The organism is Providencia alcalifaciens, assembly GCF_915403165.1.
Taxonomy (GTDB): domain Bacteria; phylum Pseudomonadota; class Gammaproteobacteria; order Enterobacterales; family Enterobacteriaceae; genus Providencia; species Providencia alcalifaciens_C.
On sequence record NZ_OU659204.1, the window covers coordinates 1,038,086 to 1,153,428 of the forward strand.

Annotated in this window: 99 protein-coding genes, 9 tRNA genes and 1 other RNA gene; 58 read left to right on the forward strand and 51 right to left on the reverse strand. The window is 43.2% G+C overall.

Annotated elements, in window-relative coordinates; all coding sequences use genetic code 11:
• Window positions 1-176 precede the first annotated feature (176 nt).
• The 17 genes from lipA to LDO73_RS04675 all read right to left on the reverse strand — a co-directional run bounded on the left by lipA (window position 177) and on the right by LDO73_RS04675 (window position 17,690).
• A complete protein-coding gene (gene lipA / locus LDO73_RS04595; RefSeq protein WP_224060401.1) occupies window positions 177-1,142 on the reverse strand; it encodes a lipoyl synthase in 966 nt (321 codons plus the stop codon).
• Between the two features lie 70 nt (window positions 1,143-1,212).
• Entirely contained in the window at window positions 1,213-1,776 is a 564-nt protein-coding gene (gene lipB, locus LDO73_RS04600) for a lipoyl(octanoyl) transferase LipB (protein WP_263422608.1), read from the reverse strand.
• A 374-nt stretch (window positions 1,777-2,150) separates the two neighbouring features.
• Entirely contained in the window at window positions 2,151-2,414 is a 264-nt protein-coding gene (gene ybeD / locus LDO73_RS04605; protein ID WP_006662335.1) for a DUF493 family protein YbeD, read from the reverse strand.
• A 153-nt stretch (window positions 2,415-2,567) separates the two neighbouring features.
• Window positions 2,568-3,797, reverse strand: coding sequence for a D-alanyl-D-alanine carboxypeptidase DacA (gene dacA / locus LDO73_RS04610; protein ID WP_224060403.1), 1,230 nt, complete (start codon window positions 3,795-3,797; stop codon window positions 2,568-2,570).
• Between the two features lie 191 nt (window positions 3,798-3,988).
• On the reverse strand, window positions 3,989-4,966 hold the full coding sequence (rlpA, locus tag LDO73_RS04615; protein ID WP_224060404.1) for an endolytic peptidoglycan transglycosylase RlpA: 978 nt from the start codon (window positions 4,964-4,966) through the stop codon (window positions 3,989-3,991).
• 13 nt (window positions 4,967-4,979) lie between these two features.
• Window positions 4,980-6,092, reverse strand: a complete 1,113-nt coding sequence (gene mrdB / locus LDO73_RS04620; RefSeq protein WP_224060406.1) for a peptidoglycan glycosyltransferase MrdB — start codon at window positions 6,090-6,092, stop codon at window positions 4,980-4,982.
• 2 nt (window positions 6,093-6,094) lie between these two features.
• The gene (mrdA, locus tag LDO73_RS04625) at window positions 6,095-7,984 is read right to left on the reverse strand and encodes a peptidoglycan DD-transpeptidase MrdA (RefSeq protein WP_224060408.1); all 1,890 of its coding nucleotides are present in this window, start codon (window positions 7,982-7,984) and stop codon (window positions 6,095-6,097) included.
• Between the two features lie 32 nt (window positions 7,985-8,016).
• Window positions 8,017-8,487, reverse strand: coding sequence for a 23S rRNA (pseudouridine(1915)-N(3))-methyltransferase RlmH (rlmH, locus tag LDO73_RS04630; RefSeq protein WP_006660942.1), 471 nt, complete (start codon window positions 8,485-8,487; stop codon window positions 8,017-8,019).
• Between the two features lie 2 nt (window positions 8,488-8,489).
• Window positions 8,490-8,816, reverse strand: a complete 327-nt coding sequence (gene rsfS, locus LDO73_RS04635) for a ribosome silencing factor (protein WP_080675589.1) — start codon at window positions 8,814-8,816, stop codon at window positions 8,490-8,492.
• 336 nt (window positions 8,817-9,152) lie between these two features.
• Complete coding sequence (gene nadD, locus LDO73_RS04640; protein WP_423810872.1) at window positions 9,153-9,812, reverse strand: nicotinate-nucleotide adenylyltransferase; 660 nt, start codon at window positions 9,810-9,812, stop codon at window positions 9,153-9,155.
• Between the two features lie 57 nt (window positions 9,813-9,869).
• A complete protein-coding gene (gene holA / locus LDO73_RS04645) occupies window positions 9,870-10,904 on the reverse strand; it encodes a DNA polymerase III subunit delta (protein WP_224060409.1) in 1,035 nt (344 codons plus the stop codon).
• Entirely contained in the window at window positions 10,904-11,443 is a 540-nt protein-coding gene (gene lptE, locus LDO73_RS04650) for an LPS assembly lipoprotein LptE (protein WP_036947677.1), read from the reverse strand. The genes holA and lptE overlap by 1 nt, the downstream gene beginning before the upstream one ends.
• Before the next feature lie 12 nt (window positions 11,444-11,455).
• Window positions 11,456-14,038, reverse strand: a complete 2,583-nt coding sequence (gene leuS, locus LDO73_RS04655) for a leucine--tRNA ligase (RefSeq protein WP_224060411.1) — start codon at window positions 14,036-14,038, stop codon at window positions 11,456-11,458.
• Between the two features lie 499 nt (window positions 14,039-14,537).
• Window positions 14,538-15,263, reverse strand: coding sequence for an amino acid ABC transporter ATP-binding protein (locus LDO73_RS04660; RefSeq protein ID WP_224060412.1), 726 nt, complete (start codon window positions 15,261-15,263; stop codon window positions 14,538-14,540).
• The gene (gene gltK, locus LDO73_RS04665) at window positions 15,260-15,940 is read right to left on the reverse strand and encodes a glutamate/aspartate ABC transporter permease GltK (RefSeq protein WP_006660949.1); all 681 of its coding nucleotides are present in this window, start codon (window positions 15,938-15,940) and stop codon (window positions 15,260-15,262) included. The genes LDO73_RS04660 and gltK overlap by 4 nt, the downstream gene beginning before the upstream one ends.
• 1 nt (window position 15,941) lies before the next feature.
• Window positions 15,942-16,682 (reverse strand): amino acid ABC transporter permease, encoded by a 741-nt coding sequence (locus LDO73_RS04670; protein ID WP_224060413.1) that lies wholly within the window; start codon window positions 16,680-16,682, stop codon window positions 15,942-15,944.
• 114 nt (window positions 16,683-16,796) lie between these two features.
• Window positions 16,797-17,690, reverse strand: coding sequence for an amino acid ABC transporter substrate-binding protein (locus LDO73_RS04675; RefSeq protein WP_132494218.1), 894 nt, complete (start codon window positions 17,688-17,690; stop codon window positions 16,797-16,799).
• A 521-nt stretch (window positions 17,691-18,211) separates the two neighbouring features.
• On the opposite strand from LDO73_RS04675, the gene LDO73_RS18180 reads away from it, so the two are divergent.
• The 6 genes from LDO73_RS18180 to LDO73_RS04700 all read left to right on the forward strand — a co-directional run bounded on the left by LDO73_RS18180 (window position 18,212) and on the right by LDO73_RS04700 (window position 27,291).
• A complete protein-coding gene (locus LDO73_RS18180; RefSeq protein WP_423810873.1) occupies window positions 18,212-18,625 on the forward strand; it encodes a metal resistance protein in 414 nt (137 codons plus the stop codon).
• Between the two features lie 47 nt (window positions 18,626-18,672).
• Window positions 18,673-20,751, forward strand: a complete 2,079-nt coding sequence (locus tag LDO73_RS04680; RefSeq protein ID WP_224060415.1) for a protein-disulfide reductase DsbD family protein — start codon at window positions 18,673-18,675, stop codon at window positions 20,749-20,751.
• The gene (locus tag LDO73_RS04685; RefSeq protein ID WP_154604619.1) at window positions 20,748-21,476 is read left to right on the forward strand and encodes a DsbA family protein; all 729 of its coding nucleotides are present in this window, start codon (window positions 20,748-20,750) and stop codon (window positions 21,474-21,476) included. The genes LDO73_RS04680 and LDO73_RS04685 overlap by 4 nt, the downstream gene beginning before the upstream one ends.
• A 7-nt stretch (window positions 21,477-21,483) precedes the next feature.
• Window positions 21,484-21,984 (forward strand): protein disulfide oxidoreductase, encoded by a 501-nt coding sequence (locus LDO73_RS04690; RefSeq protein WP_224060417.1) that lies wholly within the window; start codon window positions 21,484-21,486, stop codon window positions 21,982-21,984.
• 860 nt (window positions 21,985-22,844) lie between these two features.
• The gene (locus tag LDO73_RS04695) at window positions 22,845-23,258 is read left to right on the forward strand and encodes a hypothetical protein (RefSeq protein ID WP_224060418.1); all 414 of its coding nucleotides are present in this window, start codon (window positions 22,845-22,847) and stop codon (window positions 23,256-23,258) included.
• Window positions 23,259-23,397: 139 nt separating this feature from the next.
• Window positions 23,398-27,291 (forward strand): inverse autotransporter beta domain-containing protein, encoded by a 3,894-nt coding sequence (locus LDO73_RS04700; RefSeq protein WP_224060419.1) that lies wholly within the window; start codon window positions 23,398-23,400, stop codon window positions 27,289-27,291.
• A gap of 123 nt (window positions 27,292-27,414) precedes the next feature.
• Here LDO73_RS04700 and LDO73_RS04705 read toward each other — a convergent pair whose 3' ends face one another.
• The gene (locus tag LDO73_RS04705; protein ID WP_224060421.1) at window positions 27,415-28,128 is read right to left on the reverse strand and encodes an NUDIX hydrolase; all 714 of its coding nucleotides are present in this window, start codon (window positions 28,126-28,128) and stop codon (window positions 27,415-27,417) included.
• A 191-nt stretch (window positions 28,129-28,319) separates the two neighbouring features.
• Here LDO73_RS04705 and LDO73_RS04710 point away from each other — a divergent pair, with 191 nt between their 5' ends.
• Together LDO73_RS04710 and LDO73_RS04715 are read left to right on the forward strand one after the other, a co-directional pair.
• Entirely contained in the window at window positions 28,320-29,342 is a 1,023-nt protein-coding gene (locus tag LDO73_RS04710) for an SPFH domain-containing protein (protein WP_224060422.1), read from the forward strand.
• Window positions 29,339-30,262 carry a sugar kinase gene (locus LDO73_RS04715; RefSeq protein ID WP_224060423.1) on the forward strand — a complete coding sequence of 308 codons (924 nt, stop codon included), beginning with the start codon at window positions 29,339-29,341 and terminating at the stop codon, window positions 30,260-30,262. Before LDO73_RS04710 ends, LDO73_RS04715 begins: the two co-directional genes overlap by 4 nt.
• A gap of 64 nt (window positions 30,263-30,326) precedes the next feature.
• Here the strand turns inward: LDO73_RS04715 and lnt are convergent, their stop codons facing one another.
• The 5 genes from lnt to miaB form a co-directional block, all read right to left on the reverse strand.
• Window positions 30,327-31,862, reverse strand: a complete 1,536-nt coding sequence (lnt, locus tag LDO73_RS04720; RefSeq protein ID WP_224060424.1) for an apolipoprotein N-acyltransferase — start codon at window positions 31,860-31,862, stop codon at window positions 30,327-30,329.
• Window positions 31,862-32,746: a CNNM family magnesium/cobalt transport protein CorC gene (corC, locus tag LDO73_RS04725; RefSeq protein WP_036947644.1), complete on the reverse strand. Its 885-nt coding sequence runs from the start codon at window positions 32,744-32,746 to the stop codon at window positions 31,862-31,864. Before corC ends, lnt begins: the two co-directional genes overlap by 1 nt.
• 156 nt (window positions 32,747-32,902) lie before the next feature.
• Window positions 32,903-33,370 carry an rRNA maturation RNase YbeY gene (gene ybeY / locus LDO73_RS04730; RefSeq protein ID WP_132494232.1) on the reverse strand — a complete coding sequence of 156 codons (468 nt, stop codon included), beginning with the start codon at window positions 33,368-33,370 and terminating at the stop codon, window positions 32,903-32,905.
• Window positions 33,371-34,369, reverse strand: a complete 999-nt coding sequence (locus LDO73_RS04735; RefSeq protein ID WP_224061132.1) for a PhoH family protein — start codon at window positions 34,367-34,369, stop codon at window positions 33,371-33,373.
• Between the two features lie 86 nt (window positions 34,370-34,455).
• Window positions 34,456-35,886, reverse strand: coding sequence for a tRNA (N6-isopentenyl adenosine(37)-C2)-methylthiotransferase MiaB (gene miaB / locus LDO73_RS04740; RefSeq protein ID WP_224060425.1), 1,431 nt, complete (start codon window positions 35,884-35,886; stop codon window positions 34,456-34,458).
• Between the two features lie 337 nt (window positions 35,887-36,223).
• Here miaB and ubiF point away from each other — a divergent pair, with 337 nt between their 5' ends.
• Window positions 36,224-37,411, forward strand: coding sequence for a 3-demethoxyubiquinol 3-hydroxylase (gene ubiF / locus LDO73_RS04745; RefSeq protein ID WP_224061133.1), 1,188 nt, complete (start codon window positions 36,224-36,226; stop codon window positions 37,409-37,411).
• A gap of 75 nt (window positions 37,412-37,486) precedes the next feature.
• Here the strand turns inward: ubiF and LDO73_RS04750 are convergent, their stop codons facing one another.
• Window positions 37,487-37,867, reverse strand: a complete 381-nt coding sequence (locus LDO73_RS04750; protein ID WP_224060427.1) for a winged helix-turn-helix transcriptional regulator — start codon at window positions 37,865-37,867, stop codon at window positions 37,487-37,489.
• A 99-nt stretch (window positions 37,868-37,966) separates the two neighbouring features.
• Between LDO73_RS04750 and nfsB the strand changes: the two genes are divergently transcribed.
• Window positions 37,967-38,620, forward strand: coding sequence for an oxygen-insensitive NAD(P)H nitroreductase (nfsB, locus tag LDO73_RS04755; RefSeq protein WP_224060429.1), 654 nt, complete (start codon window positions 37,967-37,969; stop codon window positions 38,618-38,620).
• A gap of 58 nt (window positions 38,621-38,678) precedes the next feature.
• Here nfsB and LDO73_RS04760 read toward each other — a convergent pair whose 3' ends face one another.
• The 10 genes from LDO73_RS04760 to nagB form a co-directional block, all read right to left on the reverse strand.
• Window positions 38,679-40,022, reverse strand: coding sequence for a dicarboxylate/amino acid:cation symporter (locus LDO73_RS04760; protein WP_224060431.1), 1,344 nt, complete (start codon window positions 40,020-40,022; stop codon window positions 38,679-38,681).
• 379 nt (window positions 40,023-40,401) lie between these two features.
• A tRNA-Gln gene (locus LDO73_RS04765) sits at window positions 40,402-40,476 on the reverse strand.
• A 13-nt stretch (window positions 40,477-40,489) separates the two neighbouring features.
• Window positions 40,490-40,566 (reverse strand) — tRNA-Met (locus LDO73_RS04770).
• Window positions 40,567-40,614: 48 nt separating this feature from the next.
• Window positions 40,615-40,689 (reverse strand) — tRNA-Gln (locus tag LDO73_RS04775).
• A 48-nt stretch (window positions 40,690-40,737) separates the two neighbouring features.
• A tRNA-Gln gene (locus tag LDO73_RS04780) sits at window positions 40,738-40,812 on the reverse strand.
• 32 nt (window positions 40,813-40,844) lie between these two features.
• Window positions 40,845-40,929: transfer RNA gene (locus tag LDO73_RS04785), tRNA-Leu, on the reverse strand.
• A 7-nt stretch (window positions 40,930-40,936) separates the two neighbouring features.
• Window positions 40,937-41,013: transfer RNA gene (locus LDO73_RS04790), tRNA-Met, on the reverse strand.
• Window positions 41,014-41,266: 253 nt separating this feature from the next.
• A complete protein-coding gene (gene nagC / locus LDO73_RS04795; protein WP_224060432.1) occupies window positions 41,267-42,490 on the reverse strand; it encodes a DNA-binding transcriptional regulator NagC in 1,224 nt (407 codons plus the stop codon).
• A 7-nt stretch (window positions 42,491-42,497) separates the two neighbouring features.
• Window positions 42,498-43,664, reverse strand: coding sequence for an N-acetylglucosamine-6-phosphate deacetylase (gene nagA / locus LDO73_RS04800; protein WP_224060433.1), 1,167 nt, complete (start codon window positions 43,662-43,664; stop codon window positions 42,498-42,500).
• Window positions 43,665-43,788: 124 nt separating this feature from the next.
• The gene (nagB, locus tag LDO73_RS04805; protein ID WP_224060434.1) at window positions 43,789-44,592 is read right to left on the reverse strand and encodes a glucosamine-6-phosphate deaminase; all 804 of its coding nucleotides are present in this window, start codon (window positions 44,590-44,592) and stop codon (window positions 43,789-43,791) included.
• A 354-nt stretch (window positions 44,593-44,946) separates the two neighbouring features.
• On the opposite strand from nagB, the gene nagE reads away from it, so the two are divergent.
• The 4 genes from nagE (at window position 44,947) to glnS (ending at window position 50,820) form a co-directional block, all read left to right on the forward strand.
• Window positions 44,947-46,974: an N-acetylglucosamine-specific PTS transporter subunit IIBC gene (gene nagE, locus LDO73_RS04810; RefSeq protein ID WP_224060435.1), complete on the forward strand. Its 2,028-nt coding sequence runs from the start codon at window positions 44,947-44,949 to the stop codon at window positions 46,972-46,974.
• Between the two features lie 258 nt (window positions 46,975-47,232).
• Window positions 47,233-48,042 carry a hypothetical protein gene (locus tag LDO73_RS04815; RefSeq protein ID WP_224060436.1) on the forward strand — a complete coding sequence of 270 codons (810 nt, stop codon included), beginning with the start codon at window positions 47,233-47,235 and terminating at the stop codon, window positions 48,040-48,042.
• Window positions 48,043-48,189: 147 nt separating this feature from the next.
• Window positions 48,190-49,005 carry a sulfite exporter TauE/SafE family protein gene (locus tag LDO73_RS04820; RefSeq protein ID WP_224060437.1) on the forward strand — a complete coding sequence of 272 codons (816 nt, stop codon included), beginning with the start codon at window positions 48,190-48,192 and terminating at the stop codon, window positions 49,003-49,005.
• A gap of 147 nt (window positions 49,006-49,152) precedes the next feature.
• Complete coding sequence (gene glnS / locus LDO73_RS04825) at window positions 49,153-50,820, forward strand: glutamine--tRNA ligase (protein WP_224060438.1); 1,668 nt, start codon at window positions 49,153-49,155, stop codon at window positions 50,818-50,820.
• A gap of 198 nt (window positions 50,821-51,018) precedes the next feature.
• On the opposite strand, the gene LDO73_RS04830 is transcribed toward glnS, so the two are convergent.
• The 7 genes from LDO73_RS04830 to kdpF all read right to left on the reverse strand — a co-directional run bounded on the left by LDO73_RS04830 (window position 51,019) and on the right by kdpF (window position 59,407).
• Window positions 51,019-51,414, reverse strand: a complete 396-nt coding sequence (locus LDO73_RS04830; RefSeq protein ID WP_224060439.1) for a DUF5329 family protein — start codon at window positions 51,412-51,414, stop codon at window positions 51,019-51,021.
• A 103-nt stretch (window positions 51,415-51,517) separates the two neighbouring features.
• Window positions 51,518-52,201, reverse strand: a complete 684-nt coding sequence (gene kdpE / locus LDO73_RS04835) for a two-component system response regulator KdpE (protein ID WP_224060440.1) — start codon at window positions 52,199-52,201, stop codon at window positions 51,518-51,520.
• A 16-nt stretch (window positions 52,202-52,217) separates the two neighbouring features.
• Window positions 52,218-54,923 carry a two-component system sensor histidine kinase KdpD gene (gene kdpD / locus LDO73_RS04840; RefSeq protein ID WP_224060441.1) on the reverse strand — a complete coding sequence of 902 codons (2,706 nt, stop codon included), beginning with the start codon at window positions 54,921-54,923 and terminating at the stop codon, window positions 52,218-52,220.
• 8 nt (window positions 54,924-54,931) lie between these two features.
• Window positions 54,932-55,525, reverse strand: a complete 594-nt coding sequence (gene kdpC, locus LDO73_RS04845) for a potassium-transporting ATPase subunit KdpC (RefSeq protein ID WP_224060442.1) — start codon at window positions 55,523-55,525, stop codon at window positions 54,932-54,934.
• A 10-nt stretch (window positions 55,526-55,535) separates the two neighbouring features.
• Window positions 55,536-57,599, reverse strand: coding sequence for a potassium-transporting ATPase subunit KdpB (gene kdpB, locus LDO73_RS04850; RefSeq protein WP_224060443.1), 2,064 nt, complete (start codon window positions 57,597-57,599; stop codon window positions 55,536-55,538).
• A gap of 13 nt (window positions 57,600-57,612) precedes the next feature.
• The gene (kdpA, locus tag LDO73_RS04855) at window positions 57,613-59,316 is read right to left on the reverse strand and encodes a potassium-transporting ATPase subunit KdpA (RefSeq protein ID WP_224060444.1); all 1,704 of its coding nucleotides are present in this window, start codon (window positions 59,314-59,316) and stop codon (window positions 57,613-57,615) included.
• Window position 59,317: 1 nt separating this feature from the next.
• Entirely contained in the window at window positions 59,318-59,407 is a 90-nt protein-coding gene (gene kdpF / locus LDO73_RS18085) for a K(+)-transporting ATPase subunit F (RefSeq protein ID WP_071524944.1), read from the reverse strand.
• A gap of 451 nt (window positions 59,408-59,858) precedes the next feature.
• Here kdpF and LDO73_RS04865 point away from each other — a divergent pair, with 451 nt between their 5' ends.
• The 3 genes from LDO73_RS04865 to LDO73_RS04875 all read left to right on the forward strand — a co-directional run bounded on the left by LDO73_RS04865 (window position 59,859) and on the right by LDO73_RS04875 (window position 62,781).
• A complete protein-coding gene (locus LDO73_RS04865; RefSeq protein WP_006660462.1) occupies window positions 59,859-60,065 on the forward strand; it encodes a YbfA family protein in 207 nt (68 codons plus the stop codon).
• Window positions 60,066-60,345: 280 nt separating this feature from the next.
• Window positions 60,346-61,842, forward strand: a complete 1,497-nt coding sequence (locus LDO73_RS04870) for a C69 family dipeptidase (RefSeq protein WP_224060445.1) — start codon at window positions 60,346-60,348, stop codon at window positions 61,840-61,842.
• 195 nt (window positions 61,843-62,037) lie between these two features.
• Window positions 62,038-62,781 (forward strand): type 2 GTP cyclohydrolase I, encoded by a 744-nt coding sequence (locus tag LDO73_RS04875; RefSeq protein ID WP_224060446.1) that lies wholly within the window; start codon window positions 62,038-62,040, stop codon window positions 62,779-62,781.
• Between the two features lie 208 nt (window positions 62,782-62,989).
• Here LDO73_RS04875 and LDO73_RS04880 read toward each other — a convergent pair whose 3' ends face one another.
• A complete protein-coding gene (locus LDO73_RS04880) occupies window positions 62,990-64,114 on the reverse strand; it encodes an MFS transporter (RefSeq protein ID WP_224060447.1) in 1,125 nt (374 codons plus the stop codon).
• Between the two features lie 112 nt (window positions 64,115-64,226).
• On the opposite strand from LDO73_RS04880, the gene LDO73_RS04885 reads away from it, so the two are divergent.
• The gene (locus LDO73_RS04885) at window positions 64,227-65,021 is read left to right on the forward strand and encodes an AraC family transcriptional regulator (RefSeq protein ID WP_224060448.1); all 795 of its coding nucleotides are present in this window, start codon (window positions 64,227-64,229) and stop codon (window positions 65,019-65,021) included.
• Between the two features lie 49 nt (window positions 65,022-65,070).
• On the opposite strand, the gene LDO73_RS04890 is transcribed toward LDO73_RS04885, so the two are convergent.
• Window positions 65,071-66,357, reverse strand: a complete 1,287-nt coding sequence (locus LDO73_RS04890) for a citrate synthase (RefSeq protein ID WP_224060449.1) — start codon at window positions 66,355-66,357, stop codon at window positions 65,071-65,073.
• 652 nt (window positions 66,358-67,009) lie between these two features.
• Between LDO73_RS04890 and sdhC the strand changes: the two genes are divergently transcribed.
• The 23 genes from sdhC to LDO73_RS05005 all read left to right on the forward strand — a co-directional run bounded on the left by sdhC (window position 67,010) and on the right by LDO73_RS05005 (window position 87,454).
• Window positions 67,010-67,399 (forward strand): succinate dehydrogenase cytochrome b556 subunit, encoded by a 390-nt coding sequence (gene sdhC, locus LDO73_RS04895; RefSeq protein ID WP_224060450.1) that lies wholly within the window; start codon window positions 67,010-67,012, stop codon window positions 67,397-67,399.
• A complete protein-coding gene (gene sdhD / locus LDO73_RS04900) occupies window positions 67,393-67,737 on the forward strand; it encodes a succinate dehydrogenase membrane anchor subunit (protein ID WP_036947812.1) in 345 nt (114 codons plus the stop codon). Before sdhC ends, sdhD begins: the two co-directional genes overlap by 7 nt.
• Window position 67,738: 1 nt before the next feature.
• The gene (gene sdhA / locus LDO73_RS04905) at window positions 67,739-69,505 is read left to right on the forward strand and encodes a succinate dehydrogenase flavoprotein subunit (protein WP_224060451.1); all 1,767 of its coding nucleotides are present in this window, start codon (window positions 67,739-67,741) and stop codon (window positions 69,503-69,505) included.
• A gap of 35 nt (window positions 69,506-69,540) precedes the next feature.
• The gene (locus LDO73_RS04910) at window positions 69,541-70,257 is read left to right on the forward strand and encodes a succinate dehydrogenase iron-sulfur subunit (RefSeq protein WP_224060452.1); all 717 of its coding nucleotides are present in this window, start codon (window positions 69,541-69,543) and stop codon (window positions 70,255-70,257) included.
• Between the two features lie 378 nt (window positions 70,258-70,635).
• Window positions 70,636-73,443 carry a 2-oxoglutarate dehydrogenase E1 component gene (gene sucA / locus LDO73_RS04915; protein ID WP_224060453.1) on the forward strand — a complete coding sequence of 936 codons (2,808 nt, stop codon included), beginning with the start codon at window positions 70,636-70,638 and terminating at the stop codon, window positions 73,441-73,443.
• Between the two features lie 14 nt (window positions 73,444-73,457).
• On the forward strand, window positions 73,458-74,666 hold the full coding sequence (gene odhB, locus LDO73_RS04920; protein ID WP_224060454.1) for a 2-oxoglutarate dehydrogenase complex dihydrolipoyllysine-residue succinyltransferase: 1,209 nt from the start codon (window positions 73,458-73,460) through the stop codon (window positions 74,664-74,666).
• Window positions 74,667-74,798: 132 nt separating this feature from the next.
• On the forward strand, window positions 74,799-75,965 hold the full coding sequence (gene sucC, locus LDO73_RS04925) for an ADP-forming succinate--CoA ligase subunit beta (RefSeq protein ID WP_224060455.1): 1,167 nt from the start codon (window positions 74,799-74,801) through the stop codon (window positions 75,963-75,965).
• On the forward strand, window positions 75,965-76,837 hold the full coding sequence (gene sucD / locus LDO73_RS04930; protein WP_224060456.1) for a succinate--CoA ligase subunit alpha: 873 nt from the start codon (window positions 75,965-75,967) through the stop codon (window positions 76,835-76,837). Before sucC ends, sucD begins: the two co-directional genes overlap by 1 nt.
• A gap of 827 nt (window positions 76,838-77,664) precedes the next feature.
• Entirely contained in the window at window positions 77,665-79,233 is a 1,569-nt protein-coding gene (cydA, locus tag LDO73_RS04935; protein ID WP_036947791.1) for a cytochrome ubiquinol oxidase subunit I, read from the forward strand.
• Between the two features lie 14 nt (window positions 79,234-79,247).
• The gene (cydB, locus tag LDO73_RS04940) at window positions 79,248-80,387 is read left to right on the forward strand and encodes a cytochrome d ubiquinol oxidase subunit II (protein WP_036947789.1); all 1,140 of its coding nucleotides are present in this window, start codon (window positions 79,248-79,250) and stop codon (window positions 80,385-80,387) included.
• A gap of 12 nt (window positions 80,388-80,399) precedes the next feature.
• Window positions 80,400-80,522 carry a cytochrome bd-I oxidase subunit CydX gene (gene cydX, locus LDO73_RS04945; protein WP_006660445.1) on the forward strand — a complete coding sequence of 41 codons (123 nt, stop codon included), beginning with the start codon at window positions 80,400-80,402 and terminating at the stop codon, window positions 80,520-80,522.
• A gap of 5 nt (window positions 80,523-80,527) precedes the next feature.
• Entirely contained in the window at window positions 80,528-80,815 is a 288-nt protein-coding gene (gene ybgE / locus LDO73_RS04950) for a cyd operon protein YbgE (protein WP_224060457.1), read from the forward strand.
• 135 nt (window positions 80,816-80,950) lie between these two features.
• Window positions 80,951-81,346 carry a tol-pal system-associated acyl-CoA thioesterase gene (gene ybgC / locus LDO73_RS04955; protein ID WP_224060458.1) on the forward strand — a complete coding sequence of 132 codons (396 nt, stop codon included), beginning with the start codon at window positions 80,951-80,953 and terminating at the stop codon, window positions 81,344-81,346.
• Window positions 81,343-82,026 carry a Tol-Pal system protein TolQ gene (tolQ, locus tag LDO73_RS04960; RefSeq protein WP_036947783.1) on the forward strand — a complete coding sequence of 228 codons (684 nt, stop codon included), beginning with the start codon at window positions 81,343-81,345 and terminating at the stop codon, window positions 82,024-82,026. The genes ybgC and tolQ overlap by 4 nt, the downstream gene beginning before the upstream one ends.
• An 18-nt stretch (window positions 82,027-82,044) precedes the next feature.
• On the forward strand, window positions 82,045-82,470 hold the full coding sequence (gene tolR, locus LDO73_RS04965; RefSeq protein WP_224060459.1) for a colicin uptake protein TolR: 426 nt from the start codon (window positions 82,045-82,047) through the stop codon (window positions 82,468-82,470).
• Window positions 82,471-82,540: 70 nt separating this feature from the next.
• On the forward strand, window positions 82,541-83,683 hold the full coding sequence (gene tolA / locus LDO73_RS04970) for a cell envelope integrity protein TolA (protein WP_224060460.1): 1,143 nt from the start codon (window positions 82,541-82,543) through the stop codon (window positions 83,681-83,683).
• 144 nt (window positions 83,684-83,827) lie between these two features.
• Window positions 83,828-85,120, forward strand: coding sequence for a Tol-Pal system beta propeller repeat protein TolB (tolB, locus tag LDO73_RS04975; protein ID WP_224060461.1), 1,293 nt, complete (start codon window positions 83,828-83,830; stop codon window positions 85,118-85,120).
• A gap of 43 nt (window positions 85,121-85,163) precedes the next feature.
• Window positions 85,164-85,661: a peptidoglycan-associated lipoprotein Pal gene (pal, locus tag LDO73_RS04980; RefSeq protein WP_006660438.1), complete on the forward strand. Its 498-nt coding sequence runs from the start codon at window positions 85,164-85,166 to the stop codon at window positions 85,659-85,661.
• 22 nt (window positions 85,662-85,683) lie between these two features.
• Window positions 85,684-86,466 (forward strand): cell division protein CpoB, encoded by a 783-nt coding sequence (gene cpoB, locus LDO73_RS04985; protein ID WP_154600186.1) that lies wholly within the window; start codon window positions 85,684-85,686, stop codon window positions 86,464-86,466.
• A 298-nt stretch (window positions 86,467-86,764) separates the two neighbouring features.
• Window positions 86,765-86,840: transfer RNA gene (locus LDO73_RS04990), tRNA-Lys, on the forward strand.
• Window positions 86,841-86,883: 43 nt separating this feature from the next.
• Window positions 86,884-86,959, forward strand: a tRNA-Lys gene (locus tag LDO73_RS04995).
• Between the two features lie 44 nt (window positions 86,960-87,003).
• Window positions 87,004-87,079: transfer RNA gene (locus LDO73_RS05000), tRNA-Lys, on the forward strand.
• A 246-nt stretch (window positions 87,080-87,325) separates the two neighbouring features.
• A non-coding RNA gene (locus LDO73_RS05005) (RtT sRNA) lies at window positions 87,326-87,454 on the forward strand.
• A 64-nt stretch (window positions 87,455-87,518) separates the two neighbouring features.
• Here the strand turns inward: LDO73_RS05005 and LDO73_RS05010 are convergent.
• Window positions 87,519-88,394, reverse strand: a complete 876-nt coding sequence (locus LDO73_RS05010; protein ID WP_224060462.1) for an aminoglycoside 6-adenylyltransferase — start codon at window positions 88,392-88,394, stop codon at window positions 87,519-87,521.
• A gap of 239 nt (window positions 88,395-88,633) precedes the next feature.
• Between LDO73_RS05010 and nadA the strand changes: the two genes are divergently transcribed.
• From nadA to LDO73_RS05030, 4 genes are all read left to right on the forward strand, one after another.
• A complete protein-coding gene (gene nadA, locus LDO73_RS05015) occupies window positions 88,634-89,674 on the forward strand; it encodes a quinolinate synthase NadA (RefSeq protein WP_132494289.1) in 1,041 nt (346 codons plus the stop codon).
• A 95-nt stretch (window positions 89,675-89,769) separates the two neighbouring features.
• Window positions 89,770-90,492, forward strand: coding sequence for a nicotinamide riboside transporter PnuC (gene pnuC / locus LDO73_RS05020; protein ID WP_224060463.1), 723 nt, complete (start codon window positions 89,770-89,772; stop codon window positions 90,490-90,492).
• A 332-nt stretch (window positions 90,493-90,824) separates the two neighbouring features.
• A complete protein-coding gene (gene aroG, locus LDO73_RS05025; protein ID WP_224060464.1) occupies window positions 90,825-91,880 on the forward strand; it encodes a 3-deoxy-7-phosphoheptulonate synthase AroG in 1,056 nt (351 codons plus the stop codon).
• Between the two features lie 198 nt (window positions 91,881-92,078).
• Window positions 92,079-93,044, forward strand: a complete 966-nt coding sequence (locus LDO73_RS05030; protein ID WP_224060465.1) for a hypothetical protein — start codon at window positions 92,079-92,081, stop codon at window positions 93,042-93,044.
• Window positions 93,045-93,086: 42 nt separating this feature from the next.
• Here LDO73_RS05030 and LDO73_RS05035 read toward each other — a convergent pair whose 3' ends face one another.
• From LDO73_RS05035 to modE, 4 genes are all read right to left on the reverse strand, one after another.
• The gene (locus tag LDO73_RS05035; RefSeq protein WP_224060466.1) at window positions 93,087-93,827 is read right to left on the reverse strand and encodes a hypothetical protein; all 741 of its coding nucleotides are present in this window, start codon (window positions 93,825-93,827) and stop codon (window positions 93,087-93,089) included.
• 185 nt (window positions 93,828-94,012) lie between these two features.
• Entirely contained in the window at window positions 94,013-94,765 is a 753-nt protein-coding gene (gene gpmA / locus LDO73_RS05040) for a 2,3-diphosphoglycerate-dependent phosphoglycerate mutase (RefSeq protein WP_036950561.1), read from the reverse strand.
• Window positions 94,766-95,138: 373 nt separating this feature from the next.
• On the reverse strand, window positions 95,139-96,617 hold the full coding sequence (modF, locus tag LDO73_RS05045) for a molybdate ABC transporter ATP-binding protein ModF (RefSeq protein WP_224060467.1): 1,479 nt from the start codon (window positions 96,615-96,617) through the stop codon (window positions 95,139-95,141).
• Between the two features lie 134 nt (window positions 96,618-96,751).
• Window positions 96,752-97,540: a molybdenum-dependent transcriptional regulator gene (modE, locus tag LDO73_RS05050; protein ID WP_224060468.1), complete on the reverse strand. Its 789-nt coding sequence runs from the start codon at window positions 97,538-97,540 to the stop codon at window positions 96,752-96,754.
• A gap of 191 nt (window positions 97,541-97,731) precedes the next feature.
• Between modE and LDO73_RS05055 the strand changes: the two genes are divergently transcribed.
• From LDO73_RS05055 to modC, 6 genes are all read left to right on the forward strand, one after another.
• On the forward strand, window positions 97,732-97,884 hold the full coding sequence (locus LDO73_RS05055) for an AcrZ family multidrug efflux pump-associated protein (protein ID WP_224060469.1): 153 nt from the start codon (window positions 97,732-97,734) through the stop codon (window positions 97,882-97,884).
• A 275-nt stretch (window positions 97,885-98,159) separates the two neighbouring features.
• Window positions 98,160-98,765 (forward strand): hypothetical protein, encoded by a 606-nt coding sequence (locus LDO73_RS05060; protein ID WP_224060470.1) that lies wholly within the window; start codon window positions 98,160-98,162, stop codon window positions 98,763-98,765.
• Window positions 98,762-99,547: a surface-adhesin E family protein gene (locus LDO73_RS05065; RefSeq protein WP_224060471.1), complete on the forward strand. Its 786-nt coding sequence runs from the start codon at window positions 98,762-98,764 to the stop codon at window positions 99,545-99,547. The genes LDO73_RS05060 and LDO73_RS05065 overlap by 4 nt, the downstream gene beginning before the upstream one ends.
• 186 nt (window positions 99,548-99,733) lie before the next feature.
• The gene (modA, locus tag LDO73_RS05070) at window positions 99,734-100,510 is read left to right on the forward strand and encodes a molybdate ABC transporter substrate-binding protein (protein ID WP_423810874.1); all 777 of its coding nucleotides are present in this window, start codon (window positions 99,734-99,736) and stop codon (window positions 100,508-100,510) included.
• 22 nt (window positions 100,511-100,532) lie between these two features.
• Window positions 100,533-101,222: a molybdate ABC transporter permease subunit gene (gene modB, locus LDO73_RS05075; protein ID WP_036950542.1), complete on the forward strand. Its 690-nt coding sequence runs from the start codon at window positions 100,533-100,535 to the stop codon at window positions 101,220-101,222.
• Between the two features lies 1 nt (window position 101,223).
• The gene (gene modC, locus LDO73_RS05080) at window positions 101,224-102,291 is read left to right on the forward strand and encodes a molybdenum ABC transporter ATP-binding protein ModC (protein WP_224060472.1); all 1,068 of its coding nucleotides are present in this window, start codon (window positions 101,224-101,226) and stop codon (window positions 102,289-102,291) included.
• Window positions 102,292-102,685: 394 nt separating this feature from the next.
• On the opposite strand, the gene LDO73_RS05085 is transcribed toward modC, so the two are convergent.
• On the reverse strand, window positions 102,686-103,504 hold the full coding sequence (locus LDO73_RS05085; protein ID WP_224060473.1) for a pyridoxal phosphatase: 819 nt from the start codon (window positions 103,502-103,504) through the stop codon (window positions 102,686-102,688).
• Window positions 103,505-103,714: 210 nt separating this feature from the next.
• On the opposite strand from LDO73_RS05085, the gene pgl reads away from it, so the two are divergent.
• Window positions 103,715-104,695 carry a 6-phosphogluconolactonase gene (pgl, locus tag LDO73_RS05090; protein ID WP_224060474.1) on the forward strand — a complete coding sequence of 327 codons (981 nt, stop codon included), beginning with the start codon at window positions 103,715-103,717 and terminating at the stop codon, window positions 104,693-104,695.
• Window positions 104,696-104,741: 46 nt separating this feature from the next.
• On the opposite strand, the gene bioA is transcribed toward pgl, so the two are convergent.
• Window positions 104,742-106,013, reverse strand: coding sequence for an adenosylmethionine--8-amino-7-oxononanoate transaminase (gene bioA / locus LDO73_RS05095; RefSeq protein WP_224060475.1), 1,272 nt, complete (start codon window positions 106,011-106,013; stop codon window positions 104,742-104,744).
• A gap of 93 nt (window positions 106,014-106,106) precedes the next feature.
• On the opposite strand from bioA, the gene bioB reads away from it, so the two are divergent.
• The 6 genes from bioB to LDO73_RS05125 all read left to right on the forward strand — a co-directional run bounded on the left by bioB (window position 106,107) and on the right by LDO73_RS05125 (window position 113,539).
• Window positions 106,107-107,144 (forward strand): biotin synthase BioB, encoded by a 1,038-nt coding sequence (bioB, locus tag LDO73_RS05100; RefSeq protein ID WP_224060476.1) that lies wholly within the window; start codon window positions 106,107-106,109, stop codon window positions 107,142-107,144.
• Entirely contained in the window at window positions 107,144-108,301 is a 1,158-nt protein-coding gene (bioF, locus tag LDO73_RS05105) for an 8-amino-7-oxononanoate synthase (RefSeq protein ID WP_224060477.1), read from the forward strand. Before bioB ends, bioF begins: the two co-directional genes overlap by 1 nt.
• Window positions 108,279-109,094: a malonyl-ACP O-methyltransferase BioC gene (gene bioC, locus LDO73_RS05110; RefSeq protein ID WP_224060478.1), complete on the forward strand. Its 816-nt coding sequence runs from the start codon at window positions 108,279-108,281 to the stop codon at window positions 109,092-109,094. The genes bioF and bioC overlap by 23 nt, the downstream gene beginning before the upstream one ends.
• The gene (gene bioD / locus LDO73_RS05115) at window positions 109,087-109,761 is read left to right on the forward strand and encodes a dethiobiotin synthase (protein ID WP_224060479.1); all 675 of its coding nucleotides are present in this window, start codon (window positions 109,087-109,089) and stop codon (window positions 109,759-109,761) included. Before bioC ends, bioD begins: the two co-directional genes overlap by 8 nt.
• 625 nt (window positions 109,762-110,386) lie before the next feature.
• On the forward strand, window positions 110,387-112,405 hold the full coding sequence (gene uvrB, locus LDO73_RS05120; protein ID WP_224060480.1) for an excinuclease ABC subunit UvrB: 2,019 nt from the start codon (window positions 110,387-110,389) through the stop codon (window positions 112,403-112,405).
• A gap of 222 nt (window positions 112,406-112,627) precedes the next feature.
• Window positions 112,628-113,539: an Rpn family recombination-promoting nuclease/putative transposase gene (locus LDO73_RS05125; protein WP_224060481.1), complete on the forward strand. Its 912-nt coding sequence runs from the start codon at window positions 112,628-112,630 to the stop codon at window positions 113,537-113,539.
• A gap of 86 nt (window positions 113,540-113,625) precedes the next feature.
• Here LDO73_RS05125 and pgtP read toward each other — a convergent pair whose 3' ends face one another.
• Window positions 113,626-115,005, reverse strand: coding sequence for a phosphoglycerate transporter PgtP (gene pgtP / locus LDO73_RS05130; RefSeq protein WP_224060482.1), 1,380 nt, complete (start codon window positions 115,003-115,005; stop codon window positions 113,626-113,628).
• Between the last annotated feature and the right edge of the window lie 338 nt (window positions 115,006-115,343).

Genomic DNA, 115,343 nt, shown 5'->3' on the forward strand with positions numbered 1-115,343 from the left:
GAAACGAACAGCACTAAACTCGCACTAGCTTTGCTAGCGCGAGTTTTTTTATGGTTAAAATTGACCTAATGATAATTTCTATTGGTGATAAATTAGGTAACTAATAAAAAACCCCAATGTGTAATAATTCACAATTGGGGTTTCTCTTAATCATTATTTTGACGAAAAGATTAATATTATTTAACTTCTTCGCCTTTTGCTTGTAGATCTGCATGATAGGAAGAGCGTACAAACGGGCCACAGGCTGCATGAGTGAAGCCCATATCCATCGCTGCTTCTTTCATTTCATCGAACTCTGCAGGGCTTACATAGCGTTTAACGGGCAAGTGGTGGCGGCTTGGCTGCAAGTATTGCCCCAACGTTAACATGGTTACGCCATGACGACGCAAATCGCGCATCACTTCAATGATCTCTTCATTGGTTTCCCCTAAGCCCACCATTAAGCCAGATTTTGTTGGGATTTCAGGGTGCACTTCTTTGAATTTTTCCAGTAATTTCAGTGACCATTCGTAGTTAGCACCAGGGCGAACTTGGCGGTAAATACGAGGTACGTTTTCAAGGTTGTGGTTAAACACATCCGGTGGAGTTGCGGTGAGAATTTCTAATGCGCGATCCATACGTCCTCGGAAGTCAGGGACGAGGGTTTCAATTTTAATGGTCGGGCTTTTTTCTCGGATGGCACTGATACAATCAGCGAAGTGCTGAGCACCGCCATCACGTAAATCATCACGGTCAACGGAAGTAATAACCACATAACGCAGTGCCATATCTTTGATAGTTTGCGCTAATTTTTCTGGTTCATTCGCATCAGGAGCATTTGGTCGACCATGGGCAACGTCACAGAATGGACAACGGCGAGTACAGATAGCACCTAAGATCATAAAGGTGGCGGTTCCGTGGTTAAAACATTCAGAGAGGTTAGGGCAAGAAGCTTCTTCGCAGACTGAGTGCAGGCCATTTTTACGCATTGCGGCTTTAATGCCTTGAATTCGCGTAGAATCAGCTGGCAATCTGATTTTCATCCAGTCAGGTTTACGTAGAATTTCTTCACGTTCCGTCACCACGTTTTTAACAGGGATCAGTGCCATTTTATCGGCGTCACGGTATTTAATTCCACGCTCGATCTGAATTGGTTTACTCATAATGTGCCGGTTCCAGTTATCTGTTTGCCATTAAAATTTTTTTGAAAAATGTTAAAAAATTATAGCATTATTATTGAACAATATGAAATCCAAGTGTGTCACAGAACTGACTAATAAGCACTGGCTGAACATCGTTTAATGTAATGTTTGGCGACAGCGCTCTCACTTGTGTCATTTTCAATTCACTATAACCACAAGGGTTAATACGATTAAAAGGCTCGAGATCCATATCCACATTCAGTGCCAAGCCATGGAATGAACAGCCTTTTCGAATACGTAAGCCAAGGGAGCAAATTTTGTCTCCGTTGACGTAAACGCCGGGCGCATCAGGGCGTGGATACGCACTGATATTAAAATGGGCGAGGGTATTGACCACGCAAGTTTCTAATGCACTAACAAGCTCACGGACACCAATGTGGCTGCGTTTTAGATCTATCATCACATACATGACTTGCTGACCGGGACCATGGTAAGTCACTTGTCCACCACGATCACTTTGGATAACGGGGATATTTCCCGGCGCGAGAAGGTGTTCGGCTTTGCCAGCTTGCCCTTGGGTAAATACGCAAGGGTGCTGAACCAGCCAAATTTCATCGCAGGTATCAGGAGTACGGGATTCAGTAAATTGGTGCATTGCCTCAGATGTGCTCTCGTAGGGAGCTAGACCTAAATCGCGGATGATGATGCTATTCTTCGACAAAATTCGGTGTCCACAGGCTGTAAAGATGAATGGCAGTATAACGCTGTGAACGCGTTACCACCAGTTTGTCTTGTTATTAACTTGTTATTTTTCAGCTGATATTGCAGATAATAAAAAACCGAGCCGGTGGCTCGGCCAGACCATTGACAAACCCATCAGGTTTGTTAATGGCTCTTTGGGGTTGTAAAATTAACAAGGAAAATCAATTCATTGATTTTCGCCTGATAACACAAAGAGGGAAAAACCACGCTTTTATCCCTCTTTGTTATCAACTTACCGAGCCGGTGGCTCGGTTTTCTTGTTGCTAATTACAGCACAACTTTGACTAACTCTAATGCGCCTAACTCAGTGTAGAGTGTTTCAACTTGCTCGATATGAGTGGCGTTAATCGTAATAGACACAGAATGGTAGTTACCTTTGCTGCTCGGTTTAACGTCTGGTGCATAATCACCTGGAGCATGGCGTTGAACCACTTCAATAACTTGGTCAACTAATTCTGGCTGCGCTAGGCCCATCACTTTGTAGGTCAATGGACATGGGAACTCAAGCAGTTCACCTAATTTCGTTTTCATGGGCACTCCTAAAATATTGATTAGCGCCTGCATAAAAATTGGCTGGAAGAAAATAGATTTCGCCAGCCAATTCACTATCCCATCAGGGTTTGTATTTCACTACAGGCTTTCAGATACAAACTATATGGGGTTAACTGATTTCAATTTCAAGTATTAACCAAACCAACGATGGAATAATAGTTTGATGTAGTCGATTAAACGGCTGAAGAAACCGCCTTCTTCAACATCTTTTAATACCGTTAAAGGACGTTGTTCGATGGTTTTACCGTCTAATTGGAAGCTAATAGTTCCCACTTGTTGGCCTTTTTTCAGCGGCGCTTCGATTTCAGTGGTAGTTAATTCGTAGCTTGCTTTTAAATCTTTTAAACGACCGCGAGGGATTGTGAGGTACAGGTCTTCAACCACACCTAGTTTAATTTCGCTGTCATCACCAAACCAAACTGGAGCAGTGGCAAATTCGACGCCAGCTTGCAGTGGTTTCACTGTTTCATAGAAGCGGAAGCCGTAAGTCAGCAATTTTTTGCTTTCTGCATCACGACCTTTGCTGCTCTTTCCACCCATAACGACGGAAATAAGACGCATATCGCCATCTTTTGCAGAGGCAACTAAGTTATAACCCGCTGCGTCAGTGTGGCCGGTTTTGATCCCATCAACCGCAAGGCTCTTATCCCATAACAGGCCATTACGGTTAGTTTGACGGATATTGTTAAATGTGAATTCTTTTTCTTTATAAATTTCGTACTCTTCCGGCACATCACGGATCAGTGCTTGACCAATCAACGCCATATCACGAGCCGAGCTGTATTGACCCGCTGCATCTAGGCCATGTACTGTTTGGAAGTGTGTATTTTGCAGGCCCAGTTTATTTACGTAGGTGTTCATCAAGTTAACAAAGTTAGCTTGGTCACCCGCGACATAGTCTGCCATCGCAACACAGGCATCATTACCAGATTGTAAGTTAATACCACGGGTTAGCTGAGAGACACTCACGCGATCCCCTGGTTTTAGGAACATTAATGAAGAGCCTTTGAAAATTGGGTTACCTGTCGCCCATGCATCATCACCCACGGTGACCATGTCATTCGCGCCAATTTTACCTGATTTGATGGCTTGACCGATAACATAGCTCGTCATCATTTTGGTCAAGCTAGCAGGGTCGCGGCGCTGATCTGCATTGCTTTGTGCAAGCACTTTACCTGAATTGTAATCAATCAGGATATACGCTTCAGCATCGATAGCTGGAGCCGCAGGAACTGAAGTATTTGGAAACGCTTCATTTGCATTTGCAAAAGTGACAGTAGAAACGATCAGTGCAGAAGCCAGCGCAGTCTGACGCACGATTTGTGGCAGAAAGACATTGCGTGATGAGGAGACATTTTTCATGGTTGTATCATTACATCCAACATTCGGTTAACACAAGAAAGCGCAGTTTAGCAAAAGTTCAAAGGCAGATAAAAGAAGCTCTTGCGCTGTGCAGGTAAATTTACGTTAGTTTATACCCGTTGTACTTTAAGTTGCAGGGGGAGCTATCAATAATTTCCCCTAGCAACGTAAATTATTCGGTTATTGAGTAATTAAGGGGCAACAACCATGGATTGTTGATTGCGCTCGGACTGCAAACGAGATTGTATCTCTACAGCTTGTTGTCTCGTTGTAAAAGGCCCTAATTGAACGCGGTAGATGCCATTGTAAGGCTGTAGACGACCCGGTACATTAAACTGACTTTTTAAGTTATCCAACATACTTTGTGCATTCGCTTTACTACTGATAGCGCCCGCTTGAACTAAGAAACCACGTTCAGGAACGGATTCTGTCGCCGTTGCTTTCGGTGCAACTTGGGGTTCTGGTTGCTTGATGCTCATATCAGGCATCGTTGGTTGCATAGGTTCCGCAGGCTGTTTTACAGGTAATGTGTTGGTTGGCGCTGGTGATTCTTGCATCACTGGCGTACCTAATGGGCCTGAACCTAATTGTGGACGATCCGGCAGGGCATAACTTTGTTTAACAAAGTTTGAGCCTACAGTTCCTGGTCCTGATAAGCTTCCATCAGGTGCAACTTGGATGGCATCAATCTTAATTTTTGTGGTCGTCATCAGATTTAAGCGATCGGCGACTGCACGGGATACAGCAATACTTTTACCGGGAGTATAAGGACCACGGTCATTAATGCGAACTACCATCATGCGTCCGTTCATCATGTTGGTGATACGGGCATAACTTGGAATAGGTAGTGTAGGGTGAGCTGCGGTTAACTCTACTGGGTTAGCTCGTTCACCAATGGCAGTCAATTGACCGGAAGCTTCTTGACCATAGATTGAAGCATAGCCCACTTGGGAAAACTGTGCAGGTTCACGGACAATTTGGTATTGCTTGCCATTACGCTGGTAATCATTATTCGCCGTTGGGTGATAAGGCTCATAATGTGGCTCAGCACCCAACACATCTTGTGCAGGGACATTGGTTGGTACTGTTGGCTGCTGCTTAACGTCTTCGTTAATACACCCACTGAGTAATGTGGTTGCCATGGCGAGCATAATCCATTGTAAACGCATACTAAGCCTCATTTTATAAACTCTTGGATAAAAATTTTCTGTGGGTATGGATAGACATGATAATACCGAATCCAGCCATTAAAACAATTAAGGCGGAGCCCCCATAGCTTACTAAGGGGAGGGGAACCCCCACGACAGGTAAAATACCACTAACCATACCTATATTAACAAACACATACACAAATAGGATTAGGATTAATCCGCCGACCATGACTCGCCCGAAGGTGTTTTGTGCACTTGCTGCAATATATAGCCCACGAATAATCAATAGGATATAAAGAGCCAATAAGACCAAGACACCAATCAATCCAAGTTCTTCAGCTAATACAGCGAAAATGAAGTCGGTATGACGTTCAGGTAAGAATTCTAGCTGAGACTGAGTGCCTTCCAACCAGCCTTTACCCATTAAACCGCCAGAACCAATCGCAATTTTAGATTGGATGATGTGATAGCCTTTACCTAGAGGGTCACTTTCTGGATCAAGTAGCATCATGACTCGAGCTCTCTGGTAGTCATGCATTAAGAAGAACCAGAGCATTGGAATAAAGGCGGCAACGGCGACGGCAGCAACGGCAATTAAACGCCAGCTCATTCCCGCTAAAAATAAGACAAATAGCCCTGATGCCGCAACGAGGATCGAGGTGCCCAAGTCTGGCTGAGCAGCTACCAGTAATGTTGGGACAAAAATAAATACAAGGGCAATACAGGTATTTTTAAAGGACGGTGGGCATGAGTCGCGGTTCATAAAGCGAGCAACCATGAGCGGCACCGCGATTTTCGCAATCTCAGATGGCTGGAATCGTATAAACCCCAAATCTAGCCAGCGCTGAGCCCCTTTACTGATTTGCCCAAACACATCAACAAAGACTAATAGAATAACGCAGAAAATAAATAGGTGTGGTGCGAGGCTTTCATACATGCGAGGTGGAATTTGCGCCATCACAATCATCACGACAAAACCAGAAAAAATTTGCCCCAGTTTTCGCTCCATCATTTCGGGATCTAACCCGCTAGCGCTCCACATAATGAAGGCGCTATAAGCGAGTAAGGCGATGATGATTAATAACATAGGCACGTCAATGTGCAGACGTGTTGATAGTGATAATTTTCTCTTATCGTCAGTCATGATTAACGATCTTCCTCTGCACTGGCACCCGTACTTTCAACTTGGGTTTTGTTATCACCTAACAGGACATGGTCAAAGATTTGGCGAACAATATCACCAACCGCAGGGCCTGCTCCCCCGTTCTCTAAAATGATGGCAACGGAAATAGTGGGTTTATCATAAGGTGCGTAAGCAATCATTAGTTTATGGTCACGCAAATGCTCAGCTAATTTGCTGGCGTTATAGGTTTCATAACTAAACACCTGCGCTGTTCCTGATTTTGCAGCAACTTTATAAGGCGTCCCGACGAAACTACGCTTACCGGTACCATTTGGCGCATTGGCCACACCGTACATACCCGTTTTGGCCAGTTCCCAATATCCAGAATGGATATCGCCAATTTGTCGGGTTTCTTTGTCTTCATAAGGCACCATGGCATCACCAAGTTTGGTTCCATATAGCAAATGAGGCGTTTTGACTTTTCCGTCATTAATCAATGTCATCAAAGCTTTAGACATTTGGATTGGTGTTGATGTCCAATAGCCTTGACCAATCCCGACAGGGATGGTGTCCCCTTGATACCATGGCTTTTTATAACGTTTTTGTTTCCATTCGCGGGTCGGCATCAGGCCTTGTCGTTCTTCGGAAAGGTCAATACCGGTATATTCCCCATAGCCAAAGCGGGTCATCCATTCAGAAAGGCGGTCAATCCCCATATCATAAGCGACTTGGTAGAAGAAGGTATCTGCGGATTCAATGATGGATTTGACCACATTCAGCTTACCGTGTCCCCAGCGTTTCCAGTCTCTGTAACGTTTCTCAGAGCCGGGGAGTTGCCACCAACCGGGATCGTAGATTGTCGTGTTCGGGGTAATCACTTTTTCGCTTAATGCCGCGACAGAGATAAATGGTTTTACCGTAGATGCTGGTGGATATAAGCCCTGAGTCGCTCGGTTGATCAACGGCCTATTAGGGTTATTTAACAGGTCTTGGTAATCTTTGTTGGAAATTCCGTTCACAAACAAGTTTGAATCGTAGCTTGGCGTGGAAACCAACGCGAGGATCTCACCATTACGCGGGTCTGTGACGACGACTGCAGCACGGCTGGTGGTGAGGATTTTCTCAATATAAGTTTGTAATTCGAGATCGATAGTTAAATAGACATCGCGACCTGCTTGTGGAGGCTGCTCGTGTAATTGGCGGATCACCCGGCCACGGCTATTCACTTCAACTTCTTCGTAGCCCGTTTTACCATGTAAGACATCTTCATAGTAACGTTCAATACCTAATTTACCGATATCATGGCTGGCGGCATAGTTTGGTAATAACCCTTCTTTATCAAGGCGCTCGACGTCTTTATCGTTAATTTTTGCGACGTAGCCAATGACGTGGGTTAATGCGGAACCATACGGATATGAGCGACGCTGATAACTTTTCACTTCTAAGCCGGGAAATCGATATTGATTAACGGCAAAGCGTGCAACTTGAACTTCATTCAGCTGCGTTTTCAGCGCAATAGAGGTAAAGCGGCGAGAGCGTTTACGCTCTTTTTCAAAGTTGCTGATATCTTCGTCTGTAAGGTCAACAACATCTCGTAGCTTATCGAGTGTTTCCTGTAAGTTATCGACTTTTTCAGGAACAATTTCTAACTGATAAAAGGTGCTATTAAGGGCTAACTGGGTACCTTTTCGGTCATAAATAATGCCGCGGCTAGGCGCAATAGGCACCAATTTAATACGGTTATCATTTGAGCGTGTTTGGTAATCTTCATGACGGACTATTTGTAGATGATACAAATTAGTCACGAGGATTGAAGTAAGTATGACAATGACGCCGAAAGCAATTAATGCTCGGCGAATAAACAAAACTGATTCTGCGGTATGGTCGCGAAAAGGGGTGCGTTGTTGTTTCATCCCATTGCCATTGTGTACAAATTAATTCCTAACTATTCCCGATGATATGGGTGATTAGTCGTAATACTCCATGCCCGATAAAGACTTTCGGCAACAAGGACTCGAACTAGCGGATGGGGTAGTGTTAGTGGTGATAGGGACCAACTTTGTTCTGCGGCATCTTTACACGCCGGAGCAAGCCCTTCTGGCCCACCAATTAACAGACTGACATTACGACCATCTTGTTTCCACTTGTCTAACTGTACGGCTAATTTTGGTGTATCCCAACGATCCCCTGGAATATCCAGCGTGACGATACGATTGCCTTTGCCGACAGCGGCAAGCATCAATTCACCTTCTTTTTCGAGAATGCGTTTGATGTCTGCATTTTTTCCACGTTTTCCTGCGGGGATTTCGGTTAATTCGAAAGGCATATCTTTGGGAAAACGGTGAAGGTAATCCATAAAGCCGGTCTGTACCCAGTCCGGCATTTTAGTTCCGACAGCGATGAGTTGTAATTTCAAACTCAGCTCCAGAGCTTTTCAAGTTCGTACATGCGGCGGCTTTCATCTTGCATGATATGGACGATGGCATCACCGAGGTCGACCACAATCCAGTCTGAAATGCCTTGACCTTCAACACCGAGAGGCATTAAACCGTTTTTACGGCACGCATCAATTAAACGATCAGCAACAGACATCAGGTGACGAGTAGAGGTCCCTGTGCAGATGATCATTTGGTCAGTAACACTTGATTTCCCATGGACATCGATTGAAATGATATCTTCCGCTTTCGCATCTTCAAGTTGATCGATAATAAATTGTTGGAGTTCAGTTCCTTGCAAAAGGTTCACCTTTTATTCAAATTGAGAGAATCTCTTGTTAAACACTATTCATCATTGTGCTTTCTAGGGAGCATTCCCCTAGCAAAGTGCCGCCATATTACCCCAGATTTTCACAAAAATCGGCTAAATTATTTTTTATTAACATAAGAGGGCAATTTATAGGGATATCTTATCGATTGGGCAAGATAATTATCGTAACTTTACAAATAAAATATCCCTATCTCTTGCGTATCAATATTCTAGAATATGCGTTGAGTTGTGCAATTAATTAAATCGAAAATAAGTGAATAAAAGGGAATAAATTATTTGCTGACATTCTTATTCGGTTAATAGAAATAAAATCGCTTATTTTTGATACAAATGTTGCTCTTGAATATAGTGATAAACCGCACGAGGGAGTAAATCTTCACAAGCCTGACCTTCGCTTAGTTGTTCTCGTATTTCAGTCGCTGAAATATTAACCAGTGGTGTATCGCCAATAAAAATCGAACCACAAGGTGCTTGGCTCAATACTTGCGGGTCTTGCACTTGATGCTGTTGCAGCCATTGCTGCATATCAGGATCGGTAAAATGTGTGGCGTAACCGGGTCTCGCGCAGACCAACAGATGGCATTTATCTAATAGCTGAGTCCAGCCATGCCAGGTATTAATGGATAACAAGGAATCTTGACCAATAATGAATGCAAGAGGCTGTTCCTGACCAAGTTCTTGACGCAATTCACTGAGTGTTTCGATTGTAAAAGAGGGCGTATTTCGCTGGAGTTCTCGCGTATCAACAGTAAATAGCGGGTTATTTCGAATAGCGAGTTTTACCATTTCTAATCGCTGGGTAGGGCTAGCTTCCGGCTGAGGTCGATGCGGTGGAACGTGGTTCGGCAGCAAAATCACTTTTTGCAGTCTCACCTGATGAGCTAATGCCTCAACAGGGCGCAGGTGCCCATAATGAATAGGGTCAAAAGTTCCCCCAAATAGCGCTTGTAGACCTTGTGGTTTAGCGTTCATCATTCATTACCATTGATATCAGGTGAGTTGTTTATCAGTGTTTTACTGAGCTATCGGCTATTATCGTGGCTGAATAAAATGTTCTGCATCGGTTTTACCGCACAACACCATGGAAAGAGATTGTAAATCCGGCCATGAAGAGTGAGAAAAGTCCTGCTTAGTATGAATTTCAGCTTGGGTGAGCAGCATCAGCGCAGATTGTAATTGATGTAAGCTCAAACGTTGCAGCGCTTCGCCTAACAGCCCTCGACGGTTTTGCCAAACTTTGTGTTGGTCATATAGCGTTTTTAATGGAGTGGTAGCCGATTGACGTTTTAACGTGATCAGCAACATTAATTCTCGTTGGATAGCACGCAGTAAAATCACGGCTTCAACATCTTCTTGTTTGAGCTGCTCAAGGATATGCCATGAACGGCGTGGCTTACCCGCTAGGATCGCATCAACCCAATGGTAGGGTGTAAAATGGGCGGAATCATTCACCGCACTTTCGACACGAGGGTAAGTGAGCTTTCCATCAGGATAGAGCAGGGAAAGTCTCTCTAGCGCTTGTGCTAATCCCAATAAATTACCTTCATAGCAATAGCAAAGTAATTGGTTTGCTTCAGTTTCTAATGAGAGCTGCATCTGGCTAGCTCGTTTAGAGACCCACTGCGGCAAACGTTGATATTCAGGCGTTAGGCAACTGACATAGATACCATCTTGGCTGATGGCTTTGAACCAAGCACTGTTTTCTTGCGCTTTGGTGAGTTTATGTCCGCGTAGAACTAATAGCAGGTCGGGGTGAAGTAAACCAGCGAGCTGTGTTAGCTTGTCTGCCATCGCGGCATTAGGGCCATTTTCAGGCAAAAATAGGGTGAGCATTTGGCGACTGGCAAATAGACTCAGCGCTTGGCAGAGACTAAAAATTTCATCCCAATCCGTGTTTTGCTCTAAAGCGAAAGTAAAATGCTCTTCAAAACCTTGCTGGCGTGCAACTTGGCGAATAGCATCTTGGCTTTCTTGAATAAGAAGGGGCTCGGAGCCCCAAATGAGATAGCGGCCTCTTAGAGACTCTTGTAACGAAGAGGCCAGCTGTTCAGGATAAATGCGTATCATTATTCGGCAACAGGTTTCTCAGCCGCTTGCGCTTTCGCTTTTTCTAACTCAGCACTGTGAACCAGAAGCAATTTACGCACGATGTTACGTGCCGCTTGTTGTTGCATCTCTTGCTTCACAATCTCGTTCTCAGCATCTTTTGCGAGCGCTTCTAACGGGTTATCAAAGAAAGTCCGCACAACTTTTGTTTCCAGCGGATAAATAGCACCATCAGGCATTAACACTTGTGCCTTCATGACCAATGTCAGTTGCTTCTCAGCCGCTTTACCATCTTGATAAATCGAAACGGTATCAGTGCTTTCTGTTGAACCTACAATTTTCAAAATAGGCACATCAGCGCGACCAGAATCGAGCAGAGTCACATTGTTGAGTCGTAGCTGTTCCCTGACCGCACGAGTTTGGTAACTGTACGGGTCTCCAGAACTTAACTGTAACGTTTTCAGTTCTTCGGGAAGTTGTGTGGTTCCTTGAAGACGAAAACCGCAACCTGCGGTGACGAGCACCGACAGGCTGAGAAATAGAGTTATCAGATAGCGCACTTGGGCTCCTTATCAGCCAACAACTAAGTTCAGTAATTTACCAGGTACGTAAATGACTTTACGGATGCTAACGCCTTCGAGGTATTTCGCGACGCTGCTTTCTTGTGATGCCATTTCCAGAACGAATTCTTGGTTAGCATCAGCAGGTACCGTAATACGACCGCGTACTTTACCGTTAACTTGAACAACAACCAGTTTAGTATCGTCGATCATTGCTTGTTCGTCAGCCACAGGCCAGCTTGCAAAATCGATATCGTCATTGTGACCTAATGCTTTCCACATTTCGAAACAAGCGTGAGGAATGATTGGCGATAACATCAGCGTGATAGCATCCAAAGATTCTTGAACTAAAGCGCGGTCTTGCTCAGTTTCTTGCGGAGCGCGAACTAACTTGTTCATAAATTCCATGACCGCTGCGATAGCTGTGTTGAATGCATAACGACGACCCACATCGTCAGTCACTTTCGCGATGGTTTTATGTAAGTCGCGACGTAAATCTTTTTGTTCTGCGGTTAATGCGCTGATATCTAATGGCTGAGTTGCACCTTTTTGTGCGTGCTCATGAACTAAACGCCATACACGACGAACGAAACGGTTAGCTCCTTCGACGCTAGACTCTTGCCACTCAAGGGTTAATTCTGGTGGCGCTGCGAACATCATGAACAGACGGACGGTATCTGCACCGTATTTATCGACCATTAATTGTGGGTCAATACCGTTGTTCTTAGATTTAGACATCTTGCTCATACCAGTATAAACCAGTTCATGACCTTCGCTGTCTACCGCTTTAGTAATACGGTTTTTGTCATCACGTTCAACAATCGCATCCGCTGGAGAAACCCATATACGATGACCATCGCTACCAGTGTAGTAGAAGGCGTCAGCCAGAACCATACCTTGGCACAGTAAACGTTTTGCTGGTTCATCGGAGTTTACCAGACCTGCATCACGCATTAATTTGTGGAAGAAGCGGAAATACATTAAGTGCATGATAGCGTGTTCAATACCACCAATGTATTGATCCACTGGCAGCCAGTAGTTGGCCGCTTCAGGGTTCAACATGCCATCGTCGTATTGTGGGCAAGTGTAACGTGCGTAGTACCAAGACGATTCCATAAAGGTATCGAACGTATCGGTTTCACGCAGCGCTGGCTGACCATTAATGGTGGTTTTTGCCCACTCTGGATCCGCTTTAATTGGGCTAGTGATGCCGTTCATGGTGACATCTTCCGGCAAAATAACCGGTAATTGGTCTTCAGGAACAGGAACCACGGTACCATCTTCTAAGGTTGCCATTGGAATTGGCGCGCCCCAGTAACGTTGACGGGAAACACCCCAGTCACGTAAGCGATAATTGACCTTGCGTTGCCCCACACCAAGCGAAACCAATTTATCTGCGATAGCGTTGAAGCCAGCTTCGTTGCTTAAACCAGTAAATTCACCTGAGTTGATCAGGGCATTTTTCTCAGTCATCGCTTCTTGAGATAAGTCAGGCGTGTTGCCTTCAGCATCTGCAATCACCGCTTTGATTGGCAGATTGTATTTGTGGGCAAATTCCCAGTCACGTTGGTCGTGAGCTGGAACCGCCATCACTGCGCCTGTGCCGTATTCCATCAGAACAAAGTTCGCGACCCAAATTGGTAATTTTTCTTGGGTTAATGGATGAACGACATACAGGCCCGTCGCCAGACCTTTTTTCTCCATGGTGGCCATATCCGCTTCTGCGGTTTTAGTATTTCGGCACTCATCGATAAAGTCGGCTAATTCGCTATTCGCTTTGGCTGCTTCTTGCGCTAATGGGTGACCAGCAGCAACTGCTACATATGTCGCACCCATAAAGGTATCTGGGCGGGTGGTGTAGACCGTTAATTTGTCAGCACGATCGGCAACATCAAAGGTGATTTCCACACCTTCAGAGCGACCAATCCAGTTGCGCTGCATGGTTTTAACTTGTTCTGGCCAATCTTCCAGTTTATCCAAGTCATTGAGCAGCTCTTCAGCGTAGTCGGTGATTTTGATAAACCACTGAGGGATCTCTTTACGCTCAACTTGGGTATCGCAGCGCCAGCAGCAGCCGTCGATAACTTGTTCGTTTGCTAGAACGGTTAAGTCGTGTGGACACCAGTTAACTGCAGAGGTTTTTTTGTAGACTAAGCCTTTTTCATACAGCTTAGTAAAGAACCACTGTTCCCAACGGTAATATTCTGGGGTACAGGTGGTCACTTCGCGGCTCCAATCGTAACCGAAGCCCAGCATTTTCAGCTGACCTTTCATGTAATCGATATTGGCGTAAGTCCATGGTGCAGGTGCGGTGTTATTTTTAACAGCGGCACCTTCAGCTGGCAGACCAAATGCATCCCAACCAATGGGTTGCAGAACGTTTTTACCCAGCATGCGCTGGTAGCGGGAGATCACGTCACCAATGGTGTAGTTACGAACGTGGCCCATGTGTAGTCGACCAGAAGGGTAAGGTAGCATGGACAGGCAGTAGTATTTCTCTTTGCTGTTGTCTTCTGTCACTTTGAACGTTTGGTGTTCATCCCAGTGACGCTGTACTTTAGGCTCTATATCTTCTGGACGATATTGTTCTTGCATGGCACCGATAATCCTATGGTGAATAATCGCTACAGTTTAGTCTGTAGCTGGTGAATGTCTTTTGTATAAAATGGATCCGCATAGCATAGCGGATCACACATGAAAACAACAATGCCGAAAGCCATTGTGTCTGTAAAAAACGATGAATCGTCGATTAGATGAATTTACAGGGACTTGGTCTTGCTGTTTCAGTTGTTAGTTATATTTTGTGCTACATATAGTGGTTGGCGATACGCTGATGGAACTAAGAGCGCACACAAAATAATAAGCGTATCGCCTATCATAATTCAATTTACTACCTAAAACTTGAACTATTTCAGGATGAATTCGCTTTGTTCACAATTTTATTTGAACTTAGAATACGTTAGAGAATTTTTTAAGAGATTTCAAGCGCAGAAAAGTGCCAATCAAGAAAACGAGGTGAATTTTGTGTGGGTAAGAAAAGTTGAGGGAAAAGTTGCAAAAAGCCCTGTCGGACTTTCTGCAACCTAAAGCGAGATTAATGTAAGATTTTTGCCAGAAAATCTTTCGCGCGGTCTGACTTCGGATTAGCGAAGAAATCTTCTTTTTTACTATCTTCGATGATTTTACCTTCATCCATAAAAATCACGCGGTTAGCCACTTTTTTCGCAAAGCCCATTTCGTGCGTTACCACCATCATGGTCATGCCTTCATTCGCTAACTCCACCATAACATCCAGCACTTCGTTGATCATTTCTGGATCGAGGGCGGAAGTTGGCTCATCAAACAGCATGGCTATCGGGTCCATACACAGCGCACGCGCGATGGCGACACGTTGCTGTTGACCACCGGATAGCTGTGCCGGGAATTTATTGGCATGGCTTGCCAATCCAACACGCTCCAGTAATTTTAAGCCTTTAGCTTCAGCGGCTTTTTTGTCGCGGCTTAAGACTTTAACTTGCGCTAATGTTAGGTTTTCAATAATGGAAAGGTGAGGGAACAGTTCAAAGTGTTGGAACACCATGCCAACTTTTGAGCGCAGCTTCGCAAGGTCAGTTTTTTTGCTATTAACTTGGATATCGTTAACGAAAATTTCACCCTGTTGAATTGGCTCCAACCCATTTACTGTTTTAATTAATGTGGATTTACCAGAACCAGAAGGCCCGCATACAACCACAACTTCGCCTTTTTTGACTTCAGTTGTGCAATCTGTGAGCACCTGAAATTGGCCATACCATTTCGATACATTTTTCAGGGTAATCATGAAACAGTCCTTTTCTTAAGATAATTCACCAGCATTGAAGCGCCGAAACTGAAAATAAAGTAGATGAGTCCCGCAAAGAGTATCATTTCGACTTGGGTACCGTCACGCTCACCAATATTGGTCGCGGTTCTGAAGAAGTCGGTTAGCCCAAGAACATACACTAAAGAGGTATCTTGGAATAATACAATACCTTGGGTCAGCAATAATGGCACCATCGCTCTAAACGCTTGCGGTAATACGACTAAACGCATGGTTTGCATTTGGGTCATACCTAAAGCAAGGGAGGCGCTTGCCTGACCTTTCGAGATACTTTGAATACCTGCTCGGATAATTTCAGAGTAGTAAGCCGCTTCAAAAAGACAGAAGGCTACCACTGCGGATATTAAACGAATATCATTTTTTGGTGATAAGCCTAGAACATTTTGTAATATGTTAGGCACAACTAAATAGAACCAAAACAGTACCATAACTAACGGGACTGAGCGGAATGTGTTGACGTAAAAGGCCGCCAGCCAGCGCAGTGGCTTAATGCTGGATAAACGCATAACGGCAAGTACGGTTCCCCATAAAATCCCAACCACAATGGCTGCAGCCGTAATTTTGGCGGTGATAATAAAGCCATCCACTAAGAATGGGATGCTTGGCTCAATGGAACTCCAATCAAATTGATAAGCCATCTTAGCGTCCTCCTAGTGTACCGGGTAAGCGCACTTTGCGCTCAAGCAGGCTCATCAGCAGCATAATAATCAAGTTGATACCGACATATGCGAGCGTGATTGCCGTGAAAGATTCCCAAGCATGGGCGGAGTAATCGAGTAATTTTCCTGCTTGTGCCGCCATATCGACTAACCCGATAGTGGATGCGATAGCGGAGTTTTTCACTAAGTTCAGCATTTCCGAAGTCATTGGCGGTAAAATGACGCGATAAGCATTCGGTAGCAGTACATAGCGATAGGTTTGTGGCAGTGTTAACCCCATCGCGAGTGCTGCATTACGCTGCCCTCTTGGTAGAGATTGAATCGCAGCACGAACTTGCTCAGCCATTCGCGCAGCAGTAAACAAGCCAAGGCATAGCATGGAAGAGAGGAAGAACTGGTAGTTAGGATCTAACTCCATTTTAAACCAGTCGCCGATGGATTGAGGCAGCAGTTCAGGGATCACTAAATACCAAGTGAAGAACTGAACAATCAGCGGAACGTTACGGAATAATTCAACGTAAGCAGTCCCTAAAAAGGCTAAAAAGCGGTTAGGTACTGTGCGTAAAATACCGAAAAATGAGCCAACCAGAAAAGCGATGATCCAAGCGCAGATGGATAGCGTGACAGTGACTTCTAAGCCAGATATTAACCACCCTAAATAGGTGGTATTCCCAAATGGGGCATTCTCAAGGAATATCCCCCAATTCCAATTAATTGACATAATATGACTTCCTGTGGGCAATTTGATTGTCCCGAATACCGTAACAAGAGAAAGCAAGGCGGGAACGACCGCCTTGCGACTCCTATTTCAGTAACACCCTGTTTGTCTTTTTTATTAGTTTAATGCTTTATCGTTTGGTGATTTGAACAGCGCTTTCATTTCATCAGATAACGTAAACTTCAGATTCAGGTTCTTCGGTGGGATTGGTTGATTAAACCAGCGGTCGAAGGATTTTTCCGCTGCGCCAGATTTTTGTGCAGTAGAGATTGTTTCATCGACTAGTGTTTTGAATTGTGGGTCATCTTTACGCAGCATACAGCCGTAAGCTTCTTCAGTTTGCGGTTTTGCTACGATTTCCCAGATATCCGGTTGTTTCGCTTTTGCACGCTCACCGGCTAATAGGGCATCGTCCATCATAAAGGCAACAGCACGACCAGATTCTAAAGTACGGAATGAGTCCCCGTGGTCTTTAGCACTGATAATGCGCATCTTCATGTTTTTCTCATCATTTAACTTATTCAGGATCACTTCTGACGTTGTCCCTGAAGTGACAACCACGTTTTTGCCAGCTAAATCAGCAAAGTCTTTGATACCGGAGTCTTTTTTCGCCAGTAGTCGAGTACCAACCACGAAAATGGTGTTAGAGAAAGCAGCTTGTTTTTGTCTCTCTAGGTTATTTGTTGTGGAGCCACATTCGAAATCAAATGTGCCGTTTTGCAGTAATGGAATACGGTTTTGCGAGGTGATAGGGATCAATTTCACCTGTAAATCAGGCATATTGAGTTTCTTTTTCACTGCATCAACAATGAGATTGGAATAATCTTGTGAGTAGCCAACAACTTTCTGATTATTATCATAGTAAGAGAATGGCACTGATGATTCGCGGTGACCCACGACTATCACACCATTATCTTTGATTTTTTTCAGAGTACCGTTTAATTCTTCTGCTTGAACTGCGCAGGTTGCACCCAAAAGCATCATTGTTAAAACAAGCTTGCTAATACGCATAATTACAGCTCCTTTAGAACATCGGTGTCAATCCGCCATATTTCGAGGTGTGTGTTTTAACGATACATTACTCGATTTATTTTGGTTTTGTGGTGTTGTGTTTGCAGATGTTTCGTGAGGTTTTCATCATGACACGATCATCGGCTGTATGTTTTATTATTGTTAAAAAGTAATTAAAAAATATGAGTTTTGAAAACGAATTGTTTTAAATTCGGGAGCTATCTCGCATATTATTTAGGCAGTTGTGAACTGCGACACCAATAAAGAGACAAACTGCCGAAACTCGACTATCGTGCACCGAAAGTGTGCAAAATAGTTTCGTTTTGCTATTCATTAAGTAAATAGCAAGTTCCGTGCCGCTTTTCGGATAAAGTGCAAAAAATAGTTAATTTTATAAATGAGAACTGTTTGTAAAGTTAGATGATGGTGCTTGTGTTGCTTATTTGCCTGTGTAAGATGTAACCTGTTATTAACTTAATTAGCTAATTATTGTGAATTCAGGAAGATAATCTGAGACAGCCATGACGAGGTCGATGAAGCTAGGTAAAGGATTAGTGCTGTTTGCCTGTCTGATGGTGTTGATTTGTATGAATCAAAGAGCCGTCGGAGAGCGTCTATTCGCCTCAGTATTTACATCTACTTCAATACAGACTTCTGCGGTAGTGAATCAAATTCAGCTTTCTTCAGAACACTATCTTTCTGATATAAATGAACAAAATAGCAAGCCCGTTAAACTTTCAACGTGTGAATTAAGTTCCAAATCACTCCTCACTCTTGTTCCTGCTGTGATAGAGCCTCTCTTTTTTATATTTCTTTCTTTAGCGGCATTCGCTATCTTTTGCACTAGGCTATTTATATATAGAGCAAACCGTGAAGAGAGCCATTCCCCACCTGGCGTTCGGCGTCATCTACAATTCTGTAATCTTCGGAATTAGAAAGCCGCGGCTTATTGTTCGTCGCTGTTATTTATTCTGGAGGGATCATGCGTTTTTTTATTAATGCGTTAATTGTTTTATTCACTGTATTTTCTAGCAGCTTACAGGCTGCGGATACAGGCTGGTTGCAACCTGCTAACACGGGGTTTATGACCGCAAACACACCAAGCCATGTACAGGTTCGCTTGCTGAGCTCTGCACAAAAAGAGGGCAAGGTCGATATTTTATTGGATGTAAAACTCGATGATGGCTGGAAGACCTATTGGCGCTCACCGGGAGAAGGGGGCGTTGCACCTGAAATAAGCTGGTCTTCACCCGTCAAAACCGTGGAGTGGCTATGGCCAACGCCGGGGCGCTTTGATGTCGCTGGCGTGTCTACACAAGGTTATATGGGAGACGTGGTTTTTCCTATTACAGTCACCAGTGGTGAGCATCTCGATAAATTGTCAGGCACACTGACATTATCAACGTGCAGTAATGTTTGTATTTTAACTGACTACCCTTTTGAATTGGATCTCACTGAACCGGCTCCTGCGGATTTTAGCTGGGCATTTAATCAAGCAAAAGGTAGCGTGCCTGCGACTAGTGGGCTTGTTGAACAGGCGCAATTTGGCTTTGCTGGCAATAAATTGACGGTAGAGTTACAAAAAGCCGCCGATAATACGTGGATTGATCCGCATCTGTTTACCGATGTGGTGGATGGTGCGAGCCTTAGCGTCCCATCCCTAAAATATTCTGGCAACAAGTTAACCGCCACCATTGATGTTAGCGATGACTGGGGTGGTGAAGCACCTAATCTTATTGGTAAAACAGTTTCATTTGTCGTGGCGGATGGTGAGTTATCTCAACAAATTCATGGCAATGTCGTGCCTTATACAGGTTCTACTTCTGGAGATGACAGTGGGCACGCGCTGGGCTTATGGCAAATAGTTCTATTTGCGCTACTTGGTGGTCTGATCCTGAACTTGATGCCGTGTGTCTTGCCTGTACTGGCGATGAAACTCGGTTCTGTCTTATTGGTTCCTCAAGGTGAACAAAATACCATTCGTCGGCAATTCTTGCTTTCTTCATCAGGGATTCTGGCCTCATTCTGGTTATTAGCCTTATTGATGACATTCTTGCGTTGGGGACAGCAGGTTGTTGGTTGGGGAATTCAGTTCCAAAGCCCATGGTTTATCGGCTTTATGGTGTTAATTACGGCGCTGTTTACCGCGAATTTATTTGGGTTGTTTGAAATTAACCTAGGCAGTAAAGCGAATACGCGCTTAGCCACTGCTGGTGGACAGGGTAATAGTGGGCATTTCTGGCAAGGGGTCTTCGCGACACTCTTAGCAACACCTTGTTCTGCACCCTTTTTGGGCACAGCTGTCGCCTTCGCACTGGCGGCACCAATGTCGCAATTGTGGCTGATTTTCACTGCACTAGGTATCGGGATGAGCCTCCCGTGGTTATTGATTGCGGCATTCCCTGTGATTGCGAAAGCGTTACCAAAGCCGGGAACATGGATGCTGAAATTGCGTGCTGTACTGGGCTTAATGATGTTGGTTTCCTGCTTATGGTTAATCAGCTTATTAATTCCCCATTTTGGTGCAATGACCGCTACCGTTATCGCCGTACTGTTTTTATTAATCTTAGTGTTATTTATTCTTAAGAACCGAGGGGGACGTGCGGCAATTTTCCCATTCCTATTATTCTCGGCACTGGGTGCTGGGTTTGCTTGGGTGGCGATAGACCAACAACAAGGTCACCAAACGCTAGCTTCCGATAAGGTTCAATGGCAAACACTGTCTGAAGACGCAATCACACAAGCGCTGGCAGATAATAAACGTGTGTTTATTGATGTGACCGCAGACTGGTGTGTGACGTGTAAGGCGAATAAATATAACGTCCTACTTAATGATGAAATTCAGCACTTACTGAGTGAACCTGATGTGGTTGCGCTACGGGGTGATTGGACAAAACCTTCACCGGAAATCTCGGCATTTTTGCAACGTCGAGGACAAGTGGCTGTGCCGTTTAACCAGATTTATGGCCCTAATCTGACAGAGGGGAAAATACTGTCAACAATACTTGATCGTGAATCTGTATTATCAATTATGACTGAGGCCAAAGGAGCCGAAAAATGAAAAAGACGATATTAGCTGTTTTATTTTCCTCACTAGTATTAGGGGCCACAGCACATGCAGCGCCACTGACTGCCGACCAAGAAGCACAAGTTCGTAAGTTGGTACGCGATACATTAGTTGAGAATCCAGAGATCCTTGAAGAAGCGATTGTGGCTTTACAAGCGAAGCAAGGCGAAAAACAACAAGCGCAAATGAAACAGGTATTAAAAGATCAGCATGATGCCCTGTTTAATGACCCGACTAGCCCGAGAATTGGCTCGAAAGACGCGAAATTAGTCTTGGTAAACTTTACTGATTTTAACTGCCCATACTGCAAACGTTTTGACCCACTGTTAGAAGATATTGTGAAGAAAAACCCTGATGTTGCCGTTGTCATCAAGTACCTGCCATTTAAAGGGGAAACCTCGCTGGAATCTTCGCAATTAGCGATGACTTTATGGCAAGAAAATCCCAAAGCGTTCTTAGCGCTGCACCAAAAACTGATGGCGAAACAGGGCATGTTATCTGATTCAAACATCAAAGAAGCGCTGCAAGCAACCGGCAATGGTAAGTTAAAAGCGAGTGATAAGAGCCGTGCAGCTATCCGTAAAAACCTTGAGCTGGCTAACATGCTGGGTGTGAACGGCACACCGGCAACGTTAGTGGGTGATGAAATGATCCCTGGCGCTGTTGATGCACAAGAATTTGAACGCATCGTGAAAGAACAGCTCAGCAAAGCGAAATAATGACGTGATGGGGAGACTCAAAAAGTGGTCGAAAGAGCTTCTCGTATTAGCGGTGATTTTGGTGATCGCTTTTACGGTGATGGACTTTTGGCGTAAACCGCAAAGCCTTGCCCCCGTGTTATTAGAGCCACTCACCCTTGCTACGGGTGAGGTGGTTTCTATTGCTGAACTCAGCCAAAAACAGCCAGTTTTAGTCTATTTCTGGGCAACATGGTGCGGTGTTTGTCGCTTCACATCGCCAACTGTTTCTGATTTAGCAAAATCAGGGGTTCCGGTCGTGACGATAGCACTACGTTCAGGGGCGTCACCCCGACTATTAGCCGGAATGGAAAAGAAGGAATTAGATTTTCCTGTAGTGAATGATACCAACGGTCAGCTGTCTACACAGGTTGGCGTGACAGCAACTCCGACCTTTATGATTATCGATAAAGGTGAAATGGTGAGTTTTACTTCTGGCTGGACGAGTTATCTGGGGCTGAAAAGCCGTTTATGGCTCGCGTCATTTTAGTTATAGTTCAGCTCAGTTCATACTGAGCTGAATTCATTTCTGATTTATCCCTATTCAAATGCACCTCTCAAATCCACTCTGTTGATAATATTAAGTGAATAGCTATAAAATGAGACTGTCTTGCTATCTAAATGCGATGGTTCTTTAAAGATAATCTATCAAAGTTTTGTTTGAATTTTATTATTTTATTACAAATAATTAAATAATCGAAAAATCACGATATATTCACCTGATAATGACGATTTTTTGATGTTTATTTTAATTTTAGCAAGAAAAATAAAATATATTTTATTAGCGAGAGGTCATCGCTATGTTGATTCCATAGTTAGCTGATTAAAAATAAAATCATGTCATATTAAGGTTTTATACTAATTCTAAATTTCAAATTCGACTGTGTGTTTTTTTTAATTCATTGTTTTTTAAGGTTGTTTTTTTGTTTTTTTATAGTGGTGTATTTTAAGTTAATAAATAATATTGTTATATATTAAATAAACCTATGGGTAGAACGGTTATGTAAAATATGTTTAATTACAATTGGTTATGAGAATGCGTATTTGCACTTAATCATGTTTTTTGTTTGCCATTATTTTACATGACATTGTCATTTTCTTGGCTGTTCTGCTTTCTTTTCTTATTTTATAGTTTAAATATCTGTGTTGAATTAATTATTAATAATAATAATCTGTTAGTTTGGCTGGATTGATTTATGCTAAGAAATATATTATTACTATTGAAATGTGTAATTTAAAATAATCTCTTAATTAAATTTTATTTTTTGAATAATTTAATTTCTATTTTGTAATAGGAATAATCTGTATTTAATCATGAGGAAAATCCGTGTTTATATTAATGAGGGATGAATGAAAAAGTTCGGTTTAATTATTTTTATTACCATTTTTGGATTTTCAGCAAATGCGAATAATCAAGTTGAGCTACTTTTTCATGTTGGAGTAGGTGCTGATGAACAATATAGAATCGGCGGGACTATACAAAATAATACTTCATTAGTTATTGAGCATGCAGCAATAACATATTTGATACTTGATGAAAAATGCTACCCAAAATCGGCTCAAACAGCGACATTTAATCAGTTGCCTCAACATCAAGCATTTGAATTCTCGATACCTGTTTCTGGAACGTTGTATGGCTATAAAATTCTATCTTTTACTGCATATGACAGCATGGGGAGTGAATATAAAGCAGAGGATACAACACTGAAAATACTCCAGGAAAGAGAAGAGGATAGAAAGAACACCTGCCAAAAATTACGTTAGTCATTTAATTTAAATAAAAATCATTGTAGAGATATCAAAGTAATATCAATATTTATGGGTTTAAAAAGATATGAATAAAATAAAAGATTTTAATTCTAGACCATTTCGATACAGATATTTTGTTTTTTTTAATATTGGAATGCAAATTGCATTTCCTCTCTCTTTATCATTTACTCCAATAATGCTTGCACATGCGACTGAACAGCCAAATTCATTTTTAATATTACCGACAACACAGACATATACATTAAAGTTAGATGATACTGTTGCAAGTATTGCAAAGCAGCATGGTGTAACTGTTAATGAATTAAAAAAACTGAATCAATTTAGAACTTTTTCTAAACCATTTGAAGACTTGACTGTTGGGGATGAAATAGATATTCCTGCTAATACCAAGTGGTTAAATACACCTCAGCAAAATGAATTAATAAGCTCGACTGATGTTGCTCGAACAGCATCTCAGCTGGGTAGTACTTTTAATAATAATTCGAGTAGTAATGCAGCAAAAGATCTTGCTCGTTCTATTGCTGTGGGCGAAATGAATGCCCAAACGAATAGTGAAATCTCTGACTGGTTACAAGGAAAAGGAAAGGCTCGAGTTAAAATCGATGTTGATAATGAATTCACATTGAAAAATTCAGAGCTAGAGGTTTTAGTTCCTATTTGGGAATTACCTGAGCATATGGTTTTTTCGCAAGCTTCTTTGCACCGAACAGACAGCCGAACTCAATCAAACTTAGGGGTTGGCTACCGTTTCTTTTCACCTGATTATATGCTTGGTATCAACACATTCTACGATCATGATTGGTCTAGGAGCCACTCAAGAGTTGGGTTGGGTGCTGAATATCAACGCGATTTCATGAAACTATCTGCGAATAGTTACCATAGAACATCTGATTGGAAAAACTCCAAAGACTTTGATTTCTACGAAGAAAGACCTGCCAATGGCTGGGATGTAAGAGCAGAGGGTTACCTACCTGCATATCCAGCAATCGGCGGCAAGCTTATGTATGAGCAATATTACGGTGATAATGTTGGTTTGTTTGGGAAAGATAACCAGCAGAAAGACCCTTATGCCGTAACCGTTGGGGCTAATTATACGCCATTCCCACTTTTAACGTTTAACGCAGAGCAGCGACAAGGAAAAAGTGGTGAAAATGATACTCGATTTGGAATAGATCTAAAGTATACCCTCGGAGTGCCTTTATCTAAGCAATTGGATTCAGAGCAAATTTATGCAAGCCGCTTATTAAATGCTAATCGCTATGACTTTGTTGAGCGCAATAACAATATTGTTTTGGAGTATCGTAAAAAAGAGACCATTACAATTCAATTACCTGCGCAAATTAGCGGTTATACAGGTGAAAAACGCGATATTGGATTGACGATTAGTAGTAAAAATGGCTTAAGCCGAGTGGAATGGTATGCGCCAGAGCTAATCGCCCATGGCGGTCAAATCATCCGCGAAAGCATATCCCAATACAGCGTTGTTATGCCAAATTATCAATATGGTAGCGGTGCAAATAATCATTATACTCTTTCGATGGTTGCCTATGATGAATCAGGTAATCAATCCCCAGAATCTACGACGACAGTTATTGTTAATTCAGCTGCTGTTGATCTGGCATCAAGCAAGTTATCACCACTAGAAGTCAATTTACCTAATGATGGTAAATCGACGGAACAATTAACACTGAAACTGGAAAATAAAGATGGCCAACCAGTCTCGGGTATTGCATCGGAGATTACAACACAGATAACGACTATATCTGGTTCGAGTTCTGATATTAAATTGAGTGAATATACCGAATCTGCCAATGAGCCAGGAACTTATTATGTAACGGTGACTGCTGGTTTATCATCTGGTGAATTCACGTTAACACCTAAAATTCAGGGGATAAGTATTTCTCCAGCGAAAGTAATTACTGGTAAATCTCCAAAAATCAGCAATTTGAATATATCTGGAAAGCTAGCGTTGGGAGAAACGTTATCTGGAACGTACATATTTGATGCTAATGGCAGTAATACGGAGGATAAGTCTCAATATCAATGGACAAATGAAGGAAATAAGCGTGCATTGAATGGTATTAAGACTGTTGAGACATCTGGAATTATCCCAGGATATATCCTAGTTAAAGATGATGTTGGTAAAATAAAAATGCTGACGGTCAAGGCGATCAATGGCTTGAATACCGAAGGTAACACCGAGACCGTGACCACGGCACCGGGCAGTGATGGTAACCACACCGATGGCGGCAATAATGGTGGGATCGTTGATGAGGCGGGAGTTCCTAAAGTCAGCAATGTGGCTATCAGCGGCAAGTTAAACGTCGGCCAAGTATTGAGCGGCAGCTATGTGTTTGCGGCTCAAACGGGTAACCCAACGGATGCGTCGGTGGTGATGTGGGGCGACAATGGCACCACCGTGGCTGAACTGGATGCGAATAACGGCACTCCAGTGACCAACGGCACACTACCAACCTACACCCTCGTCACCGCGGATGTCGGGAAAGTGAAAGCGGTGTCGGTACGGGCGAAAAACGGCGCGGGCGTGGTGGGTAACACCGAGACCGTGACCACGGCTCCGGGCAGTGATGGTAACCACACCGACGGCGGCAACAATGGTGGGATCACCGACGAAACCGGTGCGCCTAAAGTCAGCAATGTGGCTATCAGCGGCAAGTTAAACGTCGGCCAAGTGTTGAGCGGCAGCTATACCTTTGATGCTCAAACGGGTAACCCAACGGATGCGTCGGTGGCGATGTGGGGCGACAATGGCACCACCGTGGCTGAGCTGGATGCGGGCAACGGTACGGTTGTGACTGACGGTAATCTACCAACCTATACCCTCGTCACCGCGGATGTCGGGAAAGTGAAAGCGGTCTCAGTACGGGCGAAAAACGGCGCGGGCGTGGTGGGTAACACCGAAACCGTGACCACGGCACCGGGCAGTGATGGTAACCACACCGACGGCGGTAACAATGGCGGGATCATCGACGAAGCGGGTGTTCCAGCGATCAGCAATGTATCTATCAGTGGCAAGTTAAACGTCGGGGAAGTGTTGAGCGGCAGCTATGTGTTTGCGGCTCAAACGGGTAACCCAACGGATGCGTCGGTGGCGGTGTGGGGTAACAACGGCACCACCGTCGCCGAACTGGATGCGAACAACGGTACCAAGGTCACCAATGGTACCTTACCAACCTACACCTTGGTGGCTGCGGATATCGGGAAAGTGAAAGCAGTCTCTGTGCGAGCGAAAAACGGCGCGGGCGTGGTGGGTAACACCATAACTGTGACGACTGTTCCTAGCAGCAACGGTAATAATACAAACAGTGGAAATATAGATGGTAGTGGCAGTGTTATCGGGTATACATTTAAATTGACACCTGAAACGCTGAGATTGGGTGAAACCATGAAGCACCAGTATACTTTAGCTGCGACAGATATTAAAAGTGGTCAAAGTGTTACTATACCTGCGAATACTGTAACGTGGTCTACTAAAGATTCAGCCGTTGCTGTGGCAGACTCTACAGGAATTATTACAGCTAAAAAAGAAGGTAGTACGTCAGTTATTGTAAAAGGAATATATAAAAATCAGCCATTCCAAGCTGAGGCGATAATCAATATATCACCATTGGTTAAATCTCCATTATTTGGATATGGTACGGGTAGCTCAGCAACTGTTGTTGTAGAGCCACCTAACTATACTATCAGCGTACGTTGTGGTGGTATTGTTGACAATATGGGGGGAATTGGTGGTAGTGGTGGTACTCCTTCTATAGTGAAAGATGTATCAAATGTGACCAAAATTGTCACAAATACAGGGTTATACGAAAAAAATAATGTGCTTTCATCGATTACATTCCATTATGGTGATGGAACATCACAAAAATGTGGTCGTGAAGAGCCTCAAACAGTGACTATTGTTAAATCTGAAACGTATATGATTCCTAATGGGTATCGTCTGCAAGGTTTTACAGCCTTCGGTGGTCAATATGTCACTGGAGTGCAGTATATTACGGTTGAAAAATAACTTAATACTTGCACTATCTGTTATTGAATAGCTTAAATTAATGAACGAAGGGCTAAGTTTGATATCACATTAAACTTAGCCCTTAATATTTTCTATCTACAGAATATTCAATACTTAATTATGTTAGGCTTCTAAATTGCGTACAAATCGATAGTCAGCCGATTGTGATTTTAAGCGATAAAGATTGGCTGGACGCCCGCGTTCTTGGCGTTTTTCTCCTGTATCAATCAATAAATTCGCTTGCTCTAAACGACGGCGAAAGGATTTATTCTGTATTGGTTTGCCAATCAAAACTTCATGGACATGTTGTAGCTCTGCTAAGGTAAAAACTTCAGGTAGGGCAAATCCGGGGACAATCGAATACAATGATTTTTGTTGTAAGCGTTCGCGAGCTTGTAAATAAAGCTGATAATGATCGAAAGACAGTGTCATGCCCTCAATTTCTTCAATTGAAACCCATTTAACGGATTGAACGCTTTCAATGTGTGCTTCGCAGGCTTGGTGGGCGATAAGTGCGGTGTAGCAGACGGTGACTGACCATCCTCGAGGATCTCGCTCGGCGTTTCCTACGGTACATAACTGCTCGATATAAGGCGGGATAACCCCCGTTTTCTCTTTTAGTTTGCGATATACCGTTTCATCTAACGTGGCATCACAATTTTCATCCACGAACCCACCTGGTAATCCCCATTGGCCTTTTTGCGGGTAATTCGCGCGCTCCACGAGCAGCACTTTTAAGGTATTTTCATGATAAGTGAATAATACGGTATCCACAGTGAGCAAAGGCGTTAAATAATCTCGTCGATCATAATTAGATAAAAACTCTTTTTCTGTCATGTGATTAAGATCCTTTCCCCGTTTTTAGTCTTGCGCTAAATCATACGCGAAAATTTATTTAGTGTCATTAGGACATTTAGTTGTTGACTTGTTTGTGTCTATAAGACAATAATAATTTAAGGTCATAAAGACATTAAATGGTTTCAAAGAAATAATCATTGATTTCATAAAGATATTAAGTGAGGTATGCCATGTTAAATTTTAAATATTTCAAATCAGATTCATCAACGTTTGTTATTCAGTCGGTAAATGGTGTCGTTCGTAAGCAGGGTAAAGGGATCAGTTTTTGGTATAACGCGGATAAAACGTCGATTTCAGCGCTGCCATTAAATGCTCAAGAAGCGCCATTTATTTTTAATTTGCAAACAGCCGATTTTCAAAGTTTACGTATTCAAGGGCAGATTTCATTTCTGGTGAAGTTCCCTGAAAAGACGGCGAATGTTTTGAATTTCAACTTAGCTCATGATGGAAAATCCTATTTATCTGAGGATCCGTTAAAGCTTACTGACAGAGTTGTTCGTACGGCCCAAACGTTGATTCAGGCGAAAGTACAAACAACTCCGCTAAAAGAGTCTCTACTGATGGGGCAAATATTGGTGATGTTAGTGACTCAGCAATTGGCAATACAGTCATCGATTGAGTCGTTAGGAATTGAAATTTTAGATGTTTCTATTTCTGGAATTATGCCGTCACCTGAAACTCAAAAAGCCTTAGAAGCACAAGCCAGAGAAGCGATTTTAAAAGAAGCGGATGACGCAATTTATGCACGTCGTAAATTCTCTGTTGAGCAAGAAAGAACGATAAAAGAGGCAGAATTAGAAACTGATTTATCGGTGCAAGCGAAAGAACAACAAATTGAAGAGGCTCGTCTTGATAATGAGCGAACCCTACTTCGTGAGCGTGCTGAAATTGAGCAAGAGGAGCTGATTTCACAGGTGAGTTTAGAAGCCAAGCGTAATGAATTAGTCGCTCTTAGTGCAGAAAATCAGAGAACTCAATCAGATGCGGATGCTTATGCGATTGAGTCTAAAATGAAAGCTTATAGTCAATTGCCAGTAGAGAATTTAAAAGCAATGGCGCTAGCGAAGATGAACCCCGAGCAATTGATGGCAATGGCGTTTGAATCCTTGGCTCAAAACGCCGGCAAAATTGGTGAAATCAACTTCTCGCCAGATTTATTTGGTCAATTGATGAAAAAAGGAGCCAAACAATGAGCCAGCATGATGATGTTCGCTTTGTGTTAGTGATGCGTAAAACACGCATGCAGGAATTAATTGAGCGTTTCAATACCTGGTCGCAAGCAAAATTTTACCTTGAACATAATGATGTTGAAGTGAGTGATTACCTACTTGAACATGATGTGTATCAGCGGCAGTTAATCCAAGCGGAGTCGATTCTCAAAACGATAGGGCGCTTTCAATTACTGGAAAGGAAACTGTTACCTAGCTACCAGTTTTCAGCGCGTGATATCGTGGTGGTCATAGGGCAAGATGGTTTAGTGGCAAATACCCTTAAATATCTTAATGGGCAGCCTGTGATCGCCATAAACCCGGAACCAGCACGCTGGGATGGTAAATTACTACCCTTTGAAATTGGGCAGTTATCCGATGTGGTGACGCGTACACTAAATGGCAAAGTGAATCAAAAATCCGTTACTTTTGCACAAGCAACAACCAACGATGGACAAACGCTATTAGCCGTTAACGACCTATTTATAGGCCCTAAAAGCCATACATCCGCACGATATCGGGTGAAGTGGCAAGAGAAGCAAGAGTTTCAATCATCATCAGGGATTATTGTCTCGACAGGGTTAGGGTCAACGGGATGGTTTCAATCTATAATTGCAGGGGCTCAGGCGATAGCAGGGACTCACTCTCATCCACTATCACAGGGATTCGGTTGGGATGAAAAGCGGTTACAGTTCAGTGTAAGGGAACCTTTTCGTAGTCGAACCACGGGAACAGAATTAGTGTTTGGCACCATTGAGCAAACCACGCCATTACAATTAGAGTCTTTAATGCCTGAAAATGGCGTGATTTTTTCTGATGGTATTGAAGATGATTACTTGAATTTCAATACAGGCTGTATTGCTTCAATTGGGATAGCAGAAACGCAGGGATTATTAATTGGTTAGGTTAAAAAAATCCCCGAATCATCCATCGAGATGTCGGGGATTTTTAATCCGTTTAAAGCGTCAATTAGTGACGTTTTTGACGACGGTTAAGAGTAAATCCGATAATGCCGAATATAGCGACCACACCCCACATCGGCCAGTTACTCCAACGAGCATAAGGGGTTAATCCCGTGGTTGGTGTGACTTTTTCAGCCAGTACCGCATCTTGGAACTGTGGCAGGATACCTTGGATGGAACCATCCGCACTGATGACTGCCGTTACGCCATTGTTGGTAGCGCGTAATAGTGGGCGACCAAGCTCTAATGAGCGCATTCTTGCCATTTGGAAATGCTGCCAAGGACCAATCGATTCACCAAACCAAGCATCATTTGAAATTGTCAGTAAGTAGTCACTGTCAGGTTTGAAGTTATCTCTAACTTGAGTACCCAGAATAATTTCATAGCAAATGGTTGCTGTTAGATGAATATTACCAATCGCTAATTGAGGCTGTTGATAATCTCCACGGCTAAAGCCCGACATTGGTAAATTAAAGAATGGCGCAAGCGGGCGCAGTAAATCTTCCAATGGGACGAACTCACCGAATGGGACTAAGTGATGTTTGTTATAACGATTCTTAGTTGGGTAGAGATACGGTTTTCTATCACCCAGAACAATGATGGAGTTATAGAATACCGAATCACCATTGACCGGTTTTGCATCGACAGTTCCGGTAATTAACCGCGTTTTGGTTTCATTTAGCAGTGTGTCCAGCGCTTTGAGCCACGGCTGATTTTCCAATTCCACCACGGGAATGGCTGACTCAGGCCAAATAATCATATCGGCTTTGCCAATATAAGGGCTGGAAAGCTTGATATAACGATCTTTGGTTTGCTGTAAAAATCCCGCTTCCCATTTCATCGATTGAGGGATATTTCCCTGCACTAACGCGACTTCCATGGTTTTATCATTCAGAGGGGTGAACCACTGAACGTTTTTAGCTAACAGTGGAACCAGCAACAGCGCCGCTGCACAAGCCAGAGGGATAAGATTGCGACGAATGACTGCTAGGACGAGTAAGCCGCTGATGCTAAATAGCAGCAGAGTTATCATTTCAACACCAAAAATTGGCGCTAACGATTTCATCGGCCCATCAATCTGGGTATAACCAAATTGCAGCCATGGGAAGCCAGTCAGTACCCAACCACGCAGAAATTCAGTCACTTGCCACAGGGCGGGTGCCATCAACACTAGACGCCAAACATTGGCATTGGGTGTGAGTTTATTGAGCAGCAGACCAAATAGGCCGGGATACAGTGACAGATAGGCCGCTAGCAAGATAACGATAAATACGTTAACGGCATCCGGCATCCCACCAAAATCGGCGATACTGACATACACCCAGTTGACGCCGCTGCCAAATAAGCCAAATCCCCACGCGAACGCGATAGCAAAAGCTTGCTTGGCGGTTCTGTGTAGGGTTAATAGCTGGAGAAAGAAAATAGAAAGGAGCGCGGCAGGCCAGAAGTCAAAAGGTGAAAAAGCCAGTGTACCACTGGCTCCGAATAGTAAAGCCAGCAGCAGGCGTAGCCACTGGCTTTGATAAGTAGAGGATAAGTTCATTAACTCTGTTCTTCATCCAAAGTAGGCACTGGGGCATCGTCAGGAATTTTCACTTGAAGCAGTAAAATTCGACGGCTATCCGCCATGGAAACTTTAAACTGGTAGTTATCGATGGTAATGGTTTCACCACGGGATGGTAAGTGACCAAAGGCTTGCATCACTAAGCCTCCAACGGTATCTACCTCATCATCACTAAAATGCGTCCCAAAGGCGTCATTAAAGTCTTCGATTTGAGTCAAGGCGCGAACAGAGTACGAATGACGGCTCAGCTGGCGGATATCCACATCATCTTGGTCGTCATACTCGTCTTCAATCTCACCGACGATCAGCTCTAAAATATCTTCAATAGTCACTAAACCAGAGACACCACCAAACTCATCAATAACGATGGCCATGTGGTAACGCTGGGAACGGAATTCTTTGAGTAAGCGGTCTACTCGTTTACTTTCAGGAACAACAACGGCCTGACGTAACACTTTATCAATACTGAATGGTTCTGCGTCGGTACGCATAAATGGCAGTAAATCTTTTGCCATTAATAACCCTTCAATATGATCTTTATCTTCGCTGATAACAGGGAAGCGAGAGTGGGCAGAATCGATGATGACATCGAGGCACTCATCAAGGCTTTGGTTACGTTTTAAGGTAACAATTTGAGAGCGAGGGATCATGATGTCACGTACCCGCTGATCGGCAATATCCATGACGCCTTCCAGCATTTCACGGGTATCCGGGTCAATTAAATCGTTTTGTTCAGAATCACGAATTAATTCGACCAAATCATCACGGTTTTTAGGTTCACCATGGAAAAGTTGGTTTAGCAGTGCAAAAAAACCTTTCTTAGGCCCAGGGGTGTCACTACTCGAAGAGTTATCGTCGCTCATGGCGTTTAATTTATTATTCCTCAGTTAATTAAAAAAATATCGCTAACCCATATTACTTGGGTAGTTAATTGTTTAGCTTAAAACATTTTATTTAGCTATACAATTTATGAGTTAGCGTTGGAAAACTACAGGTTCTGTCAAAAAATTATAGAGATCTCACTCTTTTTCTGCAAGATAGGGATCTGCGTAGCCCATCTCCGCGAGGATCTCGGTTTCTAACCCTTCCATTTCTTCGGCTTCATCATCTTCAATATGGTCATAACCGAGTAAATGTAGGCAACCGTGAACCACCATGTGCGCCCAATGTTCTTCTTCACTTTTTTGCTGCTCGGCGGCTTCTTGCTCCACAACTTGGCGGCAAATAATTAAATCCCCTAACAGCGGAAGTTCCACTTCAGGGGGGGCTTCAAATGGGAATGACAGCACGTTAGTTGGCTTATCTTTTCCACGGTAAGTCAGATTTAATTCATGGCTTTCGGCTTCATCAACAATACGAATAGTGACTTCACTTTCAGCTTGAAATTTAGGTAATACCGCATTGACCCAGCGCTGGAACATCGCTTCAGAGGGTAAACCGTCAGTATTTTCGCTCGCTATTTGTAAATCGAGAATAACATCGCTCATTTAGTGATTTTCCTGCTTTTCAAGCTCACGTTGTTGCTCTTTTTCTTCTTTCAGCTGCTGGCGACGTTTGCTGTCTTGCTCTTCCCATGCTTCATAAGCCATGACAACTTTCGCCACGACAGGGTGACGCACTACGTCTTCGCTATGGAAGAAATTAAAGCTTAAATCATCCACGTTCGATAATACTTCGATGGCGTGTCTTAAACCAGATTTGCTGCCTCTTGGCAAGTCGACCTGAGTGATATCCCCAGTGACAACCGCTTTAGAGTTAAAACCAATACGGGTTAAAAACATTTTCATCTGTTCGATGGTGGTGTTTTGGCTCTCATCTAAAATGATAAACGCATCGTTCAATGTACGACCGCGCATGTAAGCCAGCGGGGCCACTTCAATCACATTACGTTCAATCAGTTTTTCAACTTTTTCAAAACCAAGCATTTCAAACAGTGCGTCGTATAGCGGGCGTAAATAAGGGTCAACTTTCTGGCTTAAATCACCCGGCAAGAAGCCCAATTTTTCGCCTGCTTCAACCGCAGGGCGGGTGAGCAGAATTCGGCGCACTTCTTGGCGTTCTAATGCATCGACAGCTGCCGCAACAGCAAGGTAAGTTTTACCGGTTCCCGCAGGGCCAATTCCAAATGTAATATCGTGATCTAAGATATTGGCAATGTACTGCGCCTGATTTGGGGTACGAGGTTTGATAACCCCGCGCTTGGTCTTGATATTCACGGCTTTACCATAGTCAGGCACGCTTTCTGCGGATTGCTCAAGCACTCGGCTATCGACAATCGCAAGGTGAATATTTTCAGGATCAATATCAGGGATCGCACCGCGGATTGGCGCAGTATCAACGTACAGCTGGCGTAAAATCTTACTGGCAGCTTGAATATTAAGCGCTTTACCGGAAAGCTTAAAACGGTTGTCTCGGCGATTGATTTCAATACCAAGACGACGCTCTAATTGCTTAATATTATCGTCAAATGGTCCGCAAAGGCTCATTAAACGCTGATTATCTGCGGGCTCTAAAAAAATCTCTTGTGTTGCGATTTGCAAAGGTTTGTTATCGGTCACTGAGTATCCTATCTTTAGGGTTGGAAGTTACCAACGCCAAGTTCATCTTCTTTACGGGTACGTGCAATCACGGATTCTGGGGATTCATGAACACGCAGATCCATTTGATCTTCGGTACGAATCACTTTACCGCGTAAAGAGTTGGTATAAACATCGACGATTTCGACATCAACAAATTTACCGATCATGTCCGGGGTGCCTTCAAAGTTCACTACACGGTTATTTTCGGTACGGCCTGAAAGCTCCATCACATTTTTACGTGAGGTACCTTCCACTAAAATACGCTGTACTGTTCCCAGCATGGCACGGCTGAAGCTCATTGCTTGCTGATTAATGCGCTGTTGCAGCAGATACAGACGCTGTTTTTTCTCGTCTTCGCTAACATCATCGGGTAAATCAGCGGCTGGCGTACCCGGACGTGCGGAGTAGACGAAGCTGTAGCTCATATCAAAATTTACGTCAGCAATCAGCTTCATAGTTTTTTCGAAATCATCGTTGGTTTCCCCTGGGAAGCCAACAATAAAGTCGGAGCTGATCAGAATACCTGGGCGCGCTTCGCGTAATTTACGAATAATCGCCTTATATTCCAATGCAGTATGCGCACGTTTCATCATGGTTAGCACGCGGTCAGAACCACTTTGTACTGGTAAGTGTAAGAAACTCACTAGTTCAGGTGTATCGCGATACACTTCGATGATGTCATCGGTAAATTCAATTGGGTGACTAGTGGTGAAGCGTACGCGGTCAATGCCGTCGATAGAGGCCACTAAACGTAATAATTCGGCGAATGAACAGATTTCACCGTCGAATGTCTCACCACGGTAGGCGTTAACGTTTTGACCCAGTAAGTTAACTTCACGCACGCCTTGCGCTGCTAACTGTGCAATTTCAAACAGGATGTCGTCACAAGGGCGGCTAACTTCTTCGCCGCGAGTGTATGGCACAACGCAGAAAGTACAGTATTTGTTGCAGCCTTCCATGATAGAAACGAACGCGCTTGGGCCTTCAGCGCGTGGCTCAGGTAAGCGGTCGAATTTTTCAATTTCAGGGAAGCTGATATCAATAATTGGGCTGCGATTACCTTGAATTTGGTTAATCATTTCCGGTAAACGGTGCAGAGTTTGCGGGCCGAAAACGATATCAACGCAAGGTGCGCGCTGGCGAATAAAATCACCTTCTTGTGATGCGACGCAGCCGCCGACACCAATGATGATGTCAGGATTTTTGTCTTTGAAGAATTTCCAACGACCAAGCTGGTGAAACACCTTTTCTTGGGCTTTTTCGCGGATAGAACAAGTGTTTAATAACAACAGATCTGCTTCTTCAGCAATCTCAGTCAGTTGATAGCCGTGGGTGCTTTCTAATAAAGAGACCATTTTAGATGAATCGTATTCGTTCATCTGGCAGCCCCAAGTTTTCATATATAACTTTTTATTTGTCGACATGTCGTGTATCCGGTGTTTTCGAGATCTAAAATAGGGACTTCGAAACGCGTTGTAAATCCAAAGTCCTACCCTATGATGATGGGGAAATTCACCGCATTTTGATTAAGAACAGCGTTCTGTATTGGATTAAATGCAAAAATTACCCAGTAATAACATGCTAAAATAATATCATCACCAAATACTTAAGGGCAGGCTATTTGCCTATTGTTTTAAAGATTGACGAGTATTGTATTCATTTGAGGCACCAGTGACCAGAGCCCGAGCGTAGATATTGCCAGCGGGGGTGAGAATTTTTCGGTATACTAAATAAATCAAACAGTTAATAGTAGCTATCATGATGAATAAACTAACTGAATTTTATGATGTTGTTGTGGTTGGCGCGGGAATGACCGGCGCGGCCGCAGCATTAGGCTTTGCCCAAGAAGGGATGAAAGTGGCTTTACTTGAGAAAGCCCAGCCTACCGAGTTTGATGCAAGCAGTACGCCAGATGTGCGTATCTCAGCCATCAGTAGTGCCTCTATTGAATTGCTAAAGCAATTAGGGGCATGGAAACATGTAGAAGCGATGCGCAGCGCGCCTTATCGGGAATTAGAAACCTGGGAAGAACCTGGCAGCAATGTGATTTTTGATGCCAAAAGTTTAGGCTTACCAGAGCTTGGCTTTATGGTGGAAAACCGTGTTTTACAGTTGGCATTGTGGCGAGAGTGCGAACAGTACAGCAACCTTGAGTTAGTCTGCCCAGCCACGTTGGTAAACTTGTATCAACCCCATGGGCAAAAACACTGGATGGTTGAGCTGGAAGATGGGCGCGTTCTGGAAACTAAATTGGTGGTTGGCGCAGATGGTGCTAACTCTCAAGTGCGTAAAATGGCAGGTATTGGAAGCAGGGGCTGGCAATATCGTCAATCTTGCATGCTGATTACTATCCAAACGGATACGCCGCAGCAAGAGAGAACGTGGCAACAGTTTTTCCCTTCAGGCCCACGAGCATTTCTACCGCTGTATGATAACTGGGCGTCCCTCGTATGGTATGACAGCCCTGCCAAAATTCGCCGTTTGCAAAGTATGTCTATGGAGCAACTTACTGGCGCTATCTCGGAAGCGTTCCCTGAGCGACTAGGTGCAGTAAAAGCCATCGCATCGGGCGCATTTCCTTTAACTCGTCACCATGCAAGCCGCTATGTGATGGATGGCTTGGTGCTGATTGGTGATGCTGCGCATACCATCAATCCGTTAGCGGGTCAGGGGGTTAACCTCGGTTATCGCGATGTGGATGTGTTATTGAAGATCATTTACCAAGCGCGTGAGTGTGTTGAGGCATGGGAATCTTTGGATGTGCTTAAGCGCTATCAGCGCCGCCGTTTACCCGACAATCTAGTGATGCAGGCGGGGATGGATATTTTCTATATGGCTTTTAGCGAGAATTTACCAGGCTTGAAAATGCTGAGAAACTTTGGCTTGATGACCGCGCAACGTGCGGGGGAGGCGAAAAAATTAGCACTGAAATATGCGCTGGGGCTATAGCCTAATCCATTGATGGTATTAACCTACCTATCGTTATTTGTTACCCAGATAAGCTTCTGGGTAACTTCCTCATGATTACTCTTCTGTATTTACATCTTGTTCTTGCATATTTAATAGCGGGATCCCGTATTTTTCTCCCCACTCTTGTAGAGCATTAATCACCGTACTTAAAGATTCACCTGCGGGGGTCATTGAGTACTCGACTTTGGGCGGCACTTCAGGATAGACATGTCGAGTAATTAGCCCGTCGCTTTCGAGTTCTCGTAATTGTTTGGTCAGCATGCGTGGCGTAATGAAAACTAATTTCCTTTTTATTTCATTAAATCGCAGTGTTTTTCCCTGTAAATGATACAGGATCACGCCTTTCCCTTTTCCTCCCATTAGCTCTAATGAGGCTTCAACAGGGCATCCATCATAGGTGTAGTTTGTATAACGTCTTTTTTTGACAGTATCCATTTGTATAGTATGTGCCATTATTGTGCGTACTTGTTAGTTTATACTTTTAACATTAGGATGTTCAAAATTCAATACAGTTTATTTAACTTAGAGGATCTAATGAGCTTAATTAATGTTTTAAATACCCGTTATGCAACGAAAAATTTTGACCCGAATAAAACGATTTCTGATGAAACGCTGACTGAGATAAAAGCGTTACTTCAATTAAGCCCTTCGAGTGTCAATGTGCAACCTTGGCATTTCTTGATAGTAAGTAGCCCTGAAGCAAAACAAAAAATTGTCAATGCGACGGCAGGCGGATACTCATTCAATGAGGAAAAAATTCGCAATGCATCCCATGTGATTGTGATGTGTGGAAAAACAGAGTTGCCTGAGGATTATTTACTGCATCTTTTAGACCTCGAAGATGAAGAAGGGCGATATCTGAAAAGCGAATTTAAAGAGCAGAATCATATGGCTCGTTCATTTTTTGTGAATTTACATAAGAATGAATTGAAGGATTTGTCGCATTGGGTAGAAAAACAAGTTTACTTGAATATGGGGGCATTATTATTGGGCGCAGCAGTTTTAGGGGTTGATGCGTTACCAATGGAAGGTCTAGATTTTTCAATTCTTAATGACGAATTCGATTTAAATGAGAAAGGGCTAAGTGCGGTGACGGTGGTTGCGCTTGGTTATAAAACCGAAGACGATTTTAATTCTGCTTTACCGAAAGTGCGCCTTCCATTGAATGAAGTCGTGACTGAGCTTTAATCTTTAGGATAAAAAATAAGCCGCGATTGCGGCTTATTTTCTTTGTAGCGGTAATAGATTACTTATTATTTGCGATATCGACAGAAGTCGTTGGCTGCACGACATCTTCTTCGGTGATGATCGAATCTAAAGATTCACCTTTGGATGAAAATGCATGAGCCAGTTTTTCGGTATCTAACTCTTTTTCCCAACGCGCAACCACGATACATGCACAGGCGTTACCGACTAAGTTGGTCAGCGCACGGCACTCAGACATAAAGCGGTCGATACCCAGAATCAGTGCCATACCTGCAACTGGAATGCTTGGTACAACCATCAGCGTTGCCGCTAAGGTAATGAAGCCTGCACCGGTTACACCCGCCGCACCTTTAGAGCTGATCATCGCAACTAACAGCAGGGAAATTTGCTCCCAAAGTGTTAATTCAATATTGGTCGCTTGAGCAATAAACAGCGCCGCCATCGTCATGTAGATGTTGGTGCCATCGAGGTTAAATGAATAACCGGTAGGGATCACTAAACCTACGACGGATTTTTCGCAACCAGCGTGCTCCATCTTTCTCATTAAGCTTGGTAATGCCGCTTCAGAAGAAGAGGTACCCAGCACTAACCATAATTCATCTTTGATGTATTTGATCAGCTCAATAATCGAGAAGCCGTTATATTTTGCCACTGCGCCCAGCACCACCAAAATGAACAGCAGTGAGGTGATGTAGAACGTCATGATCAGCATCATTAAGTTGCCGATAGACGAAATGCCATATTTACCAATGGTAAATGCCATCGCACCGAATGCGCCGATAGGTGCCAGTTTCATCAACATAGCAACCATTTTGAACACAGGCTCAGAGAAGTTTTGCAGCAGTTTAACGATAGGCTCACCATGTTTACCTGTCGCTGCTAGCGCTAAACCAAAAATTACCGAAATAAACAGGACTTGCAGAATGTTTCCGTTCACCAATGGGCTAATAACGGTGTCAGGAATAATGTTCATGAAGAAGCCAACGATGGAAGATTCGTGTGCTTTTTCAACATAGCCTGCCACTTTGGCATTATCTAAGGTTGCAGGGTCGATATTCAGTCCAGAACCAGGCTGGATGATGTTAGCGACGATTAAACCAATAATCAGTGCGACAGTTGAGAATGTGATGAAGTACAGCATTGCTTTACCTGCAACGCTACCAACCGCTCTCATGTTGGTCATGCCTGAAATACCAGTCACAACCGTTAAGAAAATGACTGGGGCAATAATCATTTTCACGATTTTAATAAACGCATCACCCAACGGTTTTAATGACTCTCCGATGTCTGGGAAAAAATGCCCAAGGGCAATACCAAGAGTGATGGCGACGATGACCTGCACATATAAAATTTTATATAGTGGTTGTTTTATTATGTTTCGCATAAGTTTTCTCTGTAAAAATATTGTGTTAGAGCAATTATAATTATTGGTTTTTTACAACTGAGTTGAGATGGATTGGAAAGTTGGACTGATAATTTAAGACGAAAGGGGGCTTACGTATTACTAATCTAATCTAACTACAATTCGCCGCAAGATTACCACTTTATTTGGTTACATGAAAATGACTGACATCACACTTCCGATACAAAGGTTGCGTAAAGGTAAATGGGATGTATTAAATGTTTTTTTAAAAGGTTAAAAGAAAATTTAAAGGCAGGATGATAGTTTTAAAAAGCATTAAATAATTAAAATATTAAGTTTATTTACTTTATGTTTTAAATTGTTTTGATAGAGATTTTTTGATGATGAACGCAGAAGAGGATGGCTGGGGTACCAGGATTCGAACCTGGGGATGCCAGGATCAAAACCTGGTGCCTTACCGCTTGGCGATACCCCAACAAAAAAAGAAATGGTGGCTATGACGGGATTCGAACCTGTGACCCCAACATTATGAGTGTTGTGCTCTAACCAGCTGAGCTACATAGCCATTGATATTTCTTTACTGTTTGATTTTACTGCTTGGAAGGATAATAGATGGCTGGGGTACCAGGATTCGAACCTGGGGATGCCAGGATCAAAACCTGGTGCCTTACCGCTTGGCGATACCCCATCCGAGAATATCTATTATTAATTCTGAGTAACTTAATTGCCTTTAAGATGGCTGGGGTACCAGGATTCGAACCTGGGGATGCCAGGATCAAAACCTGGTGCCTTACCGCTTGGCGATACCCCAATCTTAAATTCAATTTTAACCGAGAAGGAAAATGGTGCGGGAGACAAGACTTGAACTTGCACACCTTGCGGCGCCAGAACCTAAATCTGGTGCGTCTACCAATTTCGCCACTCCCGCAAATAAATGGTGGCTATGACGGGATTCGAACCTGTGACCCCAACATTATGAGTGTTGTGCTCTAACCAGCTGAGCTACATAGCCATCTTTTTTTGCTTAACCTTCATCGGCGTTGCGGGGCGCATTATGCTAATTACAGGCAAGACAGTCAACAGCTTTTTGCACTATTTTTTAGAAAATGCGTCTGTTTGTTTGATGAATAATCATTTTGTCGATAAAGCCAGCAAAAAACAACCCTGAATTTGAAAAAATGTGATTTGTTATTATTAAGATGGTTGAAAATCACACAGGAATTTATTGCGCTATTTTTCTGTTTACCGATAAAAAGAGCGCAAAGTTAACTTTCTAATAATCTTTGGAGCAATTCGCCGTTCAACATGGCGCGTTTTGTCAGCGCAAATGCACCAATTGCTGAATTATGAACCAGTTGCGAGGTAACAATCGGTAAGTTTTCACGGAAACCTTTTAAAGCTTGGGTATCAATGCAGCTTTGAATGGCGGGTAATAGAACCTGCTCAGCTTCAGTGATGTCTCCAGCGATCACCACTTTTTCAGGATTAAACAAGTTAATGGTGATAGCGATAGCTTTACCAATTTGGCGTCCGACGTGCTGGATAACCTCGGTTGCCAGTGGGTCACCTTTATTTGCAGCTTGGCAAATAGGGATAATTGAACTGGTTTCAGGGGTTAATTGGCTTGCATAGCCCTGTTCTAAGCGCTGTTTTACACGAGCTTCAATGGCTTGGTTGGAGGCGATGGTTTCTAAACAACCAAAATTACCGCAATGGCAAAGGTCGCCTAGTGGGTCAACTTGGATGTGCCCAATCTCACCAAGATTACCTCGGTGGTTAAGCAGTATCTCTTTATTAACGACTAAACCGGCTCCAGCGCCTCTGTGGATACGTACAAGAAGCGAATCCTCACAATCCTGGGTGGCACCGAAATAGCTCTCAGCGAGGGCTAGGCTGCGAATATCGTGCCCAACATAACAGGTGAGATTGAAATGCTGTTGTAGGTTATCAATCAACTGCCAGTTATCCACTTTAATGTGTGGCATATAGTGGACAATGCCTGAATGCGGATTGACCAGTCCTGGCAATATCACCGAAATCGCAATCAGCTCACGGATGCGTCTCTGGTGCAGCGAGATAAAATCTTCAAGTGCAGCAATCAACTTCTGTTCGACGATTTGCTGGGTGGGTTCTGTAATAGGGTAGTGACCATCTGCCAGCATTTTACCGCTAAGATCATAAAGAGCGATAGTGGCATCGTAACGCCCTAAGCGCACGCCGATGGTGTGGAAATGTTTGTATTCGGAGACGATGGAGATAGCGCGACGGCCTCCGGTGGAGGCCTGCTGGTCTACTTCTTTGATTAAACCACGTTCAAGTAACTGACGAGTGATCTTAGTGACACTCGCTGGTGCAAGTTGGCTCTGTTCCGCTATCTGAATTCTTGATATCGGACCTTGTTGATCAATCAGGCTGTAAACGACAGCACTGTTGAGTTGTTTTACGAGATCAATATTACCAATTTGCTTTAGCGAGTGGCTTTGATTCATCAGCTAGTTACTCATTTTTATAGACTTCCTCACCGTTTACATAAGTTGAAAGGACTTGGAAGTCTTGGTTAAAGGCAGTCAAGTTAGCCGTTTTACCGGCTTCGATGGAACCTAATGTTGCCTCTACCCCAATGGCTCTCGCTGGGTAAAGGGTGGCCATTCTCAATGTTTCATCCAGAGGAATGCCAACGTGTTCAACACTATTTTTCACCGCGTTAATCATGGTCAGAGAAGAGCCGCTCAGTGTGCCATTTTCATCGACACATAATCCATTTCGGTAGTATATGGTTTTACCTGCGAAGATAAAATGATCCATTACACCTGTTTGGGGATCAATTCCCGCTGGCGCAGTTGCATCGGTGACTAAAACCAGTTTATCCCCTTTGAGTTGTTTACTATTGCGGATATTGGCCCATTGAACATGTAAACCATCCGCGATAATGCCTGCATAGACTTCTGGGGTATCGTAAATTGCGCCAACCAGACCAGGGCCGCGGCCAGAAATATACGGCATTGCGTTGAATAGGTGGGTCGATGCACGAATACCAGAGCGGAAACCTTGACGCGCTTCTTCATAGGTCGCATTGGAGTGACCTGCTGAAACCACAATGCCAGCTTCGGTGAGCTGGTGGATAAAGCGTTGCTCAACAATTTCAGGTGCGAGCGTGATCATGCTAATTGCGTCTGCATGTGCAGCTAAGTAATCCATCATCTCGACTGATGGCTTACGGATAAATTCTGGGTTATGAGTCCCTTTTTTAATCAAATTAATGTAAGGGCCTTCAATATGTAAACCAAGCGCTTGGTTTTTATTGCGTTTCAGATATTCAGTCATGACATCAACGCCATGCTTCATCAGTTCATCTGAACAGGTAATGAGTGTCGGCAGAAAGCTAGTACATCCCGCACGCTCATTGGCTTTTTGCATGATTTCGAGGTTTTTCAATGTGACGTTTTCTTCGTTGTCATTGAATTGCACGCCGCCACAGCCATTAACTTGGAGATCGATAAAGCCAGCCGATAGAGTGGCACCTTTTAAATCTCTACGTTCGATATCGTGAACGAGTTCGGATTCTGGGCACACCGCTTTGATGATTTCGCCATCAATAATGACTGCGTGGTTATCCAGTCTTTCGTGACCTGTAAAAATAATGCAATTAGTTAATGCGTACATAGCGTAAAACTCCTGACCGCGAGTAAAATGGGTCACCGACCCGCATCAGCATGGCGGGTCGGGTGTTCGATACTCTATTTATTTTAGGCGTTTTTAGAGACGCTAAAATAAGGTTGAGCATAAATTAATTAAATTGCTCAATATTCGAACATTCTAATTGTTTGAAATATTTGAGCGTTTTGACTTTCAATTCTAATGTTGCAGGCTCATCACAGACAATCAATGCCTTTGGATGTAGCTGCACGCAGCTGATTGTCCATAAGTGGTTAACAGAACCTTCTACCGCAGCGTGAACGGCATCAGCTTTGTTTGCACCCGTCGCTAATACCATCAGTTCTTTCGAATCTAATAAAGTAGCAACACCCACAGTTAATGCATATTTAGGAACTTGATTAATATCGTTATCAAAGAAACGGGAGTTAGCTTGGCGAGTTTCTGGCGTCAGCGTTTTGATTCGCGTTCTCGAACTTAAAGAAGAACCAGGTTCATTAAACGCAATATGACCATCATTACCTACACCACCCATAAACAGGTTGATTTGACCGTAGGATTTGATTTTATCTTCATAACGTTGACATTCAGCGTCGACATCGGGGGCATTACCATTGAGTAAATTGATGTTTTCGGCTTGGATATCAATGTAATTGAAAAAGTTTTGGTGCATAAACGTGTGGTAACTTTGTGGATGATCTTTTGGAATACCAATGTATTCATCCATATTAAATGTCACGACATGCTTAAAGCTGACTTTACCTGCTTTATATAAGGCAATTAATTCTTTGTAGGTGGCAAGTGGAGTTCCGCCAGTCGGTAAGCCTAGAACGAAAGGGCGTTCAGCTGTCGGATTAAATGCGTTGATTTTATCAGCGATGTACTGTGCGGACCATACGCCAACATCATGAGCATTATTTAATGGGATAAGCCTCATGTACTTTTACCTCTAGTGTTTCTTTCAATTTATACTTGTAGGACCCCAAATCTCAACTGTGTTGATCATTTTCAACATATTCTTATGACTGAGGTACTTGGAGTATATACAGCAAATCATATAAAAAACTTATTTTTAATCATAAAATAAGTTTTCGAGAATAGCTACTAATTTAGTCAATATTAGGTTTCTTTCGTTGACATTTATCACAGTTTCTAGCTATTTATTTTGTATCGCGAAAGAATTCATCTATTCTATGAATTGCTATAATTAAGCGACTTCGGATATATTTCCGATGCGTGAAAATAAGATCCTGAAATGGGACAAAAATAGAGCGATACAAAGGGGGAGTTTGTGAATATTCTTAGCTACTTACAGCGGATTGGTAGGGCGCTTATGGTGCCTGTCGCCGTATTACCAGCCGCCGCAATCCTAATGGGGATTGGTTATTGGATTGACCCAGATGGTTGGGGTGCCAATAGCGCAATCGCTGCGTTACTGATCAAATCCGGTGCTGCCATCATCGACAACATGTCCGTGTTGTTTGCGATTGGTGTTGCGTACGGAATGTCTAAAGATAAAGATGGTGCTGCTGCATTAACCGGTTTTGTCGGCTTCTTAGTGGTGACAACACTGTGTTCACCTGCGTCCTACTCAATGATTATGAGCGTGCCAGTGGAATCCGTCCCGGCTGCGTTCAATAAAATCAATAACCAGTTCGTGGGTATCCTCGTTGGGGTTCTCTCTGCTGAACTTTACAACCGCTACAGTGGCGTCGAGCTACCAAAAGCGTTGTCATTCTTCAGTGGTCGTCGCCTCGTTCCGATTTTAACCTCATTCCTGATGATCATCCTGGCATTCATTCTGATGTATGTTTGGCCGGTGGTGTATAACGGATTAGTTTCTTTCGGTGAAAGCATCAAAGATATGGGGTCGGTGGGTGCAGGTATCTACGCATTCTTTAACCGTTTATTAATTCCTGTTGGGTTACACCACGCACTGAACTCCGTATTCTGGTTCGATGTGGCAGGAATCAATGATATTCCTAACTTCTTAGGTGGCGCGAAGTCCATCGAAGCAGGTCTGGCAACGGTTGGGATAACAGGTCGCTACCAAGCGGGCTTCTTCCCTATTATGATGTTCGGTCTGCCAGGTGCGGCTCTGGCTATCTATCACTGTGCACGTCCAGAAAATAAAGCCAAAGTAGCTGGTATCATGATTGCAGGTGCGTTTGCTGCATTCTTTACTGGGATTACTGAACCGCTTGAATTCTCATTTATGTTCGTTGCGCCAGTACTGTATGTGATCCACGCATTATTGACCGGTATCTCTGTCTATATCGCGGCAACAATGGAATGGATTTCAGGCTTCGGCTTCAGCGCGGGGCTGGTGGATATGTTCTTACAGACACGTAACCCACTCGCAACTCACTGGTACATGTTGATTGTTCAAGGCTTAGTCTTCTTCTGCATCTACTACGTGATTTTCCGGTTCATGATCCGCAAATTCAACCTGTTAACGCCAGGTCGTGAAGTTAGCGCGGGTGATGAAACTGTTGATGGCTATGACGAAAACGTCAGCGATGCACACAGCGATGAAAGCGAGATCCAAAAAGAAGCTCGTCAGTATATTGCAGCGGTAGGTGGTAGCGACAACATCGTTAACATCGACGCTTGTATCACGCGTTTACGTTTAGGCGTAAAAGATTCAGCGGTAGTCAACGACCCACTAGCTAAACGTATTGGTGCATCTGGTGTGATCCGCCTGAACAAGCAAAACGTGCAAGTGATTGTGGGAACTCGCGCCGAATTAATTGCTAAAGCAATGACGGAAGTGATGGCAAAAGGCCCTATTGCGGCATCTGCGCCAGCTGCTGCTCCAGAAAAAAGCCAGCAAGCGGCACCAGAAAAAGCAAAAGGTAACGCTGTTCTGTCGTTAATCGCTCCAGTTAGTGGTGAGGTTTACTCACTGGATCAGGTTCCTGATGAAGCGTTCTCTAGCCGTATTGTCGGTGATGGTATTGCTATCAAACCAACCAGTAGTGAAGTGGTGGCACCAGCCGCAGGGACAATTGTGAAAATTTTCCCAACTAACCATGCATTCTGCCTCGAAACCGCGAACGGCGTTGAACTGATTGTGCATATGGGGATTGATACCGTTGCATTAAATGGTGAAGGCTGTGAGCGTTTAGTTGAAGAGGGTGCTGAAGTTGAAGCGGGTACACCGATTCTGAAACTCGACCTGCCATTCCTTGAAGCGAATGCAAAATCAATGATTAGTCCTGTTATCATCAGTAACATTGATGATTTCGCTGGCGTTGAAATTTTAGCGAAAGGTCAGGTTATTGCAGGTGAGACCATTATTTATCACGTATTAAAATAATCTACGTATAGATAGAAAATACTGAGCAGTACCTAGGAAATGCCAGCTTAATCAGCTGGCATTTTTTTATCTAAATTATACGTAATTAATATCCAAAGCATTAATTCCCCAAGTCTTAACATCCAAGGCATTAATTTCTATATTAATCAATCATATGTTCGGTATAACCGAATTTAACTTTTTGGTACTTATTACTATTTTATTTCTCTTATGGCTTATTTCCCATGGAGTTAATTTCCTTTGTTGGCGAGGCGAAAAATGACTCAAGGAAATCGGTTGGTTAAAGGACGCTGTTTTTTTAAAGGAATAAATAAGATGATGTCAAAAATAACGCTCGTGAGTGAAGCTAGCGAATATGTGTTTCAAAAAATGAACCACTTTTTTCAATGTTCAGGGAATGCGATTCGTATTCGCAGAATGAACAAGGAAAATTTAAAGTATTGCAATATCAGTTCGTTAGAAACGGAAGAGCCTTTGGATTGGCTTGATCATCAAGAAATTGTTATGACCAAAGAGAGCTTTAGTTTCTGTTTTAAACTTATTAGCCGTAACCGAATTTTAGTCCGAATACCGGATAAAGCCGCGGGAGGCTGTGTTTGTAGCTATGATCCTCACAGCCGACGAGCGACAATCGAAATACTGCAAAATTTTGAGAAAAACAATAAAGCATTAGATGGAAAAATGATGGTTTACTCATTGCTGAGTATTTTATTTTTCCTAATAAAGGTTGGGGGAGAGGGGGTCTATATTAACAACCCAGCTAACGAAGATCTTCTTGACTATTATATTGATGAATTGGGCTTTCAGGATGTCTTTAAAGATGGCAGCCTACTGTATAGCACCAAGCAGCAACTGTTTAATCTCTTTGATGCGTTAAGGGATCAGTGGAAACCTAAAGCAAGTCGAAGCATAACAGAAATACCTAATGAGAGCGAAGAGCGACTTGCTGAGGCGTTTATGCGTTTGATTATTAGTGTAGCTCAAGCTATTAAGCAGATGCCTAAGGCACCGAAAGGCGAGTCCGTTGGGAAATTTGCAGATAATTTTGATGTATGGCGAAAAAACTAATTGATTGAATATACTGAAATTTGTAACTCAATGGTTATATTTGTTAATTAATTTGGCAAAATCTCAAAGTGAGTTGTCAAATCTGCATAAGCGCGGGAAGGTTCTCAAGGATAAGATAAAAACTCAACCATCTTTGAGGATCGTCCTGTGGATTTACTACTTTGTTTATTTGGTTTCATTTCGGGGATCACGACAGCACTGTTCGGTTTCGGTGGCGGCTTTATTACGGTACCACTGTTATATGTATTAATTACCCTTGTTTGGGGACCCCGCCATGATGCCAGTGACGTCGCTATGCAAATCGCAGTCGCCACGTCCACATTTGTGATGATTTTCTCATCAAGCTTATCGAGCCGAGCACACTGCCTGAAAGGAAATTTCAACTGGCAAATTATCAAACCTTTTATGCTGCCTATTTCAATTGGCGGTATTTTAGGTGCGCTCATTGCGCTATCGGTAGACAGTGAATGGATCCGCTGGATGTTTATCAGTTATCTCATTATCACTATTCTCGATTGCTTTATTCGTCCCGGATTTATGCAAACCCAGTCAGAAGGTAATACGTTAATAAGAGGCAAATGTATTGAAGATACCGTCATCGGTACAGTGATTGGTACAGTTGCGGCATTTTTAGGCGTGGGGGGCAGTGTGATGACAGTACCTTTGATGCGTCGCCGTGGAGCGAGCATGTTGCAAGCGGCGGCATTTGCTAATCCGCTGACGTTACCGATGGCAATCACGGGTTCTTTGATTTACTTCTATTTTGCTATGGAAAAGCACCTTGAATTAGGCTCCGGCTTCTTAGGTATGATTTATATTAAAGGTGCCTTAATTTTGATTGTTACCTCGTGGCTAGGCATTCGTTTTGCTTCATTTTTGATGCCCTACTTGAGTGATAAACGCCATGCCCAAAGCTATCCCATTTTATTGATGGTGGTTCTTGGGGTCATGCTATTCGTATAAATAGCCTATTTTTTGATAAAAATCCCCCTTTGCCATTGCTTTTGCTGACTAACCTTAATCAAACGGTTGTTTCTGGACGTATTATGGTAGAATATATTCGGTTACTATACGAATTTAGCGCGCTTTTGGCACTGAGGAACGATGACAATGAATGAGGCAGATGCTCGCCCAACTAACTTTATCCGTCAGATCATAGATGAAGATCTGGCGACTGGGAAACACACATCAGTACATACCCGTTTTCCACCTGAACCGAATGGCTACTTACACATTGGCCATGCGAAATCAATTTGCTTGAACTTTGGTATCGCGAAGGATTATCAAGGCCAATGTAACTTACGCTTTGATGATACTAACCCGGTCAAAGAAGATGTTGAGTATGTGAACTCCATTCAAAACGACGTCCAATGGTTAGGTTTCCAGTGGAGTGGCAACATTCGCTACTCATCGGATTATTTTGATATTTTATATCAATACGCGATTGAGCTTATCAAGAAAGGCCTTGCCTACGTTGATGAATTAAGCGCGGATGAAATTCGTGAATATCGTGGCACATTAAAAGAGCCGGGTAAAAACAGCCCTTACCGTGAGCGCCTGATTGAAGACAACTTAGCGTTATTTGAAAAAATGCGCGATGGTGGCTTTGAAGAAGGTAAAGCGTGTCTGCGTGCGAAAATCGATATGGCATCGCCATTTATGGTTATGCGTGACCCAGTGTTATATCGCATTAAATTTGCGGAACATCACCAATCCGGTAACAAGTGGTGCATCTACCCGATGTACGACTTCACTCACTGTATTTCTGATGCGCTGGAAGGCATTACACACTCACTGTGTACATTAGAATTCCAAGATAACCGCCGTCTGTATGACTGGGTACTGGACAATATCACGATTGACTGCCACCCGCGTCAGTACGAGTTTTCTCGTCTGAACCTCGAATACACGGTAATGTCAAAACGCAAACTGAACCAATTAGTGACTGAAAAACATGTTGCTGGTTGGGATGACCCTCGCATGCTGACCATTTCTGGTTTACGTCGTCGTGGCTATACAGCGGCATCCATTCGTGAATTCTGCCGTCGTATCGGTGTCACGAAGCAAGATAACAACGTTGAAATGGCGGCATTAGAATCTTGCATCCGTGATGACCTGAATGACTCAGCACCACGCGCAATGGCGGTTATCGACCCAGTTCGCTTAGTGATTGAAAACATGCCTGCAGGTGAAGAAATTCTGAAGGCACCAAATCACCCGAACAACCCAGAAATGGGAACTCGTGAAGTGCCATTTAGCAATGAGCTGTATATTGACCGTGCAGACTTCCGCGAAGAAGCTAACCGCCAATATAAGCGCTTGGTATTAGGTAAAGAAGTGCGTCTTCGTAATGCTTATATCATCAAAGCAGAGCGCGTAGAAAAAGATGCAGAAGGCAATATTACCACTATCTTCTGTACCTACGATGCAGGCACATTAAACAAAGATCCTGCTGACGGTCGTAAAGTTAAAGGCGTTATCCACTGGGTAAGTGCAGCACATGCACTGCCAGCGGAAATTCGTCTGTATGACCGCCTGTTTACTGTACCAAACCCAGCAGCCGAAGATGATTTCTTATCCGTGCTGAACCCAGAATCTCTGATCATCCGCCAAGGTTTCGTCGAACCAAGCCTGCGCGATGCGCCAGCAGAAAAAGCGTACCAGTTTGAGCGTGAAGGTTACTTCTGCGCAGATAACAAACTGAGCAGTGCGGATAAGCTGGTGTTTAACCGTACGGTTGGGTTGCGTGATACTTGGGCTAAGCAAGAAAACGCATAGAATCCTCGTCATACTTCGCGCTGTAGCGGCGTTGGCTTCATTCACTAACCCTAGTCACATATTGACGTATGTTCCTAGGGATTAGCTCACTTGCCGCCTTGCTATAACACGAATTATTTAGAGGATTGCGGAGAACAGTCTAAAAATAAACCCCAGTTTATCAACGATAAATTGGGGTTTTGTCTTTTTAAAAGCCTATTATTTAGCAGATTTATCGACGTTATTTTTCAGTAAATCATGCAGATACTGATTGGCGCTGGTGACTTTACCTTGGGCATCGGTGACTTGATACTCTTCTCCGGTGATAGAGGATTTGGATGCCACATTGTCAATAAACTGCTCTGTCGTCTGCAAACGCTTTTCGGTTTTACTCAGTTTTAAACGTAAATGGGATTCAGCGTCTGGTGCAGAATGACCAGAACCATTACGCGTGAAGGTTAAATTCTGCTGTTTGCCCAACTCCGTTAACAACGCTTCAGTACGCGTTTTCTCTTCTGGGCTTAGCGCAAGGGCTTTGGTGGTGACGAAAATAGTTAAAAAAATCACTAAGATTGAAGCAAAACGGCGAGAGGCTTGAGTCAGTAACGATTGCACAGGAAACGCTCCGATAAGTTAAGATTGGAGAGATTATAGGCAGCCGTGATGAATAAACTATCAGTAATAATCTGAGAATCATGTTTTAAGACAAACTTAGGCTTTAAGGCATAAATCGGTAGCCAATTCCCGTTTCTGTTAAAAAATGTGCGGGGCGAGCAGGGTCATTTTCCAATTTTTGGCGTAAATGCCCCATATAAATACGCAGATAATGATTGTGTTCGACGTAACTCGGTCCCCAGACTTGCAGCAACAAATGGCGTTGAGTGAGCACTTTCCCGCTATTGGCGACAAGTTCGCTGAGTAGGCGAAATTCAATCGGGGTGAGGTGAAGCTCTTCACTGCCTTTAGTCACGATGCGGTTGATAAAATCCACGGTGACATCGCCAAATTGAAAAGTAGGGCTTTCTTGACCCGCTTTACCAAAACGACGCAAAGCAACTCGGACACGGGCGAGCAACTCACTAATACCAAAAGGTTTCGTCAAATAATCATCGGCACCCGCATCCAGAGCGGCCACTTTCTGGGACTCTTCTTCACGAGCAGAAAGTACGATCAACGGAATACTGCTCCATTGGCGTAAATCACGAATCAAATCCAATCCATCACCATCGGGTAATCCGAGATCTAAAATGACCAAGTCGGGCTGACGAGTGCCTGCTTCAATGAGTCCTCGTTGGTAATTTTCAGCTTCAAAAATTTTCCAGCCTTCACCCTCCAACGCTAGTCGAACAAAGCGGCGGATCTCTTTTTCATCTTCAATGATCAGGATTTGATGGGAACTCACAGTCTGCTAGATGCTCCTAAATTTCGTTTTCGTTTTCGTTTTCGTTTTCAATTTCGGGTAATGGCTTTAATGGCAAAACAAAATGGAAGCTGGCACCACCTTTCTCATTGTTTTGTGCCCAAATTTCACCTTCATGGAGATGGATAATAGCACGACAGATAGCTAAACCTAAGCCAACTCCCGGAATTGCCGATTCTTTTTGTGCGCGGGAAAATTTATCGAAAATCGTTTTTTCTTGCCCGTCGGGAATTGCATTGCTGGCATCCCACACTTCGACATGGGCTTTTTGTGATTCTATAGACGCACGAATACCAATCGGCGTATCACTATCACTGTATTTTATGGCATTTTCGAGCAAGTTAATGATCACGCGCTCAATCAAGTTACCGTCACAATACAAGAGTAAATCGGCTGGAATATCAATATCAAGTGGATGACTGTCTAAAGTGTAGTCCAAGATCCGAACGGCGCTGCTAGTAATTTCTTGCAGAGATTCCCATTCCAAATTCGGGTGGATCCCCCCAGATTGTAAGCGGGCCATATCCAATAAATTATTCACTAATCTCGAGGTGCTTAACACCTGTTGGCGCATCTGGCTGACTTGTGCGGTGAGCGGTGAATTTTCAGCTGATAACTCCAACATCAAAATTTCGCTTTGACCAAATAAAACAGTCAGTGGCGTTTTGAGGTCATGGGATAAGGCCGCCAGCAGTGAATTTCGTAATTGCTCTCGTTCAACATCCAACTTCGCTCTCTCTGCTTGTTTGGTCAGTTGCAGGCGGGAAAGGCTACTGGCGATTAATCCAGTAAAGGTTTGCAGCATACGTTGCTGCTCGGGGATCAGTAATTGGCGAATATTACGCGGCTCAATGGCAAGCACGGCAAGAGTTTCATCCGCCGTCGTGATGGGCTGTAATTGGTACGGTACGCTGGGAAGCGTGTCTGTCCCTGCCCCCGCAGGCTGGCGCTTATCAAAGCTCCATTTTGCGATAGCTTTGTCGATTTGCAACTGGCTATAACCTTCACACTGTAATGGTATCAGTTGGTTGTTTTCATCGGGGAGTAGCAAACAGGTTTTTGCTTGAAAGGCATTATTTAAAAAGTGGTAGCCTGTTTTACCGATATCTTCCGTGCTGAGGGCTTGACCTAGCTCTTTGGTCATTTCATATAAATGTCGCGTGCGTTGTTCTCGATAACGCGCAATTCTTGCCTGATATCGCATGCCTGCGGTGAGATTACCGACAACCACCCCCACAATCAGCATCACCGTAAAGGTAACCAGATACTGCATATCCATAATCGCCAACGAAAAATGGGGCTGAACGAAAAATAAATCGAAACTGATCACATTGATTAACGCGGCGAAAACGGAAGGGCGGCGACCGTAAAACAGCGCGACTAGTACGACGCCCAATAAATAGAGGGTGACTAAGTTGGCTTTATCCAGCGCCAGTAAGAATGTTCGAGAGAATAGAGTGATAGTCGCACACATGGCGATCGCCATTAAATAGCCATTGACATCAGAGCGCCATTTTTCGGTAAACGGCTTTCTCTCAGGTTCTTTATCCCAATCGCTTTTTTCTTCAAGGGCGACAATGATCAAATCTAAATCAGGCCCAAGTTTACCGAGTCTATCCGCAAAACCTTGGCGTAATTTAAATTTATACCATTTGCGATGTTTATCGCGCCGGCCTATCAAAATTTTACCGAGATTATGCTCCCGCGCGTAACGCAAAATGGCTTTTTCTTCATTAGGATCGGAAAGCGTGGTGGTTTCTGCGCCTAAGTCTTGAGCTAGCCTCAGTGCTTTCAAAATAGCGCGGCGCTGATTTTCAGGAAGTTGGTGTAATGTTGGGGTTTCTACATACACGGCATGCCAAACACAGCCAAACTTAGCGGCAAGGCGAGCAGCGGCTCGTACTAGCTTTTCATTGCCCGTATTATGCCCGATACACAGGAGTAACCCATCGCGGGTATGCCAAACGGGGGCTTCGCCTTTACCATCTCGAAATTCACGCATTTGGTCATCAACACGGTCAGCAGTACGGCGTAAGGCTAATTCGCGTAAAGCAATTAAGTTTCCTTTACGAAAGAAATGCTCGATAGCACGTTCAGCCTGTCCCGGAATATACACTTTGCCTTCTTTTAAACGTTGGCGGAGATCATCCGGGGGTAAATCCACTAAAACCACTTCATTGGCGGCATCAAAAATATGGTCAGGCACCGTTTCACGCACGCGGATACCGGTGATGCTACCAACAATGTCATTTAAGCTTTCAATATGCTGAACGTTAACCGTGGTGAGAACGTCAATACCTGCATCCAGTAATTCTTCGACATCTTGCCAGCGTTTAGGGTGGCGGCTGCCGTTTGGATTACTGAAGGCGAGTTCATCCATCAAGATAATGGCAGGATGCCTTGCCAATGCAGCATCAATATCGAAGGCGTGCAGACGACGCCCCCGGTGGCTGATTTTTAACGGAGGAAGTTGCGGGAGCCCATCCAGCAGCGCGGCGGTTTCTTCTCGCTCATGAGTTTCGACCACGCCAATCAGCACATCTAACCCTTGTGCTCGAAGGCGTTGCGCTTCTTGCAACATGGCATAAGTTTTCCCGACACCGGCGCAAGCACCGAAGAAAATCTTAAGCTTGCCACGTCCACTTTCATTTGCCTTTACCAACAGGTCATCTGGGTTTGGGCGGATAGGCTCCTGATTATTCATAACTGACCTCAGTGATTTTGACTGTTAGCTTCCCGTTGATAGGTATCAAGGGCAAGGTTTAACTCTAATACGTTGACGACTGGCTCTCCTAAAAATCGAAACAGGGGAGATTGAGTATTGTCAGTAATAAGCGATTTTACCTTGTCTATCGATAACTGTCTGTTTTTGGCAATACGCGGCGCTTGATATAAAGCAGCGGCAACTGAAATATGCGGATCTAGCCCACTGGAAGAGGCGGTCAGTAAATCCACTGGCAAAGTATCACCGCCATCGGGTTCATGCTGTTTCAATGCAACCGAGCGCTCAGTCAGTTCCTTGGTTAATAGAGGATTACTAATAGCGAGGTTACTGCCACCCGAAGCCAGTGCGTTATAGGGCATTTCTGCTGTCACTGATGGGCGACCATAAAAGTAATTGTCATTTTGATAAGACTGCCCAATTAACGATGAACCGATAATGCGATTATCTTGTAGGATCAGTGAACCCATCGATTGAGTTGGAAAAATGACATTAGAAAGCCCCGTCACAAGTAACGGATAAGCAATCCCAGTCACCAGCGTTAATAAAACTAAAATCATCAATGAAGAACGAAACATGTTCATAATAGGCTCCTTAAATACCAAATAAGCTGATGAACATATCGATAAGTTTGATCCCCACAAATGGGACAATCAAGCCGCCTAACCCATACAGGCCCAAGTTACGCTGTAAAAGTGATTGAGAACTCATCGGGCGATAATTCACCCCTTTTAAGGCCAGTGGAATTAAGAACACAATAATCAAGGCATTAAAAATAACCGCCGACAGCAATGCCGAAGCAGGGGAGTGCAAATGCATAATATTCAAGGCATTGAGTTGTGGCCATGTGACCGCAAAACAGGCCGGAATAATTGCAAAGTATTTGGCGATATCGTTGGCAATACTGAATGTGGTCAATGATCCGCGAGTCATCAGCATCTGTTTACCAATATGCACCACTTCAATCAGCTTAGTTGGGTTGGAATCTAAATCTACCATGTTACCGGCTTCTTTAGCCGCTTGCGTACCCGAGTTCATGGCAACGGCCACATCCGCTTGTGCCAGTGCTGGCGCATCGTTGGTGCCATCCCCGGTCATGGCCACCAAGCGACCTTCCGATTGATATTGGCGTATCAATGCAAGTTTTGCTTCTGGAGTGGCTTCAGCTAAGAAATCATCTACGCCTGCTTCTGCCGCAATCGCCGCTGCGGTTAGGTGGTTGTCCCCCGTGATCATCACGGTTTTGATCCCCATCGCACGCATTTGCGCAAAACGCTCTTTCATACCGCCTTTGACGATGTCTTTGAGCGCCACTACACCGAGTACTGTTTGGCTATCAACCACTACTAATGGTGTTCCCCCTGTATGCGCCACCTGTTCAACAAGTTTGTCGGCTTCGACAGGGAATTTACCGTGGTTGGCTTCGACATAACGGCGAATAGCGTCAGCAGAACCTTTGCGGATCATACGTTCGCCGACGTTCACACCGCTCATGCGAGTCATGGCAGAGAAGGGGACAAACGTAGCGTTCATGGCGTGGATATCGCGTTCACGTAAATTGAATTTTTGTTTTGCGAGCACCACAATACTGCGTCCTTCTGGGGTTTCATCCGCCAGAGAGGAGAGTTGAGCGGCGTCTGCTAATTGTTGTTCCGAGACACCACTTAACGGTAAAAACTCTGAGGCTTGACGGTTACCGAGGGTGATGGTGCCTGTTTTGTCCAGTAACAGGACGTCAACGTCTCCCGCTGCTTCCACGGCACGTCCGCTGGTGGCAATCACGTTTGCGCCTAGCATACGGCTCATTCCGGCAACCCCAATGGAAGAAAGTAACCCGCCAATGGTGGTAGGGATCAGACAGATCAGCAAGGCAATCAATACAATGATAGACACCGCACCACCTGCACCTGCGTATTCCGTGGCATACAAGGTGAACGGATATAACGTTGCACACACTAGAACAAAGATAATGGTCAGTGCGGTTAATAATATAGTGAGCGCGATTTCATTGGGCGTTTTACGGCGTTGTGCGCCTTCCACCATGGAGATCATGCGGTCTAAGAATGTTTCACCCGGGTTAACCGTACATTCGACAATCAGCCAGTCAGAAAGTACGCGAGTTCCCCCCGTGACCGATGAAAAGTCTCCACCGGATTCACGGATCACAGGCGCGGATTCACCTGTAATGGCACTTTCATCTACGGAGGCACCGCCTTCAATCACTTCGCCATCACAAGGAATGGTTTCCCCTGCGCGGATCAGGACGATATCGCCTTTACGAAGTTGGTCTGAACTGACCATTTCTTGCGGTGCATCGAGAGACGCTGTCGCCAGTTTGGTCGCTCGGCTTTGCTGTTTTACGCCTTTTAAACTCTGAGCTTGCGCTTTACTACGGCCTTCCGCTAAAGCTTCTGCAAAGTTGGCAAACAGCACAGTAAACCATAACCATAAAGTGACCATGCCACTAAACCAAGCGTTGCCTTCGCTATAGCCGGCGACCATGGCTATCCATAATAAAGTCGTAATAATACTGCCGATGTAAACCACAAACATGACTGGATTACGCCATTGGGCCTGTGGTGTCAGTTTTTTAATGGCATCAATCGTCGATTGGCGAACCAGTTTGCTATCAAATAATTGTGTTTTTTGATTTTTCATTTTTTCACCCTCATTATGCCGCTAACCAAATTTGCAGATGTTCCGCGATTGGCCCTAACGCAAGCGCAGGGACAAAGGTCAGCGCACCAATGAGAAGAACAGTCATGATTAATAATCCGATAAACAGTGGACCGTGTGTCGGCAATGTTGCAAGGCTGGCGGCTTGTGGTTTTTTCACTGCCATAGAGCCTGCAATCGCTAATACAGGGAAAATCACACCGAAACGACCAAGGAACATGGCTAATGCCAGCATCACGTTGTAATACGGCGTGTTCGCGCTTAACCCTGCAAATGCACTACCATTGTTATTGGCTGCGGATGAGAATGCGTATAACACTTCGCTAAATCCGTGAGCGCCAGGGTTAAGAATGCCGGCGCGTCCGGCTTCGGTCATCAGTGAAATAGTGGTACCAAGTAGCACTAAAGTTGGCGTAACTAGGATTGCCAGTGCTACCATTTTCATTTCACGCACTTCGATTTTTTTACCGAGGTATTCAGGAGTTCGACCAATCATCAATCCAGCTAAGAACACGGCAAGTAAAACAAACAGCAACATGCCGTATAAACCTGAACCGACTCCCCCAAAGACAACTTCACCAATTTGCATCAACCACATAGGAACCATGCCACCTAATGCGGTGTAAGAATCGTGCATTGAGTTCACGGCACCACAAGATGCAGCGGTAGTAACGACGGCATATAACGCAGATCCTAATGTACCAAAGCGGTTTTCTTTCCCTTCAAGGTTAGCGGTGCTACTGGCATGTAGCTCCCCTAAGAATGGGTTACCGACGTATTCTTCATGGATCACAACGGCGGCGGCAATCACGAAAATAATCGCCATTGCCCATAACAGGGCGTGACCTTGTTTGTTATCACTGACGGTACGACCAAAAGCAAAGCAAAGTGCAGTTGGGATAAGGAAGATAGCCAACATTTGAACAAAGTTGCTTAATGCCGTTGGGTTTTCAAATGGATGAGATGAGTTAGCCCCAAAGAATCCACCTCCGTTAGTGCCCAATAATTTGATGGCTTCTTGGGATGCCACTGGGCCCATTGGTAACAGTTGCGGCGCGCTATCAAGGTTGTTACTCAAAACATAAGGGGCGAAGTTTTGAATAACCCCTTGGCTGACAAAGAATAAAGCAAAAATAATGGCTAATGGCAGCAGGAGATACAGAGTGATACGTGCTAAATCGACCCAAGCATTACCAATCGTTTTGCTACCGTGGCGTGAAAATGCACGAATAAGTGCAAATACGACGGCGATCCCTGTGGCTGCCGAAAGGAAGTTTTGTACGGTTAAACCGACCATTTGGCTCAGATAGCTTAGGGTATTTTCCCCGCTATAAGATTGCCAGTTGGTATTGGCCACAAAACTAATTGCTGTGTTAAAAGCCAAGTCCCAGCTCATTCCCGGATAATGCTGAGGGTTGAGAGGTAAGGAACCTTGGCACATTAAAATAACGAAAAGTAAGCCAAAACCTAGCAGGTTAAATAGCAAAATGGCGATGGCATATTGCCAGTAATTCATCTCAGGGAGATCGCGCCCCACTTGTTTGATTCCACTTAATCGCCAGAATACAGATTCACTTTTGGCAATCGTACGTGGCATATCGCCATCGATAAGATATGCAATAAAGTTGCCGAGTGGTTTTGCTAACAGCATAAGAACCAGTAAAAAACTGGCGATCAATAAAAACGCATTGGTGGCCATATCAGAAATTCTCCGCGTTGAGCAGGGCATAAATCAGATAAACCAGCAGTACAACAACAAGAACTGCCCCAGAAATGGAAAGTAGCGACATTGTTATCTCCTTATTATTTCCATTGCGCTAGGTTAGGCATTTGCTTGTAAAGAAGCTGATAAAAAAACAAGGTGAGGTGTAAAAATAGTATAAAAATGCCCAATTAAAATCGCTTCGTGATGCCGAAGGGATACTATAAGTATAGTTTGTTAATTAGGTGTGATTTATTTGTTTGTTTTGTACGATACATTGCTACATTTCGTAATAAAACAACGAAACTGAGTCAAAAAGTTAATTTATTTTATATTTAAGTGGTCAGATGAGTAGTTTAATTACACAAATTACGCTATTATAGATTCCGTTAATGAAGATTAACCTTGGTGTTCGATTTTAGTGCCTCTTTGGTGATTTACGTTCAATGCGAATTGAGTTAAATGTGAATTAAGTCAGATATAAGTAAAGAGCAATACTGGGATCGGCAAAATTAAGTGGCTACTGAAGGAGGATATCGATGTCCACATATCAAGAATATTCCCGTAATCAGGTACTTTTACGCCGCACTGCTGCTGTTACAGCTGGCATTATTGCGTTTCCGGTTATGGTTTTTTATCCAAAAAGAGCAAGATTTTATAGCTATCTGCATAAAGTCTGGGCTAAAACGAGCGATAAACCTGTATGGTTGGCTAGCTCGGAAGTAACGATGGAAAGCCATCGTTAATCAGTGATTCAATTCACTAAAAAGATATCCCTGCAATCATTTAATTGTGGGGATTTTTTTATATAAAAATCATAATAATTAATTCCTATACTTCAATGTTATTTAAATTAAAGCCATGTTATTTAATTTGAAATTTAAATAAATTAACTTATTTGACACTGAGAAGTGAATCACGGTAATTATCTTTATCTCATTGCTAATATCCATTCCCAATAAAATTGGATTTTATTTTATTAAAATTAAAAAGATATTTAATTATAAATAGCAAATGAGGAATATCATGATTCTATTTAAAAAATGTGTTATCGCATTGTCAATTAATATCGCATTAATATCATCGGGATTGGCCTGTACCACACTGCTTGCGGGTAGTGAAGCCACGAATGATGGCTCGTTAATTATCGCGAGAAGTGCTGACAGCAGTGCATTAAAAGCTCAGCATTTTGTCATACATCCCGCAAAAAAAAATCAATCAGGAATATATAGTACAAAAGAACATAATGGTGCTAATAATTTCACCTACCCATTACCAAAAAATTCATTACGATATACAACTGTGCCAAATTGGAAAACACAATTACATGGTGCAACTGGATTTAATGAATTAGGTGTAGGAGTCAGTGGTACTGAATCTATATTTGCTACTCCTAAAGCATTAGCGTTTGATCCCTATGTTGAAGAAACTGGAATTACAGAAGATGATATTCCAGATGTACTTCTTTCCCGCGCAAAAACAGCCCGTGAAGCGGTGGCGCTTTTAGGTAATATTATTGAAACCCAAGGTGCCGGTGAAGGCTTTGGTGTTGCTGTCGTCGATAAAAATGAATTGTGGTATTTAGAAACTGGAACGGGTCATCAATGGATGGCTCAAAAAATTGCAAAAGATAAATATTTTGCAACGGGTAATCAGGGGCGTTTACAAGCGTTTGAGGTGAATAATCCCGATATGCTGGGTTCTAAAAACCTCGTTGAATTTGCAGTAGAAAAGGGTTTATACAACCCAGCTAAAGATGGCGCATTCAATTTTTCTAAAGCCTATACGCGAGATGACGAGCGTGATCGTGATTATAACGATCCACGGGTTTGGATCATTCAGCAGCAGTTTAATCCGTCGTTAAAACAAGATATTGCAGATGGTAGACATTTTGCTCCCTTCTTAACACCAGAGAAAAAAGTCTCTGTAGAAGAAGCGAAAGCCATGTTACGTAATCACTTTGAAGGCACGGAACATGACCCGTATACCAACGGCTTAAACGGAAAAGAGCCATGGCGGCCAATCAGCGTGTTTAGAACCTATGAAGCTCATGTGATGCAAGTACGTCCAGAGTTACCACAAGAAATTGGCGAAGTGACATATGTTGGGTTAGGAATGGCGGATTTGACCGCATTTGTTCCTTATTATAGTGGGCTAGAAGCTTATCCTAAGCATTACGGTGTTGGTACAGATAAGGCAGACAGCGATTCTATTTATTGGAAATACCGTAAGTTACAAACATTAGTGATGACGGACTACCCTAAACTTGCGCCTATTGTTAAAAAAGCCTATCAAGAGTGGGAAGCGAAAACGGCGTTAGAGCAAAAAGCCATGGAAGTGAATTACTTAAAAATGGCGAAAACAGATAAAGTCGCCGCCAATAAAATGCTTAATAAGTTTAATCTGGATGTGATGGCAAGCGCCGAGAAGCTAACTGAGGATTTAACTAACCAACTTTTCACTATTCGAACTGAAGATATTCAATCTGATATTTTCTTTGCGAATAAATCGAAGAAAGACTAAAAACAGTCACAATTCTATAAACTCAAGAAGGCTCTCTGTGGGGAGCTTTTTTGTTTAATTTCCTCTCTCTTTCAAATTTGACTAAATTCTTAGCTTGTGTGAGTTAGCCAATAAATACAGCAGAAAAAAAAATCATTTACGTTTATGCTAATTGAATACGAATAAGTAGGAATTCAGTAGGTAAAGGACACGATTATGCATAATTTTAAGTTAGAAGAGCTAATTAACGACGAGCTGAAAGTCAGTGAAATCCAAGACTATGCCCCAAATGGATTGCAAGTCGAAGGTCGTCCTCACGTTAAAAAAATCGTGACAGGCGTGACAGCTTGCCAAGCATTATTGGATGAAGCGGTAAGACTGAATGCCGATGCGGTGATTGTGCATCATGGCTACTTTTGGAAAAACGAACCCGCCATTATCAAAGGCATGAAAAGAAATCGCCTAAAAACATTGCTGGTGAATGACATTAACCTATACGGTTATCACCTACCATTAGATGCTCACCCTGTATTAGGTAACAATGCGCAACTGGCCCATATTATGGGCGTACAAGTCAATGGCAACATTGAGCCACTGATACCATTTAGCTTTTTCGACCAACCCATTACCCCCGCGAAATTAACCGAGCGTTTAGAAAATCGCTTAGGGCGTAAAGTATTGCATTGTGGCGACAACGCCAAAGAAGAAATTCGTCAAATTGCATGGTGTACTGGTGGTGGTCAGGGCTTTATTATGCAAGCGGCAGAATTTGGTGTAGATGCTTTTGTGACAGGGGAAGTGTCAGAGCAAACCATTCATATCGCAAGAGAAATGGGGATCCACTTCTACAGTGCAGGGCACCATGCAACAGAGCGTTATGGGATTAAGGCGTTGACGGAGTGGTTGAATGATAATCATGGGGTAAATGCAACCTTCATCGACATCGATAACCCCGCTTAGTATTTTCTTTGTCTTTCAAACTACAACGTTGTTGGCTGCATTCGTGAACCCTAGTCACATACTTTTGTATGCTCCTAGGGCTTCACTCTTTGGCCGCCTAGTTGTGGCTCGAAATCCTTAGAAAATAGCTACGTAGTAGAAAACATCTCATAGTAGAAAACACCTCATAATAGAAAACATCCTCGTTGGGCTTGATGAAAGAAATAGGTCAAGTTCGGTATTTTAATGCGGTAAGGAGCAGTATTAGGCTTGAAGTGATAAGCACTAATCCTAGGTTTTGAACCTCGCCGGCGGCCATTAATCCGAGAGCTAATCCTAAATAGTAAAATAAACCTAAAATTGCGCCGGCGGTGCCTTTTCTGTCTTGATAATTATCCAGAGCGTGCGCCAAAATATTCGCAATTGCGATCCCATATCCCACCACAATGCCCATTATTGGCAGCACAAACCAAATATGACCTTGCAGTAGATAAACTAAACAACTACTGACAACAGATAGGCTACTGGCTAATTTCACCAGTTTTTCTGCTGACCACTTTTTCGCCAATAATGTGTGATTAATCAGCGAACCGAGACCGACACCTAATGCTAATAAAATACCTGTCAGACCAAATTGTTGTTGGTTGAACGTTAATTGTTCAAAAATAAAGGGTCCAAGCTGGTAATAACTGAATAAATTAATGTTGAAAAATGCAATCAACATCACATTTTGGAGAATCCGTTTATCCCCTAACATGTGTAAAACCGTGGTTAAAAATGGGGTTTTGATCACGTTCTGTGGTTTGGTCTCAGGAAGCTTATAACATGACCATAACAAAAGTATGGCGGCTAAGAGAGCCAAACCCATAAAAATGGCTCGGTAACTACCTAGCCAAACTAAGCTGGCACCGAAAATCATGCCAAGTGCAGGACTTATCGCTAAGGCGATGCCCATCACCGAGAAAACTTTGGCTAACGTATGACCTTGAAAACTGTCACGCATCATAGTTTGTGTGCCAATAGAGCCTACTGCGGCACCAAACGCGGATAACATACGCAGTAGCAGTAACCCATAGAAATGCGAGACAAAAAGTGCGCTTACAGCGGCAACTCCATACAGAAATAACCCCAGTAAAATAGTGGGGCGACGGCCAATCACATCACACATTCTGCCCCAAAATACGACACCAAAAGCGAAAGCAAAAAAATACAGCGAAAGCGTTTGAGAGGCTTTTTCGGCATTCACCTGAAATGCAGCCGCAATATCAGTCAATGCGGGGCTGTAAATGGTTTCGACAATTTGCGGAAACATCATTAAAGCCACTGCAAGCCATAAGGAAAGTGAACGATTCATGTAATTTACCTATATTCTTCTCTTTAATTTGTGGGAATACGAAGAAGTTTATTGGCTTTTGGGTTGTCTTATTACAATAATAAAGACAATAAATATCAAAAATGAGACAATTATGGCGTGGTTATTACAGACAGATGAGTTTCAAACTCACTGGTATGATGCCCCCGTATTGGGGATTGCAGCCCAAATGGGACAACATGATTCTGGTGCGCATACCCATGAAATGGGGCAATTGTTATTTACACAACAAGGCTGCATTCGTATCAGTTTACAGAATGAAATTTCGTTACTACCGCCAGGGAGAGTTGCGTGGATCCCGCCGTTTACGAGCCATCGAGTACAAATGCGCGCTTCGGTAGGGTATCGGTCTGTTTATCTAAGCCAAGAATATGCGAAGCAAATTTCTGACCATGTGTCTATTTTAAGTATCTCTCCTTTGCTTCGAGAGTTGTTGGAACGTATCGCGGTGGCTCCTTTTGAGAGTGACTGGCGAGAAGGGCGATTAGCAAGGTTACTTCCTGTTTTTATTGATGAATTACAATGTGCAACAGAGGAACCCACGCTACTTTCTTTACCTCAAGACAGGCGTTTTAAGTCCCTTGACCTAGAACGACTTCCTCCACCTTTGAACCAATTAGCTCAAACTGTTGGTGCCAGTGAGAAGACCATTACGCGAATTTTTCTAAAAGAGACTGGAATGAGCTACCAAGTGTGGCGACAACAATGGCGGTTTATCAAAGGGATAGAGTTATTAGCGCAGAAGAAAACCTACGGATTTATTACTCAAGAGTTAGGTTTGACCAGTGACAGTGCATTTATTAGCTTTTTCCGCAAAATGAGCGGAATGACACCACGGGAATACAGTGGTGGATCAAGACTAAAAAGTAGAATAAAAATAGAACGTTAGAAATTAAAAAGCCCCGAATGGTCGAGGCTTTAGTGATGAACGAGTTAAATTATTTTTTGTCTAACTCAGAGCTGAACTCACGTCTGTCATAGCCAGTATACAGTTGGCGAGGACGTGCAATTTTCAGACCTTCATCGTGCATTTCGTTCCAATGTGCAATCCAACCAATGGTACGTGCAATCGCGAAGATAACGGTAAACATTGAAGATGGAATACCCATTGCTTTTAGGATGATACCTGAGTAGAAGTCAACGTTAGGGTACAGTTTCTTCTCAATGAAGTACGGGTCGTTCAGTGCGATACGTTCTAATTCCATGGCCACTTCAAGCAGGCTATCATTTAGGCCCAACTCGTTCAGTACTTCATGGCAAGTTTCACGCATAACGGTAGCGCGTGGGTCATGATTTTTATAAACGCGGTGACCGAAGCCCATTAAGCGGAAAGAGTCGTTTTTATCTTTCGCACGTTCGATAAATGCAGGGATGTGCTCAACAGTTTGAATTTCTTCAAGCATACGTAAGCAGGCTTCGTTAGCACCACCATGAGCAGGTCCCCACAGAGATGCGATACCTGCTGCAATACACGCAAATGGGTTAGCGCCGGAAGAACCTGCGGTACGGACTGTTGAGGTTGATGCGTTTTGTTCGTGGTCAGCGTGCAGGATCAAAATTCTGTCCATTGCGCGCTCAAGTACTGGATTAACCACATATTCTTCACATGGAGTAGAGAACATCATGTGCAAGAAATTACCCGCGTAAGATAAATTATTACGAGGATAAACAAAAGGTTGTCCGATAGAGTATTTGTAACACATCGCTGCAACGGTCGGCATTTTGGACAGCAGACGGTAAGCGGTGATTTCACGGTGGCGAGGGTTATTAACGTCTAATGCATCGTGATAGAACGCTGCCAGAGCACCCGTTACCCCGCACAGAACTGCCATTGGGTGAGAGTCACGACGGAAACCATTAAGCATACGAGTGATTTGCTCATGGATCATGGTGTGGCGAGTTACCGTATTTTTAAATGTATTATATTGTTCTTGGGTTGGTGCTTCGCCGTATAACAGGATATAACAAACTTCAAGGTACGAGGCTTGAGTGGCGAGTTGATCAATTGGGAAACCACGGTGGAGTAGAACGCCTTTATCACCATCGATATAGGTAATTTTTGACTCACAGGATGCGGTAGAAGTAAAACCGGGGTCGTATGTGAAAAACCCTTTAGAACCTAAAGCTCGTACATCGATAACATCTTGGCCAATGGTCGGGCTTAGGATGTCTAGTTCGAAATCACCTTTACTTCCAGTCATTATCTTAGCTTTGTTATCAGCCATTTACGGTCTCCTTAGCGCTTGATAATCCACACTCAACAACCCAGAACTCAGCGTTATACTGCGTCTTTGAGCATTGTTCTATCGGTGTGTTGAGAAAATCAGCGGGATATCACATAAAACCTTGAAATCCGGCAACCAATATCAATACCGATAACAATGTGGTTAGGTTGTTTGCGAGTGTATAGGGCGTTATGTTCTTTTTTTGTTGTTTTCTCTACAATATCATTATTTGTGGTAAGGGAAACAACTTTCATAACTTTTGTTTATACTTGCATACTCATTCACATTACTACACGACTCTGGGTCATCCGTAACGTATTCAGATAAATCTGTCAGGCATATATGTAAGATAAATGTTGAATCATTGTCAAATAAGATAAGCACATTTATATAAAATGTTTAAATCGTGATCCTTCTCACTGTTCGGGCTAAATGTCTCCAAACCTTTTGTGTGGGAATTGTAATAGCAATGTGAAGACTTTATACTGGCGGCAGGTCTCCGGATTACCCTGAGTAGGAGTTCCCAGCGTGATCAGTATGCAACTTTATTCAAACATGATGGATTAAAGTTTGTGTTAAGTTGCATTTTGTACCCCTGTCGCTGTCTGATTTCCACCCCAGGTCCGGAGGATGGAAAATAATAAAGAGCTGTGTGGGCAAAATTGTGAAAAAACAAAGACCTGTCAACCTTGATTTGCAGACGATTCATTTCCCGATTACTGCAATATCGTCGATCTTGCACCGTGTCTCTGGCGTCATTACTCTCATCGCAGTTGGTATTCTGCTTTGGTTGCTAGGGACTTCTCTCTCCTCTCCAGAAGGTTTTCAATACGCGTCTGAAGTAATGACTGGCTTTTTTGCTAAGTTCATTCTTTGGGGGATCTTAACAGCGCTGGCTTACCACATTTGTGGTGGTATTCGTCATATGCTGATGGATTTCGGTTGTGTTGATGAAACCCTTGCTGCGGGTAACTCATCCGCAAAAATTACATTTGTAATTACTGTAATTCTGGCAATTCTGGCGGGGATCTTAGTATGGTAAGTAATGCTTCAGCTTTAGGCCGTACTGGTATCCAGGACTGGCTATTAATCCGTGGCTCGGCGATCGTTATCGTCCTCTACGTACTCTACATTGTTGGCTTCGTAGCGATTAATGATATTACCTACGAAGTATGGCGAGGCTTCTTTGCCTCCTCTGTGACTAAAGTATTCACCATCCTCACATTGTTCTCGATTCTTGTACATGCTTGGATCGGTATGTGGCAAGTACTGACTGACTATGTTAAGCCGCTGGCGATTCGCTTAGTACTACAACTGGCCATCGTGGTTGGTTTGCTGGCTTACTTAATTTACGGAACAATTGTTGTGTGGGGTGCATAAAATGAATCTGCCAATCAGAGAGTTTGACGCTATCGTTATCGGTGCGGGCGGTGCAGGTATGCGCGCAGCACTACAAATTTCTCAACAAGGCCTATCTTGTGCTTTGTTATCTAAAGTATTTCCAACTCGTTCTCATACTGTGTCAGCGCAAGGTGGTATCACTGTTGCACTGGGCAACACACATCCTGACAACTGGGAATGGCATATGTACGATACTGTTAAAGGTTCCGACTATATCGGTGACCAAGATGCTATCGAATACATGTGTAAAACGGGGCCAGAAGCTATCCTTGAATTAGAACATATGGGATTGCCTTTCTCACGTCTTGAAGATGGGACGATTTATCAACGTCCATTCGGTGGCCAGTCTAAGAACTTCGGTGGTGAGCAAGCGGCACGTACTGCTGCTGCGGCTGACCGTACTGGTCATGCACTATTGCATACTCTGTATCAGCAAAATTTAAAAAACCACACTACGATTTTCTCCGAATGGTATGCCCTGGATTTAGTAAAAAACCAAGATGGCGATATCGTAGGTTGTACTGCAATCTGCATGGAAACGGGCGAGCTGGTTTACTTCAAAGCGAAAGCAACCATCTTAGCAACGGGCGGTGCGGGCCGTATTTACCAGTCTACCACTAACGCACATATCAATACTGGTGACGGTGTTGGTATGGCTGTGCGTGCTGGCGTTCCATTGCAAGATATGGAAATGTGGCAATTCCATCCAACGGGTATTGCTGGCGCAGGTGTTCTGGTCACAGAAGGCTGCCGTGGTGAAGGTGGTTACCTGCTGAACAAAGATGGCGAGCGCTTCATGGAACGTTATGCACCAAACGCAAAAGACCTTGCTGGTCGTGACGTTGTTGCACGTTCAATCATGATTGAAATCCGTGAAGGTCGTGGCTGTGATGGTCCATGGGGTCCACACGCGAAACTGAAACTGGACCACTTAGGAAAAGATGTTCTGGAATCTCGCTTACCGGGTATCCTTGAATTATCTCGTACTTTTGCCCACGTTGACCCAGTTAAAGAGCCAATCCCAGTTATCCCAACTTGTCACTATATGATGGGTGGTATTCCAACTAAAGTGACGGGTCAAGCGATTCGCTATAACGAAAAAGGCGAAGACGAAGTGATTCCGGGTCTGTTTGCTGTGGGTGAGATTGCTTGTGTATCTGTTCACGGCGCAAACCGTCTAGGCGGTAACTCCCTGCTTGACCTCGTGGTATTTGGTCGTTCTGCTGGTTTACACTTGAATGAATCCATCATGGAACAAGGTCCAATGCGTGATGCATCTGAATCAGACATCGATGCAGCAATGGCTCGTTTCAATCGTTGGGAAAATGCGCGTACGGGTGAAGATCCAACTGATATCCGTAAAGCACTGCAATCTTGTATGCAGAACAACTTCTCCGTATTCCGTGAAGGGGATGCAATGGCGAAGGGCTTAGAAGAACTGAAAGAAATCCGTGAACGTCTGAAAAATGCGCGTCTGGATGACACTTCAACTGAGTTCAATACCCAACGTATCGAATGTTTAGAGCTGGATAACCTGATGGAAACTGCTTATGCAACTGCACAAGCTGCAAACTTCCGTACAGAGAGCCGTGGTGCTCACAGCCGCTTTGACTTCCCAGATCGTGATGATGCAAATTGGTTATGCCACTCATTATATCTACCGCAATCTGAAACGATGACTCGTCGTGAAGTGAACATGCAACCTAAGTTGCGTGAAGCCTTCCCACCGAAGATTCGTACCTATTAATGCGTGGTGTTAATCCAGTTGCGGAGAAATAAACTATGAAACTAGAATTTTCGATTTATCGCTACAATCCTGATGTAGATAATGCGCCACGCATGCAAGATTACACCCTTGAAGTGAAAGAAGGGCGTGACATGATGTTGCTGGATGCATTAATTCAGTTAAAAGAACAAGACCCAACGCTTTCATTCCGTCGTTCTTGCCGTGAAGGTGTGTGTGGTTCCGATGGTCTGAACATGAACGGTAAAAATGGGCTGGCATGTATTACGCCATTGTCTGCTTTAACCCGTAGTGGCAAAAAAATTGTGATCCGTCCATTACCCGGTCTGCCAGTTGTTCGTGACCTGATTATTGACATGACACAGTTTTACACCCAATACGAAAAAATTCGTCCGTATCTTATTAATGATAATAAGAATCCACCGGCGCGTGAAAATTTACAGTCACCAGTACAACGTGAAAAACTCGATGGTCTCTATGAGTGTATTTTGTGTGCATGCTGTTCAACTTCATGCCCATCGTTTTGGTGGAATCCAGACAAATTTATCGGTCCTGCGGGTCTGTTAGCTGCGTATAGATTCTTGATTGATAGTCGCGATACTGAAACAGATTCACGATTAGATGATCTGAACGACGCTTTTAGTGTTTTCCGCTGTCATAGCATTATGAATTGTGTCAATGTATGCCCTAAAGGACTAAATCCAACGAAAGCTATCGGTCACATTAAGTCTATGTTGTTGAAACATAGTGCCTAAATCGATACAGCCTACGGCGCTTAGGTGGCGTAGGCTAAATTTGGATAGCACAAAATACGTACTTAAAGTAAAAAATAAGCGTAAAGTAAGTATAAGTCTTAAATTGAATCACTGAAACGTAAAGCAAAAAGTCAAAAAGTGAAAGTAAAAAGCCAACTGCAAAACAAGATGAAGACACTTGCGAAAGCAAGGAACCTTTAAAAACCGTAGACAGTTTTTAAAGGTTCCTTAAAAGGGAAACCCTTAATTGATAAGAGGGACTCCCAAAGTGAGAACATGCAAAAAGCACGTCCAAGAGAACCTTTATCGAGGTCGCTTAAATGCGACGATTAGTTAACCACGGCGAAAACTAAAGCTTATAAAGCTTAAGGGATCACAATGCAGAACGGCGTAATGAAGGACTGGCTGGATTCAAGCTTTCTGGCAGGCGCGAACCAGTCTTATATAGAACAGCTCTATGAAGATTATCTGACTGACCCTAATTCCGTAGATGTCGAATGGAGAGAAATCTTCCAGCAACTACCTGGAGCGGGTAATAGCGGTGAGCAATTACATTCGCAAGCACGAGACTACTTCCGTCGCTTAGCAAAAGATTCTACCCGTTACCACACCTCTGTTAGCGATCCAACGATCGACGCAAAACAAGTTAAAGTTTTGCAGCTTATCAATGCCTTCCGCTTCCGCGGACATCAAAATGCAAATCTCGACCCGTTAGGACTTTGGAAGCGCGAAGCCGTTCCAGATCTGGACCCTACATTCCATAACCTAACCAAAGAAGATTTCGACGAAACTTTCAACGTGGGTTCATTTGCAATTGGCAAAGAAACCATGAAACTCAGCGAGCTATATGACCACCTGAAGCGCATCTATTGCGGTTCCATTGGTGCGGAATATATGCACATTACTAACACAGAAGAAAAACGTTGGATCCAACAGCGTTTAGAGTCTGTGAATGTTGCGCAGCAATTTTCTAAAGAAGAAAAACGTCGCTTCTTAGCTGAATTAACGGCAGCGGAAGGTCTTGAGCGTTACCTTGGTGCAAAATTCCCAGGTGCAAAACGTTTCTCTTTAGAAGGTGGTGATGCACTGATCCCAATGCTGAAGGATCTTATCCATCATGCAGGCAAGCAAGACACCCGTGAAGTGGTACTTGGTATGGCGCACCGTGGCCGCCTAAACGTCCTGATCAACATTCTGGGTAAAAAACCGGCTGAATTATTTGATGAATTTGCTGGTAAGCACAAAGACCATTCAAGCGCAGGTGACGTTAAATATCACCAAGGTTTCTCTTCTGATTTCGAAACTGCGGGTTCCCGTGTTCACTTAGCACTGGCATTTAACCCATCGCATTTAGAAATCGTGAGCCCTGTAGTTATCGGTTCTGTACGTGCTCGCCGTGACCGTCTGGACGAAGGTCGCAGCAACATGGTTCTGCCAATCACCATTCACGGTGACTCTGCAGTAACCGGTCAAGGTGTTGTACAAGAAACCCTGAACATGTCTCAGGCTCGTGGTTACGAAGTTGGCGGTACTATGCGTATCGTTATCAACAACCAAGTTGGTTTTACAACCTCCAACCCGAAAGACACACGTTCAACAGAATACTGTACTGATATCGTGAAAATGGTGCAGGCACCTATTTTCCACGTTAATGCTGATGACCCTGAAGCGGTCTCATTTGTGACTCGCTTGGCCTTAGATTTCCGTAACACCTTTAAGCGCGATGTGATGATCGACTTAGTATGTTACCGCCGTCATGGTCATAACGAAGCTGATGAGCCAAGTGCAACTCAGCCAATCATGTACCAAAAAATTAAACAGCACCCAACCCCACGTAAAATCTACGCAGATCGTTTAATCGAAGCTGGCGTGGTTTCTGCGAATGAAGTCACTGAAATGGTTAACCTGTATCGTGACGCGTTAGACCGTGGTGATTGTGTTGTTGAAGAATATCGTGAAATGGGTCTGCATTCTTACACATGGGAACCGTACTTAAACCATGAGTGGAATGAGCAATATAAATCTGGTTACGATATTAAACGTTTAACAGAATTAGCGACTAAGCTGAGCACGATCCCTGAAGGTATCGTTGCACAATCTCGTGTTGAGAAAATTTATGCTGACCGCGCTGAAATGGCGAAAGGCGAAAAATTACTCGACTGGGGTGCTGCAGAAACTCTGGCTTACGGTACGTTAGTTGATGAAGGCGTTCCAATCCGTTTATCCGGTGAAGATGCGGGTCGTGGTACCTTCTTCCACCGTCACGCAGTTGTTCACAACCAAACCAATGGTTCTGTGTACGTGCCTCTGCAAAATGTCCATAGCGGCCAAGGCGTATTCAACGTTTGGGACTCTGTTCTGACTGAAAACGCAGTATTGGCATTTGAATATGGCTATGCAACAACTGAACCGCGCGCGCTGACTATCTGGGAAGCTCAGTTCGGTGACTTTGCTAACTGTGCGCAAGTTGTTATCGACCAATTCATTAGCTCTGGTGAGCAAAAATGGGGTCGTATGTGTGGTCTGGTCATGTTACTGCCTCATGGTTATGAAGGTCAGGGCCCAGAGCACTCATCTGCACGTTTAGAGCGTTACCTGCAACTGTGTGCGGATCAAAACATGCAAGTGTGTGTGCCATCAACACCTGCTCAGGTTTACCACATGTTACGCCGTCAAGCACTGCGCGATATGCGTCGTCCTCTGATTGTTATGTCACCTAAGTCACTGTTACGTCATCCATTAGCCGTTTCTAGCATGGATGAGCTGGCGAATGGTTCATTCCAACCAGTTATCGGTGAAATTGACGAAATTAATCCGAAAGATGTGAAACGCGTCGTTATGTGTTCCGGTAAAGTTTATTACGATTTATTAGAACAACGTCGTAAGAAAGAGCAAAAAGATGTGGCTATCGTGCGTATTGAACAGCTGTATCCGTTCCCACGCGAAGATATCCAAAAAGTATTCGCTCAGTACGCTCATGTGAAAGATTTCGTTTGGTGCCAAGAAGAGCCACTGAACCAAGGTGCTTGGTATTGCAGCCAGCACAATTTCCATGAAGCTATCCCAGCAGGCGCAACTTTACGCTATGCGGGTCGAGCAGCTTCTTCTTCTCCAGCAGTTGGTTATACCTCCGTTCACCAGGAACAACAAGCGGCCCTGGTTAATGACGCTTTGAACATTGCATAATTAAAGGATAGAAAATGAGTAGCGTAGAAATTCTTGTTCCCGATCTTCCTGAATCCGTCGCTGACGCAGCGGTTGCCACATGGCATAAAAAACCAGGTGACAGTGTTCAGCGTGACGAAGTTCTGGTTGAGATCGAAACAGACAAAGTTGTTCTTGAAGTTCCAGCAAGTGAAGCTGGTGTTCTGGAAGCCATTATTGAAGAAGAAGGTGCAACTGTTTTATCTAAACAGTTACTGGGTCGCATTCGTTTAGGCGATAGCACAGGTATCCCTGCTGAAGTTAAAGAAGCAGCACCGGCACCAGCAGCACGCCAAACTGCGAGCTTAGAAGAGGAAAGCAACGATGCACTGAGCCCAGCGATTCGTCGTCTGGTCGCTGAGCACAACCTGAACCCTGCTGATATCAAAGGGACTGGTGTTGGTGGTCGTCTGACTCGTGAAGATGTTGAAAAACATTTAGCAGCTAAACCAGCTGCGACACCAGCGGCTCAAGCACCAGCTGCAGCTCAAGCACCATTAGCTCACCGTAGTGAAAAACGTGTTCCGATGACTCGCCTGCGTAAACGTATTGCAGAGCGTCTGTTGGAAGCTAAAAACAGCACTGCGATGTTAACAACCTTCAACGAAATCAACATGCAGCCTATCAAAGACCTGCGTGCACAGTACGGTGAAGCTTTCGAAAAACGTCACGGTGTACGTTTAGGCTTTATGTCTTTCTACATTAAGGCGGCGGTTGAAGCACTGAAACGCTATCCAGAAGTGAACGCTTCTATTGATGGCTCTGACGTGGTTTACCATAACTATTTTGACATCAGTATTGCGGTATCAACACCGCGTGGTCTGGTAACCCCAGTTCTGCGTGATGTGGATGCAATGAGCATGGCTGATATCGAGAAAAATATTAAAGAGCTGGCTGTCAAAGGTCGCGACGGTAAATTAACTGTTGAAGATTTAAGTGGCGGTAACTTCACTATCACTAACGGTGGTGTGTTCGGTTCTCTGATGTCTACTCCAATCATTAACCCACCACAAAGCGCAATCTTAGGCATGCATGCCATCAAAGACCGCCCAATGGCTGTTAATGGTAAGGTAGAAATTCTTCCAATGATGTATTTAGCGCTGTCTTATGACCACCGTTTAATCGATGGTCGTGAATCAGTTGGCTTCTTAGTGGCTATCAAAGATATGTTGGAAGATCCAACTCGTTTACTGCTAGACGTATAGAAACATAACAGGGCAGGGGGACAACCTGTCCGGTCTGAGGTAACCGATGCAGCCAGTTCGCTGGCTGCTAAATCTGTAACAATTGCAAGGGGCGATAAACGCTCCTCCAGACTCAATTATGGATAGAACATCATGAATTTACACGAGTATCAGGCAAAACAGCTTTTTACACGCTATGGTTTACCAGCGCCAACTGGTTATGCCTGTTCATCAGTAGAAGAAGCAGTAGCTGCGGCGAAAAAAATCGGTAATGGTCCATGGGTTATCAAATGCCAAGTTCACGCTGGTGGACGTGGTAAAGCTGGTGGCGTAAAAGTTACAAAAGATATCAATGATATCCGTGAATTTGCTGAAAAATGGTTAGGTAAGAATCTGGTTACTTACCAAACTGATGCAAATGGTCAGCCGGTTAACCAAATTTTGGTTGAAAGCGCGACTGACATCGCTAAAGAACTGTATTTAGGTGCAGTCGTTGACCGTGGTACACGTCGTGTTGTGTTCATGGCATCAACTGAAGGCGGCGTTGAAATTGAAAAAGTTGCTGAAGAAACACCAGAACTGATCCACAAAGCCGCTATCGATCCACTGACTGGCCCAATGCCATACCAAGGCCGTGAGCTGGCATTCAAATTAGGCTTAACTGGCAAACAAGTTAGCCAGTTCGCTAAAATCTTCATGGGTTTAGCAACTATGTTCTTAGAGCGCGATTTAGCGCTGATCGAAGTTAACCCATTAGTTATCAATACTGAAGGTGATTTAGTTTGCTTAGACGGTAAATTAGGCGTTGATAGTAACGCTCTGTATCGCCAAGCTGAAATGCGTGAAATGCATGACCCATCTCAAGAAGATGCGCGTGAAGCTCAAGCGGCTAAGTGGGAGCTTAACTACGTTGCTTTGGATGGTAACATCGGCTGTATGGTTAACGGTGCGGGCCTTGCAATGGGTACCATGGATATCGTTAAACTGCACGGCGGTGCGCCAGCTAACTTCCTTGATGTTGGTGGCGGTGCAACCAAAGAGCGCGTAACTGAAGCGTTTAAAATCATCCTTTCGGATAAGAGCGTTAAAGCGGTATTCGTAAACATTTTTGGTGGTATCGTTCGCTGTGACCTGATTGCAGACGGCATCATTGGTGCAGTAGAAGAAGTTGGCGTGAATGTACCAGTAGTTGTACGTTTAGAAGGTAACAATGCAGAGTTAGGTGCGAAAAAACTGGCAGACAGCGGCTTGAATATTATCGCTGCAAATAGCCTGACAGATGCAGCTAAGAAAGCAGTAGCAGCGGCGGAGGCTAAATAATGTCTATTTTAATCGATAAAAACACCAAAGTAATTTGCCAAGGATTTACTGGCGGTCAAGGTACTTTCCACTCCGAACAAGCTATTGCTTACGGTACAAAAATGGTTGGCGGTGTAACGCCAGGTAAAGGTGGTACTACCCACCTAGGTTTACCGGTATTTAACACTGTGCGTGAAGCGGTAGAAGCAACGGGTGCAACAGCATCTGTTATCTACGTGCCAGCACCATTTTGTAAGGATTCTATCCTTGAAGCGATTGATGCAGGTATCAAACTGATCATCACTATCACAGAAGGTATCCCAACACTGGATATGCTGACTGTTAAAGTGAAATTAGACGAAGCTGGCGTTCGTATGATTGGCCCTAACTGCCCAGGTGTTATCACTCCGGGTGAGTGCAAAATCGGCATCCAACCTGGCCACATTCATTTGCCAGGTAAAGTTGGTATCGTTTCACGTTCAGGTACACTGACTTATGAAGCGGTAAAACAAACAACGGATGCAGGTTTAGGTCAATCCACTTGCGTTGGTATCGGTGGTGACCCAATTCCTGGTTCAAACTTTATCGATATCCTGAAATTATTCCAAGAAGACCCACAAACTGAAGCGATCGTGATGATCGGTGAAATCGGTGGTAACGCGGAAGAAGAAGCGGCAGCATATATCAAAGAGCACGTCACTAAGCCTGTTGTTGGCTATATCGCGGGTGTAACTGCACCTAAAGGTAAGCGTATGGGACATGCTGGTGCAATTATCGCTGGTGGTAAAGGTACTGCTGACGAGAAATTTGCTGCTTTAGAAGCGGCTGGCGTGAAAACTGTACGTAGCTTGGCTGATATCGGCGATGCTGTGAAGTCTATGCTAAACAAATAAGCGCAATATGAGCTTATAGCTCGTATAACGTAAGAGACGAAGCCCGTGCTTTCTAGGAAGCGCGGGTTTTTTTATGGCTAATGATTGTGCTTATTTCATGAAATTCCTACTAAAAGCTTAAAAGGTAGGATTTTTAATGAGCCAACCAAAATAAATCAGCATAAATAGTAAGTTTTGGGTAAGTTTATTATTGAATGTGAAATAGCACAAAATGGGAAAGAGTCTAATTTGATATTAGATCAATTTTTTTATTTTTAGATTATTTTGATTAACTGAATATAGGGCTTTTTCTACGATAATTATCTTTATTAATAAATAAAGTAATAATTTAGAAATGGGCTGCTATTATAAATAAACATTCTTTTTTAGATTGAGAAAAACAAAAGTTATCATTTTGTTTTAATCTTATTAAAAAAGTAAAAAAACCTATATCAATTAAAATAACAGATAGTTAACAACTGACTAACTATTATTTGAATCGGGTCGAGAACAATTAACAAGTGAGAAAAAATTGACATAAATCAATTTATTACCACTAGCTTTATTTACCCAGATTGCTTAAATTGGTGCTCGATCAAATACTCATTTTTCTATTAAAGGGTATAATTATTGATATAACTTCAGAATTCAAATCTGAATCACGTAAAAGAAGTTTATTGTATGTGAAGATAGGCGTACTATTATTATGGTAGGTTTTTTCTTTTACTTTTGTTAATTATTTGTTGTTTTGAGGCATTTTTTGCTGGTAGTTAAGAGGCTTTCCCGTTTAACACTGGAAGCTGGGTTGCCGCAAGTCGGTGTCTTCCTGCTAGGAGCAAGGAGTCAAGATGTTTGATATTGTCGAACTGTCACGATTACAGTTTGCCTTAACTGCGATGTATCACTTCCTGTTCGTTCCATTAACGCTCGGTATGGCGTTTTTGCTTGCGATTATGGAGACGGTATATGTGCTGTCTGGTAAACAAATTTATAAAGATATGACTAAGTTCTGGGGCAAGTTGTTTGGTATTAACTTCGCTCTGGGTGTTGCGACTGGTCTGACTATGGAGTTCCAATTCGGGACTAACTGGTCATACTACGCCCACTATGTTGGAGATATCTTCGGTGCGCCTCTGGCAATCGAAGGTTTGATGGCATTCTTCTTAGAATCTACCTTTGTTGGTTTATTCTTCTTTGGTTGGGATCGTTTAAGCAAAACTCAGCACCTTGCGGTGACTTGGTTAGTTGCTTTAGGTTCTAACTTCTCTGCGCTGTGGATTCTGGTTGCGAACGGTTGGATGCAAAACCCTATCGCTGCAGACTTCAACTACGAAACAATGCGTATGGAAATGGTTAGCTTCTCTGAGCTAGTCCTGAACCCGGTTGCGCAAGTTAAATTCGTTCACACAGTTGCTGCAGGTTATTGTACTGGTGCCATGTTCATTCTGGGTATCAGCTCTTACTATATGCTTAAAGGTCGTGACTTGGCATTCGCTAAGCGCTCTTTTGCAATTGCTGCAAGCTTTGGTATGGCTGCTGTTCTCTCTGTTATCGTTCTTGGTGATGAATCAGGTTACGAAATGGGCGACGTGCAGAAAACGAAGCTGGCCGCTGTTGAAGCAGAGTGGGAAACCCATGCGCCTCCAGCTGCATTTAACCTAATCGCATTCCCAAGTAATGAGAAACAAGAGAATACTTTCTCTATCTCAATTCCATGGGCGATGGGTATTATTGCAACGCGTTCTATCGACACGCCAGTATTAGGTCTGAAAGATCTGATGAAGCAACACGAAGTCCGTATCCGTAACGGTATGGTTTCTTATGGTCAATTACAACAGCTGTTAGCTGGTGATAAGAGTCCAGAACTGCGTGCAGCATTCGAAGCAAGTAAAAAAGACCTAGGTTATGGCCTTCTGTTAAAACAATACACACCAAACGTTGTTGATGCGACAGAAGAACAAATTCAGAAAGCGGTTAAAGACAGTATTCCTAATGTTGCACCACTGTTCTGGGCATTCCGTATCATGGTTGCAGTTGGCTTCGCGTTACTGTTAATCATCGGTTGGGCATTCCTGTCAGTTGTTCGTAACCGTATTGGTAAGAGCAAACTGCTGCTTCGTCTGGCTCTGTTTGGTATTCCATTACCATGGATTGCTATTGAATCAGGCTGGTTCGTGGCTGAGTATGGTCGTCAACCGTGGGCAATTGGTGAGGTGTTACCGGTTTCGGTCGCACACTCTAATTTAACCCCACAAGACCTGATCTTCTCTATGGCTCTGATCTGTGGTCTGTATACACTGTTCTTGATTGCCGAAATGTTCTTAATGTTCAAATTCGCTCGCAAAGGGCCTAGCAGCCTGAAAACCGGTCGTTACCATTTTGAACAAAAAAATAGTTCAGCACACGACGTTCAGTAAACAGGAGTCCACTTATGTTTGATTATGAAGTTCTTCGATTTGTGTGGTGGATCCTTATCGGCGTACTGCTGATTGGATTTGCCGTCACGGATGGCTTTGACATGGGCGTAGGCTTCTTATTACCTATCTTAGGTAAAACAGATACTGAACGCCGCGTTATGATTAATGCTGTTGCACCGCACTGGGATGGTAACCAAGTTTGGTTAATCACAGCGGGTGGTGCAATGTTCGCTGCATGGCCTCAGGTTTATGCTGCTTCATTCTCTGGCTTCTATGTTGCTATGATTTTGGTATTAGCTGCATTGTTCTTCCGTCCGGTTGGTTTCGACTACCGTTCTAAACTGGAGAACCCAAAATGGCGTAGCATGTGGGACTGGGGTCTGTTCATCGGTGGTTTCGTTCCTCCGTTAGTTATTGGTGTTGCGTTTGGTAACCTGTTACTGGGTGTTCCACTGCAAATCGATAACCAGCAGTATCTGACTTATACAGGTAACCTGTTTGGTCTGCTGAACCCATACGGTCTGTTAGCTGGTGTTGTCGGTTTAATGATGATTGTTACCCAAGGTGCAACTTATCTGCAAATGCGTACAACTGGCGAACTGCACTTACGTACCCGTAAAGCAACTTATATCTGTGCGTTTATCACTCTAGCTGCTTTTGCTGGTGCTGGCGTATGGTTAGTGATGGGCATCGATGGTTATGTTGTGACTTCAACGATTGATACATTAAGCCCGTCTAACCCACTGAACAAAACTGTAGAAGTTGTTTCTGGTGCATGGTTAACTAACTTTAATACGTATCCAATTCTGTGGGCTTTACCTGGTCTGGGTCTGGCATTACCACTGTTAACGATGATTGCAACTAAAGCAGATAAAAATGGTTGGGCATTCCTGTTCTCATCATTGACTATCGCTTGCATCATCTTAACTTGTGGTGTTGCAATGTTCCCGTTCGTCATGCCTTCAAGCATCATGCCAAATGCAAGCTTGACCATGTGGGATGCGACATCTAGCCTGTTCACTCTGCAAGTTATGACTGTTGTTGCGATCATTTTTGTTCCAATCATCCTGTGCTACACCGCTTGGTGTTACTACAAAATGTTTGGTCGTTTGGACAAAAACTTCATCGAAAGCAACAAGCATTCACTGTATTAAGGAGCATAACATATGTGGTATTTCGCCTGGATCCTCGGCACTCTGTTAGCTTGTAGTTTTGCAGTGATTGCAGCATTAGCCCTTGAGCACTCAGAAAGTGCAAAAGAAGCTAAAACAGCTAAAGATGGTGAGTAAATAGTATGCTGATGGATAAATCCTATCAGCTATTAGGAAAGGGCCCGATAAGGGCCCTTATCCTTATATTAGCTTTAGTAACCGCTGGCGCAGTAATGTGGGATCCTTCCCTGTTTGCAGCCAATACCAGTGCATTTCCAATCTGGCAAGGTCTTCTCATGATATGGGCAACTTGCAGCGCTATCATTTTTGGGGTGGGTTTCCTACCTAATAAATTGACGTGGCGAGTGCTGTTCCACCCATTACCTGCTGCCATCATTCTTATCTGGGGACTTGCAAAAGTCTTTAGTTAATCTAAATTCAAATTGTGGGTCATGTGACCTGCAATTATTTTTGATATCTTTACCTGCAAAGTGATTCCAAAGCGGCACTGTCTTGCGTATAGTGACACCGTTAATTAATTTAACCTAAGACGGAGTGGTTTTTTTATGTTATTTCGCTGGCCTGTTCGCGTATATTATGAAGATACAGATGCGGGCGGAGTTGTATATCATGCACGTTATCTGGCTTTTTTTGAGCGAGCAAGAACGGAAATGTTGCGGAATAAAGGTATTAACCAACAAAGTTTACTCGCTGAGAACCTTGGTTTTGTCGTCCGTAATATGACAATCGACTTTATTAAAGGTGCTCGGTTAGATGACCTGCTGGAAGTGGAAACGGAAGTCGTTGAAATAAAACGCGCCTCTTTACTCTTTCAGCAAAGGTTAGTTGATTTGCAAGGTAACTTGCTTTGTGGGGCGACAGCCCTAATTGCATGTGTGGACACATCTAAAATGAAGCCGAAAGCGCTTCCTAAGTCTATTGTCGCGGAGTTTAAGCAGTGACTGACATGAATATCTTGGATTTATTCCTAAAAGCGAGCCTATTGGTTCAGCTGATTATGTTCGTTTTGATCGGTTTTTCTATTGCATCGTGGGCGATTATTATCCAGAGAACAAAAGTTTTAAATGCCGCCACGCGCGAAGCGGAAGCATTTGAAGATAAATTCTGGTCAGGTATCGAGCTGTCTCGCTTGTATAAAGAAAGCCAAGCTCGCCGTGATGCATTAGGTGGTGCAGAACAAATTTTTTACTCTGGCTTCAAAGAGTTTGTTCGCTTACATCAAGCTAATATTCATGCGCCAGATGCTGTAGTCACTGGTGCATCTCGTGCTATGCGCATTTCGATGAACCGTGAGTTGGAATCCGTTGAATCGCATATCCCATTTTTAGGTACCGTAGGGTCAATTAGCCCTTATATTGGTCTGTTTGGTACCGTTTGGGGGATCATGCACGCTTTCATCGCATTGGGTGCGGTAAAACAAGCAACATTACAAATGGTTGCTCCGGGTATTGCGGAAGCACTGATCGCAACAGCAATCGGTCTATTTGCCGCAATTCCTGCTGTTATGGCGTATAACCGTTTAAACTTACGTGTGAATAAACTTGAGCAAAGCTACGATAACTTTATGGAAGAATTCCTCGCTATCTTGCATCGTCAAGCATTCTCGGCTGATAAGAAATAAGACGAGGGAGAAAAGCGAATGGCGCGCAATAGTAGACGCAAACGTGAGCTGAAATCCGAAATCAACATCGTTCCATTACTGGACGTATTGTTGGTGCTTTTGCTGATTTTCATGGCAACTGCACCCATTATTTCTCAGAGCGTGGAAGTTGATTTACCGGATGCAACAGATACCCAAACCGTCTCATCCAATGATAATCCACCAGTCATTTTAGAAGTGGCAGGGGTTGATCAATATAATTTATTGGTTGATGGTGAGCGCATGGAATTACTGCCACCTGAACAAATTTCAGCGGTCGCAAAAGAACAGTTAGAAAAAAATCCAAAAACGATTTTCCTAATTGGTGGTGCGAAAGAAGTTCCTTATGACGAAGTTATTAAGGCGCTGAATATGTTACACGGTGCAGGGATCAAATCTGTTGGTTTGATGACTCAACCTCTTTAATTTGCTGACGCCACTTTGAGAGTGGCGCGGATCTAGTTGAAAAGAATCGATTCTTTTTTTGGAAACCAGAGTGGGAAAGACAAAAGAGAAACAGGATGACTTGAAGCGCTCATTAATGATGTCAATTGGATTGCACATCTTACTGGTCGCTTTAATTGTTATAGGCTCTTTAGTGACTGTCGTCCAACTTGGCGGCGGTGGGGAAGAGGGGACTGTCATTGATGCCGTGATGGTTGATCCAGGTGCAGTTGTTGAGCAATATAATCAATCCCAACAACAGCAAAAAAGCGCCCAACAAGCAGCTAAAGAGCGTAAAGAACAGCAACAAAAACAAGATGCTGAGCTAAGAGAAAAGCAAGAGCAGGAACAAAAACGTCTGCAAAAACTTGAAGAAGAGCAAATTCAAACTCAGCGAGAAACTGAACAACAGCAGAAACAAGCTGAAGAGCAGAAAAAACAAGCTTTAGACGCTGCCAAAAAAGCGAAGGAAGAGCAAAAAATAGCTGAAGAAGCCGCTGCTCAAGCCAAAGCTGAAAAAGAAAAATTAGTGAAAGAACAAGCGGTAGCGAAAGAAAAAGCTGACGCACAAGCTAAGAAAGAAGCTGAAGCTGCTAAGGCTAAGGCAGAAAAAGAAGCTAAAGAAAAAGCTGAAGCGGACGCTAAAGCTAAAGCAGATAAAGAAGCTAAAGCCAAAGCGGATGCTGATGCTAAAGCAAAAGCTGAAAAAGAAGCTAAAGCTAAGGCAGACAAAGAAGCTAAAGAAAAAGCGGACAAAGAAGCTAAAGCAAAAGCAGCGAAAGCCAAAGCAGAAGCTGCGAAAAGCGCATCATCTGTTGATGATTTGCTGGGTGATTTAACTGCATCAGGGCCAAGCAAGCAAGGTGGACAAACGGCTGCGGGTAGCGGTGGTGGTAAAAAATCAGGCGCATCGAATGCTGATGTTGATAGCTATGCCGGTAAAATTAAGGCTGCTGTTCAAAGTAAATTCTATGATTCAGAAAGTTATCGTGGGCGTACTTGTGAATTGCAATTGAAGTTAGCACCAGATGGATTATTGGTGAATATTTCACCGAAAAATAATCCAGCAAATGATCCAGCGTTATGTGAGGCGGCAATGAGAGCAGCAAAACTTGCAACTATGCCAAAACCACCTAGCAGAGAGGTCTATGATACGTTTAATAAATCAGGTAGCACATTGGTATTTAAGCCTTGATTTTCAACAACTCAGAGCAGTCTGTATTGTAAATTTTGAGGCAATGTAATAAATAGTTTGTGTGCTATCTAGTTTTGTTAGTATACCTTTGTTAAAATTCAGCGAATTATTGCGGTGGTGAATATCGCAGTAAGGGAGATCAGGATGAAGCAGGCGTTTAAAATAGTTCTCGGGTTCTTAATGCTATGGGCTACCGTTGCTCAGGCAGAGATCCGTATTGAGATTACTGAAGGTGTTAACTCAGCTCAGCCAATCGGTGTTGTCCCATTTAAATGGGCTGGCGCTGGTGCGCCACCACAAGAAGTGGGCGGTATTGTCGGTGCTGATTTACGCAATAGCGGTAAATTTAACCCTATTGAACCAAGCCGCATGCCTCAGCAACCTGGCACGGCTTCAGAAGTGACGCCAGAAGCTTGGACAGCGTTAGGTATTAACGCGGTTGTTGTTGGTCAAGTTCAACCAGCAGCTGATGGTAGCTTTGTTGTTAGCTACCAGTTAGTGGATGTTGCCGCTAACCCAGGTGCAGTTTTAGCGCAAAACCAATTTAAAGTAACTAAAGATTGGTTACGCTATGCAGCGCATACTGCAAGTGATGAAGTATTTGAGAAATTGACTGGTATCCGTGGTGCTTTCCGTACGCGTATTGCATACGTGGTGAAGACCAACGGCGGTCAATATCCGTTTGAATTACGAGTTTCTGACTATGACGGTTTTAACCAATTTACGGTTCACCGTTCGCCAGAACCTTTAATGTCGCCAGCTTGGTCACCAGATGGCCAAAAGATTGCGTACGTAACGTTTGAAAGTGGTAGTTCTGCGCTAGTTATCCAGACTCTATCAAGTGGTGCTGTTCGTCAGGTCGCATCATTCCCACGTCATAATGGGGCACCTGCATTCTCACCAGATGGGACTAAACTAGCTTTTGCTCTGTCTAAGACAGGTAGCCTGAATTTGTATGTGATGGACTTAGGTAGTGGTCAAATTCGTCAAGTAACAGATGGTCGTAGTAATAATACTGAACCAAGCTGGATGCCGGATAGCCAAACTTTAGTTTATACCTCTGATCAGGCAGGACGTCCGCAGATTTATAAAATGAATATTAATGGTGGTAGTCCTGTACGTGTCTCCTATGAAGGATCACAAAATCAGGATGCTGATGTAAGCCCGGATGGAACTTTCTTAGCGATGGTCAGCTCCGGGGGCGGTCAGCAGCATATCGCCAAACAGGATCTGGCAACGGGTAACGTTGAATATTTAACGTCAACGTTTCTAGATGAAACGCCGAGTATCGCACCTAACGGCACTATGGTAATTTATAGCTCCTCTCAAGGCTTGGGGACTATATTGCAGCTAGTTTCGACCGACGGGCGTTTCAAAGCGCGTCTTCCGGCAACCGATGGACAGGTTAAATTCCCTGCCTGGTCGCCGTATCTGTGATGCATAATAATAATGTGTGGCAAAAATATTAAGGATCAAAACGATGCAACTGAATAAAGTGCTTAAAGGGCTGATGATCGCATTACCAATCATGGCAGTCGCAGCTTGTAGCTCTAACAAAAACAACGACCAAACTGGTGACGATTCTTCTATGAATCAAACTAACACTGGTCTGTCTGCGGAAGAGCTGGCACGTCAGCAAATGGAACAACTGCAACAGAACAACACTGTTTACTTTGGTTTCGATAAATACAATGTATCTCCAGAGTACGCTGAAATGTTAGATGCACACGCAGCATTCCTGCGTAGCAACCCATCTGTACGTGTTGTTGTTGAAGGCCATGCGGATGAGCGCGGTACTCCAGAATACAACATCGCACTGGGCGAGCGTCGTGCTAACGCAGTTAAAATGTATCTGCAAAGCAAAGGCGTTTCAGGTGACCAAGTTTCACTGGTTTCTTACGGTAAAGAAAAACCAGCTGTGTTAGGTCACACTGAAGCAGACTACGCGAAAAACCGTCGTGCAGTCATTGCATACTAATAGATAAGCGAAATTATCTATTATGAACAGTAACTTCAGACAATTACTAGTTGGTCTGTCGTTATTGGTTGGCGTAGCGGCCCCTTGGGCCGCTATTGCCCAAGCGCCAATCAACAATGTCGGATCGGGTTCTTCCGCAGACCGCCTCACTCAACTTGAGACCGCTGTTAGTTCTCAAGGTCAAATGATTTATCAAATCCAGCAGCAATTAGCCGATAACCAACGTGATATTGATATGTTACGTGGACAGATTCAAGAAAGTGAATACAAATTGAATCAAGTTGTTGAGCGCCAAAAAGATTTGTATATGCAATTAGACAAAGCGAGTGGTGGTGATTCTTCAAGCTCTTCAGATGCAACTGATACTAGTGCATCAAATGCGCAATCATCTTCTTCAGATACGCCAGCTGCAAGTTCCGGCGGCAATGAAAAAGATGATTACAACGCAGCAGTTAAACTGGCGATGGAAAGTAAATCCAAAGCACAGATTGACGAAGCGATTGGAGCATTGCAAGGGTTTATCAAAGCATATCCAAAATCTGGATATCAATCTAACGCCAACTATTGGCTAGGACAGTTAAACTACAACAAAGGTAGCAAGGATGACGCCGCATTCTACTTTGCTACTGTAGTTAAGCAATATCCTAAGTCTCAGAAAAGCAGTGAAGCCTTATTTAAAGTAGGCTTGATCATGCAAGATAAGGGACAGAAAGATAAAGCGAAGGCTGTTTATCAGCAGGTATTACAACAATACCCAAATAGTTCTGGTGCAAAACTTGCAGAGAAGAAACTCAGTACACTGTAATTGATAACCCCGAAGCGATGTAGCCGAATATTTCGGGGTTATCCGTATGTTTAGTGTGCACTTAATCTTTTTTTTAAAAAAAAGCATTGCACCCTCGTCAGAAATCAGTAATATAAGCCGCCGTTGATACGAGAATACGTTCAGTTAGAAAACTAACAAAATTTAGTTTTGTAACAGTATCAATGAGATTGAATGTTTTAGATGGTTCGTTAGCTCAGTTGGTAGAATCGTTAACTGTTAATAAGATGGTTGCAGGTTCAACCCAAAGGGTAAAGAACCAGAAATGAAGTTTTAAGATGGGTCGTTAGCTCAGTTGGTAGAGCAGTTGACTTTTAATCAATTGGTCGCAGGTTCGAATCCTGCACGACCCACCATCTAAAGCAGTAAACAATTCAAGCAGTATAGATAGTTTAAGATGGGTCGTTAGCTCAGTTGGTAGAGCAGTTGACTTTTAATCAATTGGTCGCAGGTTCGAATCCTGCACGACCCACCATCTAAAGCAGTAAACAATTCAAAGCAGTATAGATAGTTTCAGATGGGTCGTTAGCTCAGTTGGTAGAGCAGTTGACTTTTAATCAATTGGTCGCAGGTTCGAATCCTGCACGACCCACCATCTCAAGTAAAGCTCCAGTGATTGAATCATACCCCGACAAGATGGTTGCAGGTTCAACACGAAGTGTCAGTTCGAAGAACTGAAATCCTGCACGACCCACCATCTCAAGTAAAGCTCCAGTGATTGAATCATACCTCGACAAGATGGTTGCAGGTTCAACACGAAGTGTCAGTTCGAAGAACTGAAATCCTGCACGACTCACCATCTCAAAGAAACTCCTAAAGAACAAACAACCTTATTATTTTCATATTGCACGTTGAGTGCGGGTGAGAAGCTGCGTTCAGGTTCGAGCCGAGCGAAGCGAGACAGCGTTGCGCTTGTCGCAACGACCCGAAGGGCGAGGGCAAAGCCCGAGTAATCCTGCACGACTATCTCTGAAATCTTAAAAAACCAAACTAAACCCCAAAAAACCAGCATTCCCTCGCCAGCCTAATACCATTTACTCCAGATTTTCAGGGAGTAACCCATTATCCTTTAAGATCCCGATAACGATTTCTTGCACTTTTAAACCCATCGCTCGGTTATCTTGATAACCAAACAGTTCAATGGCCTCAGTCATCGCTTCCATAAAATGGTCCATCAAGCAATGTAGAGATAATGCAGCTTTTTGCGCAGTACCACAGTCAAAAATAGTTTCAGTTGCTTGAACAACACGCTCAGGCATCCATTGCTGGTAATGTTTACCGTTATACCAAACATCGTGTTGTGTATTTCCATGAGCAACAATTTGCTCAAGTAAACTGAGAAAGAAGCGCTTCATGTCAGTACTTCTTGACCAAGTGCTCCATAGCTCATTACGCGTTAATGTAATTGCCACTTGGTGAGCTTCAAACCAAAAATCCGTAACCAGCTCATTAAACCGATATTCACTCAACGGCGCGGGCTTTAATACGCCAAGGTTAGGTGGCGGTAGCGCATCCGTGATCCCAGTTTTATCTAACAGCACCATAAAACCACGTGAGTAAGTACTATCTAACCCTCGCTGCTGCATTTTGAGTAATCGAGAAGGTTCTGCAAATGTAAAATCAACTTTGCGCCCTTCTTCATAAATCACTAAGCAGGTAGGGTTTTCTGGCTCATTTTCACCACTATTTTCTAAATGTAATGCGATTAATGGATTGGCAATAAGGCTAACCCATTGCTTATCATTAAAAAGTGCAGTCACACCATGGCCAATGAGCTCAATATCAATGTCTGAGTAGCCATCGATGTCTAATTCTCGCCCTCTAGAGCCAGTTAGTATGACGGCTTCGATTCTAGGTTCGAGTAATGAAATAGAAATTATTTTATTTAACAGCGTTGCAGGTGATTCCATAACTAACCTATTGGAGTTAACAGGAGCCGCTAAGATACCGACAAATGAGGAGAAAAGCGAAAAACAAATCGTGAAAAAGGGCGCTACGGTAAAATCATTCGCTCATAGGTGAAAAGGATGGAGACATCTTAGGCAAACAAGCGTATCTTGTTTAGTATATAAAACAAAAATGTGCAGAATTAGGGGTTTTATGAATATTTTTATGCATAAAATAACTTTCTGCTAAACAGAGGCAAGAAATGAGCGAGTTTATCGATTTTGACCATGCTGTTTATCCTTTTCCGCCTAAACCAGCACTGTTAAATACCGATCAGAAAGCATTTTATCGTGAGCGCATTAAGCAATTATTGGTCGAAAAAAATGCGGTGATCGTAGCGCATTACTATACCGATCCTGAAATACAAGCATTAGCTGAAGAAACAGGCGGCTGTGTTGCGGACTCCCTTGAGATGGCACGTTTTGGCGCTCGACATGATGCATCAACCCTTGTTGTTGCTGGCGTACGATTTATGGGGGAAACAGCCAAAATCCTAAGCCCAGAAAAAAATGTCTTGATGCCAACACTCGATGCGCAATGCTCGCTGGATATTGGCTGTCCAGATGAAGAATTTGCCCGCTTTTGTGATGCACATCCAGACAGAACCGTGGTGGTGTATGCGAACACGTCAGCAGCGGTAAAAGCCCGTGCAGACTGGGTCGTGACCTCCAGCATAGCGGTGGAGCTAATTGAGCACTTAGACAGCCTCGGAGAAAAGATCATTTGGGCACCGGATAAGCACTTAGGTCGCTATGTTCAACAACAAACGGGCGCGGATATTCTGTGTTGGCAGGGTGCTTGTATCGTTCACGATGAATTTAAGACTCAATCATTAGAGAAAATGAAAGCCATGTACCCTGAGGCGGCGGTACTGGTTCACCCTGAATCACCTCAAGCCATTGTAGATTTAGCGGATGCGGTCGGTTCGACTAGCCAACTGATTAAAGCTGCACAAACGTTGCCTAACCCATCCATGATAGTGGCGACCGATAAGGGTATTTTTTATAAAATGCAGCAAGCATGTCCAGATAAGTCACTGTATATCGCTCCAACGGCAGGTGAGGGGGCTACATGCCGTACTTGTGCTCATTGTCCTTGGATGGCAATGAATGGCTTACAGGCGATTACAGCGGCTTTAGAAGGTAACGGTATCGAGCATCAAATTCATGTAGACGCACAGCTGCGTGAAAAAGCCCTATTACCATTGGATAAAATGTTAAAGTTTGCAGAAAGTCTAAAATAACAACCAAAAATGAGCGGTTTAATTTCAAATAAATTAACCGTGTGATATTGATGAGCAATGCTATTTTAACTGTGAATGATAAATAGGATTTAAAAATGGAGTTTTTTAGCACCGCAAATACGTTAGTACAGATCCCCGTATGGGGGACTATTTATGACCTTTCGTATATTGAAGCTGTTGGCACAATAGCCGGTTTATTGTGCATTCTGTTGGCAAGCTTTGAAAAAACCATCAACTACTTATTTGGTCTCATTAACGTGACCTTATTCGCAGTGATTTTTTTCCAAATTCAGTTATACGCTAATTTGCTTTTACAGGTATTTTTCTTCGGGGCCAATATTTATGGTTGGTATGCGTGGAGTCGCGTATCAAACTCTCAAGAAGCCGAGTTGAAGATCCGCTGGCTAAGCCTTCCTAAAGCGTTAACAACGCTGGTCATTTCAGTTTTAGCTATTGTTTTCCTCACCTTTAATATTGATGTGGTATTTGGACGCCTTGCGACTTGGGCTGTTGAATTATTAAACCTCTTTGGCGCTAACTTAACCTTACCAACACTAGACCCAGATGCTTTCCCATTCTGGGATTCCACAATGACGGTGTTATCTGTGGTTGCGATGATTTTAATGACCCGCAAGTATGTTGAAAACTGGCTACTCTGGGTGGTGATTAACGTTATTAGCATTGTGATTTTCTTTATCCAAGGCGTTTATGCAATGTCACTGGAATATTTAATTCTACTTGGTATTGCATTGAATGGTTCTCGGTTGTGGATCAAATCCGCGAAAGAAAATGGTTCAGTGGCGCTATCTCGCGACTAAGCCTCTTGTTGAGTCAGTTACTCAATAGGAAAAAATGCAAAAAACGGCTAAAGTAACATCATCGTTATTTAGCCGTTTCTTTATATTTTTACTCTGTATTATCCCTCTATTATTTAGCGATTGTGCTAGATATCACGGTTTCACCTCATTTTATAATCAGAAGCGGAATAATGAGCGATTATCTCGCCATTTTGTCTGTTTACAGATGGCTAGGGAACAGTTAGATTGAAAATTCGATACCTGTCGCATTTTAAGTTAATTGTTAGCTATTGAGACTCAAAAAGGTATGTAACTCAACTTTAGGAAAAATAATAAACATTGGATATACCAGTATGAACTATCAGAACGATGACGTCAGAGTAAAACAAATCAAAGAATTATTACCCCCGATTGCACTGCTTGAAAAATTTCCAGCAACCGATAAAGCGGCGTTTACCGTTCATGAAGCTCGTCATGCTATTCATAATATCCTAGTAGGGAAAGATGACCGTCTAGTCGTTGTCATTGGCCCATGTTCTATTCACGATACAAAAGCGGCTTTGGAATATGCTGAGCGTTTGAAAAAACTTCGTGAAGAGTTAAAAGATTCTTTAGAAATTGTGATGCGGGTTTATTTTGAAAAACCACGTACTACTGTTGGTTGGAAAGGGTTAATTAACGATCCTCATATGGATCACAGTTTTGATATTAACGAAGGCTTACGTATCGCGCGTGAGCTGCTGTTAACGATTAATGACCAAGGCTTACCAACTGCAGGGGAATTCCTCGATGTGATCAGCCCACAATATGTGGCTGATTTAATGAGCTGGGGTGCTATTGGCGCGCGTACGACTGAATCACAAATCCACCGTGAACTAGCATCTGGCTTATCTTGCCCTGTTGGGTTTAAAAACGGAACCGATGGCACGATTAAAATTGCGATTGATGCCATTAACTCCGCACGTTCGGCGCACAGTTTCTTATCGGTCACGAAATGGGGCCACTCAGCTATTGTGAATACAAGTGGAAACCCAGACTGCCATATTATTTTACGTGGTGGTAAAAAGCCAAATTACAGCGCTGAACATGTTAAAGAAGTGCGTGAAGGGCTGACGAATGCAGGGCTTATTCCAAGCATTATGATTGACTTTAGCCATGCTAACAGCAGCAAGAAATTTGAAAAACAGATGGAAGTTGCAACAGATGTTAGCGCACAGCTGAGTAATGGTGATCGCTCAATTACGGGCGTGATGATTGAAAGCCACTTAGTTGAAGGTAATCAGAATTTAGAATCTGGCGAGCCTTTGGTTTACGGTAAGAGTGTCACGGATGCATGTATTGGTTGGGATGATACGGAAAAAGTATTGCGTCAATTATCTGATGCGGTGATTGCTCGTCGTAATAAATAAGATTTAATTTATATTTAATAAAACCCCAGTTGTTATTTAACTGGGGTTTTTATTAATGATTAAATATTATTTCAATCGTTTATATTAATATGATTTAACTTTTAATATATAAAAACTAAATTTGTTTTTTACTTTTTGTTTAGCTAATTTAATCTTCGAAGTACATTGTGACTAATTAATACAATAGGAGATTAAGATATGGGTTTTAATGATTCAAATAAGCTAAATAGAGCTAATTACAAACTTGATTTAATGAAGTGGTATGATAATTCAATAAGAATTATTAATGAAACTAGGTACTCACATTTATCATTGAATGAGATAGTTGTAAATAAAAATTTAAAATACTATGATGTTTTTTTTGAAGATAAATTCAAAGCTGGAAATATAGATAAAAATGAATTGGATGAAATAATAAGGTATATGGATTCAATTGAAGAATACTATGAATACTCTGTTGATAGAAGTAGAGAGTATTCTCAGTTATTAACTGAAATTAATGGTTTTATAAAAAATGGTGAAGTTGCAAGTAATCAGGCTAGTCAAATAATGGCTAAATTTGAAGAGCTTAAAGCTAAAAAAGAATATCCACCTGAATTTAGTTATAACTTGTTTAACTTACTACCTAAGTTATCATCTGAAGCAAGGGAGTTATTAACTGACTCAGCGAGTAAAGCCTTGAAGGCGCACGGTAGCATGCTTATGTTAGAAACTACAGCACATAATATTAACTATACTATTAAGAGTGTTAAAGAGCATGGGGAATATCAAGGATTTGATCATGTTGAAGTATTAAAACAATATGGGAAATACATTCAAGAGCATAGAGAGTATATTAATTCACAGAGAGAGGAGTTAAAGTCGAAAGATTTAAGTGAATATGAGATTGTAAGAATTAATGATGGTATTAAAAATTCTGAAGAGGCTATTGTTGATTATTTAGATTGGGCCGAGAAAGCAGAGCCTGTTTTAAATAAGCATGGGATCACGGTTTTGAAGAATAACATTCCAATCTCAGGCTTGCTTGATATATCAACGGATGTTTTTGACCGATTATCCATCTCTATGGCAGGAATCAATGTTTTGGATTCGTCGACAGTGAATGATATCGGTATGAATGTGTTCCCTTCGGCAGAAATAATGGTCCCTATTCAAGTTAATTAATAATGAAATCTGCCTACTATTTTTGTAGGCAGATTTTTATCGCTATTTCTGAATTCGGCTTAATAGTTTTTCAATGTTTTCCTGATCTTCAGGTGCCATATTTGTAGGGTTAGCAGAGAGCTGAATATCTGAACCTTCCACTTTAGCGGTGAAAAATAATTTTCCTTTCTCGCTTTTTACGTAGAATACATCCTTGAGTGGAATACGGTAACAATAGGCAAAGATATTCGGGCGAATATAAAAATGGCTATCTTTAATCGCTAAATAGGTAGTGGTACTGGCTTTTTTACCAAAAAAACCTAAGAAAACCGCCAGTACGAATAAAAACATGCCTAGGCTTTGGCTTAATACAATCAACACAATACCTAAAATCGCAATCGGGAATACCATCATTGTATTGCTGCGTTTATTCATCGGGACACTGACGTCGAAAGGCACATTAATGGTGGTATCAAATGGCGTGAGTTGGTGATAACGCCAGCGAATGGCAGAAAAAACCATCCCCATTGCAAATACAATAGTAATTGGCATGAGCGCTACGCTGCTGACTACGGCAAGAACAATGGCGAATGTAGGTTTATAATTGAGTACCATCATGCTGACAATTTGCAGTGGGAAGCTGACACAAGCAATAATCATCAACGTTTTCATCAATTCAGGGTTTGCGTTACCCGCAGGACCCTCAAGGGTCATTTCCCCGGTTTGTAACATATACAGTAGCGCACCTAAAATACTGGCACTGAGGATCAACCCAACCCAGACATAAAGATTAAATTTATTCATTATCTTGTTTTATAAACCTTTCAGTGAATTTTCCCTATGATAGTCGGTTATCAGTGTTTTCGACACTCCGAGGTGATGGATTTTATAATCAAATACAAAAAAGAGAGAAAAATGCCAATAAAAAAGGGCTAAGCCATTGGCTTAACCCTCAATTCAATCCGTTAGGTATAGAGAGAAGTCAGTAATTACTTCGCTTTACCTTGATTTGCAACCGCGGCTTGTTTTGCTGCGATTTCATCTTGATTACCCAGATAGTAGCGTTTGATTGGTTTCATGTTCTCATCGAACTCATAAACCAGCGGCACAGCTGTTGGGATGTTCAGATTCAGAATTTCTTCTTCACCCATATTATCCAAGTATTTAACCAGTGCACGCAGTGAGTTACCGTGAGCGGCAATGATCACTTTCTCACCTTTTTCAACGCGTGGTTTAATCACTTCTTCCCAGTAAGGAACAACGCGATCGATAGTGGTTGCTAAGCTTTCAGTCACTGGTAATTCAGATGGTTTTAAGTTTGCGTAACGTGGGTCGTGACCAGGGAAACGCTCATCATCTTTAGTCAGGTCTGGTGGGGTAATTGCAAAACCGCGACGCCACAGTTTAACTTGCTCATCACCGTATTTCGCAGCGGTTTCTGATTTATCTAAACCTTGCAGTGCACCGTAGTGACGCTCGTTTAATTTCCAGCTTTTTTCAACAGGAAGCCATTGCTGTTCAACTTGATCCAGAATGTTCCATAAGGTGTGGATAGCACGTTTTAGAACGGAGGTGTAAGCGAAATCAAAAACAAAACCTTCTTTTTTCAGCAGTTGACCTGCATTTTTGGCTTCTTCACGACCTTTCTCTGACAGTTCTACATCAGTCCAACCGGTGAAGCGGTTTTCTTTGTTCCACTCACTCTCACCGTGTCTTACTAAAACCAGTTTAGTTACAGCCATAGCTAAAACTCCTATCAGTACATTCAAATTAGAAATGAATTATTGCTGACCTACATTATAGGGATAGTCGTCCCGAACGCTAGTGACAACATGACGTTTTCTCAGTTTTAAGTCAAAAAAATCAATAATATCTAGGGATTAGTGATTTTAATTTAACTTAAGGTTAGGCGAAACGATTTAGTTTATTAGGTGTTTTAGCACCGTGTCACTGGCTCAGTAAATCAGAAGGTATGGCATAGATTTAACCCTAAGTGAATCGATACAGCAAGTGAAAAATTCAATAATAATATGTGCTGGATTAATTTATTGGGAAATTTGATAAGTGGTAATAAATGATGCTGGTAAGTAAATACTTACCAGCAAGATAATAGGATTATAGTTCTGAGACGACTTCAATATCGTAACGGTATTTATCCCCATCAGGGACAAATTTCATGCGATGGGTAATACATGATGGTGCATCTTCTTGGTGATGTGACACAAATAGCAGCTGAGTATTTCCTCGGCTAAGCATAATATCGATAAAACGCAGCACCAGCAGGCGATTTAGCCCATCAAGCCCTTGAAGGGGTTCATCTAAAATGAGCATGGTAGGGTGTTTAACCAAAGCGCGAGCAATCAGAATTAATCGCTGTTGACCCCACGATAAGTTATGAAATGGTTGTTGAGCCGTTTGTGGAGCAAATCCAAGCAATGCTAGCCATTCATAAGCTAACTGAACTTGGCGATCTGAAGGTGTTTGGTACAGGCCAATGGAGTCATGGAAACCGGAAATAATCACGTTGAGGACACTGGTTGCAACACGATACTCTTGATGAATGCTGTTACTGACATAGCCAATGTGACGTTTAATATCCCAAATAGTTTCTCCGCTACCACGTCGGCACCCAAACAGTGTTAAATCATTGCTATAACCTTGAGGGTGGTCTCCGGTGATCAAGCTTAATAATGTGGATTTACCCGCACCATTTTCACCGATAATTTGCCAATGCTCACCTGGGTTAACCTGCCAATTTAGCCCATGCAAAATGGGTTTATCGTTGTAGCTCACAACACCATTATTTAAAACAATACGTGGAGTCTCTGTATCTAGAGCCTCTTCAATTGTGGGATCTTCTTGTTCAGGAATTGTGAGTTGTTTGATTTTTTCACTGTGTTGTAGCTGGTGGATTAGAGTGTTAGCAAGCACTGACTCTCTATCTCCACTTAGGGTGAGTTGACAGTCAGCGACAACACCTAGGTGCTCAATAAATTCGGGAATCTCATCAAAGCGGTTGAGCACCAATACGACAGTGAGCCCTTTATCATGAAGGCTAAATAACAGTTCACTAAGGTTGCTTCGTGAATAGATATCTAAGCCATCAAAGGGTTCATCGAGGATCAGTAAGTCTGGAGAGCCCATCAAAGTTTGACACAGTAGGACTTTGCGAGTTTCCCCGGTAGACAGGTATTTAAAGCGACGTGATAGCAAATCACTGATACCAAATTTAGCTGCAAGCTCTAAGCAAAGTTCATTATCTTTATGATTAAGTTGAATAATTTCCGCTGCAGTAAAGCCCGTATCTTCTTCGTCGTCACTGAGTAAGTCGGTATTATTACGTTGCCACTCTTGTGCGATGATTTTTTGTAGCTGCTCAAAAGAGAGGCGAATAGGGGACTTGAAGTCGCTTTGGATGATACCGGAAAGGGATTGTAATTCCCCAGAGAGCACGCGTGCTAGCGATGATTTTCCGCTACCATTGGCACCAATAAAAGCCCAGCTTTCACTCGAATGAATTTCGAGATGAGGAATGTCGAGCGTTTGGGTCTCGCTCAGCTTAAAGCACCCATTTTGTATTGTTATCGAGCTCATTTAGCTTCCTTATCATTGACCTGCCTGCTACCACAAATAATCAGGTTTACAAGTAAAGTCAATAAGTCGACATGAGGGCGAAGCTAAAAAATAGTGAATCAAGGGTTACGTTAGGGGTGTTAACCCCTGAAAATCTAACAAAGTGTAGCGATAATCACTTGGTCAGCATTAAATAACGCTGTAATCGGGTCGTCAATCGCCAATTTTAACGCATCAACTTCTTGATTTGATAAGGTGGAGCAGAGTGTTTCTCCACCCGCTAAAGTGACAAGGATTTCGCTGTTTTCAGGACCTCTTTCGAGGGTTGAAACGGTGCCTGACAGTTGATTATCAAAATGGGTTTTGCTTGGTTTCTTGGTCAGTTTGACCCATGGCGCTTTAATCAGGGCGAGGACTTCTTTCCCTTCGACTAAGCCAAGGCGGTTAGCGCTAGATTCGGTGAGTGCGGCGTTAATGACAGTTTTTTTGTCGGCCAGTTTCACTTGAACGTGCTGTAAAACATGGTTGTTATCTCGTGCAATCAGAGTGCCGAAAAATTGGTTGCGAGCACTGGTTTGCAATGAAAAGCGAGAAATTGCAGCGAGCAAGCTATCAAGAGGAAGGCTATCATCTTTGAGCACATCAAAGGCTTTTTGTTGAATTTGCCCCAGCAAATCATAGAGCTGGATTAATCTTTCCCCATACTGGGTGAGTGTGGTTCCGCCGCCACCTTTGCCTCCGGTTGATCTATCCAACAGAATGTAATCGGTGAGTTGGTTCATTTCATTGATGGCATCCCATGCACTTTTATAGCTGATCCCTGCAAGTTTAGCGCCTTGGCTAATCGATCCTGTCGCTTTTATCTGCTTTAGTAGAGCAATTCGGCGAGGATCGGCAAATAAACTTCCCTGTAGCTTCAATGTAAGTAAGATTTCGGCCTGCATTGTTTAAGATCTCCCTGCTAGGATTGTGGCGGCAAAGGCAAAAAGCACATTTAGTATCTTGCTAGTATAATAATTTGTCTAAAATAGTATGCAATATAATGCTATTGTGCGTTATTATTTTCATTATATCGATTTTCCCCTCGTCGGCGTATCAGAATGCTGGTGAGCACAGTATCACTGAAGAGGCTTAGATGTTAGAACTTATCAAAAGTTTGGGCTTTGCCCTGTTAATGGTTCCTGTTGTAATGGTATTGATCATGGGACTGATCTATGGCTTAGGTTCATTCTTTAACCTATTGTCTAAAGCGCATGTTCCGCATCACCACCATGAAGAAAGAAAATAACCTTTTATAGGTTTATTTTCGTGCTAATTATTGCCCTCTGGCTATTCCATAGTCGGGGGGCAAGTCATTTTTATCCCCTTAAAAATAGTCCGTTATGCTAGCGGATCTACGGTTATGGGAAGCGCATCAAAAATTATCAATTATAAATTTATTTCCGCTGTAATTATCCTACCTAATTCGATATACATAGCTATGCGCATTAAGACGCTAAATTATTAAATCGATAATTCATATTACATTAGTTCTATACGTATTGTTTAAAAGGATGGTTTATTATGAAATTAGTTATGGCGGTTTTTATTCAATTATTATTTATATTTGGTATTAATATAGCGAATGCTTCAACTCTAATAGAGTCTTTATCACAGTGTAATGCGGAATTCTTTAAAGATGCTAGTAAAAACAATAAATTAAAGCCTGTTATTAATGAGTTTTACCAGCAAAAAATAGTTGATGGTCAGGACTTTATAAAACCTATCGAACTGAAAGAAGATACTTTGGTTTTCGAACGATTTGCTGTTAATTACACAGATTTTAACAAATATAAGGATGTCTCTCCTAGTGCGCCTTCTGGTGAATACTATTATTGGGGATTTGAAACAACTCAGCCTTTTAATGATGTAATTAAAGCGTTGTCTAAAAAAATAGACCTCATTAAAGTTGCGGATGGTGCTTACGTATATAATCCGATGTATCGTAATTCAGTATCGGAAAAATGGTTAAAAAATAATTCTCCTGCATCAAGCATTGCACCAGATGAAGAGTCCGCCGAAAAATTATTTATCGTTGAAGAAAGTAGCGATAAAACTGTGACTTTATTTTGTACAGTTCAAGGAAAACTTGACCAGAAAGATCTACGAGAAGCAGGGCTAATTAAATGAATATTAAGTTGATTATCTTTTCATTGGCCTGCTTTGCTGTTGTGGGTTGTCAGAATATCAGTAAATCCCCAACACAACCTGATGCTCAGTCTTCGGAACTGCCCGAAGGATATGTAAAGTGGCTTGAAACTAAATCGAGCCATTTGTATATGGCTAAACCAGATTCCCATTACTACCAAGGTAATCCTGATCTTGTTCAAATCGATATCGTTACATCATTTAAAAAGGAAGAAGAGTTCCGTAGTGTCAAAATGAAGTCAATGAGAGCGACTCATGTTTTTGATTGCCGAAAACCCAATAAATACACAGAACGGCCAATTGGTTTTTTCGCTAATCAATACGCCACTGGCAAGCCAGACATTCCTTATCCCGAAACAAGCAGTAAATGGGAAATAGCAGGGGAAAACAATTTCAATGCTATGTTTTGGAAAAAATTATGTGAAATCCGCGCCGATGTTGATAAATCTACTGATATTTTTGTCGATGTCTTAAACAAGCAAAGCCCTATAAAAATAAATGACTGGCTAAGTGTGACAGGGGCGGAAAAGCATGCCAATGTTATTCGTATGTCATATCAAGTTGATAACATGACAAAAGCGGCATTCCACCAAAAGTTTGACAATGAAATTAAGCATCAACAGATTGAAAGGTACTGTGACCTGTTTATGAATAAGTTTGGTATGGCAAAACCTAAAGCGATGTATTTAGATTTTTACATAAAAGGCTCAGTTGCTGAATCTCTCGAGATTGACGACCAGCAATGTCAATCTTTCGTTAAGTAGTTTAATCATCACTATAGGATAGGCAATAGAAACGCTAATGTTGTCTATCCTCCTGTCGATATTATTGTTATGAGTTCGTAAATTCATCAATTATTGAGCTAGCACACCTTTATGCATTGTTTGACTTTAAGTTAACGCTGTATCTTGATATATATAGCGAGTTAAATAATACAATGGTGGATTAACATGAAAAAAGGTTTGATATCTCTGGTTGCGGGTGCCACGTTAACACTGACTATGGTAGGTAATAGCTTCGCGGCTGAAAAAATTACCATATTTGCGGCGGCATCACTGACTAACGCACTGAATGAAATTTCAGAACAATATAAGAAAGAAACGAATGTTGAAGTGGTGGCTTCTTATGCGTCTTCTTCAACGCTGGCTCGCCAGATTGAGCAAGGTGCACCGGCAAACATGTTTATCTCTGCTGACCAGCAGTGGATGGATTTTGCGATTGATAAAAATCTGATGGTTAAAGACACCCGTTATACTTTATTAGGTAACGAGTTAGTGTTGATTGCACCGAAAGATTCAAAAATCGATAAAGTGGAAATTAACAAACAGACAGACTGGAAAAAACTGTTAGATGGCGGCCGCTTAGCAGTCGGCGACCCTGACCACGTTCCTGTTGGGATCTATGCAAAAGAAGCATTGACCTATTTAGGGGCTTGGGAAACAGTTAACCCATTATTAGCGCGTACTAACAACGTACGTAGCGGCATGGCGCTAGTTGAGCGTCAAGAAGCACCATTAGGTATTGTGTACGGCTCCGATGCTGTTGCAAGCCAAAAAGTCAAAGTAGTGGGTATTTTCCCTGCTGACACTCATAAACCTGTTGAATATCCAATGGGAATTGTGAAAGATCAGGATAATAAAGCGACCCGTGACTACTATGAATACCTGAAAACCCCAGCGGCTTCAGAAATATTCAAGCGTTACGGTTTCACTCCAAATCAAAAATAATTAAGAGATCATATCGTTGCAGATGTTAAGTCCTTATGAATGGGAAGCGATTTACCTCAGTTTAAAAGTTTCCAGCGTGGCGGTGCTATTTAGCTTACCGTTTGGTATTTTGATGGCTTGGGTATTAGTCCGCTGCCATTTTCCTGGCAAAACATTGCTCGACAGTATTATCCACTTACCACTGGTGCTGCCACCAGTGGTAGTGGGGTATTTGCTACTCGTCAGTATGGGTAAGCGAGGATTTATTGGCGAATGGCTGTATGACTGGTTTGGTTTCAGTTTTACATTCAGTTGGCGAGGGGCGGCATTAGCATCAGCGGTGGTTGCATTTCCATTAATGGTGAGAGCGATACGCTTAGCGCTAGAAGCTGTAGATAAAAAGCTGGAACAAGCCGCACGAACCCTTGGTGCGAGCCCATTAAGAGTTTTTTTCACGATCACCATCCCATTATCGTTACCGGGAATTATCGTCGGTACGGTTTTAGCTTTTGCGCGTTCTCTTGGCGAGTTTGGGGCAACCATTACGTTTGTGTCTAATATTCCAGGGGAAACTCAGACAATCCCACTCGCTATGTATACGCTGATAGAAACGCCGGGAGCAGAAACCGATGCGGCGCGCCTGTGTATTATTGCGATTGTCTTAGCATTAATTTCGTTGTTAATTTCAGAATGGCTGACCCGTTGGGGCAAAAAGCGTCTGGGGGTAGCCTAATATGTTAGAACTAAATTTCGCTCAAAAATTGGGTGATTTACAAATGGAAGTAAATACTCAGTTACCCACGGAAAGTATCACGGCAGTTTTTGGATTATCTGGTGCGGGGAAAACATCATTAATCAACGTGATAGGTGGGCTAACTAAGCCAAATAAAGGGCGCATCGTTCTCAATGGGCGCACACTGGTGGATATCGAAAAAGGGATCTGTTTACCCCCTGAAAAGCGTCATATTGGATATGTTTTTCAAGATGCTCGGTTATTTCCCCATTACCGCGTAAAAAGTAATTTACGTTACGGTATGGCGTCGCAAATGAAAGAGCGATTCGACGATATCGTCGAATTGTTAGGGATTGAAAAATTACTAAATCGCTTCCCGATGACCCTCTCTGGTGGGGAAAAACAGCGGGTGGCGATTGGGCGTGCATTATTAACAGCGCCTGAAATTCTGTTAATGGACGAGCCATTAGCCTCCCTTGATCTTCCGCGTAAACGTGAATTATTGCCTTACTTAGAGAAGCTTTCCCAAGACGTTAAAATCCCAATTTTGTATGTCAGTCATAGCCTCGATGAAATTCTGCGTTTGGCAGATAAAGTTATCGTCATGGCGCAAGGTAAAGTGAAGGCGTTTGGTCCTCTTGAGGAAGTCTGGGCAAGCAGTGCTCTGCGTCCTTGGTTACAGCAAGAAACCTTGAGTAGCGTATTGAGTGTGGAAGTGCATAGCCAGCATCCTGATTATCAAATGACGGCGGTGATGGTTGGCAATCAAAAATTGTGGATCCCCCGCGTAGATGTGGATAAAAACAGTGCGTTGCGATTACGTATTGATGCGTCAGATGTCTCTTTAGTGCTTGAAAAACCGCAAATTAGTAGCATCCGAAATATCCTATCTGCGGAAGTGGTGGAGTGGATAGAAGATGGCGAGCAAGTGGATGTGAAGTTAGATTTGGGTGATGAACACTATTTGTGGGCGAGGATCACGCGCTGGGCTAGGGATGAGCTTTCGATCCGTAAGGGGCGGAAGGTGTTTGCGCAGGTTAAGTCGGCATCTCTTTCTAAAACGTTCTAAAGGCTCGTTGTTCTTCACACCGCAGCGTTGTTGACTTCATTAACTCGCCCTAGTCACATACTTGTGTATGCTCCTAGGGTCGAGTGAATTTTTCGCCTAGCTGCAATGGGAATAACTTAGAGCCTTGCACCGAGTCGTTCTTCACACCGCAGCGTTGTTGACTTCATTAACGAGTAAACTTATCGATGATTTAGACTTGTAGCTTATTGGCAAGCTCTATAGATAAAAAATAAAAAACCTCGCTTGGCGTTGCGAGGTTTTTATGCAGAATCACTTGCCAGCGATTCTGTGTGATGCTTCAAATTTAAACAAATTGAGTATAGCTAAGCTGATTAACAGTTGTAAAGCCTTCGCTGCTGGATATGATCCGCACACTCAAAGCCAGCTTAATGATCTACAAAACATATTTTCTGATCACTTCGGCGATACCCGGTTCGGTATTCACGCGAGTGACTAGCTTCGCTTGTTGCTTAATTTCATCAACGGCGTTGCCCATAGCAACTCCGAGGCCTGCGGTGGTTAGCATACTTAAATCATTGAAATTATCGCCGAAAGCAACCACATCATTCATGCTCATGCCTTGGGCTTCGACCCATTCTTTCAGGCGCTGACCTTTGCTATTACCTTTGCGACCCACATCCACCTGATCTTCCCACGACCATTCGCAATCTAAGTCTAATTCTGACTCAATTTCACGAACAACATCGTGCAGGCGTTGATGGTCTGGTGAGGTGACGGCGAATTTCCAAATGTACTCATATTGATTGAGTGCATGGGCGAAATCTTCGATAAATTCGAAGTTTGGACGTTGATGCTGAGGTAAAGATTGCGCCCAATTTAATGTGCGCGTCACACCTTCAGTTTTCGTGTGATACAGCATCGCATTATCAACATACATTAAGTGTTGAATATCAGAGCCACGCAGTTTTTCAATCAGCAAAGCAGCGGAATCGACTGTCATAGGGTTAGATTTCAGGACTTTTTTACCTAAATAGTCATACAGATAGGTACCGTTACAGCAAATTGCGGGGGTATCTAAATCAAGAGTCTGATAAAACGGATGAATGGCCACATGGTGACGACCTGTCACAATGATGACTTTGACTCCTTGTCGGCGGGCTTCATTCAGGGCTTCTAAAGATTCGGGCAGAATTTTTTTCTGGTGATCAAGTAGCGTTCCATCGAGATCAAGGGCAATAACACGGTATGACATAAACGACTCCATATGATTTTTTCGGATTCATTTTAGGGCTTTATGATAACTGAAGTTGATTAGTGTTTATACACTAAACTGTGCGGCACCGGTTTTTAGTCGTAATTTGATTTTGAGTGATAATTTGATTTTTAGCGGTAATTTGATTTTTTTTCGGTATAGTCACTCAATCATTTCATTCGGTGATTTTACTATATTCAAGGAGTCAGGATGGATCAGGTTGTTTATGTTGCCAGCCCAGAAACCCAACAAATTCACGTTTGGGCGATGAATCAAGTGGGTGAACTCTCACTGCTGCAAACCGTGAGTACACCGGGGCAAGTGCAGCCAATGGTGGTGAGCCATGATAAAAAGCATCTGTATATCGGGGTCGGCCCTCACCTGAGTGTTGTGACCTATGATATTGAGCCTCAAGGCACATTACATTTTAAAGCACAAACCTGCGTGCCGGGAAAACCTGTGCATTTATCGTTGGATAACAGCGGTAAATTTTTGTTTGTTCCTTCTTACCACCAGCACAATTTAACGGTATTACCGATTGGCAGTGACGGTATTGCTGGGGCTCCAATTCAAGTTATCGAAGGATTACGTCATCCGCATTCATCCCATATGGACGCTGATAATCAGCAGTTGTGGGTGCCATGTTTAGGCGAAGATCATATTCGTTTATTTGATTTGGCAAATAATGGTTATCTCACCGAAGCCACAGCCGATCAAATCACGACAGCGCCAAAAGCGGGGCCTCGTCATTTAGCGCTGCACCCTCAAGAAAAAGTGATTTACTGTTTGAATGAACTGGATTCGACCATTAACGTTTATCATAAATTTACGCGTTACCGTGAAATGCAGAATGTCGCGTTGTACCCAGCGGGTAATCAGAGCCAGCGCTGGGCGGCGGATATTCATATCACGCCAAATGGCCGTCATTTATATGCGAGTGAACGTTCAGAAAGTTACTTGGCTCACTATAAAGTGTCTGAGAATGGGGACGAGTTAAGTTTAGTCGGACGATACCCAACGCAAGCGCAGCCTCGTGGTTTTAATATTGACCCGTCAGGTCGTTTCTTGGTATCGAGTGGACAAAAATCCGAGCATATTTCAGTGTCAGAGATTAATTCTATCACTGGAGAATTAACAGAATTAGCGCGTTATAAAGCCTCTGTAGGCTGTATGTGGGTGACATTCCGTTAAAGGTTGAGCAAGTGTCGCTGAGTGGATAGCTCAGCGACATTTTACGTTAAGCGGCAAGCACTTTTTCCATTGCTCGAGTTATTTTGCTCAGTTGTTCTGAGGTAATAATATACGGCGGCATCACATAAATCAGTTTACCAAATGGGCGAACCCAAACACCTTCTTCAACAAAAATCTTCTGTAATTCAGCCGTATTGACCGGTTGCTTCATCTCAATCACCCCAATAGTGCCTAGCACACGAACATCTTGAACACTTGAATAACGGGCAAGGGGAAGTAACTCCGTTCTCAGTTGCTGCTCAATATTGGCAACAGTCTCTTGCCATGGGCTTTCTAGCAATAATTTCAAACTGGCATTGGCCACAGCACAGGCTAATGGATTTCCCATAAAGGTCGGTCCGTGCATAAAGCAGCCTGCTTCCCCATTACTGATGGTTTCCGCTACATGGCGGGTGGCAATAGTGGCAGAGAGCGTCATATAGCCCCCGGTCAAACCTTTGCCTAGGCACATGATATCAGGTGAAATTTCCGCATGCTGGCAAGCAAATAATTTTCCAGTGCGACCAAACCCCGTGGCGATTTCATCCGCAATCAGTAGTAATCCATACTGGTCGCATAGCTCACGAACGCCTTTGAGATAATTTGGGTGATAGAAACGCATTCCGCCTGCACCTTGAACGATGGGTTCGAGGATGATCGCGGCAATGTCTTGATGGTTATAGGCAAGTTGATGTTTGAGTGGCTGAAGATCATTTTCATTCCACTCATCATGGAAACCACACTGAGGCGCGTCGACAAAAATATGGGGTGGCAAATAACCTTTGTATAAACCGTGCATGGAATTATCAGGATCACAAACCGCCATCGCACCAAAAGTATCACCATGATAACCATGACGTAAAGTGAGAATTCGCTGGCGTTTTTCACCGCGAGCTTGCCAGTATTGCAGTGCCATCTTTAATGAAACTTCTACGGCGACTGAGCCAGAATCTGCAAGAAAAACACACTCTAATGGCTCTGGGGTGATGGCTACCAGCTGTTTGCATAATGCTATGGCAGGTGGATGGGTAATGCCTCCAAACATCACATGGGACATTTTCGCCAGTTGGTCGGTGACCGCTTGATTGAGTATCGGATGATTATAGCCATGGAGGGTTGCCCACCACGATGACATCCCGTCAATCAACCTTCTACCATCTTCCATAATCAGTTCCGCACCTTCTGCGGCAACGATTGGGTAGGCAGGAATAGGGTGGCTCATTGAGGTGTAAGGATGCCAAATGTGCTTGGCATCAAAAGCAATATCGCAACTGTCCATGATTATCTTTCGTCAACTTTTTTTAGATCATTTAGTTGACATGATAATCGCAATATTTAAACTGGCAACAACTTTTTCAACTGGAGAGTTCCCGTGAGCCAACTAAAACAGTGGACAATAAAACAAGCTAACGAACTGTTTTCAATGCCGTTTTTCGAATTACTATTTCAAGCACAGCAAGTACATCGCCAACATTTTGACCCGCAACAAGTGCAAGTGAGCACGTTGCTGTCTATCAAAACAGGGGCATGTCCTGAAGATTGTAAGTATTGCGCTCAGAGTGCGCGGTATAAAACGGGCTTAGAAACTGAGCGCTTGATGGAAGTCCAGCAAGTGGTTGAATCGGCGAAAAAAGCGAAAAATGCCGGTTCTACGCGTTTTTGTATGGGGGCTGCATGGCGTAACCCGAAAGAGCGTGATATGCCTTACCTTGAAATGATGGTTAAGGAAGTGAAAGCGTTAGGCATGGAAACGTGCATGACGCTGGGAATGATTGATGATTCACAAGCAGGTCGCTTAGCGGATGCGGGTTTGGATTACTATAACCATAACCTTGATACCTCACCGGAATATTACGGCAATATTATCACCACGCGAACTTACCAAGACCGTTTAGATACGCTGGATAACGTGCGTAATGCGGGAATTAAAGTTTGCTCTGGTGGGATTTTGGGCCTAGGTGAAAAAGTCAGTGACCGAGCCGCATTATTGGTGCAGCTGGCGAACTTGCCAAAACCACCGGAGAGTGTGCCGATCAATATGTTGATGAAGGTTGAAGGCACACCAATGGCTGATAATGACGATGTCGATCCTTTTGATTTTATTCGTACCATTGCGGTGGCGCGTATCATGATGCCAAGCTCCTATGTGCGTTTATCAGCAGGGCGTGAGCATATGAACGAGCAAACTCAGGCGCTGTGCTTCATGGCGGGTGCGAACTCTGTTTTCTATGGCTGCAAACTGTTAACCACGCCAAACCCTGACGAAAACAAAGATATTGCGCTGTTTAAAAAGCTAAATATCAACCCTGAGCGCATCGAAATGGAAGACGGGGAAGACCTGCAAGCAGCGAAATTAGCAAAAACTCTGTTAACCGCAGACAATGCGCAATTCTATAATGCGGCAGTCTGATGGTCTGGTCATCGTTTATCGATAGCCAATTGCAGAAGCGTAAAGACGCTTCTGCATGGCGTGAGCGCCGCTGTATCGAGAAAAGCTCTGGTCGGGAACTCCGTTTTCAAGGCAAAAGCTACCTTAATTTTTCTTCGAATGATTATTTAGGGCTTAGTCAACATCCCGAAATTATCTGCGCTTGGCAGCAAGGTGCGCAAGAGTACGGCGTTGGAAGTGGTGGTTCAGGACATATCACGGGATTTACCAAAGCCCATCAAGATGCGGAGCAGAAACTGGCAGATTGGTTAGGTTATCCTCGTGCCATTTTATTTATCTCTGGCTTTGCCGCTAACCATGCCTTGATCACCGCATTAATGACGGCGGAAGACCGTATTTTGGCTGACAAACTCAGCCATGCATCGCTGCTAGAAGGGGCTATGCATTCCCAAGCTCAGTTACGGCGCTTTAGCCACAATAGCGTTGAGTCCTTAGAAAAATTAATCAGCAAACCCCACACATCGAAAACGTTAGTGGTGACGGAAGGGGTGTTCAGCATGGATGGGGACAGTGCGCCACTTGATGAACTGCAAACACTGGCTCACGCCCACGATGCATGGTTGATGGTGGATGATGCTCATGGACTTGGGATCTGGGGTCAGCAAGGGCGTGGGAGCTGTGATGAATATGGTATTAAGCCCGATATTCTTGTGGCCACGTTTGGTAAAGCTGTTGGCGTTAGTGGGGCAGCGGTGTTGTGTGATGAACGCACCGCAGACTTTTTAATTCAAGCGGCTCGCCATCTTATTTACAGCACCTCAATGCCTCCGGCTCAAGCCGTCGCTATCTCGGCGGCGGTAGACAAAATTCAACAAGCGGACGAGCAGCGTGCTCAGTTACAGCGCAATATTCGCTATTTTAGGTGTCAGCTTAATTTACCGGATATGCAGCTGGTGGATTCAAATACGGCTATCCAACCGCTGATTGTCGGTGATAACGAAAAGAGTTTGCAGTTATCACAATTTTTACGCGAGAAAGGTATTTGGGTTCAAGCAATTAGACCGCCAACGGTTCCACCGGGTAGTGCCAGATTACGCATGACATTAAGTGCCGCTCATCAGCAAGACGATATTGACAAATTATTGGAGGCACTCAATGAGTTTGTCTTTGTGTCATGATGAGGCGAGTTTATCGCGAAATACTCGAGAAAAAGCCAAGATAGCTTCGGCATTTGGGCGTGCAGCTTCCCGTTATGATTCTCTAGCTAGCTATCAACAAAATAGCGGTAAGCAGCTGCTTAGCTTGTTAGAAAGCCACGGGGCAATAGAGACGCCTATGTTTTCTCAACAGGTATTAGATGCAGGCTGTGGGACAGGATTTTTTAGCCAAATTATCAAACAGCGTGGTGCATATGTCACGGCGCTTGACCTCTCTGCGGGTATGCTGGATGTCGCGCGAAATAAGCAAGCAGCGCATCGTTATGTGTGTGGGGATATGGACACGCTTCCTTTTGAGGATGCCAGTTTTGATTGGGTATTTTCGAATTTGGCCATTCAGTGGTGTGATGATTTATCTCATGCTCTAAGCGAATTATACCGCGTGACGAAGCCAGGAGGAATTATCGGTTTTACCACGTTAGCTGAGCATTCCCTTGGTGAGCTTTCAGAGGCTTGGAAAGTGTTGGATGATTCCCCTCATGTGAACCGGTTTCTGACGTATTCAAATATTGTTAAGAGCTGTCAGGCATGGCGTAGCCAACTTTATCAACAAGCGGATACGCTCTATTTTTCGAACCTCATTGAATTGCTTAATTCGGTGAAGGGGATCGGCGCAACTCACTTAACTGCGGGTCGCCAAGCGGGGCTGATGACACGTCAGCGTTTGCAGCAACTCAGCTCAGTATACCCAAATACCGAGAAAGGGCTGCCATTAACCTATCAAACTGTATTTGGAATGATTTATCGTGACTAAAACCTATTTTGTAACCGGAACCGATACTGAAATCGGCAAAACGATGTCGAGTTGTGCATTGTTACAAGCGGCTAATCTGCAAGGGCTGAAAACCGTAGGGTATAAGCCAGTTGCTTCAGGTAGCGAAATGACGGCACAAGGTTTGCGTAATAGCGATGCACTACAACTGCAAGCGAATAGCCTTGTCGTGGTGCCTTATGAGCAAATTAACCCCATCATTTTTGAAGCGCCGACGTCACCGCACATTGTCAGTGAAAAAACTGGACAGGCCATTGAGTTTTCTGTGATGACTCAAGGCTTAAGGCAACTGCAGAAGCAGGCTGAATGGGTATTAGTGGAAGGTGCTGGCGGCTGGTATACCCCATTATCTGCCGAACAAACCTACGCAGATTGGGTAGTTGAACAGCAGTTGCCCGTGATTTTGGTGGTTGGTGTGAAGCTTGGATGTATTAACCATGCGGTATTAACCGCACAAGCCGTGAAAGCCTCAGGGTTATCGTTAGTTGGCTGGGTTGCGAATGAAGTGGAGCCTGCGGGCACTTATCAACAAGAGTATCTCACTGCATTGAAGCGGATGATCGATGCGCCATGCTTAGGGATCATCCCACATATCGAAAGCCAATCTACCGATTCTGTAGGGCAATATTTAGACCTTTCCTTCCTTTAAGAGCTCTTAAAAATCCCCATAAACCCGCTATACAATTAGGTATGGCGGGAGTACGCTTTTTACTTGTTTTTGCCGATCTTTTTTAACGTTAATGATCCTTTTTTTGTCAAGTTTCATTGGGAAAATACTAAGTAGTTTCTGTAAAAAAACAGAATATTTTTCTTTTGTCACGAATGGAGAGTAAAAACACTTTCATCATTTCGCCATATTTCTGTCATTTTATCGCCAAACCGTAAAATGAGCATGTTACGGGAGTGCATGAGGCGGAAGGGCTTCCAGAGTTATCCACTATTTCTGTGGATAACCTTGTGAATTAACATTCAAAAACCATTCTGATGCTAGGTGACGAGCGGCTTTGCCTTTATTTGATGTGATTCTGGGCTTTTATATAATTTAGTTTAAATACAAATAGTTAAATAAAAGCAAGCGTTCTATTTAGATTTGCGTTAAAGCCAAAAAGTCTAAAAGCATAAAATATCTACTTTCAAAAAGGTCAAGTTTTATTTTGGGGATAACATTTTCGTAAACAGATTTCAACCTCATAAAAAAGGAAATTTATCGCCAGTACTTGAAGCTGGTTTTTTATCCAGTATCATAGGCGAGAGATTATTAAAGAGGCATAACTATGAGCAAGGATTTTAAACTGTATTCTGATTTTCAGCCGGGGGGCGATCAGCCTGAGGCGATTCGTAAATTAAGAGAAGGATTAGAAGATGGTCTTGCTCATCAAACCTTGTTAGGGGTTACGGGGTCAGGTAAAACTTTTACAATTGCGAATGTTATCGCTCAAGAAAATCGCCCTACGATGTTGATGGCGCATAACAAAACTTTAGCTGCGCAACTCTACAGCGAAATGAAAGCCTTCTTTCCTGAGAACGCAGTGGAGTATTTCGTTTCTTACTATGATTATTATCAGCCTGAAGCGTATGTCCCCAGCTCAGATACCTTTATTGAGAAAGATGCTTCGGTAAACGAACATATCGAACAGATGCGTTTGTCTGCAACCAAAGCCTTACTTGAGCGCCGTGATGTGATTGTAGTGGCATCCGTCTCTGCAATTTATGGGCTGGGGGATCCTGACAGCTATTTGAAAATGATGCTGCACTTGACTGACGGCATGATTATTGACCAGCGCTCTATTTTACGCCGCCTCGCAGACTTGCAATATAGCCGTAATGACCAAGCGTTTACGCGAGGAACTTTCCGCGTTCGTGGTGAAGTCATTGATATTTTCCCTGCTGAATCCGATGAGTATGCACTGAGAGTCGAGCTTTTCGATGATGAAGTGGAGCGATTATCGCTGTTTGATCCGTTAACCGGGGCGATTCAGCATCGGGTGCCGCGCTTTACCGTCTACCCGAAAACTCACTACGTGACGCCAAGAGAACGAATTCTTGAGGCGATGGAAAATATCAAAGTCGAGTTAGCCGATAGACGCAAAGTGCTGTTAGAGAATCATAAGCTACTGGAAGAGCAGCGAGTCACTCAGCGCACCCAATTTGATTTGGAAATGATGAACGAGCTGGGCTACTGCTCAGGCATTGAAAACTATTCACGTTATCTCTCTGGGCGGGCCCCGGGCGAGCCACCACCAACATTATTCGATTACCTACCTGCGGATGGATTGTTGGTTGTGGATGAATCACACGCGACAATCCCGCAAATTGGCGCGATGTATAAAGGTGACCGTTCCCGCAAAGAAACTCTTGTAGAGTATGGTTTTCGACTGCCTTCTGCCCTCGATAACCGTCCAATGCGGTTTGAAGAGTTTGAAGCCTTAGCACCTCAAACTATCTATGTCTCTGCGACACCAGGTAATTACGAGCTGGATAAGTCGGGACAGGAAGTGATTGAGCAGGTAGTTAGACCGACAGGGCTGCTTGATCCGCTAATTGAAGTTCGTCCGGTGGCAACGCAGGTGGATGACTTGCTATCTGAAATTCGTATTCGCGTTCAGAAACAGGAGCGCGTGTTGGTCACCACCTTAACCAAACGTATGGCGGAAGACCTCACCGAATATTTAGAAGAGCATGGGGAGCGTGTTCGCTATCTACACTCAGATATCGACACGGTAGAACGAGTTGAAATCATTCGTGATTTGCGCCTTGGTGAATTTGATGTACTAGTTGGGATCAACTTATTGCGAGAAGGTTTGGATATGCCAGAAGTTTCGCTGGTGGCTATTCTTGATGCTGATAAGGAAGGTTTCTTACGTTCAGAACGTTCATTGATCCAAACTATTGGCCGTGCGGCGCGTAACTTGAACGGTAAAGCAATTTTATACGGTGACCGGATCACTAACTCCATGGCGAAAGCGATCGCAGAAACCGAACGACGCCGAGCCAAACAGATGGCGTTTAACGAGGCCCATGGCATCACGCCTAAAGGCTTGAATAAGAAAGTAGGGGATATCCTCCAGATTGGTCACAAAGTGGGTGGCAAAGGGAAAGGGCGTGGCAAAGAGAGTATCAAAGATGAATCTCTACTTAATATTCAATCCATGTCAACGAAAGAGCTGGAGCAGCGTATTTCTCAATTGGAAACGCAGATGTATAAACATGCTCAAGATTTGGAATTTGAGGCCGCTGCAAGGGTTCGAGATGAGTTACAAACATTACGAAACCAATTTATCGCCAATTCGTAATTTTTAATAATCGTTAAAAAATACGCTAATTTATTAAGAGCCTCTTAGCGCTGCAATATGCAGGTTAAGGGGCTTTTTTATGAATGAAATAAGTTAGTAAAATCATTTATAACAACAAGTTAGTCCGTCAAGTAATTTACAGTAATTAGGACTAACTTTTTCTCATTCCCCTCAAAATATTGGTTAGTATCTCGTCATCTTCCGAACCAAGATGAGGCCAAGATGGCGACCCAATCAATTGTAGCTCCTCATGATTCAACCTTTAAAGGCTTTATGAGCAAAGTGGATAATGCGCGGGATTTTTTTGAAGTCCATCTTCCTCATCGCATTAAGCACCTCTGCAATTTTGATACCTTGAAGTTAGCCAGCGCTTCATTTGTGGATAAAACGCTGCGCTCTCGTTTTTCGGACATGCTCTATTCCGTGCAAACGCTCAAGGGTAAAGGGTATTTTTACTTTTTAGTGGAGCACCAATCTTCCCCCGATAAGCTGATGGGCTGGCGGTTGATGCATTATGCATTTTGCGCGATGAATCAACATTTGCAGCAAGGGCACCAAACTCTGCCGTTGGTGGTTCCCATCTTGTTTTATCATGGGAATCAATCCCCTTATCCCTATTCCCAATCATGGACGGATTGCTTTGAGTGGCCTGATTTAGCTCGTAGTTTGTATTGCAATCCACTGCCGCTTGTGGATGTGACAGTGGCAAGTGACGACGAAATTGTGAATCACCGAAAAGTTGCTGCGATGGAGTTAGTTTTAAAGCATGCATCTCTACAGGGTGACGTATTCGGATTATCGGAACGATTAGTTCAGGTACTCAACAATAATCAAAATCATCAAGATGATGTTATTTTGGTTATTAATTACCTCTTTAGCGTTATGGACACACCTGCTTATACCCATATAGTAAAAAGGTTGGTTGAGCGAACAGAAGAGCATCAGGAGACCGTGATGAATATTGCACAGCGATTGAGAAATGAAGGAAGAGAAGAAGCTCGACAAGAAGAGCAGGAGAAGGCCAGACAACGTACTTATGCCCAAGTTTTGACCAGTTTAAGTTTAGGTTTAAACATTGATGTTATTAGTCAAATTACAGGCTTATCCCCGACAGAAATCGAAGCAATGCATTAATACATAATTTATTAATACATAAAGAAAACTGAGTTCAGTGAGAAACTGAACTCAGTCATATTTTTAGTCGAATTTTTTTAGCGAGATTAAGCGTTAGCTAACTGACCTTTTACGATTACCGATTGACGGTTACGCTCAAGTTCCAATGCGCCTAAGTGGGACAGCACACAGAAGATAATGCAGCAAACAATACCCCCTAAGAGCAGATAGAAACCTGCATGCCAACCCATACGGTCAACCACGAAACCAAATAAGCTAGTACCTAAAGTTGCGCCAAGGATATAGCTCATAAAACCACGTAAACCGACCGCTGAACCAACTGCGAAGCTAGGCACGATTTCCATCGTTTGTACTGAAGCTAAGAACTGAGGCACATAGATTAAGCAACCAACTACTGCTGCAAAGAAGGTGACGACAGCTAATGATTGGCTCTGCCAGTAACCGATAAGGCAGAAGAAAATCAGTATCATACAGACAATAGCTAACGGCATTCTACGGCCTTTAAACAGTTTATCTGTTAACCAACCTGCTAATAAAGTGGATGGAATGGCTGCCCATTCGAAGAATAAAAATGCCACGCTCATTTGATCTTTAGAGAAGTTTTTCTCTGTCAGCAGGTAGATTGGTAGCCAGCTGATCACGCCGAAACGTACCATATACACAAAGACATCAACAAAAGAGATATACCACGCATTTTTGTTTTTCAGTACATAGGTACAGAAAATTTGGAAGGCGCTCATGTTCTCTGGTGATTGCTCTTTTTGCGCTGAAGTTAGGATCACTTTTTCTTCTGGCATCATTTGGTCAAGTGCAGGTAAACCTTCTTGTTTTGGGGAACCTTTACCTAATACCAACACAACCCCTGCAAATAAAATCGCAATACAGGCGGGAACCATGTAACTCGCACTTTGCCAGTGCTCTGTTCCTAATACGGCGAAAGCGGCACCAACGATTGGAGCAACAATACCCCCACCCACGTTATGAGAAATATTCCAGAATGCGCCGATACGGCCACGTTCACGACGCGGGAACCAGTTTGCTATGGTGATAAATGATGGGCCCACGCCCATACCTTGGAACATACCATTTAGCACAACAAAACCAACAAATAACCAGAATGCATTACTAAATCCCATTCCGAAGTTGACGATGGCGCACAGGATCAGCCCAAATGCCATAAATGCTTTTGGGCTGGCTTTATCGGCAAGGCTACTCATCACGCCTTTGCTGATCCCGTAAGCAATTAGCATGCAGCTGGTTAATAGACCAATTTGAGTGGTACTTAAATCTAAGTTTTCTTTCAAATACGGGGTAGAGAGCGTGAAGTTGTTACGAACAATATAGTAAGCCAAATAACCTAAGAAAACGCTGAGCAGTGCTTGAACACGATAGCGTTTATAGGCGGCAGGAACTTTTTCTGGTGCAATTTGTTTTTTTGCCGTGGCTGGCGTTAAAAATGACAGCATAGGTTCACCTGTGAAATAGAGTAAAAAGAAATTCCCTGATGTTTTTTGTCGTTTTATTTCTGACAGACTCATCATGTTCTTGTTAAAAAAATATCGCAATATTAATGGTTTGGGTCAAAATTGACCCAATTTTGTATAGTGACGAGTCAAATTGACCCATTCATAAATTAACGGGAATGGAATTCAAAAAATGAACAACTAAGGGTTGATTTAATCGCGTAACAATGAGAATAAAGCGGGTAAGTTTTGTCGTGTGCGCATAAATCCGAAAAGGGTAAAATTTGTCTCAAATGCACTTTTTGACAAACTCACACTATTGTTACTTTCTTTGATATGAA

Coding starts and splice junctions, on each gene's coding strand:
- lipA (WP_224060401.1), bottom strand. CDS start 1,142: ATGAGTAAACCAATTCAGATCGAGCGTGGAATTAAATACCGTGACGCC.
- lipB (WP_263422608.1), bottom strand. CDS start 1,776: ATGCACCAATTTACTGAATCCCGTACTCCTGATACCTGCGATGAAATT.
- ybeD (WP_006662335.1), bottom strand. CDS start 2,414: ATGAAAACGAAATTAGGTGAACTGCTTGAGTTCCCATGTCCATTGACC.
- dacA (WP_224060403.1), bottom strand. CDS start 3,797: ATGAAAAATGTCTCCTCATCACGCAATGTCTTTCTGCCACAAATCGTG.
- rlpA (WP_224060404.1), bottom strand. CDS start 4,966: ATGCGTTTACAATGGATTATGCTCGCCATGGCAACCACATTACTCAGT.
- mrdB (WP_224060406.1), bottom strand. CDS start 6,092: ATGACTGACGATAAGAGAAAATTATCACTATCAACACGTCTGCACATT.
- mrdA (WP_224060408.1), bottom strand. CDS start 7,984: ATGAAACAACAACGCACCCCTTTTCGCGACCATACCGCAGAATCAGTT.
- nadD (WP_423810872.1), bottom strand. CDS start 9,812: ATGATGAACGCTAAACCACAAGGTCTACAAGCGCTATTTGGGGGAACT.
- holA (WP_224060409.1), bottom strand. CDS start 10,904: ATGATACGCATTTATCCTGAACAGCTGGCCTCTTCGTTACAAGAGTCT.
- leuS (WP_224060411.1), bottom strand. CDS start 14,038: ATGCAAGAACAATATCGTCCAGAAGATATAGAGCCTAAAGTACAGCGT.
- LDO73_RS04660 (WP_224060412.1), bottom strand. CDS start 15,263: ATGATTACCCTGAAAAATGTATCGAAATGGTATGGCCAATTTCAGGTG.
- gltK (WP_006660949.1), bottom strand. CDS start 15,940: ATGGCTTATCAATTTGATTGGAGTTCCATTGAGCCAAGCATCCCATTC.
- LDO73_RS04670 (WP_224060413.1), bottom strand. CDS start 16,682: ATGTCAATTAATTGGAATTGGGGGATATTCCTTGAGAATGCCCCATTT.
- LDO73_RS04675 (WP_132494218.1), bottom strand. CDS start 17,690: ATGCGTATTAGCAAGCTTGTTTTAACAATGATGCTTTTGGGTGCAACC.
- LDO73_RS18180 (WP_423810873.1), top strand. CDS start 18,212: ATGACGAGGTCGATGAAGCTAGGTAAAGGATTAGTGCTGTTTGCCTGT.
- LDO73_RS04680 (WP_224060415.1), top strand. CDS start 18,673: ATGCGTTTTTTTATTAATGCGTTAATTGTTTTATTCACTGTATTTTCT.
- LDO73_RS04685 (WP_154604619.1), top strand. CDS start 20,748: ATGAAAAAGACGATATTAGCTGTTTTATTTTCCTCACTAGTATTAGGG.
- LDO73_RS04690 (WP_224060417.1), top strand. CDS start 21,484: ATGGGGAGACTCAAAAAGTGGTCGAAAGAGCTTCTCGTATTAGCGGTG.
- LDO73_RS04695 (WP_224060418.1), top strand. CDS start 22,845: ATGAAAAAGTTCGGTTTAATTATTTTTATTACCATTTTTGGATTTTCA.
- LDO73_RS04700 (WP_224060419.1), top strand. CDS start 23,398: ATGCAAATTGCATTTCCTCTCTCTTTATCATTTACTCCAATAATGCTT.
- LDO73_RS04705 (WP_224060421.1), bottom strand. CDS start 28,128: ATGACAGAAAAAGAGTTTTTATCTAATTATGATCGACGAGATTATTTA.
- LDO73_RS04710 (WP_224060422.1), top strand. CDS start 28,320: ATGTTAAATTTTAAATATTTCAAATCAGATTCATCAACGTTTGTTATT.
- LDO73_RS04715 (WP_224060423.1), top strand. CDS start 29,339: ATGAGCCAGCATGATGATGTTCGCTTTGTGTTAGTGATGCGTAAAACA.
- lnt (WP_224060424.1), bottom strand. CDS start 31,862: ATGAACTTATCCTCTACTTATCAAAGCCAGTGGCTACGCCTGCTGCTG.
- corC (WP_036947644.1), bottom strand. CDS start 32,746: ATGAGCGACGATAACTCTTCGAGTAGTGACACCCCTGGGCCTAAGAAA.
- ybeY (WP_132494232.1), bottom strand. CDS start 33,370: ATGAGCGATGTTATTCTCGATTTACAAATAGCGAGCGAAAATACTGAC.
- LDO73_RS04735 (WP_224061132.1), bottom strand. CDS start 34,369: ATGAGCCTTTGCGGACCATTTGACGATAATATTAAGCAATTAGAGCGT.
- miaB (WP_224060425.1), bottom strand. CDS start 35,886: ATGTCGACAAATAAAAAGTTATATATGAAAACTTGGGGCTGCCAGATG.
- ubiF (WP_224061133.1), top strand. CDS start 36,224: ATGAATAAACTAACTGAATTTTATGATGTTGTTGTGGTTGGCGCGGGA.
- LDO73_RS04750 (WP_224060427.1), bottom strand. CDS start 37,867: ATGGATACTGTCAAAAAAAGACGTTATACAAACTACACCTATGATGGA.
- nfsB (WP_224060429.1), top strand. CDS start 37,967: ATGAGCTTAATTAATGTTTTAAATACCCGTTATGCAACGAAAAATTTT.
- LDO73_RS04760 (WP_224060431.1), bottom strand. CDS start 40,022: ATGCGAAACATAATAAAACAACCACTATATAAAATTTTATATGTGCAG.
- nagC (WP_224060432.1), bottom strand. CDS start 42,490: ATGAATCAAAGCCACTCGCTAAAGCAAATTGGTAATATTGATCTCGTA.
- nagA (WP_224060433.1), bottom strand. CDS start 43,664: ATGTACGCATTAACTAATTGCATTATTTTTACAGGTCACGAAAGACTG.
- nagB (WP_224060434.1), bottom strand. CDS start 44,592: ATGAGGCTTATCCCATTAAATAATGCTCATGATGTTGGCGTATGGTCC.
- LDO73_RS04815 (WP_224060436.1), top strand. CDS start 47,233: ATGACTCAAGGAAATCGGTTGGTTAAAGGACGCTGTTTTTTTAAAGGA.
- glnS (WP_224060438.1), top strand. CDS start 49,153: ATGAATGAGGCAGATGCTCGCCCAACTAACTTTATCCGTCAGATCATA.
- kdpD (WP_224060441.1), bottom strand. CDS start 54,923: ATGAATAATCAGGAGCCTATCCGCCCAAACCCAGATGACCTGTTGGTA.
- kdpC (WP_224060442.1), bottom strand. CDS start 55,525: ATGAACATGTTTCGTTCTTCATTGATGATTTTAGTTTTATTAACGCTG.
- kdpB (WP_224060443.1), bottom strand. CDS start 57,599: ATGAAAAATCAAAAAACACAATTATTTGATAGCAAACTGGTTCGCCAA.
- kdpA (WP_224060444.1), bottom strand. CDS start 59,316: ATGGCCACCAATGCGTTTTTATTGATCGCCAGTTTTTTACTGGTTCTT.
- kdpF (WP_071524944.1), bottom strand. CDS start 59,407: ATGTCGCTACTTTCCATTTCTGGGGCAGTTCTTGTTGTTGTACTGCTG.
- LDO73_RS04865 (WP_006660462.1), top strand. CDS start 59,859: ATGTCCACATATCAAGAATATTCCCGTAATCAGGTACTTTTACGCCGC.
- LDO73_RS04870 (WP_224060445.1), top strand. CDS start 60,346: ATGATTCTATTTAAAAAATGTGTTATCGCATTGTCAATTAATATCGCA.
- LDO73_RS04875 (WP_224060446.1), top strand. CDS start 62,038: ATGCATAATTTTAAGTTAGAAGAGCTAATTAACGACGAGCTGAAAGTC.
- LDO73_RS04880 (WP_224060447.1), bottom strand. CDS start 64,114: ATGAATCGTTCACTTTCCTTATGGCTTGCAGTGGCTTTAATGATGTTT.
- LDO73_RS04885 (WP_224060448.1), top strand. CDS start 64,227: ATGGCGTGGTTATTACAGACAGATGAGTTTCAAACTCACTGGTATGAT.
- LDO73_RS04890 (WP_224060449.1), bottom strand. CDS start 66,357: ATGGCTGATAACAAAGCTAAGATAATGACTGGAAGTAAAGGTGATTTC.
- sdhD (WP_036947812.1), top strand. CDS start 67,393: ATGGTAAGTAATGCTTCAGCTTTAGGCCGTACTGGTATCCAGGACTGG.
- sdhA (WP_224060451.1), top strand. CDS start 67,739: ATGAATCTGCCAATCAGAGAGTTTGACGCTATCGTTATCGGTGCGGGC.
- LDO73_RS04910 (WP_224060452.1), top strand. CDS start 69,541: ATGAAACTAGAATTTTCGATTTATCGCTACAATCCTGATGTAGATAAT.
- sucA (WP_224060453.1), top strand. CDS start 70,636: ATGCAGAACGGCGTAATGAAGGACTGGCTGGATTCAAGCTTTCTGGCA.
- odhB (WP_224060454.1), top strand. CDS start 73,458: ATGAGTAGCGTAGAAATTCTTGTTCCCGATCTTCCTGAATCCGTCGCT.
- sucC (WP_224060455.1), top strand. CDS start 74,799: ATGAATTTACACGAGTATCAGGCAAAACAGCTTTTTACACGCTATGGT.
- sucD (WP_224060456.1), top strand. CDS start 75,965: ATGTCTATTTTAATCGATAAAAACACCAAAGTAATTTGCCAAGGATTT.
- cydA (WP_036947791.1), top strand. CDS start 77,665: ATGTTTGATATTGTCGAACTGTCACGATTACAGTTTGCCTTAACTGCG.
- cydB (WP_036947789.1), top strand. CDS start 79,248: ATGTTTGATTATGAAGTTCTTCGATTTGTGTGGTGGATCCTTATCGGC.
- cydX (WP_006660445.1), top strand. CDS start 80,400: ATGTGGTATTTCGCCTGGATCCTCGGCACTCTGTTAGCTTGTAGTTTT.
- ybgE (WP_224060457.1), top strand. CDS start 80,528: ATGCTGATGGATAAATCCTATCAGCTATTAGGAAAGGGCCCGATAAGG.
- ybgC (WP_224060458.1), top strand. CDS start 80,951: ATGTTATTTCGCTGGCCTGTTCGCGTATATTATGAAGATACAGATGCG.
- tolR (WP_224060459.1), top strand. CDS start 82,045: ATGGCGCGCAATAGTAGACGCAAACGTGAGCTGAAATCCGAAATCAAC.
- tolB (WP_224060461.1), top strand. CDS start 83,828: ATGAAGCAGGCGTTTAAAATAGTTCTCGGGTTCTTAATGCTATGGGCT.
- pal (WP_006660438.1), top strand. CDS start 85,164: ATGCAACTGAATAAAGTGCTTAAAGGGCTGATGATCGCATTACCAATC.
- cpoB (WP_154600186.1), top strand. CDS start 85,684: ATGAACAGTAACTTCAGACAATTACTAGTTGGTCTGTCGTTATTGGTT.
- LDO73_RS05010 (WP_224060462.1), bottom strand. CDS start 88,394: ATGGAATCACCTGCAACGCTGTTAAATAAAATAATTTCTATTTCATTA.
- nadA (WP_132494289.1), top strand. CDS start 88,634: ATGAGCGAGTTTATCGATTTTGACCATGCTGTTTATCCTTTTCCGCCT.
- pnuC (WP_224060463.1), top strand. CDS start 89,770: ATGGAGTTTTTTAGCACCGCAAATACGTTAGTACAGATCCCCGTATGG.
- aroG (WP_224060464.1), top strand. CDS start 90,825: ATGAACTATCAGAACGATGACGTCAGAGTAAAACAAATCAAAGAATTA.
- LDO73_RS05030 (WP_224060465.1), top strand. CDS start 92,079: ATGGGTTTTAATGATTCAAATAAGCTAAATAGAGCTAATTACAAACTT.
- LDO73_RS05035 (WP_224060466.1), bottom strand. CDS start 93,827: ATGAATAAATTTAATCTTTATGTCTGGGTTGGGTTGATCCTCAGTGCC.
- gpmA (WP_036950561.1), bottom strand. CDS start 94,765: ATGGCTGTAACTAAACTGGTTTTAGTAAGACACGGTGAGAGTGAGTGG.
- modF (WP_224060467.1), bottom strand. CDS start 96,617: ATGAGCTCGATAACAATACAAAATGGGTGCTTTAAGCTGAGCGAGACC.
- modE (WP_224060468.1), bottom strand. CDS start 97,540: ATGCAGGCCGAAATCTTACTTACATTGAAGCTACAGGGAAGTTTATTT.
- LDO73_RS05055 (WP_224060469.1), top strand. CDS start 97,732: ATGTTAGAACTTATCAAAAGTTTGGGCTTTGCCCTGTTAATGGTTCCT.
- LDO73_RS05060 (WP_224060470.1), top strand. CDS start 98,160: ATGAAATTAGTTATGGCGGTTTTTATTCAATTATTATTTATATTTGGT.
- LDO73_RS05065 (WP_224060471.1), top strand. CDS start 98,762: ATGAATATTAAGTTGATTATCTTTTCATTGGCCTGCTTTGCTGTTGTG.
- modA (WP_423810874.1), top strand. CDS start 99,734: ATGAAAAAAGGTTTGATATCTCTGGTTGCGGGTGCCACGTTAACACTG.
- modB (WP_036950542.1), top strand. CDS start 100,533: ATGTTAAGTCCTTATGAATGGGAAGCGATTTACCTCAGTTTAAAAGTT.
- modC (WP_224060472.1), top strand. CDS start 101,224: ATGTTAGAACTAAATTTCGCTCAAAAATTGGGTGATTTACAAATGGAA.
- LDO73_RS05085 (WP_224060473.1), bottom strand. CDS start 103,504: ATGTCATACCGTGTTATTGCCCTTGATCTCGATGGAACGCTACTTGAT.
- pgl (WP_224060474.1), top strand. CDS start 103,715: ATGGATCAGGTTGTTTATGTTGCCAGCCCAGAAACCCAACAAATTCAC.
- bioA (WP_224060475.1), bottom strand. CDS start 106,013: ATGGACAGTTGCGATATTGCTTTTGATGCCAAGCACATTTGGCATCCT.
- bioF (WP_224060477.1), top strand. CDS start 107,144: ATGGTCTGGTCATCGTTTATCGATAGCCAATTGCAGAAGCGTAAAGAC.
- bioC (WP_224060478.1), top strand. CDS start 108,279: ATGAGTTTGTCTTTGTGTCATGATGAGGCGAGTTTATCGCGAAATACT.
- uvrB (WP_224060480.1), top strand. CDS start 110,387: ATGAGCAAGGATTTTAAACTGTATTCTGATTTTCAGCCGGGGGGCGAT.
- LDO73_RS05125 (WP_224060481.1), top strand. CDS start 112,628: ATGGCGACCCAATCAATTGTAGCTCCTCATGATTCAACCTTTAAAGGC.
- pgtP (WP_224060482.1), bottom strand. CDS start 115,005: ATGCTGTCATTTTTAACGCCAGCCACGGCAAAAAAACAAATTGCACCA.